The sequence below is a fragment of the Azospirillum terrae genome, from assembly GCF_053470425.1.
On record NZ_JBPXMR010000002.1, the window covers coordinates 57,672 to 169,868 of the forward strand.

The 112,197-nt window shown below is 68.8% G+C and carries 106 protein-coding genes and 1 pseudogene (2 of these 107 running past the window's edge); 36 read left to right on the plus strand and 71 right to left on the minus strand.

Annotation, left to right across the window (positions count from 1 at the left end; translation table 11 throughout):
• Positions 1-84: the 3' end of a pyridoxal phosphate-dependent aminotransferase gene (locus ACSVDD_RS06760; RefSeq protein WP_448188560.1), read on the plus strand. 1,119 nt of this gene lie to the left of the window's left edge; only the last 84 of its 1,203 coding nucleotides appear in the window; its start codon lies off the left edge, out of view; it ends in the stop codon at positions 82-84.
• Positions 85-390: 306 nt separating this feature from the next.
• Here the strand turns inward: ACSVDD_RS06760 and ACSVDD_RS06765 are convergent, their stop codons facing one another.
• Positions 391-999, minus strand: coding sequence for an O-methyltransferase (locus ACSVDD_RS06765; protein WP_448188561.1), 609 nt, complete (start codon positions 997-999; stop codon positions 391-393).
• 79 nt (positions 1,000-1,078) lie between these two features.
• On the opposite strand from ACSVDD_RS06765, the gene ACSVDD_RS06770 reads away from it, so the two are divergent.
• A complete protein-coding gene (locus ACSVDD_RS06770) occupies positions 1,079-1,741 on the plus strand; it encodes a GntR family transcriptional regulator (protein ID WP_448188562.1) in 663 nt (220 codons plus the stop codon).
• Between the two features lie 30 nt (positions 1,742-1,771).
• Here the strand turns inward: ACSVDD_RS06770 and ACSVDD_RS06775 are convergent, their stop codons facing one another.
• The 3 genes from ACSVDD_RS06775 to ACSVDD_RS06785 all read right to left on the minus strand — a co-directional run bounded on the left by ACSVDD_RS06775 (position 1,772) and on the right by ACSVDD_RS06785 (position 6,202).
• Entirely contained in the window at positions 1,772-2,872 is a 1,101-nt protein-coding gene (locus ACSVDD_RS06775; RefSeq protein ID WP_448188563.1) for an extracellular catalytic domain type 1 short-chain-length polyhydroxyalkanoate depolymerase, read from the minus strand.
• A gap of 171 nt (positions 2,873-3,043) precedes the next feature.
• Entirely contained in the window at positions 3,044-5,086 is a 2,043-nt protein-coding gene (locus ACSVDD_RS06780; RefSeq protein ID WP_448188564.1) for an elongation factor G, read from the minus strand.
• Positions 5,087-5,275: 189 nt separating this feature from the next.
• The gene (locus tag ACSVDD_RS06785) at positions 5,276-6,202 is read right to left on the minus strand and encodes a 2-dehydropantoate 2-reductase (RefSeq protein WP_448188565.1); all 927 of its coding nucleotides are present in this window, start codon (positions 6,200-6,202) and stop codon (positions 5,276-5,278) included.
• A gap of 350 nt (positions 6,203-6,552) precedes the next feature.
• On the opposite strand from ACSVDD_RS06785, the gene ACSVDD_RS06790 reads away from it, so the two are divergent.
• The 3 genes from ACSVDD_RS06790 to ACSVDD_RS06800 all read left to right on the plus strand — a co-directional run bounded on the left by ACSVDD_RS06790 (position 6,553) and on the right by ACSVDD_RS06800 (position 9,496).
• Positions 6,553-7,017, plus strand: coding sequence for a cache domain-containing protein (locus ACSVDD_RS06790; protein WP_448188566.1), 465 nt, complete (start codon positions 6,553-6,555; stop codon positions 7,015-7,017).
• 200 nt (positions 7,018-7,217) lie between these two features.
• The gene (locus tag ACSVDD_RS06795) at positions 7,218-8,930 is read left to right on the plus strand and encodes a methyl-accepting chemotaxis protein (protein ID WP_448188567.1); all 1,713 of its coding nucleotides are present in this window, start codon (positions 7,218-7,220) and stop codon (positions 8,928-8,930) included.
• Positions 8,931-9,025: 95 nt separating this feature from the next.
• Complete coding sequence (locus tag ACSVDD_RS06800; protein WP_448188568.1) at positions 9,026-9,496, plus strand: Dps family protein; 471 nt, start codon at positions 9,026-9,028, stop codon at positions 9,494-9,496.
• Positions 9,497-9,641: 145 nt separating this feature from the next.
• Here ACSVDD_RS06800 and trxB read toward each other — a convergent pair whose 3' ends face one another.
• From trxB to ACSVDD_RS06825, 5 genes are all read right to left on the minus strand, one after another.
• The gene (trxB, locus tag ACSVDD_RS06805; protein ID WP_448188569.1) at positions 9,642-10,646 is read right to left on the minus strand and encodes a thioredoxin-disulfide reductase; all 1,005 of its coding nucleotides are present in this window, start codon (positions 10,644-10,646) and stop codon (positions 9,642-9,644) included.
• A 25-nt stretch (positions 10,647-10,671) separates the two neighbouring features.
• Entirely contained in the window at positions 10,672-12,618 is a 1,947-nt protein-coding gene (locus ACSVDD_RS06810) for a hypothetical protein (RefSeq protein WP_448188570.1), read from the minus strand.
• A gap of 88 nt (positions 12,619-12,706) precedes the next feature.
• Positions 12,707-13,327: a 2OG-Fe(II) oxygenase gene (locus ACSVDD_RS06815; protein ID WP_448188571.1), complete on the minus strand. Its 621-nt coding sequence runs from the start codon at positions 13,325-13,327 to the stop codon at positions 12,707-12,709.
• A 25-nt stretch (positions 13,328-13,352) separates the two neighbouring features.
• On the minus strand, positions 13,353-14,009 hold the full coding sequence (locus ACSVDD_RS06820; protein WP_448188572.1) for a 2OG-Fe(II) oxygenase: 657 nt from the start codon (positions 14,007-14,009) through the stop codon (positions 13,353-13,355).
• 24 nt (positions 14,010-14,033) lie between these two features.
• Entirely contained in the window at positions 14,034-15,002 is a 969-nt protein-coding gene (locus ACSVDD_RS06825; protein WP_448188573.1) for a mitochondrial fission ELM1 family protein, read from the minus strand.
• 178 nt (positions 15,003-15,180) lie between these two features.
• On the opposite strand from ACSVDD_RS06825, the gene ACSVDD_RS06830 reads away from it, so the two are divergent.
• Positions 15,181-15,735 carry an Lrp/AsnC family transcriptional regulator gene (locus ACSVDD_RS06830; RefSeq protein WP_448188574.1) on the plus strand — a complete coding sequence of 185 codons (555 nt, stop codon included), beginning with the start codon at positions 15,181-15,183 and terminating at the stop codon, positions 15,733-15,735.
• Positions 15,736-15,883: 148 nt separating this feature from the next.
• The gene (locus ACSVDD_RS06835; RefSeq protein WP_448188575.1) at positions 15,884-16,771 is read left to right on the plus strand and encodes a dienelactone hydrolase family protein; all 888 of its coding nucleotides are present in this window, start codon (positions 15,884-15,886) and stop codon (positions 16,769-16,771) included.
• An 89-nt stretch (positions 16,772-16,860) separates the two neighbouring features.
• On the opposite strand, the gene ACSVDD_RS06840 is transcribed toward ACSVDD_RS06835, so the two are convergent.
• The 3 genes from ACSVDD_RS06840 to carB all read right to left on the minus strand — a co-directional run bounded on the left by ACSVDD_RS06840 (position 16,861) and on the right by carB (position 21,262).
• The gene (locus tag ACSVDD_RS06840; protein ID WP_448188576.1) at positions 16,861-17,457 is read right to left on the minus strand and encodes a hypothetical protein; all 597 of its coding nucleotides are present in this window, start codon (positions 17,455-17,457) and stop codon (positions 16,861-16,863) included.
• Complete coding sequence (gene greA / locus ACSVDD_RS06845) at positions 17,454-17,927, minus strand: transcription elongation factor GreA (RefSeq protein WP_448188577.1); 474 nt, start codon at positions 17,925-17,927, stop codon at positions 17,454-17,456. The genes ACSVDD_RS06840 and greA overlap by 4 nt, the downstream gene beginning before the upstream one ends.
• Before the next feature lie 83 nt (positions 17,928-18,010).
• On the minus strand, positions 18,011-21,262 hold the full coding sequence (gene carB, locus ACSVDD_RS06850) for a carbamoyl-phosphate synthase large subunit (protein WP_448188578.1): 3,252 nt from the start codon (positions 21,260-21,262) through the stop codon (positions 18,011-18,013).
• A gap of 274 nt (positions 21,263-21,536) precedes the next feature.
• On the opposite strand from carB, the gene ACSVDD_RS06855 reads away from it, so the two are divergent.
• From ACSVDD_RS06855 to ACSVDD_RS06870, 4 genes are all read left to right on the plus strand, one after another.
• Positions 21,537-22,355 (plus strand): PAS domain-containing protein, encoded by an 819-nt coding sequence (locus ACSVDD_RS06855; RefSeq protein WP_448188579.1) that lies wholly within the window; start codon positions 21,537-21,539, stop codon positions 22,353-22,355.
• 6 nt (positions 22,356-22,361) lie between these two features.
• On the plus strand, positions 22,362-22,709 hold the full coding sequence (locus ACSVDD_RS06860) for a hypothetical protein (RefSeq protein WP_448188580.1): 348 nt from the start codon (positions 22,362-22,364) through the stop codon (positions 22,707-22,709).
• 286 nt (positions 22,710-22,995) lie between these two features.
• Positions 22,996-23,469, plus strand: coding sequence for a hypothetical protein (locus tag ACSVDD_RS06865; protein WP_448188581.1), 474 nt, complete (start codon positions 22,996-22,998; stop codon positions 23,467-23,469).
• Positions 23,469-23,834 (plus strand): hypothetical protein, encoded by a 366-nt coding sequence (locus ACSVDD_RS06870; protein WP_448188582.1) that lies wholly within the window; start codon positions 23,469-23,471, stop codon positions 23,832-23,834. The genes ACSVDD_RS06865 and ACSVDD_RS06870 overlap by 1 nt, the downstream gene beginning before the upstream one ends.
• 120 nt (positions 23,835-23,954) lie before the next feature.
• On the opposite strand, the gene ACSVDD_RS06875 is transcribed toward ACSVDD_RS06870, so the two are convergent.
• From ACSVDD_RS06875 to msrA, 9 genes and pseudogenes are all read right to left on the minus strand, one after another.
• Complete coding sequence (locus tag ACSVDD_RS06875) at positions 23,955-25,817, minus strand: di-heme-cytochrome C peroxidase (protein ID WP_448188583.1); 1,863 nt, start codon at positions 25,815-25,817, stop codon at positions 23,955-23,957.
• A gap of 356 nt (positions 25,818-26,173) precedes the next feature.
• Positions 26,174-27,490, minus strand: a pseudogene (locus tag ACSVDD_RS06880) (dicarboxylate/amino acid:cation symporter); the annotation flags it as partial.
• A gap of 67 nt (positions 27,491-27,557) precedes the next feature.
• Complete coding sequence (locus ACSVDD_RS06885; RefSeq protein WP_448188584.1) at positions 27,558-28,046, minus strand: DinB family protein; 489 nt, start codon at positions 28,044-28,046, stop codon at positions 27,558-27,560.
• Between the two features lie 35 nt (positions 28,047-28,081).
• A complete protein-coding gene (locus tag ACSVDD_RS06890; RefSeq protein ID WP_448188585.1) occupies positions 28,082-28,381 on the minus strand; it encodes a type II toxin-antitoxin system ParD family antitoxin in 300 nt (99 codons plus the stop codon).
• Positions 28,382-28,455: 74 nt separating this feature from the next.
• A complete protein-coding gene (locus ACSVDD_RS06895) occupies positions 28,456-30,468 on the minus strand; it encodes a DNA translocase FtsK (protein ID WP_448188586.1) in 2,013 nt (670 codons plus the stop codon).
• Positions 30,465-30,962, minus strand: a complete 498-nt coding sequence (locus ACSVDD_RS06900; protein WP_448188587.1) for a PAS domain-containing protein — start codon at positions 30,960-30,962, stop codon at positions 30,465-30,467. Before ACSVDD_RS06900 ends, ACSVDD_RS06895 begins: the two co-directional genes overlap by 4 nt.
• Before the next feature lie 146 nt (positions 30,963-31,108).
• Positions 31,109-31,468, minus strand: a complete 360-nt coding sequence (locus tag ACSVDD_RS06905; protein WP_448188588.1) for a HigA family addiction module antitoxin — start codon at positions 31,466-31,468, stop codon at positions 31,109-31,111.
• 11 nt (positions 31,469-31,479) lie between these two features.
• Positions 31,480-31,761, minus strand: coding sequence for a type II toxin-antitoxin system RelE/ParE family toxin (locus ACSVDD_RS06910; RefSeq protein ID WP_448188589.1), 282 nt, complete (start codon positions 31,759-31,761; stop codon positions 31,480-31,482).
• Between the two features lie 31 nt (positions 31,762-31,792).
• Positions 31,793-32,461: a peptide-methionine (S)-S-oxide reductase MsrA gene (msrA, locus tag ACSVDD_RS06915; RefSeq protein ID WP_448188590.1), complete on the minus strand. Its 669-nt coding sequence runs from the start codon at positions 32,459-32,461 to the stop codon at positions 31,793-31,795.
• A gap of 187 nt (positions 32,462-32,648) precedes the next feature.
• Here msrA and ACSVDD_RS06920 point away from each other — a divergent pair, with 187 nt between their 5' ends.
• A complete protein-coding gene (locus tag ACSVDD_RS06920; protein ID WP_448188591.1) occupies positions 32,649-33,095 on the plus strand; it encodes a hypothetical protein in 447 nt (148 codons plus the stop codon).
• On the opposite strand, the gene ACSVDD_RS06925 is transcribed toward ACSVDD_RS06920, so the two are convergent.
• The 7 genes from ACSVDD_RS06925 to ACSVDD_RS06955 form a co-directional block, all read right to left on the minus strand.
• Entirely contained in the window at positions 33,090-36,089 is a 3,000-nt protein-coding gene (locus ACSVDD_RS06925; protein WP_448188592.1) for a diguanylate cyclase, read from the minus strand. The genes ACSVDD_RS06920 and ACSVDD_RS06925 overlap by 6 nt on opposite strands.
• Before the next feature lie 357 nt (positions 36,090-36,446).
• The gene (locus ACSVDD_RS06930; protein WP_448188593.1) at positions 36,447-37,328 is read right to left on the minus strand and encodes a TrmH family RNA methyltransferase; all 882 of its coding nucleotides are present in this window, start codon (positions 37,326-37,328) and stop codon (positions 36,447-36,449) included.
• 37 nt (positions 37,329-37,365) lie between these two features.
• A complete protein-coding gene (locus ACSVDD_RS06935; protein WP_448188594.1) occupies positions 37,366-38,349 on the minus strand; it encodes an SDR family oxidoreductase in 984 nt (327 codons plus the stop codon).
• Positions 38,350-38,409: 60 nt separating this feature from the next.
• Positions 38,410-38,988 carry a YqaA family protein gene (locus ACSVDD_RS06940; protein WP_448188595.1) on the minus strand — a complete coding sequence of 193 codons (579 nt, stop codon included), beginning with the start codon at positions 38,986-38,988 and terminating at the stop codon, positions 38,410-38,412.
• Positions 38,989-39,110: 122 nt separating this feature from the next.
• Positions 39,111-39,290, minus strand: coding sequence for a hypothetical protein (locus tag ACSVDD_RS06945; RefSeq protein ID WP_448188596.1), 180 nt, complete (start codon positions 39,288-39,290; stop codon positions 39,111-39,113).
• 65 nt (positions 39,291-39,355) lie between these two features.
• Entirely contained in the window at positions 39,356-40,207 is an 852-nt protein-coding gene (locus ACSVDD_RS06950; RefSeq protein ID WP_448188597.1) for an HTD2 family dehydratase, read from the minus strand.
• 84 nt (positions 40,208-40,291) lie between these two features.
• Positions 40,292-40,732 (minus strand): 4a-hydroxytetrahydrobiopterin dehydratase, encoded by a 441-nt coding sequence (locus tag ACSVDD_RS06955; protein ID WP_448188598.1) that lies wholly within the window; start codon positions 40,730-40,732, stop codon positions 40,292-40,294.
• A gap of 159 nt (positions 40,733-40,891) precedes the next feature.
• Between ACSVDD_RS06955 and ACSVDD_RS06960 the strand changes: the two genes are divergently transcribed.
• The 4 genes from ACSVDD_RS06960 (at position 40,892) to ACSVDD_RS06975 (ending at position 45,172) form a co-directional block, all read left to right on the plus strand.
• Positions 40,892-41,491, plus strand: a complete 600-nt coding sequence (locus tag ACSVDD_RS06960; protein ID WP_448188599.1) for a uracil-DNA glycosylase — start codon at positions 40,892-40,894, stop codon at positions 41,489-41,491.
• 87 nt (positions 41,492-41,578) lie between these two features.
• Positions 41,579-42,946, plus strand: coding sequence for a CRTAC1 family protein (locus ACSVDD_RS06965; RefSeq protein WP_448188600.1), 1,368 nt, complete (start codon positions 41,579-41,581; stop codon positions 42,944-42,946).
• 416 nt (positions 42,947-43,362) lie between these two features.
• Entirely contained in the window at positions 43,363-43,887 is a 525-nt protein-coding gene (locus tag ACSVDD_RS06970; protein ID WP_448188601.1) for a PAS domain-containing protein, read from the plus strand.
• A complete protein-coding gene (locus ACSVDD_RS06975) occupies positions 43,862-45,172 on the plus strand; it encodes a methyl-accepting chemotaxis protein (protein WP_448188602.1) in 1,311 nt (436 codons plus the stop codon). Before ACSVDD_RS06970 ends, ACSVDD_RS06975 begins: the two co-directional genes overlap by 26 nt.
• 89 nt (positions 45,173-45,261) lie before the next feature.
• Here ACSVDD_RS06975 and ACSVDD_RS06980 read toward each other — a convergent pair whose 3' ends face one another.
• Positions 45,262-45,441: a hypothetical protein gene (locus ACSVDD_RS06980; RefSeq protein WP_448188603.1), complete on the minus strand. Its 180-nt coding sequence runs from the start codon at positions 45,439-45,441 to the stop codon at positions 45,262-45,264.
• Between the two features lie 202 nt (positions 45,442-45,643).
• Between ACSVDD_RS06980 and dgcA the strand changes: the two genes are divergently transcribed.
• Together dgcA and ACSVDD_RS06990 are read left to right on the plus strand one after the other, a co-directional pair.
• Positions 45,644-46,642, plus strand: coding sequence for an N-acetyl-D-Glu racemase DgcA (dgcA, locus tag ACSVDD_RS06985; RefSeq protein WP_448188604.1), 999 nt, complete (start codon positions 45,644-45,646; stop codon positions 46,640-46,642).
• Entirely contained in the window at positions 46,639-46,998 is a 360-nt protein-coding gene (locus tag ACSVDD_RS06990; protein WP_448188605.1) for a cupin domain-containing protein, read from the plus strand. The genes dgcA and ACSVDD_RS06990 overlap by 4 nt, the downstream gene beginning before the upstream one ends.
• Here the strand turns inward: ACSVDD_RS06990 and ACSVDD_RS06995 are convergent.
• From ACSVDD_RS06995 to ACSVDD_RS07005, 3 genes are read right to left on the minus strand one after another with little or no spacing between them, the layout of a single operon-like run.
• On the minus strand, positions 46,964-48,631 hold the full coding sequence (locus tag ACSVDD_RS06995) for a sensor histidine kinase (RefSeq protein WP_448188606.1): 1,668 nt from the start codon (positions 48,629-48,631) through the stop codon (positions 46,964-46,966). The two genes, ACSVDD_RS06990 and ACSVDD_RS06995, sit on opposite strands and share 35 nt — an antisense overlap.
• Before the next feature lie 10 nt (positions 48,632-48,641).
• On the minus strand, positions 48,642-49,451 hold the full coding sequence (locus tag ACSVDD_RS07000; RefSeq protein ID WP_448188607.1) for a substrate-binding periplasmic protein: 810 nt from the start codon (positions 49,449-49,451) through the stop codon (positions 48,642-48,644).
• Entirely contained in the window at positions 49,411-50,181 is a 771-nt protein-coding gene (locus ACSVDD_RS07005) for a substrate-binding periplasmic protein (RefSeq protein WP_448188608.1), read from the minus strand. Before ACSVDD_RS07005 ends, ACSVDD_RS07000 begins: the two co-directional genes overlap by 41 nt.
• Before the next feature lie 397 nt (positions 50,182-50,578).
• On the opposite strand from ACSVDD_RS07005, the gene ACSVDD_RS07010 reads away from it, so the two are divergent.
• The gene (locus tag ACSVDD_RS07010) at positions 50,579-53,095 is read left to right on the plus strand and encodes an EAL domain-containing protein (protein WP_448188609.1); all 2,517 of its coding nucleotides are present in this window, start codon (positions 50,579-50,581) and stop codon (positions 53,093-53,095) included.
• A gap of 8 nt (positions 53,096-53,103) precedes the next feature.
• Here ACSVDD_RS07010 and ACSVDD_RS07015 read toward each other — a convergent pair whose 3' ends face one another.
• On the minus strand, positions 53,104-53,505 hold the full coding sequence (locus tag ACSVDD_RS07015) for a hypothetical protein (protein ID WP_448188610.1): 402 nt from the start codon (positions 53,503-53,505) through the stop codon (positions 53,104-53,106).
• 139 nt (positions 53,506-53,644) lie between these two features.
• On the opposite strand from ACSVDD_RS07015, the gene ACSVDD_RS07020 reads away from it, so the two are divergent.
• A complete protein-coding gene (locus tag ACSVDD_RS07020; protein WP_448188611.1) occupies positions 53,645-53,992 on the plus strand; it encodes a RidA family protein in 348 nt (115 codons plus the stop codon).
• A 303-nt stretch (positions 53,993-54,295) separates the two neighbouring features.
• Here the strand turns inward: ACSVDD_RS07020 and ACSVDD_RS07025 are convergent, their stop codons facing one another.
• The 5 genes from ACSVDD_RS07025 to ACSVDD_RS07045 form a co-directional block, all read right to left on the minus strand.
• Positions 54,296-55,138 (minus strand): metallophosphoesterase family protein, encoded by an 843-nt coding sequence (locus ACSVDD_RS07025; RefSeq protein WP_448188612.1) that lies wholly within the window; start codon positions 55,136-55,138, stop codon positions 54,296-54,298.
• Positions 55,139-55,200: 62 nt separating this feature from the next.
• Positions 55,201-55,662, minus strand: coding sequence for a DUF488 domain-containing protein (locus ACSVDD_RS07030; protein ID WP_448188613.1), 462 nt, complete (start codon positions 55,660-55,662; stop codon positions 55,201-55,203).
• Positions 55,663-55,904: 242 nt separating this feature from the next.
• Positions 55,905-56,450, minus strand: a complete 546-nt coding sequence (locus tag ACSVDD_RS07035; RefSeq protein ID WP_448188614.1) for a hypothetical protein — start codon at positions 56,448-56,450, stop codon at positions 55,905-55,907.
• Entirely contained in the window at positions 56,447-57,103 is a 657-nt protein-coding gene (locus tag ACSVDD_RS07040) for a hypothetical protein (RefSeq protein ID WP_448188615.1), read from the minus strand. Before ACSVDD_RS07040 ends, ACSVDD_RS07035 begins: the two co-directional genes overlap by 4 nt.
• Positions 57,100-57,825, minus strand: coding sequence for a hypothetical protein (locus ACSVDD_RS07045; protein WP_448188616.1), 726 nt, complete (start codon positions 57,823-57,825; stop codon positions 57,100-57,102). The genes ACSVDD_RS07040 and ACSVDD_RS07045 overlap by 4 nt, the downstream gene beginning before the upstream one ends.
• Before the next feature lie 94 nt (positions 57,826-57,919).
• On the opposite strand from ACSVDD_RS07045, the gene ACSVDD_RS07050 reads away from it, so the two are divergent.
• The 5 genes from ACSVDD_RS07050 (at position 57,920) to ACSVDD_RS07070 (ending at position 63,037) form a co-directional block, all read left to right on the plus strand.
• Positions 57,920-59,041 carry an IS1595 family transposase gene (locus tag ACSVDD_RS07050; RefSeq protein ID WP_448188617.1) on the plus strand — a complete coding sequence of 374 codons (1,122 nt, stop codon included), beginning with the start codon at positions 57,920-57,922 and terminating at the stop codon, positions 59,039-59,041.
• A 192-nt stretch (positions 59,042-59,233) separates the two neighbouring features.
• Entirely contained in the window at positions 59,234-61,015 is a 1,782-nt protein-coding gene (locus ACSVDD_RS07055) for an ATP-binding response regulator (RefSeq protein ID WP_448188618.1), read from the plus strand.
• A 42-nt stretch (positions 61,016-61,057) separates the two neighbouring features.
• Entirely contained in the window at positions 61,058-61,618 is a 561-nt protein-coding gene (locus ACSVDD_RS07060) for a SiaB family protein kinase (protein WP_448188619.1), read from the plus strand.
• Positions 61,619-61,640: 22 nt separating this feature from the next.
• The gene (locus ACSVDD_RS07065) at positions 61,641-62,021 is read left to right on the plus strand and encodes a DUF1987 domain-containing protein (protein WP_448188620.1); all 381 of its coding nucleotides are present in this window, start codon (positions 61,641-61,643) and stop codon (positions 62,019-62,021) included.
• A complete protein-coding gene (locus tag ACSVDD_RS07070) occupies positions 62,018-63,037 on the plus strand; it encodes a sensor histidine kinase (RefSeq protein ID WP_448188621.1) in 1,020 nt (339 codons plus the stop codon). The genes ACSVDD_RS07065 and ACSVDD_RS07070 overlap by 4 nt, the downstream gene beginning before the upstream one ends.
• Before the next feature lie 2 nt (positions 63,038-63,039).
• Here ACSVDD_RS07070 and ACSVDD_RS07075 read toward each other — a convergent pair whose 3' ends face one another.
• From ACSVDD_RS07075 to ACSVDD_RS07085, 3 genes are all read right to left on the minus strand, one after another.
• A complete protein-coding gene (locus ACSVDD_RS07075; protein WP_448188622.1) occupies positions 63,040-63,759 on the minus strand; it encodes a response regulator transcription factor in 720 nt (239 codons plus the stop codon).
• Between the two features lie 91 nt (positions 63,760-63,850).
• Positions 63,851-65,950 (minus strand): SpoIIE family protein phosphatase, encoded by a 2,100-nt coding sequence (locus ACSVDD_RS07080; RefSeq protein ID WP_448188623.1) that lies wholly within the window; start codon positions 65,948-65,950, stop codon positions 63,851-63,853.
• A gap of 297 nt (positions 65,951-66,247) precedes the next feature.
• A complete protein-coding gene (locus ACSVDD_RS07085) occupies positions 66,248-67,069 on the minus strand; it encodes a sensor histidine kinase (RefSeq protein WP_448188624.1) in 822 nt (273 codons plus the stop codon).
• Between the two features lie 402 nt (positions 67,070-67,471).
• Between ACSVDD_RS07085 and fbaA the strand changes: the two genes are divergently transcribed.
• From fbaA to ACSVDD_RS07100, 3 genes are all read left to right on the plus strand, one after another.
• The gene (gene fbaA / locus ACSVDD_RS07090) at positions 67,472-68,542 is read left to right on the plus strand and encodes a class II fructose-bisphosphate aldolase (protein WP_448188625.1); all 1,071 of its coding nucleotides are present in this window, start codon (positions 67,472-67,474) and stop codon (positions 68,540-68,542) included.
• 16 nt (positions 68,543-68,558) lie between these two features.
• On the plus strand, positions 68,559-70,016 hold the full coding sequence (locus ACSVDD_RS07095; protein WP_448188626.1) for an MFS transporter: 1,458 nt from the start codon (positions 68,559-68,561) through the stop codon (positions 70,014-70,016).
• A gap of 160 nt (positions 70,017-70,176) precedes the next feature.
• A complete protein-coding gene (locus tag ACSVDD_RS07100) occupies positions 70,177-70,743 on the plus strand; it encodes a hypothetical protein (protein ID WP_448188627.1) in 567 nt (188 codons plus the stop codon).
• Positions 70,744-70,750: 7 nt separating this feature from the next.
• Here the strand turns inward: ACSVDD_RS07100 and ligD are convergent, their stop codons facing one another.
• Positions 70,751-71,602: a non-homologous end-joining DNA ligase gene (gene ligD / locus ACSVDD_RS07105; protein WP_448188628.1), complete on the minus strand. Its 852-nt coding sequence runs from the start codon at positions 71,600-71,602 to the stop codon at positions 70,751-70,753.
• A gap of 122 nt (positions 71,603-71,724) precedes the next feature.
• Here ligD and ACSVDD_RS07110 point away from each other — a divergent pair, with 122 nt between their 5' ends.
• Both ACSVDD_RS07110 and ACSVDD_RS07115 read left to right on the plus strand, forming a co-directional pair.
• Positions 71,725-71,958 (plus strand): antitoxin, encoded by a 234-nt coding sequence (locus tag ACSVDD_RS07110; protein WP_448188629.1) that lies wholly within the window; start codon positions 71,725-71,727, stop codon positions 71,956-71,958.
• The gene (locus tag ACSVDD_RS07115; RefSeq protein ID WP_448188630.1) at positions 71,958-72,356 is read left to right on the plus strand and encodes a type II toxin-antitoxin system VapC family toxin; all 399 of its coding nucleotides are present in this window, start codon (positions 71,958-71,960) and stop codon (positions 72,354-72,356) included. The genes ACSVDD_RS07110 and ACSVDD_RS07115 overlap by 1 nt, the downstream gene beginning before the upstream one ends.
• A gap of 32 nt (positions 72,357-72,388) precedes the next feature.
• Here ACSVDD_RS07115 and rpoH read toward each other — a convergent pair whose 3' ends face one another.
• The 8 genes from rpoH to ACSVDD_RS07155 all read right to left on the minus strand — a co-directional run bounded on the left by rpoH (position 72,389) and on the right by ACSVDD_RS07155 (position 80,261).
• Complete coding sequence (rpoH, locus tag ACSVDD_RS07120; protein WP_448188631.1) at positions 72,389-73,270, minus strand: RNA polymerase sigma factor RpoH; 882 nt, start codon at positions 73,268-73,270, stop codon at positions 72,389-72,391.
• Positions 73,271-73,478: 208 nt separating this feature from the next.
• Positions 73,479-74,675: a mannonate dehydratase gene (gene uxuA, locus ACSVDD_RS07125; protein ID WP_448188632.1), complete on the minus strand. Its 1,197-nt coding sequence runs from the start codon at positions 74,673-74,675 to the stop codon at positions 73,479-73,481.
• An 18-nt stretch (positions 74,676-74,693) separates the two neighbouring features.
• Entirely contained in the window at positions 74,694-75,392 is a 699-nt protein-coding gene (locus ACSVDD_RS07130) for a FadR/GntR family transcriptional regulator (RefSeq protein ID WP_448188633.1), read from the minus strand.
• A gap of 13 nt (positions 75,393-75,405) precedes the next feature.
• A complete protein-coding gene (locus ACSVDD_RS07135; protein ID WP_448188634.1) occupies positions 75,406-76,242 on the minus strand; it encodes an ABC transporter permease in 837 nt (278 codons plus the stop codon).
• Between the two features lie 4 nt (positions 76,243-76,246).
• Positions 76,247-77,152: an ABC transporter permease gene (locus tag ACSVDD_RS07140; protein ID WP_448188635.1), complete on the minus strand. Its 906-nt coding sequence runs from the start codon at positions 77,150-77,152 to the stop codon at positions 76,247-76,249.
• On the minus strand, positions 77,149-78,225 hold the full coding sequence (locus ACSVDD_RS07145) for an ABC transporter ATP-binding protein (protein WP_448188636.1): 1,077 nt from the start codon (positions 78,223-78,225) through the stop codon (positions 77,149-77,151). The genes ACSVDD_RS07140 and ACSVDD_RS07145 overlap by 4 nt, the downstream gene beginning before the upstream one ends.
• Positions 78,226-78,238: 13 nt before the next feature.
• A complete protein-coding gene (locus ACSVDD_RS07150) occupies positions 78,239-79,423 on the minus strand; it encodes an ABC transporter substrate-binding protein (RefSeq protein ID WP_448188637.1) in 1,185 nt (394 codons plus the stop codon).
• Positions 79,424-79,511: 88 nt separating this feature from the next.
• Entirely contained in the window at positions 79,512-80,261 is a 750-nt protein-coding gene (locus tag ACSVDD_RS07155) for a sulfite exporter TauE/SafE family protein (RefSeq protein ID WP_448188638.1), read from the minus strand.
• Positions 80,262-80,366: 105 nt separating this feature from the next.
• On the opposite strand from ACSVDD_RS07155, the gene ACSVDD_RS07160 reads away from it, so the two are divergent.
• Positions 80,367-81,425 carry a tartrate dehydrogenase gene (locus tag ACSVDD_RS07160; RefSeq protein ID WP_448188639.1) on the plus strand — a complete coding sequence of 353 codons (1,059 nt, stop codon included), beginning with the start codon at positions 80,367-80,369 and terminating at the stop codon, positions 81,423-81,425.
• Between the two features lie 93 nt (positions 81,426-81,518).
• On the opposite strand, the gene ACSVDD_RS07165 is transcribed toward ACSVDD_RS07160, so the two are convergent.
• Positions 81,519-81,752 (minus strand): hypothetical protein, encoded by a 234-nt coding sequence (locus tag ACSVDD_RS07165; RefSeq protein WP_448188640.1) that lies wholly within the window; start codon positions 81,750-81,752, stop codon positions 81,519-81,521.
• Between the two features lie 438 nt (positions 81,753-82,190).
• Here ACSVDD_RS07165 and ACSVDD_RS07170 point away from each other — a divergent pair, with 438 nt between their 5' ends.
• Together ACSVDD_RS07170 and ACSVDD_RS07175 are read left to right on the plus strand one after the other, a co-directional pair.
• Entirely contained in the window at positions 82,191-82,868 is a 678-nt protein-coding gene (locus ACSVDD_RS07170; RefSeq protein WP_448188641.1) for a hypothetical protein, read from the plus strand.
• A gap of 142 nt (positions 82,869-83,010) precedes the next feature.
• Positions 83,011-83,925, plus strand: coding sequence for a DMT family transporter (locus tag ACSVDD_RS07175; protein ID WP_448188642.1), 915 nt, complete (start codon positions 83,011-83,013; stop codon positions 83,923-83,925).
• Positions 83,926-83,938: 13 nt separating this feature from the next.
• On the opposite strand, the gene ACSVDD_RS07180 is transcribed toward ACSVDD_RS07175, so the two are convergent.
• The 17 genes from ACSVDD_RS07180 to ACSVDD_RS07260 all read right to left on the minus strand — a co-directional run bounded on the left by ACSVDD_RS07180 (position 83,939) and on the right by ACSVDD_RS07260 (position 103,139).
• A complete protein-coding gene (locus tag ACSVDD_RS07180; RefSeq protein WP_448188643.1) occupies positions 83,939-85,420 on the minus strand; it encodes a mannitol dehydrogenase family protein in 1,482 nt (493 codons plus the stop codon).
• A 315-nt stretch (positions 85,421-85,735) separates the two neighbouring features.
• Positions 85,736-86,032 (minus strand): type II toxin-antitoxin system RelE/ParE family toxin, encoded by a 297-nt coding sequence (locus ACSVDD_RS07185; RefSeq protein ID WP_448188644.1) that lies wholly within the window; start codon positions 86,030-86,032, stop codon positions 85,736-85,738.
• A 2-nt stretch (positions 86,033-86,034) separates the two neighbouring features.
• The gene (locus ACSVDD_RS07190) at positions 86,035-86,283 is read right to left on the minus strand and encodes a hypothetical protein (RefSeq protein WP_448188645.1); all 249 of its coding nucleotides are present in this window, start codon (positions 86,281-86,283) and stop codon (positions 86,035-86,037) included.
• Positions 86,284-86,417: 134 nt separating this feature from the next.
• A complete protein-coding gene (locus ACSVDD_RS07195; RefSeq protein ID WP_448189148.1) occupies positions 86,418-88,604 on the minus strand; it encodes a malate synthase G in 2,187 nt (728 codons plus the stop codon).
• Between the two features lie 144 nt (positions 88,605-88,748).
• Positions 88,749-89,186: a GlcG/HbpS family heme-binding protein gene (locus tag ACSVDD_RS07200; RefSeq protein ID WP_448188646.1), complete on the minus strand. Its 438-nt coding sequence runs from the start codon at positions 89,184-89,186 to the stop codon at positions 88,749-88,751.
• Between the two features lie 76 nt (positions 89,187-89,262).
• Complete coding sequence (locus ACSVDD_RS07205) at positions 89,263-89,628, minus strand: VanZ family protein (RefSeq protein ID WP_448188647.1); 366 nt, start codon at positions 89,626-89,628, stop codon at positions 89,263-89,265.
• 308 nt (positions 89,629-89,936) lie between these two features.
• Entirely contained in the window at positions 89,937-90,929 is a 993-nt protein-coding gene (locus ACSVDD_RS07210; RefSeq protein WP_448188648.1) for an NAD-dependent epimerase/dehydratase family protein, read from the minus strand.
• A 5-nt stretch (positions 90,930-90,934) separates the two neighbouring features.
• The gene (locus ACSVDD_RS07215; RefSeq protein WP_448188649.1) at positions 90,935-92,362 is read right to left on the minus strand and encodes a nucleotide sugar dehydrogenase; all 1,428 of its coding nucleotides are present in this window, start codon (positions 92,360-92,362) and stop codon (positions 90,935-90,937) included.
• Positions 92,363-92,379: 17 nt separating this feature from the next.
• Positions 92,380-93,315 carry a DUF1565 domain-containing protein gene (locus ACSVDD_RS07220; RefSeq protein WP_448188650.1) on the minus strand — a complete coding sequence of 312 codons (936 nt, stop codon included), beginning with the start codon at positions 93,313-93,315 and terminating at the stop codon, positions 92,380-92,382.
• Positions 93,308-94,609, minus strand: a complete 1,302-nt coding sequence (locus ACSVDD_RS07225) for a glycosyltransferase family 4 protein (RefSeq protein WP_448188651.1) — start codon at positions 94,607-94,609, stop codon at positions 93,308-93,310. The genes ACSVDD_RS07220 and ACSVDD_RS07225 overlap by 8 nt, the downstream gene beginning before the upstream one ends.
• Positions 94,606-95,952, minus strand: a complete 1,347-nt coding sequence (locus tag ACSVDD_RS07230; RefSeq protein ID WP_448188652.1) for a lipopolysaccharide biosynthesis protein — start codon at positions 95,950-95,952, stop codon at positions 94,606-94,608. Before ACSVDD_RS07230 ends, ACSVDD_RS07225 begins: the two co-directional genes overlap by 4 nt.
• Positions 95,953-96,160: 208 nt before the next feature.
• A complete protein-coding gene (locus ACSVDD_RS07235) occupies positions 96,161-97,324 on the minus strand; it encodes a DegT/DnrJ/EryC1/StrS family aminotransferase (RefSeq protein ID WP_448188653.1) in 1,164 nt (387 codons plus the stop codon).
• Between the two features lie 18 nt (positions 97,325-97,342).
• Positions 97,343-98,953 (minus strand): Gfo/Idh/MocA family oxidoreductase, encoded by a 1,611-nt coding sequence (locus tag ACSVDD_RS07240; protein ID WP_448188654.1) that lies wholly within the window; start codon positions 98,951-98,953, stop codon positions 97,343-97,345.
• Positions 98,950-100,371: a nucleotide sugar dehydrogenase gene (locus ACSVDD_RS07245; protein ID WP_448188655.1), complete on the minus strand. Its 1,422-nt coding sequence runs from the start codon at positions 100,369-100,371 to the stop codon at positions 98,950-98,952. The genes ACSVDD_RS07240 and ACSVDD_RS07245 overlap by 4 nt, the downstream gene beginning before the upstream one ends.
• 98 nt (positions 100,372-100,469) lie before the next feature.
• Entirely contained in the window at positions 100,470-101,204 is a 735-nt protein-coding gene (locus tag ACSVDD_RS07250; RefSeq protein WP_448188656.1) for a sugar transferase, read from the minus strand.
• Positions 101,201-102,334, minus strand: a complete 1,134-nt coding sequence (locus ACSVDD_RS07255; RefSeq protein ID WP_448188657.1) for a DegT/DnrJ/EryC1/StrS family aminotransferase — start codon at positions 102,332-102,334, stop codon at positions 101,201-101,203. The genes ACSVDD_RS07250 and ACSVDD_RS07255 overlap by 4 nt, the downstream gene beginning before the upstream one ends.
• A gap of 85 nt (positions 102,335-102,419) precedes the next feature.
• Positions 102,420-103,139, minus strand: coding sequence for a nucleotidyltransferase family protein (locus tag ACSVDD_RS07260; RefSeq protein WP_448188658.1), 720 nt, complete (start codon positions 103,137-103,139; stop codon positions 102,420-102,422).
• Positions 103,140-103,621: 482 nt separating this feature from the next.
• Here ACSVDD_RS07260 and ACSVDD_RS07265 point away from each other — a divergent pair, with 482 nt between their 5' ends.
• Both ACSVDD_RS07265 and asnB read left to right on the plus strand, forming a co-directional pair.
• Entirely contained in the window at positions 103,622-105,901 is a 2,280-nt protein-coding gene (locus ACSVDD_RS07265; RefSeq protein WP_448188659.1) for a GumC family protein, read from the plus strand.
• A gap of 66 nt (positions 105,902-105,967) precedes the next feature.
• Positions 105,968-107,800 carry an asparagine synthase (glutamine-hydrolyzing) gene (gene asnB, locus ACSVDD_RS07270; RefSeq protein WP_448188660.1) on the plus strand — a complete coding sequence of 611 codons (1,833 nt, stop codon included), beginning with the start codon at positions 105,968-105,970 and terminating at the stop codon, positions 107,798-107,800.
• 10 nt (positions 107,801-107,810) lie between these two features.
• Here the strand turns inward: asnB and ACSVDD_RS07275 are convergent, their stop codons facing one another.
• The gene (locus ACSVDD_RS07275; protein ID WP_448188661.1) at positions 107,811-108,218 is read right to left on the minus strand and encodes a hemerythrin domain-containing protein; all 408 of its coding nucleotides are present in this window, start codon (positions 108,216-108,218) and stop codon (positions 107,811-107,813) included.
• Between the two features lie 254 nt (positions 108,219-108,472).
• On the opposite strand from ACSVDD_RS07275, the gene ACSVDD_RS07280 reads away from it, so the two are divergent.
• Positions 108,473-108,709 (plus strand): hypothetical protein, encoded by a 237-nt coding sequence (locus ACSVDD_RS07280; RefSeq protein ID WP_448188662.1) that lies wholly within the window; start codon positions 108,473-108,475, stop codon positions 108,707-108,709.
• Positions 108,710-108,853: 144 nt separating this feature from the next.
• On the opposite strand, the gene ACSVDD_RS07285 is transcribed toward ACSVDD_RS07280, so the two are convergent.
• Both ACSVDD_RS07285 and ACSVDD_RS07290 read right to left on the minus strand, forming a co-directional pair.
• On the minus strand, positions 108,854-109,000 hold the full coding sequence (locus tag ACSVDD_RS07285; RefSeq protein WP_448188663.1) for a hypothetical protein: 147 nt from the start codon (positions 108,998-109,000) through the stop codon (positions 108,854-108,856).
• Between the two features lie 410 nt (positions 109,001-109,410).
• On the minus strand, positions 109,411-112,197 hold the 3' portion of the coding sequence (locus ACSVDD_RS07290) for a transglycosylase domain-containing protein (RefSeq protein ID WP_448188664.1). Its footprint extends 255 nt past the window's final position; only the last 2,787 of its 3,042 coding nucleotides appear in the window; its start codon lies off the right edge, out of view; the stop codon is at positions 109,411-109,413.

Sequence of the window (112,197 nt, forward strand, 5' to 3'; positions counted from 1 at the left end):
TTCCGCATCTCCTACGCCACCAGCACCCAGGAGCTGGAAGAAGCCTGCGTGCGCATCCAGCGCTTCTGCGGCAACCTGCGTTGATGTGATACGGCCGGCGCATGAATGCTTCCATGATCGGCCGGCCGTATCACCCTTTCGCTCAATGCTATGCATTGAGCTGTCGGGTTTAAACCGAAGGCGCTTGATGGAAGACATCAAGCGCCTTCGGTATGAGTGGGCCGAGGGGGCGGCGCCCGCCGCCCTCTCGGCCGAATGGAACAGTTTGGAACACCATGCAACAGTGTGCGGTGGGTGTTCCGTTCACCCGGTCCCGAGCGGGCGTGGTTTGGGCGTTTTCAGGATTGTGATCCTATAGATAAACCGCCTGTTTGGGAAGAGACTTTGCGTCTACCCCCGACACGCCACGTGTAGCCCCTTGCCCGCCGCGAAAACCGTCGTCGCGAAATCCGGCAGAGCGTCCACCGCGGCGATATAGCCGGCGATCTCCTCCGGGTGGGACAGCGCGTTGTCGGCCAGCAGGACACAATCGCGCTCCAGCTTGGGCAACAGCAGGCGCAGTTGCTCCGGCGCGCTCCAGCGGTCGGCGTCGAAGAACACGCAATCGAAGGGGCCGGTAAGGCCCGCCACCGTCTCCGTCGCGTCGCCGACCAGCAGGCGCACGTGGTCGGCCAGCCCGGCGCGCTCCAGGTTGGCGCGGGCCTGGGCACTCTTGCCGGCGTCGCGCTCGATGGTGGCCAGCGGCTCGGCCGTGCCGGTGGCGCGTAGGGCGGCGGCCAGCCAGATGGTGCTGATGCCGTTCGATGTGCCGATCTCCAGCACCCGGCGGCGCCGGCCGCTGCGGACCAGCACATGCAGCATCTCGGCGGTGTCGCGCTCCAGGTTCAGCATCTTGCGCGAGCGATCGGCCTCGCGCGTGTCGTTGTCGCGTCCGAAACTCTCCAGGTCGCGCAGCACGCGCTCGACAACGGCATCCACCAGCATCGTCCGGTTCTCCATTCCAAGGCCATCCCGTGGCTTCGGCTCGACTGTGCGCCTGTGACATGTTACATTCAAGCGTAACATGGGAGAGTTCATCATGAAGACGGCGGGCAAACCGCGCCGCCCCAGCCTGGGGGAGGAGGCATACGCGGCCGTGCGGCGCTTGCTGCTGGACGGTGACCGCTACGCGCCGGGCGACAAGATCGGCGTGGTGGAACTGGCGCAGGAACTGGGAGTCAGCCGCTCGCCGCTGTGGGACGCCATCGCGCGCCTGGAATCGGAAGGGCTGGTGGAGGTGGCGCCGCGGCATGGCGTCTTCCTGGTGCGCTTCGATGCCCGGCGGCTGGCGGAGGTCTACGAGACGCGCGAGGCGCTGGAGGGCATGGCCGCGCGGCTGGCGGCCGAGCGCGCCGGGCTGCCCGACGTGGCGGCGTTGGAGCGGTCGCTGGCGGAGCAACAATCCTGCCTGGAGCGCGGCGACGCGGTGGCCTACGCCGACGCGGCGCTGGCCTTCCATCAGGCGGTGCTGGGCATCGCCGGCAACGCGACCATCGCGCGGCTGCTGGAGGCGCTGTACGCGCAGACGCGGGCGATGTGCCGAGGGCTTCCGGTGACGCCGGCCGACCTGTCGGTGCGCCGGGACGATCACGCGCATCTGGTCGCGGCGGTCCGCGCCCGCGACCCGGATCGGGCTGAGGACGTCGCGCGGGTGCACGTCCGCGCTCTGGCGGCGGACGGGCTGAGGGGCAGGGGAGGCTGAGCCTCCCCTGCAACACCGCGCGCCTGGAATTTACTTCAACAGGAGGAAGTCCGCAGCGATGCCGGCGCCGCAGTAGCCGATGTCGGCGATGTACTTCTCCTCACCCGGCTTGGACGTGATGCCGCAGCCGGCGCCCGCGTCGATGGGCATGGCGTGGGCGAGTTCCTTGATGAAGTGCACGGTGACGGTCGGCGCGTTGGCGCCGGGGCGGGCGTAGTTGGAGACGACCACCGCGGGGCCGGGGAGGGGCAGGGCGCTCGTGCCGTCGGTCGGCGTGTCGAAGGGCAGCCCGTTGTAGCTGGTCCACTGGCGCGTCATGTGGCTGCCGTTGGCCGGATCGACGGTGTCGTCGCGCATCCCCTGGACGATCATCACGCGCGGGCGCTTGGCCGGGGCGGGGGCGCGGGCGATGAATTTGGTCCACTCCTGCCGGTCATAGCCGTCCGCGCGCGCCTTCGTGGGGTACGTCTTGTCGCCGACGGTGATGCCGCACTTCGACGACGCGCTGAACATGCTGTTGGCGCACAGGGCCGGCACGCCGGCGAACAGCGCGCCGCCCGAAAAGACGGTCGGGTATTCGGCCAGCAGCACGGCGCCGATGGACGCGCCGGCGGACAGGCCGGTGAGCGAGATGCGCTGCGGGTCGATTGCGGGCACCTCGATGCCGGGCAACTTGCCCATGCGCAAGACCTCGACCATGGAGGCGATGGCCGCCGCCTCTTCGGGAACGCCGCCCTTGAGGGGGCTCTTCAGCCGGTCGGCGAAGCTGAAGCAGCCCACCGGGTTGCCCTGGCGCCAGACTCCGGACGCCATCCAGGACAACGCCTGCACCTGTTCCTGCTGGGGCAACAGCGCCACGAAGCCGTTGCGGTCAGCCTGTTCCTTCCAGCCCGAGTCGGTGAAGAACCCCCGCGCGTCCTGAAGGCAGCCGTGCAGCACCACCAGCAGCGGCGCCGCGGTCCGTGTGCGCGCCGATTCCGGCACGTAGACATAGCCCTTGAGCTTGGTGCCGTAGGCGTCGAACCCACCGATTTCGGCCGTTCGCGATTCCGCGTGGGCGACCGTGGTGAACAGCAGGAAAAGCGATGCCGCGGCCGCGATCCGCGTTCCGATGGTCGTGCGGGTCTTCATCCGTCGTCCTTCCGTTGAGGCCGGCGGGCAGGCGGTGAACCGCCTGCCGCCGGTATGCTGCGCTGCAACGGTCGAACTGTACGGACGCACACGTCCTGAGGGAATTGGCTTCGCACGCGCAGGGCGAGACATTTTGTCTCGCTCCCGCGATGCGGGTGAAGGCGGGGGTGTTTACTGCGCCGCCACCGCCGCCTTTCTCTGCTCGACGGCCTTGTCGGCCATCTTGCCGGTCAGCTCCTGCAAGCGCTCGAAGGTCCAGGTGAACGTCCCCACGCCCAGCGACAGCGAGCGCAGTTCGACGATCAGGTCGTGGATCTCGGCTTGCGGCATGTAGGCCTTCACCTCATCCCAGCCCTGCCAGCCCGGCCGGGCGTCGAAGCCGAGGATCTGGCCGCGCCGGCCGCTGACCAGACGCTGCACCTTGGGCGTGAACTCGCTGGGCACGGCGATGCAGACGTTCAGGATCGGCTCCAGCAGCACCGGCTCGCAGGTCGGCAGCGCCTCCTGCATGGCCTGCCGGGCCACCGTCTTGAAGGCCATTTCCGAGCTGTCCACCGCGTGGTACTGGCCGCCGGTCAGGCTGACCGCGAAGTCCACCACCGGGAAGCCCAGCGGGCCGTGCACCATGTATTCGCGGATGCCGTTTTCCACCGCGGGGATGAAGTTGCGCGGCACGACGCCGCCGATCACCGCGTCCTTGAAGTGGAAGCCGGCGCCGCGCGGCTGCGGTTTGATCGTCACGACGATGTCGGCGAACTGGCCATGGCCGCCGGTCTGGCGCTTGAAGCGGGCGTGGTGCTCGTCCACCCCCTTGCGGATCGTCTCCTTGAAGGGGACCTGCGGCTGCTTGCCCTTGACCGCCACATTGTACTTGGAGCGCAGGCGGTCCATGGAGATCTGCAAATGGATGTCGCCGTGGCCCCAGATCACCATCTCGCCGGTGTCGGCCGACTGCTCGAACCGGAGCGAGGGGTCCTCCTCGATCAGCTTCTGGATGGCGCCGGTCAGCTTCACCTCGTCGTTGCGGTTCTCGGTGTTCACCGCCAGCCCGAAGACCGGCGACGGCACCTCCGGCCAGTTGTCCGGCCGGCCCTGGTTGCCCTTGTCGGTGAGGATGTCGCCCGCGCCCGCCTTCTCCAGCCGGCCGAGCGCCACCACCTCGCCGGCCGCGGCCTGGGTCAGCTTCTGCTGGTCGTGGCCCATCATGCGGTAGACGCCCGACACGCGCTCGCCGCCCAGAATCATGCCGTCGGTCACCGTGCCGCGCCAGATGCGGGCGAAGCTCAGCTTGCCGGCGTGCGCGGCGTTGAGGTTCTTGAACACCTGCGCGACCACCGCGCCCCCCTCGGGGATCAGCCGGTGCTCGGCGGTGCTGGTCACCTCCGGCCCCTCGTGGCGCAGCGCCTTGAGCAGGCGGCGGATGCCGCCGTCGTTCTCGGCCGAGCCGAGGAAGACCGGGACGATCAGATCCTCCGCCAGCTCCTTGGCGAAGTCCTCGTAGACCTTGCCGGGGTCCGGCTTGACGTCTTCCAGGAGCTGTTCGAGCAGGCCGTCGTCGAAGTCGGCCAGCGCCTCCAGCATCTCCTGCCGGGCCTCGCCCTCGCGGTCCTTGATCGACTCAGGCATCTGCACGAGGTCGGACGGCTTGTGCGGGTTGAAGTGGTAGGCGCGCTCGCTGACCAGATCGATGTAGCCGGCGATGCGGTCGCCCTCGCGGAACGGCACCTCGCGCAGCACCAGCGGGCGCGCGGAGACGGCCTGATAGGCCTGTACCACGTCGCGGATGCGCAGGTCGCCCAGCGAGTCCACCTTGTTGATGAACAGGATGTGCGGGATCTGGTTGTCGTCCAGGAACTTGAACAGCGGGGCCAGCAGGACGGCGCGCTCGGCCGAGGGCTCGGCGACCACCACGGCCACGTCGCAGGCCATCAGCGCGCACTGCGTCTCGTAGCTCAGCTCCACCGAGCCGGGGCAGTCGAGGAAGTGCCAGCGCTCGCCCAGATATTCGGCGGTGGCGAGGTTCACTTCGACGCTCATCTGGCGGGCCTTGGCTTCCGGCGCGCTGTCGCCGACCGCGTTGCCGTCCCGCACGCTGCCCTTGCGGGTGACGGCGCCGGTGGCGAACAGCAGGCTCTCCAGAAGCGTCGTCTTGCCGCTGAGGTACGGACCGACAAGCGCGGCGCAGCGCGCCGTCGATACTTGAGAATGGGGCATGCACACCTCCCGGGTGGGTCTCTTGTTGGAGGACCACGGCGCCGGTGCCCGGGGAGGGCCGCGCCGCGGCCTGGTTTTCAAAACGCGTGCGGAAAGGAATGAAATGTCAACGGCATGGTCCACCCGTGGCGGGGACCTGTCGATGAAAAAAAGGGGCGGCATCGCGTCACGCCACCCCTGTGCCACGGACTATTTCCCCGGCGGACCGTCCGCGTAGGGGGCGAGCGCCGCGGCGATCGCCCGGTGCACGGGGGTCGGCACCGCCATCTCCCGGCCCATCCGCGCGACGGCGCCCGACAGCCACGGCAGCTCCAGCCGGCCGCCGCGCTCCAGATCGTTGAGCATGGAGGACTTCATTTCCGGCACCAGACCGTCGACCAGTCCGCCGATGCGCTCGACCACGTCGGGGCCGAGGTGCACGCCCTTGGCGTGGGCGAGCTGCGCCACCTCCGCCACCGCGTCGAGGAACAGCGCGCGCGTCTCCGGCACCGCACGGATGATGCCGACCGGCTGGCGGGTCAGCGCGGTGACGCCGCTGAACGGCGCCAGGAAGGTGAACTTCTCCCAGATCATCGACAGGATGTCGGTGCTGAAGATGGCGTCGAAGCCGGCCTTGGCGGCCAGCCCGTGGAACAGCGTCAGCCGCTCGGACCGGCTGCCGTCCAGCTCGCCGAAGCTCATGCGCGCCAAGGTGCCGGTGTGGCGGATGATCCCTGGCGCGAAGACCTGCGCGGCGATGTGGGCCACACCGCCCACCACGTGCTCCGCCCCCAGCGCCGTGCTCAGCGTGTCCAGGCTGGTGACGCCGTTCTGCAAGGTGATCACCGCGGTCCGCGGGCCGACCAGCGGCCGGATGGAGCGGGCGGCGTCCTCGGTGTCCCACAGCTTGACGGCGAACAGCACCACGTCCACCGGGCCGATGGAGGCCGGGTCGTCGGTGGCCGTGACGTCCGTCAGGTGCAATTCGCCCGACCCGCTCTCGATGCGCAGGCCGTCCTTGAGGATGGCCGCCAGATGCCGTCCGCGCGCCAGGAACGCCACGTCGGCCCCGGCGGCCAAAAGCCTGGCGCCGAAGTAGCCGCCGACCGCGCCGGCACCCATCACCGCGATGCGCATGCTGTCCTCCCCCCTGTTTTTCCCTGTTGATAGTGGACCCGCGGGCATTGTGCGGCAATAGGCCGCAATGGGTGGTTCGCGCCCCGGAGCGGTTCGCAGAGCCGGATGTAAGCCGCTCATACAAAGGAGTGTTTCCGCTTCCGGCCGGTGATTGCCTGTATAGATACGATTGTTGCAACGCAGCAACCATACGTGTCAGAGGCAAAATGCAGCGGACAAATTCCTGAAATCTTTTGGTATTAGGTCTCAGCCCGCACGCGCTGCTCCATCAAGGGCAATGTGCGTTGCGAATAACTTGCGGGCCGCGCCGGTAACCAACCGGACGTGTCAAGAATTGGGGGAACACACGCATGCTCAAACTGATCCGCATCGCCGCTGCCGGTCTTCTGATGCTCGGCCTGTCGGGCGCCGCCAGCGCCCAGGACAAGAAGCCGACGATGGACGACGCCAAGGCGATCACGCTGAAGGCGGCCGAGGTTCTGACGGCCAAGGGCCTGGACGAGGCGTCCAAGGTCTTCAACACCGATGGCGAGTTCAAGCACGGCGAGATCTACGTCAACGTCATCGATATGGACGGCGTCTGGAAGGTCTACCCGCCGAAGCCCGCCGGTGTCGGCCAGAACGTCAGCCAGGTGAAGGACGCCGACGGCGTCTTCATCATCCAGGAGATCCTGAAGGTCGCCAAGGACAAGGGCGAGGGCTGGGTCGAGTACCGCTGGAAGAACCCGGCGTCGGAGAAGATCGAGCCGAAGGTCACCTACGTGAAGAAGATCGACGGCCAGGGCCTCGTCGCCTACGTCGGCATCTACAAGTAAGCGCCAGTCCGTTCCTTCATGCCGTCGGGTGATCTCGGCGGCATAGGGCCGCGACGGCGGCCTTTCGCACAAACCTTGGTTTGTGCTGGCGGCAGGCGGGTCCAAAGACCCGCTGAGAGCCCCGCGCCCACGTGGGCGCGAAGCCAAGGCCCCGGATGGGGCCGCCCGGCGTCTGAGGGGGCAAAAAAGTAGGGGGCGATATGAGCAGGGGCATTCTCGCGCGGGTGAGCGGCACCTCGGTGGCGGCGCGCGTCTTCGTGGCGCCGCTGATGGGCATTCTGCTGACGGTGGGCGCGCTTGTGCTGGCCGACCGGCAGTCGGAACAGGCGACGCTGGCCATCGACCAGATCCACCAGTCGGCGGGCGAGCGGCGCGACCAGATCGACCGCCTGATCGCCACCGCCTACCAGATCCACTCCGACGTGTCGCGCCATCTGGCGCTGGCCGGCTCGGGGCTGGAGGATGCCAAGCTCCAGTCGATGCGCGACGCGATCACCGCCAACCTGGGCAAGGAGCGCAAGGGCATCGCCGCGCTGCGCGCCTTGCCGCTGACCGATGGCGAGCGCGCCCTGTTGGTGGACATCGAGAAGCGGCTGGACGCCTACGCCAAGGCGGTGGACCAGATGAACGAGATGGCGTCCATCGACCGCCTGATCGCCATCCCGCTGATGGCCAACGTCGACGACCAGTTCAAGGCACTGACCGACAAGGTGCTGGCGGCGCAGGCCGCCATCGAGCAGTCGACCTCCAAGGCCACCCAGGACACCCGCGACGCGGCGTCCAGTGCCCGCACCAACTTCGCGCTGGTGATGGCGGCGCTGCTGGCCGCCATGATGGCGGCCGGCCTCGTGCTGGCGCGCACCATCACCGGTCCGTTGCGCCGGCTGTCCGACACCACGACGGAGCTGGCCGCCGGGCGCCTCGACGCCGCGGTGGACGGCGTTTGGATGAAGAACGAGATCGGCGCCATGGCCCGCGCGCTCCAGGTCTTCCAGGATAACGCCCGCGAGGTCGAAAGCCTGAAGATCGAGCAGGAGCGCCAGAAGCAGGAGGCCGAGCGCGAGAAGCACCGTGCCATCCGCGACCTGGCCGACCTGTTCGAGACCCGCGTCGGCGAGGTGGTGCAGCAGGTCGGCGCCGGGGCGCATCAGGTGCGCTCCAACGCGCGCGGCATGCTGGACCGCGCCGAGGCCGCCAACCGGCAGGCCACCACCGTCGCCTCGGCCAGCCAGCAGGCGGGCATGAGCGTGCAGACCGCCGCCGCGGCCACCGAGGAGATGTCGGCCTCCATCGCCGAGATCGGCGGGCAGGTGCGGCGTTCCTTCGACATGGTGCGCGAGGCTGTGCGCGCGGTGGAGGAGACCAACGGCCACGTCGTCGGCCTGTCGGCCGCGGCCGGCAAGATCGGCGAGATCGTCGACCTCATCAACTCCATCGCCAGCCAGACCAACCTGCTGGCCTTGAACGCCACCATCGAGGCGGCGCGGGCGGGCGAGGCCGGCAAGGGCTTCGCCGTGGTGGCGTCGGAAGTGAAGAACCTCGCCACCCAGACCGCGAAGGCCACCGAGGACATCCAGGCGCAGGTCGGCGGCATGCAGGCGGTGACCGACGCGGCGGTGGGGTCCATCAAGGGCGTCGGCACGACGGTGGTCGCCATCGACCAGATCATCGGCCTCATCGCCCGGTCCATGGAGCAGCAGGGCATCGCCACCCAGGAGATTTCCCGCAACGTCCACGAAGCCGCGGCCGGCACGGCGGACGTCTCGCACACCATCGCCGACGTGTCGCGCAGCGCCGGCGAGACCGGCACCGCCGCCGGTGAGGTGCTGCGCGCGGCGGAACTGCTGGACGGTCAGGCGGCGACGCTGAACAGCGAGGTGAAGCAGTTCATCGGCCGGCTGCGGCAGGGCTGACCGGCGTCCCCAGGGTGCGGCGTTTCGGCGCGGCGGGGTTGATTCACGGGTATCCCGACCAAGGTTGGCAAGCGGACCAACACGGGAGGGACACCATGCAGATCGACATCGGCATCGCCGAAGCCGACCGCAAAGCCATCGCCGAGGGGCTGAGCCGCGTGCTCGCCGACACCTTCGCGCTGTACCTGAAGACGCACAGCTTCCACTGGAACGTGACCGGACCGATGTTCAACACGCTCCACGTCATGTTCATGGAGCAGTACACCGAGCTGTGGACCGCGCTGGACGAGATCGCCGAGCGCGTCCGCGCCCTGGGCTTCCCGGCGCCCGGCAGCTTCTCGCAGTTCTCCAAGACGACGAGCATCGCCGAGGAGACCGGCGTGCCGCGCGCCAACGACATGATCCGCCAGCTCGTCGAGGGCCACGAGACGGTCGCCCGCACGGCGCGTCAGGTCTTCCCCACCGCCGAGCAGGCCAACGACCAGCCGACCGCCGACCTGCTGACCCAGCGCTTGCAGATCCATGAGAAGACCGCCTGGATGCTGCGGAGCCTGTTGGAGCAGTGAGGACACAAACCCTCTCCCCTCCGGGGAGAGGGTGGCCGCTCGTAGAGCGGCCGGGTGAGGGTAAGCGCAAGGATCCTTGGATTTACCCTCACCCTCCCGCTCTCCGAGCGGGTCCCTCCCTCTCCCGGGGCGGGAGAGGGAATTTTCACCACGTCCCCGCCGGGCTCGGCACGTGGTGCGCGCCGGCGGCGGGTTCGTTGGCGGCCAGCCAGCGCTCGACCTCCAGCGCCGCCATGCAGCCCATGCCGGCCGCCGTCACCGCCTGACGGAACACCTTGTCCTTCACGTCGCCCGCGGCGTACACGCCGGGGATGTTCGTCGCCGTGGAGTCCGGCGCGGTCAGGACGTAGCCGGACTCGTCCATCGCCACCTTGCCCTTGAACACCTCGGTCGCCGGGGAGTGGCCGATGGCGACGAACACGCCTTCTGCCGGCAGCGTCGACACCGCCCCCGTCTTGACGTTCTTCAGGCGCACGCCGGTGACGGCGCGCGGGCTGTTCAGGCTGCCGTCGCCGGTGCCCTCGATCTCCTCGACCACGCTGTCCCAGACCACCGCGATCTTCGGGTTGGCGAACAGGCGGTCCTGCAGGATCTTCTCGGAGCGGAAGCTGTCGCGGCGGTGGACGATGGTCACCTTGGAGGCGTGGTTGGTGAGGTACAGCGCCTCCTCGACCGCCGAGTTGCCGCCGCCGATCACCGCGACCTCCTTGCCGCGGAAGAAGAAGCCGTCGCAGGTGGCGCAGGCCGACACGCCATAGCCGCGGAACGCCTCCTCGCTGGGCAGGCCCAGCCAGCGCGCCTGGGCGCCGGTGGCGATGATCACCGCATCCGCCGTATAGGTGTCGCCGGAATCGCCGACCGCCACGAACGGGCGCTTGGTGAAGTCCACGTCGACGATGACGTCGAACATCATCTTGGTGCCGACGTGCTCGGCTTGGCGGGCCATCTGCTCCATCAGCCAGGGGCCCTGGATCGGCTCGGCGAAGCCCGGATAGTTCTCGACATCGGTGGTGATGGTCAGCTGGCCGCCGGGCTGCATGCCCTGCACGAGCATGGGCGCCAGATTGGCGCGCGCGGCGTAGATCGCCGCGGTGTAGCCGGCCGGGCCGGCGCCGATGATGAGAACCTTGGTGTGGTGCGTCGCGGGCATGGGGGCTGGCCGTCCGTGGTGAGAGCTAGAAGCCGAACATATGGTCGAGGCTGAACGCCCGGTCGCCGTCGAGGCAGCCGTGATAGCCGAACAGCCGGCAGGTGGTGTCGCGGATCAGGATGTAGGCATTCTCGCCGGCCGCCGCACGCTCCGCCTCGGTAAAGGTCTCGTGATGGCTGAACAGGCGCGAGCCGCCGCAGGGGATGGCGATCTTCCGGCGCGCCACGTCGCTGCCGTCGCGCCGGGTCAGCGTCAGGGTCGTGTCCGACGACGCGTGCCACGGCGTCGACGCCGGGTAGATCAGGTGGCAGAAGGTGTCCAGCGGTTCCGGCCCGAGGCGCAGGAACAGCCGCGTCGACAGCCCCGGCGGCCGGCCGTGGTAGCTCTGCGGTTCGTCGCGGTAGGTCAGCGCCGTGTTGAAGATGTGGCTGCCGAAGCTGGTTTCGGCGGCGTGGCCGCTGGCGCGGTTCTCGTAGCGGACCAGGGCGTGCAGCCAGCCATCGGCGCAACTCCCCGCCTCGAAGTCGTACATCAGCTCGACATGCCCCCAGCCGCCGGGCAGGGAGGCGCTGTTCGCGGTGCTGCTCGCGGCGCCGGCCAGCAGATCGGTCACGTCGAGCGCCACGCTGTCGGTGCGCGTCAGGTTGCCGAAGCGGTGCTCGGCCAGCGCGCGTCCGGCGGCGTCGTAGACCACCGCCTTGACCGGAAGCTCGCGTTGCGCGGTGCTCATCGGCGTCGGCAGCAGGATGGTGCGCCAGCGCTCCGGCGGCAGAACCGGGGCCGGCAGGATGTGGCCCTTGCCCATCAGCGGCGCCAGCGTCGCCAGCTTGGGGGCGGGCTTGAGATCCGTGCGCTCGACGTTGGCGTGGGCGACGCGGCGGCGCCCATCGGCGGCGATCACCTCGTAGCGCGGGCGGACGAAGTGCTTGCCGGCGTGCACCTCGAACTGGGCGGGCCAGCGCGCCTCGGGAAACAGCTCGGCCACGTCCAGCGCCATCGTGGCGAACGGGGCGACGGCGCGGTCCAGCGTGCGCACCTCGTTGTGGCCCATCAGGCTCAGGCCCACGGCGCCGGGCGGGATCGCGGTCGGGTGGCTGTTCTGGATCCACAGCAGCACGCGCTCGCCGTCCTTCGGCGCCGGCAAGCCGGCGTACAGGTCGGACGGCCACGCGTTGGCGTCGTGGGTGCAGGACAGCTCGGCGTCCGCGCCGCCGTAGGTGTCCAGCGCGTACTTCACCACGTCGTGCCCGGCGGCGCCGATCACGTGCAGGAACAGCGAGCCGCAGAAGTCGCTTAAGCCGAAGCGGGCGCGCACCTGCCGGCTGTCGATGGTGACGGTGCCGTTGGCCGGCGGCATGGCGTCGGTCCACTCGGCCAGCGCGGCGCCGTCGGAATCCATCAGCCGCGCCCACAGCCGCGGCGCGCGGGCGCCGTAGCCGGTCCAGTAGTTGGCGGAGGTCAGGCGGGTGTGGCGTCCTGGCTCCCCTGACGTTTGCTCGTCGCGCAGCCAGCCGAAGTTGGTCGCCCAGTTGAACTTGGAGAGGTAGTGGGCGTGGTCGGTCAGCATGTCCTCAGGGATGCGCATGGTGTCCAGCGACACCATCGGCGCGCCGGCCGGGACGAGGTGGGCGATGGCGTTCTCCAGCTTTTGCGAGTCGAAGGCCACGACGAACACCAGCGCGGCGCCGCTCGCCGGCAGTTCGGTGATCGGCCGCGCGGTGTGCCCGAGCACGCTGCTGCCGACCGCCTCGATGTCCTGCACATAGATGCCCTGGACGCGGACGCGGGAGAAATCGTGGAACTCGGCGAGCTGCTCCAGCATGCCGTACGGGTCATAGACCGCCACCGGGCCAGCCTCGGCGAGCTTCGCCGCCAGCGCCACCGCCTTCGGCGCGGCCAGCGGGTGCCCCACCGCCTTGAAGAAGCTGTTGCCGCCGGTGACGTTCGAGAATGTGGCGATGCGGAGAGTCATGACACGCGCGTAGCAAGAGCCGGGCGGACGGTTATAGCCGCTCGGTCGGAGGAGCGACAGGGGTTTCCGAGCGGGCCGCTCGGGGACCTCACGCGCCGATCAGCCGCTTCGCCCACACGCCGACACGGTGGCGCCACTGCTCGTGCCAGACGTAGGCGCCGCCCTTGACCCAGTTCATCTGAAGCGCGCGGCGCTGCCCCTCGAAGGGGTGGTGGCCGTGCCATGACGTCTCCGAGCGGCGGAAGCACAGCAGCGTGCCGGCGTCCGGCGGCACCTCGGCCGCGTAATCCTCCAGGTTCGGCGAGCGCAGCACGCGCAGCCGGCCGCCGGACTGCTCCCAGGGCGGGTTCATGTAGATCAGCACGGTGATGATCTTGCTGGCCGAATCCGTGTGGATCTTGCCGTCGCTGGTGCGGCACTGGCCGCGCACGGTGAACATGGTGGGGTAGGGGGAGAGGTCGATGCCGAACTTCTCGGAGAACGCCGCCTGCATCTCCGGCCCCCGCAGCTCCTCGATGAAGGCGGCGAAGGCCGGGCCGTGGGGGTAGACGCCGAGCGGGACCGACCCCGGCTTGTCCACCGGAGGATAATCGCGGTTGATGGCGTCCAGATGCCCGGCCTTGACGAATCCCGGCACGCACAGGAACTCATACGGCTCCCGGTTCAGCGGCGTGGCGCGGAAACGGTCGAGGTCGAGCATCGACGCCATGAACTCAAGCTCCGAATCGGCCCCCTCAGGCGATGGGAGCGTCGGGGAAACACAGCTCGTGGCGCGCGCGCCACTCAGGACCGACATAGTTCACGATGATCGATTTGCGAACCCCGTTGATCGGGCGTTTTGCGAAACCGTGCCATGTGTCGGTGCCGGGGATGAAGATCAGCCCCTTGTTGAAGGCGTAGGGCGCGCGGCCCAACACGTTGCCGGCCTCGTCCATGATGTCCGTGCCCCACGTCTCCGACTCCGGGTCGCGCGACAGGTAGACCAGCATGGTGAACTTCTTGACGCCGATGTCCGTGTGCGACTCCAGCCAGAAACCGTCGCTGTCCTGGCAGAACTCGATGCGCAGGTTGGTGCCGGTGAGGTCGATGCCGCAGGTCTCCTCCAGGGCGCTGGTCACCGCGCGGCTCTGGAAGGCCTGCGCCACCTCCTCGCACACCGGGTACTGGGCGCGGGCCTCGACGCCGAAATAGCTGCGCGAGGCGTTGTTGGTTTCGCGCTTGCCGTAGGTCTCCGCCCGGTTCGGCGCCACCCAGGGCAAGGCGGCGATGGCCTCGCCCGACGCGACCGGAAGCGCGTCTTCCAGAAGCCAGTGGCGGTACGGCGCAGGATCGAGGCGGCTGGCCTTGAGGCTGGCGAGGAAGCTCTGCTGGACGGCGGCCGATGCGGTCATGGATGTCTTCCCAATCCGTTGTGTTTACGAATGGCCGCGGCGGGCCAGCATGCGGTGGCGCACGGTTTCGGCGATCTCGCGCGTTTCGTCGAGCGCCGGATAGGTCCAGCTCTCCAGTTCCCCGGTGAACGGGCGGGCGATGCCGTCGCGGTACAGCCCGTCCAGGAACGCGCGGAACTTGGGCGAGCCGCCCTCGAGTTCGATTACATACACCGGTTTCCCGGTCGAGCACGCCTCCGACACCATGGACACACTGTCGCAGGTGCAGACGATCACGTCGGCCAGCGCCAGATAGGCGAAATACGGGTTCTCGCCGGTGCCGTCCCACACCTCTGCGTTGGTGCCGGACAGGCGGGCGCGCAGGATCGCCTCGTTGTCGGCCCCGGTGCGGCGCGACGGCGTCACCATCAGACCGACGCCGCGGTCGCGGGCGAATCCGGCCAGCTTTTCCGCCACGTCGCCCATGATGGTGGGGGTGAGCTGGTAGACCGCGTTGGTGCCGCCGGCCAGAACCGCCACCCGCGGGTGCGGCAGCGACTCCAGCCGCGGGCCGTGCGCCGCGGCGGCGGCGGCCAGCACGGCGGGGGTGACGCGGTGCAGCGCGCCGCGCGTCACCAGCACGTTGGCGCCGCGCAGCCGGTCGTGCCGCGGCACGACGACCATGTCGAAGTGGCGCGGGTTGATCTGCGGGTCCTGGATCTGCACCGTGAAGGTGCGGCCGCGCGACGCCTTCTTGACGGCGAGCGACGGCGCGATGCTCTGCCGGCCGGTGCCGATGACCAGGTCGGGCCAGGGCGGGCGGACGTCGTCGCCGTGCGGCCCGGCGGCGAAGCGGTTGCCGATGCGCAGGAACGGGCTGAGCTGGCGCCACGGGCTGCGCAACTGGACACGCTTGATGACGGGTTCGAAGCCCAGCGCCTCGGCGAGGCCGCGGCACTGGTTCTCCATGCCCGGTTTTCCGTCGGTGATGACCCAGCAGGTGAGAGCGTTCATGTCCGATGCGTGATCCAAAAGGGCAGGCGGGGGGTGCGGCCGGTCGTCGCGTGTGCCGCCGGAGCGCGGTACGGCGCGATATTTTGATTAAGATTGTTAAGGCTTACGGCTTGGCGTTGGTGGCCACTCCGTGTAATATCCTTTCTCAGACCATCCCCCGGAGCTAGCTGAGTACACCATGCGGCGGGTCAAACTCGACCGAATTGACCGGCGCATTCTGCGCGATTTGCAGAATGACGGCCGGATGACGAATGTGGAGCTTGCGCGGCGCGCCGGCATCTCCGCCCCGCCCTGCCTTCGGCGCGTGCGCGCGCTGGAAGAGGCGGGGTTCATCCGTGGCTATCACGCGGACATCAACCCCGACGCGTTGGGGTTCGGCGTCACCGTGTTCGCCCAAGTCGGCCTTTCCAGCCAAGCGGAAGCTGACCTAAAGAAATTCGAGGAGTTGGTCAACAGCTGGCCGCTGGTGCGTGAGTGCAACATGCTCGCCGGCGAGTACGACTTCCTGCTCAAGATCGTGGCGGAGGACTGGGACGACTACCAGCGCTTCCTGACCACGAAGCTGACCAGCGCGCCCAACGTGGCGCACGTCAAGTCGGCGCTGTCGATCCGCGGGTCGAAGTACCTGCCGGGCGTGCCGATCGACGTCGACTCCCCTGACATCCCCGAAGGGACCGAGGACGACGAGGACGAGGACGAGACCGAGTCCCCCGTCCGCACCGCGCGGCGCTGAGGCCGGCGTCTCCGATGCCTGTGAAACGGCGCCGGCCCCATGGGCGGCGCCGTTTTGCGTTCCGTGATGCTGCGTTGCACCGAAGGCGTTTTTCGTCCGGGCATCCGGTGTTATGATTTCCTCTGCCCGTTTGCGGAGATCGCCTTTCATGCCGCTCGCCTTCGCCTTGCGCACCATTGTCGGGGTTGCCCTTGGGGCGGCGCTGTTCGTTGCCGGTGCCGCCGGCGCGGCCACGGTCACCAGCACCAGCGCCACGGAACTGGTCGCCTTTCCTTCCAAGGACTCCGACATCACCGATGGCGAGTCGACGCGGCTGAGCGGCCGGATCATGCGCCCGCACGGCAGCGGGCCGTTCCCGGCCGTGGTGATGCTGCACGGGTGCGGCGGCCTGTACACCAAGGCCGGGGCGCTGGCGGCGCGCCATCTCTGGTGGGCGAGCGCGCTGCGCGACCAGGGGTATCTGGTGCTGATGGTGGACAGCTTCGGGCCACGCGGCATCAAGGAGCAATGCACGGAGAAGGAGCGCAAGGCCCGCGCCTCGGTCGAGCGCAAGCGCGACGCCTGGGCGGCGCTGGAGTTCCTGCGCGGCCGCCCTGACGTGCAGGGTGAGCGCATCGCCGCGCTGGGCTGGTCGCAGGGCGGCAGCACGGTGCTGGCGGCCTATGATCTGGACGGCGAAGGGGCGGGGTTCCGCGGGGCGGTGGCCTTCTACCCCGGCTGCCGGGTGGTGTCGGGCAACCCGGATTGGCAGCCGAGCGGGCCGCTGCTGATCCTGATCGGCGAGAACGACGACTGGACCCCGCCCGAGCCCTGCGAACAGCTGGCCGGCCGCGACTCGGTCAAGGACCGGCTGGAACTGGTCGTCTACCCCGACGCCGTCCACGGCTTCGACCTGCCGCCGACGCCGGTGCGCACGCGCAAGAACCTCGCCACCCCGCCCAGCGGCGAGGCGCACATCGGCACCAACGAAGCCGCCCGCGCCGACGCGGTGGCGCGGGTGACGGCGTTTCTGGCGAAGCTGCTGAAGGAAGGGTGAACTGCACCGGCTGGTGTCGCTTCCGCAGGCTTTCCGTCACAGCATGAAGCCCCTCTCCCCTCGCGGGAGAGGGGCTTCAAGACGAAACCCTAAAACCGCACCACCATCCGCACCGGTTCGTCCTTCAGCACGGTGATCACCCAGCCGTGGCAGCCGCCGGGCTGGTCCGGGGTGGTCTTGGCGTTGCTCTCCACCACCGTGCCCGCCGTCTTCACGCACAGCCGGCCGGACGCCTCGCCCAGGCCCATCTTGATGAGTTGCGCGCGATCGCGGTCCTTCAGCGCCGGGGTGACGATCTCCAGCGCCCCGTCCGCCTGACGGCGGATGGCGACGAGGTCGGCGAAGCTGGTCTTGGCGCCCACGGCCGGAGTCGCCTGCGTCCAGTGCACGCTGGCCTTGGCGCGGCCCTTGCCGAGCACGGCGTAATCCGCCGTCCCGCCATCCTTGCGGACGTCCTCCGCCACCGTGTCAAGCGCCTCGCGGGTGGCGGCCTCGGTCTCGGCCGAGACGGCGACCAGCTCTCCCCGATAGTCCAGCGTGGCGCGCTCGGCGCCGACGCTGAGTGTGGCGTCGAAGCGGTCCGGCAGCAGGCAGCCGGACAGCAGCGCGCACACCAGCGCCAGGGATGGGCCGGCAAGGACGGGCGCCCGCCGTGTGGGGCGGTGGTGAGCCGTTCGAGGGCTCACTTGAAGGCGAGGGTGATGATCTCGTACAGCTTGGAGCCGCCGGGGGTCGGCACCTCGACGCTGTCGCCGACCGACTTGCCGATCAGCGCGCGGGCCAACGGCGAGGTGATCGACAGGAAGCCGGCCTTGATGTCGCTCTCTTCCGAGCCGACGATCTGGTAGGTCATCTCCTGGTCGGTGTCCTCGTCGGCCAGCGTCACGGTGGCGCCGAACTTCACGGTGTCGCCGCTCAGCTTGGTCGGGTCGATGACTTCGGCCCGGCTGATCTTGTCTTCCAGTTCGCCGACACGGCCCTCGATGAAGCTCTGACGCTCCCGCGCGGCGTGGTATTCGGCGTTCTCCGACAGGTCCCCGTGCTCGCGCGCCTCGGCAATCGCCTTAATGACGGCAGGCCGTTCCACGACCTTCAGGTGTTTCAATTCTTCCTGCAGGCGGTCGTAACCCGCCGCGGTCATCGGCACTTTTTCCATGTCTTGTGGTCCATCAACCCTGCGAACACGTCTTCTGGGGAAAGATTTCGGCGCGGCGGAGACCGCCGCGCCGTCAACCATCCCTAGTACGATCCGCTAAGGTACGACTGCAACGGGGCAACTTCAAGGCTGCCGTTCCGCAGCGCCGCGATGGCCTCGACCGCCGCCCGCGCCCCCGCCACCGTGGTGTAGTAGGGGATGTTGTAGGTCAGCGCCGTGCGCCGCAGGCTGAAGCTGTCGGACAGCGCCTGCGCTCCTTCCGTGGTGTTGAGAACCAGCGCGATCTGGCCGTTGATCATGTGATCGACGATGTGCGGCTGGCCCTCGACCACCTTGTTGACCAGCTCGGCGGTGACACCGGCTTCCTTCAGGAAGGCGGCGGTGCCGGTGGTGGCGATCAGGCGGAAGCCCATGCCCTGGAGCTTCCTGGCGATGGGGGCCAGCGACGCCTTGTCGCGGTCCCTCACCGAGATGAACGCCGTGCCCTCGGTCGGCAGCGTGGTGCCGGCCCCCAGCTGCGCCTTGGCGAAGGCCAGCGCGAAGTTGTGATCGAGGCCCATGACCTCGCCGGTGGACTTCATCTCCGGGCCGAGCACCACGTCCACGCCGGGGAAGCGGGCGAACGGGAAGACGGCTTCCTTCACTGCGGTGTGCGGCGGGTTCGGGCCGTTCAGCTTGAAATCCTTCAGCTTCTCGCCGGCCATGACGCGGGCGGCGATCTTGGCGATGGCGGTGCCGGTGGCCTTGGCGACGAAGGGCACCGTGCGCGAGGCGCGCGGGTTGACCTCCAGGATGTAGACCGTGCCGTTCTGCACCGCGAACTGCACGTTCATCAGGCCGACGACCTTCAGCGCGCGGGCCAGCGCGTCGGACTGCCGGTTGATCTCCTCGATCACGTCCTTGGGCAGCGAGTAGGGCGGCAGCGCGCAGGCGCTGTCGCCGGAATGGATGCCGGCTTCCTCGATGTGCTCCATGACGCCGGCCACATAGACCTGCTCGCCGTCGCACACCACGTCGACGTCCACCTCGATGGCGTCGATCAGATAGCTGTCGATCAGCACCGGGTTCTTGCCCGACACCTTCACCGCCGTGCCCATGTAGCGCTGGAGCCCGGCCATGTCGTGGACGATCTCCATGGCGCGTCCGCCCAGCACGTAGGACGGGCGGATGACGACGGGGAAGCCGATGCGCTCGGCCACCGTCTCGGCTTCCTTCAGCGAGCGGGCGAGGCCGTTGGCCGGCTGCTTGAGGTTCAGCTCGTGCAGCAGCTTCTGGAAGCGCTCGCGGTCTTCGGCGAGGTCGATGGCGTCCGGCGAGGTGCCGAGAATCGGGATGCCGGCCTTCTCCAGCGCGTCGGCCAGCTTCAGCGGCGTCTGCCCGCCGAGCTGCACGACGCAGCCCAGAACCGTGCCGTTGCGCTGCTCGACGCGGACCAGCTCGATCACGTCCTCGGCGGTCAGCGGCTCGAAGTACAGGCGGTCCGACGTGTCGTAGTCGGTGGACACCGTTTCGGGATTGCAGTTGACCATGATGGTCTCATAACCGGCCTCGCGCAGCGCGTAGACGGCGTGGACGCAGCAATAGTCGAACTCGATGCCCTGGCCGATGCGGTTCGGGCCGCCGCCGAGGATGACGACCTTGGTCTTGTCGGTCGGCTCGGATTCGCACTCCGCCGCACCGCTGCCGTCGGCCTCGTAGGTCGAGTACATGTAGGGCGTGCGCGACGGGAACTCGGCGGCGCAGGTGTCGATGCGCTTGAACACCGGGGTAACGTCGGCGGCGCGGCGCGCTTCCGACACCACGGCCTCGTCCTTGGCCGTCAGCTCGCCCAGGCGGGCGTCGGAGAAGCCCATCTGCTTCAGCTTCAGCCAGCCGCTCTTGTCGGTGGGCAGGCCGGCGGCCTTGATCTCGGCCTCCTTGTCGACGATGGCCTTGATCTGCTCCAGGAACCACGGGTCGTACTTGGAGGCGTTCTGCACGTCCTGGACCGAGAAGCCGTGGCGGAACGCCTGGGCGATCACCAGCAGGCGGTCGTGCGTCGGCTTGGCCAGGGCGCCGCGGATCGTCGCCGCGTCCGGCTCGACGCCGGCGGTGCCGATGTGCACGTCGTTGAAGCCGGTCAGGCCGGTCTCCATGGAGCGCAGCGCCTTCTGCACGGACTCGGCGAAGGTGCGGCCGATGGACATCGCCTCGCCGACCGACTTCATCGAGGTGGTCAGCAGCGGCTCGGCACCGGGGAACTTCTCGAAGGTGAAGCGCGGCATTTTGGTGACGACGTAATCGATCGTCGGCTCGAAGCTCGCGGGCGTGCAGCCGGTGATGTCGTTGGTCAACTCGTCCAGCGTGTAGCCGATGGCCAGCTTGGCGGCGATCTTGGCGATCGGGAAGCCGGTGGCCTTCGACGCCAGCGCCGAGGAGCGCGACACGCGCGGGTTCATCTCGATGACGATCAGGCGGCCGGTCTGCGGGTTCACCGCGAACTGCACGTTCGAACCGCCGGTCTCCACGCCGATCTCGCGCAGCACCGCGATCGAGGCGTCGCGCATGATCTGGTATTCTTTGTCGGTCAGCGTCAACGCCGGGGCGACGGTGATCGAATCGCCGGTGTGCACGCCCATCGGGTCGATGTTCTCGATGGAGCAGATGATGATGCAGTTGTCCGCCTTGTCGCGGACCACCTCCATCTCATACTCCTTCCAGCCCAGTACCGATTCCTCGATCAGCACTTCGCCGGTCGGGCTGGCGCGCAAGCCGCCGCGCACGATGTCCTCGAACTCCTCGCGGTTGTAGGCGATGCCGCCGCCGGTGCCGGCCAGCGTGAAGCTGGGGCGGATGATGGTCGGCAGGCCGACGAACTCCAGCGCGTCCAGCGCCTCGCGGTAGGACTTCACCATGCGCGAGCGCGGGCTCTCCAGGCCCAGTTTGTCCATGGCGTCGCGGAACAGGATGCGGTCCTCGGCCTTGGCGATGACGTCGCGCTTGGCGCCGATCATCTCGATGCCCAGGCGTTCCAGCGTGCCGTCGTCCGACAGCGCCATGGCGGTGTTCAGCGCGGTCTGCCCGCCCATGGTCGGCAAGAGCGCGTCGGGGCGCTCCTTCTCCAGGATCCTGGCGACGACCGCCGGGGTGATCGGCTCGATGTAGGTGGCGTCGGCCAGACCGGGGTCGGTCATGATGGTGGCGGGGTTGGAGTTGACCAGGATGACCCGGTACCCCTCTTCCTTCAGCGCCTTGCACGCCTGGACGCCGGAATAGTCGAATTCGCACGCCTGACCGATGACGATCGGCCCAGCGCCGATGATGCAGATGGACTTGATATCAGTGCGCTTGGGCATGGCGGCTCGCTTCTCGGCGTTCAGTCAGCAAAAGCCCCCTCCCGCCGGGTGTGCGCGGGGAGAGGGGGCGGGTGTCGGTCGTTGCGAGGGCCTTTTATAGGGACTAAGACGGCCGGAAGGAAGAGCCGGCTTGGGCACCCCCGCCATGAAGCTGGAACAATGCAAGCGCGGGGCGAAACGCCGCTTGAACCGCCGCCCGAACGGCGTCATCAATCTTATCCCAGGCCCAACATCCAGGGGTCCTTCAGTCCCCGTTCCCGGAGCCGTCCGCCCCATGTCCGTGCACGCCTTCGCCAAAGACAGTCGCGCCTGCGCCGCCTGCGTCTCGTGGGGCGGCGAGCGCGCCTTGGCGCCCGACAACACGCTGGTGCACGTCACCCGCTACAGCGTCGAAGGCGATTGCCGCACGGCGATCAGCCAGGACTACCGCAAGGTCACCAAGGCCTATCACACCTGCGCGGCGTGGCAGCCGCTGCCGCTGCTGCGCGCCCATGGCGGACGGCGCGGCGAGCGCACGCCCGGCCCCTCGGCCGCCATGTCGGCGATGATCGCCGGGGGCGCCGTCGTGCCGGAGTCGGTCGTCAGCCCGCCCCCGCCGCCGCCGCCCCCGCCGCCGCCCGAACCGGAACCCGAGGGCTGCCGCGCGACGCCGCTGGACATCGACAAGGTGCCGGCGCAGGCGCGCATCCTCTACGGCTATTGGAACCGGCTGAAGTTGCAGGGCAAGGCGCTGCCCGCCACCTTCGACCTGGACACCGCGCAGGTCCGCGAGTGCGTGTCGCGTCTGGCGTTGCTGGCGCCGGTCAAGGACGGTTCGGACTTCGTCTATCACGCCTGCGGGCGGGCGATTCAGCGCCGCTTAGGGATGCGCCCGGTGACCAAACTGGTGTCGGCCTGCCACCCCGCCCCGGCGGCGGAGCGCTGGATGGCCGACCTGCGCGCCTGTCTGGCCGAAGGGGAATCGCGCAGCCTGCTGGTGAAGGACGACCCGATCCTGCCCGGCGCGCGCTTCGTCGAACTGCTGCTGCCCTTGGCCGACGAGACCGGCCGGCCGGCCTTCGTGCTGGCCTACCGCCACCTGCCCGGCGGTTGAGCCCGGATGGGGGATGCTGGCGGCAGTGATCCGGCCCGGCTGGGGCCGGCGGATGTGTGGCCGGCGATCCTGTGGATTGCCGTGGGGATCTACGCGTTCGCGGCGATGCCCGAGGCGTTCACGTGGTGGAAGGGCGTGGCGTACTTCCTGGTGGGATCGCCGGTGATGCTGCTGGTCACCGGCACGGCGACCGCCCGCCTGCGCCGCACGGTGGTCGAGATGGTGACCGAGGTCTTTCCGCGGCGCGACCGGATGACCGACGCCGTGCTGCTGATGCTGCGCGGACTGCTGGCCGCCATCGAAGCGATGCTGGTCCTGTTCGCGGCGATCGGAACGATGCAGTTGCTGGGGTGAGCGGGCGGTTGACAGTCCGCAACGGCGCCGCCACCGTTCCAGAAAGCGTGCCATGAATTCCACAGAGATTTCGGCAGGCCGAGTGAAGAGGCGCCTTGCTGCTCCTTCTTGTTTTTGCAATTTTGAAGTACCCATATCGGAATTATAAAGCATTGAATCATCAAATATATGCCAGAAGCCCTATTTCGCTGATGTACATCATCGACTGCTGATGGATTCATTGTCATTATGTGACGGCCTCCACCACCGGAGGCCTGTGTGGGGCAAATGCCCTGGGAGGTTCGCCATGAGCGACATCATCCTCTTTGTGCACCCAACTTTTGGGGTTTTGGCTCTCCTCGCCGGTATCTGGGTCTTCGTTGAGGCCTTGAATGCCAGCCCCGCCAACCAGAAACGTATTTTCGCAGCAAGCCTTGCTGTAGCCGCGTTTATCGTTTTGGCTTGGCTGTTCGGCGGCTACTGGTATGTGACCTACTATGCGCCGGAGAAAGCGATCATCCTCAAAGGACCGTGGCCTTTTGCTCACAATCTCTTCATGGAGACGAAAGAGCACCTGTTCTTTATTCCGCTGATCCTGGCTCTATACCTGCCCATCGTCGCGGCCCAGAAGCTGGCGGCAAATCGTGCGGCACGGGCCATGGTGCTGGCGGTCGCGGGCCTGATCGTCCTCAATGGCTTGGTCATCGAGGGGGCGGGCGCGGTCATCAACTACGGTGTCAAGGTGGCCTTCGTGCACACCGGGGTGAAAGGAGCCGAATGATGAGCACCTCCTTGGATGAGAGCGTGGTTCGGGTCCGGATTTCGGACGTGACCACCAAGTGGCGCGAAGCAACGCTTGACACCGCGTCAACGGCCTTCGGGCTATCCGCTGCCACCGTGATCATCTTCAACACGCTGCTGGCGTGGGTGAAGGACTCGTACGAGCCGCTGAACAGCTTTATGGCGGCGCTCACCGGCCATCACTGGATCACCCATGGCCTGGTGGACGTGCTGCTGTTCTTCGGCTTGGGAGCGTTCTTCATGGCCCGGCACGTCAAGGTGCGCGCCGACGCCTTGATGGTCGCGGTGGTCGCCGCCGCGGTGCTCGGTGGAGCAGGGCTCGCAGGCTGGTTCCTGTTTGTCTAAGCGGGAGTGCGGTCGGGGCGCGCAACGGTCTGGCGCGCGTCCCGGCCAGCCATGCAGTTGCTGGGGTGAAGGGACACGGCGGCGGATCGCTCCGCCGCCGCGCTTTGCCTCCGAGTGCGCTTACAGTCCTTTCAGGAACTCGACCAGCGCCCACTTGTCCTCGTTGGACAAGGTGGTGCCGAATTCGTGACCGCAGCGGCTGTTGCCGGACTTGGCGTCCGTGCAGCCGGTGGTCTGAGTCACCGACTTCAGGCCGGTCTGCGTCTTCGCCAGCCCGACGTTGACCACGTCGTAATCGGCACCGACCTCGAATGTCGCCGGGCGCTGGGCGGCCGGCATCAGCAGGTCCCAAAGCGTCGGCACCGACCCGTTGTGCAGGTACGGGGCGGCCGCCCAGATGCCGCGGAGAACCCGCGATTCATAGCACGGCGGGTTGTAGCCGGTGTCGCAGATCGACGAGGCCGCGCTGGGCGCCGCCGCCAGGGCGGAGGACCCGGCCGTCTTCGGCGCCTTCATGAGGCCGGCGAGCGACTGGGTGTCGATGCCCTTGTTCTTCAGGTACTCCCTGGCGTTCAGGGTTTCCGTCAGGGAATCGGCGTCCTTCGCCAGGGCATCGATGCCCTTCGCCAGGGTGAGGAGATCATCGGTCGGCTTGCCGGTGATGAACTGCTGGTCACCCGGCTTTCCGGTGGGAAGCAGCGCTTGCAGCAGATCCTCCAGGACGGTGCCCAGGACCGCGACCTGAAGGACGTTGATGGACGCCGATCCGTTCTTCAGCGGCGTGTTGACGCCGGGGTCCTTGGTCAGGAGCGCCGGAATCGAGGCGCCAGTCAGCGCGCCCGGATTCGCGGTGCGGGCCATGACCTCCCATTCCTTGCCGTCGGTGCCGACGTTCTGCACCGGCGTCGTCCAGCTCGCGCGCTCGGTGGAGGTGGGCAGATCGTGGCAGCCCTTGCACTGGGCATAATAGATCTTCTGGCCCTGGTTCGCCTTGACCGGATCGATCGGTGCCGGGAAGGCCGGCGGCGTGAGAACGGTGATCAGGCCTTCCAGATCCTTCAGGTTGTCGATCTGAACGGAGTTGTTGTTCCAGTAATCGACCTTCAGGATCGGGTGCAACACGCTCTTTTTCGGATTGAAGTGGGCGAAGACGCCGAACACCTCACCGATGTTCCGGCCGAGCGGGGCCAGGGCGCTGCTCTGGTTGGTGAAGCCCGGCCACTGAGTCTTGTCCTGCTTGCCGGCGTTCCACAGGAAGGGATAGCGGACCGGGGCGACGGCGGGCTGGATGTTGCTGGGGATGAGGTAGTTGTTCTTCGGGTCGCCGAGGTCGAGGCCGGTCAGCCGGTTGAAGATCATCGACACGGCGTCGAGGCGGCTCAGGCCCCACGGCGTGCCGCTCAGCGCCTTGCTCATCAGGGTGTGGAAGGGAATGGCCCATTCCAGCACCTGCTGGCGCAGCTTGCTCTTGTCCTGGGGCTCGGGGACCGCCTGGGCGAACTCGACCCAGCCGTCGCCTAACGCATAGGTGATCGCCGCGTCGAGATCGGTCATGAAGGCGAAGAAGTCGGTGATGGCCGGGCCGCCGTCGATCCGCTGCGGGGTGCCGCTGATCCTGATCTCACGCGTGTGGCAGGAGGCGCAGGTCATCCCGACGGCCGTGTCGTTCCGATCGCCGCCCGGCGCGCTGAAGCCGACCGGAAGGCCGGCGACCGGGGAGTTCATGTTCGGCAGGTAACCGTAGCGCGCCAGGCTGTCGGCCAGGAACGGCGTCTTGTGGTCGGACTGCTTGAGGGCCTGGAGCCAGCGTAGCGGAATCATCCGCGATCCCTGGTCTTCCGTGTAGAACTGCGCCTGCTGGGCGGCGGTCCAGCCCTGAGCGACCGGCTTGGACGCGGCGGCCGTGGCGTCCTGAGCGTGGCTCGCGGATGTGGCGAACAGCAGGCTGGCGGCGGCGACCCCCACGATGGTGCGAAATGCCATGATGCACTCTCTCCGTTGGCAGTAAAACCGATCCGAAGAGAGCCCTTGCAGGCGGCAAGCGTGCGAACTCATTTGTTAATTGAAATATTTATCTTCGAATCGGAACTCCTGGGAGGATATCTCGATAATAATGATGACGCCACAAGGTTGTTTGTGATGCGAATGTGTGCGCGATTGGGCTGTGCGCCGGTGCCCCGGGCATTCCCAGACGCCGGGATGGCGGGCTTCGCAACTCAACCCAGCCGGCCGGTGCGCTCCTTGCCGGTGTTCGCGGCGGGGGACACGCGCACCGGAGGCGGCGTGTAGGGCTTGGAGTGGCCGGCGGCGATCTCCGAGGCTTCGTAGTCGTCCAGATCGTGGTCCAGAGCGCTTTCCGGCTCGTCGGCCTCTTCCTCCGTCCCGCCGTCGAGGACGCGCAGCAGGCGGGCCTGATCCAGCGCGCCCTCCCACTTGGCGACGACGATTCCGGCCACGGCGTTGCCGATCAGGTTGGTGATGGCGCGCGCCTCGGACATGAAGCGGTCCACCCCCAAGAGCAGCGCCAGCCCGGCCACCGGCAGCGTCCCCATGGACGACAGCGTCGCCGCCAGCGTGATGAAGCCGCCGCCGGTCACCGCCGCCGCCCCCTTCGAGGTCAGCAGCAGCACGCCCAGCATGGTGATCTGGTCGCCGAGGCTGAGCGGCGTGTTGGTCGCCTGGGCGATGAACACCGCGGCCATGGTCAGGTAGATGGACGTGCCGTCCAGATTGAAGGAATAGCCGGTCGGGATGATGAGGCCGACCACCGGCTTGGCGCAGCCGGCGTGCTCCAGCTTCGCCATGATGCGCGGCAGCGCCGATTCCGACGACGAGGTGCCGAGCACGATCAGGATCTCTTCCTTGATGTACTTCAGGAACTTCCACAGGCTGAAGCCGGTGAACCGCGCGATCAGCCCCAGCACCAGGAAGACGAACAGCGCGCAGGTCAGGTACACCGCCGCCATCAGCTTGCCCAGCGAGACCAGCGAGCCGAGGCCGTACTTGCCGATGGTGAAGGCCATGGCGCCGAGCGCCCCCAGCGGTGCCAGGCGCATGATGACGCCAATGACGTCGAACAGCACGTGCGAGGCCTGGTCCAGCATCGAGACGAGGATTCGCCCGCGCTCGCCGAAGCGCGACAGCGCCACGCCGAACAGCACGGCGAACAGCAGCACCTGGAGGATCTCGCCCTTGGCGAAGGCGTCCACCACGGTTTCCGGGATGATGTGCAGGATGAAGTCGACGGTGGAGAGCTTCTGAGCGCCTTTGGCGTAAGTTTCCACCGACTTGGCGTCGAGCGTCGCCGGGTCGGCGTTCACCCCCGCGCCCGGCTGCATGACATTGACGACGATGAGGCCGATGATCAGCGCCACCGTGGTCACCACCTCGAAATAGACCAGCGCCTTGACGCCGACGCGCCCGACCTCCTTCAGGTCGCCCATCTTGGCGATGCCGACCGCGACGGTGGTGAAGATGATCGGCGCGATCATCATCTTGATCAGCTTGACGAAGGCATCGCCCAGCCACTTCAACGACTCGCCCGTCTGCGGGGCGAGCGCGCCGATGGCGACGCCGATCAGGATCGCGCAGACGACCTGGAAATACAGGCGCTTGTACAGCGGCCGGTGTTCGGCCGTCATTACCGCGGTCGCCATGGACGAATCCCCCACAGACTTTCCCGCTACAACATGCGGGCGTGGGGTTTCGTTTCTGCCGCCGCGGCTATTCGCGCAGGAAATAGATGAAGTCGAGCGCCGGCACGGTACGGCCGAACTGCGTCAGCAGCGTGTGCGCCTGCCCGCGGTGGTGTGTCTGGTGGTTGAAGACATGCGACAGCGTCAGCCCCAGCGGCAACTCGACCGGGGTGCCGTCCATGCTGCGGTAGGCGAACGGCGTGTCCAGCCGCGTCTCGTCGAGGGTTTCGGCGAAGCCGATGATGCGCTCGTCCTCGGCCTCGCGGGCGGCGCGCAGGTCGGCGAAACCGTCGTGCAGGATGGTGTCGAGGCTGGGCGGATGGACGCCCTCACCGGTCAGGCGATTGAACCATACCCGGTCGCCGACCAGCAGATGGTTCAGCGTGCCGCGCAGCGAACCGAAGAAGGCGCCGCGCTCCTCCCGGTACTGCGCGTCGGTCAATTCCGCCGCCACCCCATAGAGCCGCCGGTTGGCCCAGCGGTTGTAACGCGCGAAGGTGAGGAAGGGCGGATTCATGGCTGAATCTCAGAGTAATTGATCCTCGCCATGCGTCAGGTGCCGGTTCGGCGCATGCGCGCCCGTTCCTCAACCTCCTCGCCGATTTTTTCGATGAAATCGGCGATTTCGTGCTCTTCCAGAATCGTCACGTCGCCTCGTTCATCCGCGTCGATCCCCTCCTGGATGGCGGCCCAGAAGCGCTCGCGCTTTTCCGCATATTCCACTTCCTGCTGTTCCAGCAGGCGGAGGGCGGCTCGGACCACTTCGCTGGCGTTCTGGTAGCGCCCGGCGGAGATACCCGCTTCGATGAAGCGGTCGAAGTGTTCGGTCAGATTGATGTTGCGCGTCGGCATGGCTGGCCTCCGAAGATTCCCCATCCGAAGATAAGGCGGTTGACAATAATTGCCAACCGCCCATCCCGAGGGCTCTACACCCCTGCGCGCTTCGCCGACAGACCGGCCACCGACAGCAGCACCTCGCGCTTGCCCTGGTGGTTGGCGGGGGAGACGACGCGTTCCTGCTCCATGCGCTCGACCAGACGGGCGGCGCGGTTGTAGCCGATCTGGAGCTGGCGCTGGATGAAGCTGACCGACACCTTGCCGTCGCGCACCACCAGATTGACCGCCTGCATGTACAGATCGTCGCCTGTGGCGCCGCCGGCCGAATCGTCGTCCTCGTCGGCGACCAGCTCTTCCTCTTCCTCGGTGATGGCGGTGACGTAGTTGGGCTGGCCCTGCGCCTTGACGAAGTGGACGATCTCCTCGACCTCCGAGTCCGAGACGAAGGGGCCGTGCACGCGGGTGATCCGGCCACCGCCCTGCATGTACAGCATGTCGCCCTGGCCCAGCAGCTGCTCCGCCCCGGCCTCGCCGAGGATGGTGCGGCTGTCGATCTTCGAGGTGACCTGGAAGCTGATGCGGGTCGGGAAGTTGGCCTTGATGGTGCCGGTGATGACGTCCACCGAGGGGCGCTGCGTCGCCATGATCAGGTGGATGCCCGCCGCGCGGGCCATCTGGGCGAGGCGCTGGATCGCCGCCTCGATGTCCTTGCCGGCCACCAGCATCAGGTCGGCCATCTCATCGACGATCACGACGATGTACGGCAGCAGCACCGGCTCTTCCGGCGTCAGGTCGAACAGGCTCTCGGCCTCGCCGGCGGGGACGCGGCGGGGCATCTTCTCGCCCTTGGCGATCAGCTCGGCGATGCGGGCGTTGTAGCCCTCGATGTTGCGCACGCCCAGGCGCGACATGGATTCGTAGCGGCTTTCCATCTCGCGCACGGCCCAGCGCAGCGCCACCACGGCCTTCTTCGGATCGGTGACGACGGGGGTGAGCAGGTGCGGGATGCCGTCATAGACCGACAGCTCCAGCATCTTCGGGTCGATCATGATGAAGCGGCAGCGCTCCGGCGTCAGCCGGTAGAGCAGCGACAGGATCATCGTGTTGATCGCCACCGACTTGCCCGAGCCCGTCGTGCCGGCCACCAGCAGGTGCGGCATGCGGGCGAGGTCGGCGACGATGGGCTCGCCGCTGATGTCCTTGCCCAGCGCGATGGCGAGGTTCGCCTGCGTGTTGCGGAACGACTCGGCGTCGAACGTCTCGCGCAGATAGACCATCTCGCGCACCGGGTTCGGCAGCTCGACGCCGATGACGCTGCGGCCGGGCACGATGGCGATGCGGGCGGTGACCACGCTCATGGAGCGCGCGATGTCGTCGGTCAGGTTGATGACGGTGGCGGACTTGGTGCCCGGCGCCGGCTCGTACTCATAGAGCGTCACGACGGGGCCGGGGCGCACGTCCATGATCTCGCCGCGGACGCGGAAGTTCTTCAGCACCGTTTCCAGCATGCGCGCGTTGCGGGCGAGCAGCGACTCGTCGTGCTGCTGCGGCGGGCGCGGCGGCGGCGACTGCAACAGCGTGGCCGGTGGCAGCTGGTACGGCTCGCCGGGGGCGCGCGGTTTCACCTCCTCCACCGCCGGGGCGGGGACGGAGACGTGCAGCGGCGCGGGGACCAGTGCGGGAACCTCGGCTGCGGCAGCCTCGGGCGCGGCGGCTTCCGTAGCCGGAACCGGGACCGCGGCGGGTGCCGGCGTCACCGCCGGCTCGACCGGAGTCGCCAGCGCCGGCTCGGGCGCGGCGGCGGCGTGCTGCTGTTCCTCGGCGGCGGCGCGGGCCTCATAGGCCCACTCGACGCCGGCCAGGAAGGCGAAGCCGGCGACCACCGCCAGCGCCTCGTCGCCGAGGTTGGTGGAGTAGACGCGCCCGGCGCCCGGCGTGCCGGGCAGCACCTCGACATCCCACAGCGTGTGGCCGTCGGTGCGCGCGTTGGGCACCACGTTGAAAGGGCGGCCGTTCAGCGCGCACCACAGATTGAACTCGTCCGCGGTGACGACGCCGGACTGGGTGACGGGCGCGGTCAGGTGGGGCGTGCGCGGCTTCATGCCGTGGCTCCCGCTTTCTTGATGTCGGTGTTGAGCCAGGTCGGCAGGGGCGACGAGTTGGGCATCTCGTACGCGGCGACCAGCAGCTTGTCGACGGTGACGCCGTCGCTGGACAGCGGCAGCACGAGGCGTTCCCACGTGCGGGCGACGCCGTCGAAGCTGCCGGTGTAGACTCGCGCGACCGGCAGTTTCTCGCGCAGGACGCTCTCGTATTCCGAGTGCAGGGTCTTGCGCTGGTCGTCGGGCAGGGCGTTCAGCGTGTGGCCGAGGCGCGAATGCCCCCAGGCCTTCTCCAGCGCCTTGCCGTAATAGGAATAGACATAGTCATCCTCTCCGACGATTTCGAAGATGACAATGTTGTCCTTCCACGGCCGCAGCTCTGCCGGCGTGATGGTGCTGGAAACCGGCGGATTCCCGCCGGCGCATTTGCTGAGCCAGAAGTCCAGTAGTCCGCTGAGGACCGGTGTGGACAGCTCAGTTCTATCCTTCATCATGGAGATTTGCGGTTTCACGTCAGGTGCCGGAATGACTTCAAGGGGCCGCCGGAACCATACCCGGAACCGCCCGCCCCCTGCAACCAAGCCTTGGCGTCGGCATGTGGTTGTCATAGCCGCACCCCGCCGCGCAGGGGGCGTCGCCGTCACGCCGCGCGCGGCTGCACCTCGTCCGCGACCCGGTTGCCGAGCTGGCGTTGCGCCAGTTCCAGGTCGTAATGGCTTTGCAGGTTCATCCACGACTGGGCGTCGGTGGCGAAGTAGCGGGCCAGACGCAACGCGGTCTCGGCGCTGATGCTGCGGCGGCCGGCCAGGATCTCCGTAACCCGGTTGGGCGGCACGCCGATGTCCTTGGCCAACCGGTAGGCGGTGAGCCCCAGCGGCTCAAGCCACTCGGTTCGCAGGATCTCGCCGGGATGGATGGGGCCGGTTGGCGTGCCGTCCGGATCGGCCACGCCGGTTAGATCCACCCGGCCCGCTTCCAGATCTTCGATACGGATGCCCATCGTCACGATCCTCAATGATAGTCCGTGAACTCCACGTCGTGGGCGTCGCCGTCCCGCCACACGAAGCAAATGCGCCATTGGTCGTTGACGCGGATGCTGTGCTGGCCGACACGATCACCCTTCAGCGCTTCCAGCCGGTTGCCCGGTGGCGAGCGCAGGAAATCGAGTGTCGCGGCGGCGTGAATCAGGTCGAGCTTTCGTTTGACACGCCGTTGCGCATCCGCCGGGACGCCCTTGGCCGCCCGCCCGAGGAAGAGAGCCGCCGTCCGCGCGTCCGCGAAACTCTTGATCATCCTTTATGTATGCGATGCGTATATAAGTCCGTCAAGCGGATTGTGTACGCTCCGCGGATATGGCCGGACAGCTCACCCCCGTCCCACCCAGGCCGCAGTAGCCGTGGGGGTTCTTGGACAGGTACTGCTGGTGATAGTCCTCGGCGAAGTAGAAGGGCGGCGCATCGCGGATCTCCGTGGTGATCGTGCCGAGGCTCGCCCCCTTCAGCGCCCGCTCGTAGGCGGTGCGCGAGGCCTCGGCCGCGGCCCGCTGCGACTCGGTGTGGGTGTAGATGGCCGAGCGGTACTGCGTGCCGACGTCGTTGCCCTGGCGCATGCCCTGCGTCGGGTCGTGGCTCTCCCAAAAGATTTTCAGCAGCTCCTCGTAGCGGACCTTGGCTGGGTCGTAGACGACGCGCACCATTTCGGCATGCCCGGTGCGTCCGCTGCACACCTCGTCGTAGGTGGGGTTCGGCGTCTCGCCGCCCTGGTAGCCGACGGCGGTGACCCACACGCCGGGCACCTGCCAGAACTTGCGTTCCGCGCCCCAGAAGCAGCCGAGGCCGAAGTCGGCGACCTCCAGCCCGGCGGGGTAGGGCGGCTTCAGCGGGTTGCCGTTGACGTGGTGGCGGTCGGGCACGCGCATCTCCTGGGAGCGGCCGGGCAGCGCCTCGGCGGCGGTGGGGAGCGTGAGGGGCTTGCGGAGAAACTGTGTCAGCATGGCGGTCCGGCCTCCCGTCCGGTGTCGATCTTTGTCTTGTATGGGCTTTAGGGGCATAGGTTGGGCCGTTGGGCCGCAACGGCAACCCTGACCTTGGGGACACCCCGCACACTGCGGGGTCTTGGCGGAGCCTCGACGGCTCCCGATTGTTAAGGGGTGCGAAGACACACCATCGGGAGGCCGCAGCATGCCCATCGACGAATCCGCCTACCGCCGCCTGGAGGAGGAAGCCGCCCGGCGCGGCGGCCGCATGAGCGTGGAGGATCTGGGCCGCATCCTGCCCATCGACTCCATGCCCGCCACCGAGGTCGCCGAGGTGGTTGACCGGCTGGAGCGCGCCGGCATCGACGTGGACCTCGACCCGATGCTGACCCGCCCGCACCCGGACGCGACCACCGGCAACAGCGAGGGCGTCGTCGATCTGGCGAGTCCGGCGGCCCCGGCGATCTCCGCGCCGAACGTCCGCCCGACGACGCAGGCCGACATCGTCGCCATGGGCGACCCGCACCCGCACGCCCGCCGCGGCCACCGCCGCGCGCCGACCTGGAACGTCGATGGCATCGAGATGCTGCCCATGCTGGCCATGGGCATCGTGGCGCTGGTGCTGATCGTGGCGATAGGCAGGCCCCTATAGGGCCACCTCGTCCATTTCGTCCTCCGCCGCGGCCACCTCCGCCACCGCGGTGCGCACGGCGTTGCGCCCGGCGCGCTTGGCGTCGTAGAGCGCGGCGTCGGCGCGCTTCATGGCGTCCTCGATGGACGGGTCGGTGGGGCACCACTCGGTCACGCCGAGGCTGATGGTGCAGGTGAAAGGCACACCGTCGCGCCCGGTGAACGGGGTGGCGGCGACCGCGGTGCGCAGCCGCTCGGCGGTGGTCGCCGCACCCTCCAGCGCGGTGTCGGGCAGCAGCACCACGAACTCCTCGCCGCCGAACCGGCCGAGATGGTCGGAGGCGCGCAGCACGGACTGGAACACGCCGGCCAGCACGCGCAGCACCTCGTCACCCACGGCGTGGCCGTGCGTGTCGTTGACCTCCTTGAAATGGTCGATGTCGACCATCAGCACGCTCAACGGCCAGCGGTGCCGGCGCGCCAGCGCGGTGTCGCGCTCGGCCACGGCGGTGAAGTGCCGGCGGTTGGAGACGCCGGTCAGCGCGTCCTGCATGGCCAGCCGCTCCAACTCGGCGTTCGAGCGCTCCAGCGCCGCCGTGGTGTCGGCCAGCGCCCGCTCGGCGCGGCGGCGGTCGGTGACGTCGTGGACGATGGAGTAGAGCAACTCCTGCTCTCCGACCTGGATGGGGCCGGAATACACCTCGACGTCGCGCACCTCGCCGGACGCCAGACGGTGGCGGAAGTGGAAGTGCGAGCGTGCGAGGGCCGTGGCGAGCGCCATCTCGGCGGCGACCTCGTCCGGCGTCAGGCAGTTGATGTCGGTGATGTGCAGTGTGGTCAGCGTCTCCTTGGGCCAGCCGTAGAACGCCGCCGCCGCGTCGTTGGCGTCGACGATCCGGCCATCGGCCGAATCGATCAGCAGCTCCACGGCCTTGGCGCCGGTGAACAGGCGGCGGTAGCGATGCTCGCTTTCGCGCAGCGCCGCCTCGACCCGGCGGCGTTCGGCGCGCTCGCGCTCGCGGGCGATGCCCAGCGCCAGCTTGGCCGCCAGTTCGCGCAGCAGGGCGACCTCCTCCGCACCGAAGGCGTCGGGCTGTGTGGCGTACACGCACAGCGCGCCGATCACGTGCTCGCCGGTTTCCGGCTCGCCGGCCCCCCGATCATCAATGGTGTCGCCGATGGTCAGCGGCAGGCCGATGCACGACGCGAAACCGCGTCGCATCGCCGCGTCGCGCCAGTGCCCGAACCGCGGGTCGGTGCCGATGTCGTGCACCACCATGACGCGGCCGGTGCGGATCGCCGTGCCCATGGGGCCGAGGCCGCGCTCGGTGTCGGCCCAGGACAGCGACAGGCCGTCGACATAGCCCGAATCCTCGCCGGCCCGTGCCATGGCGCGGATGGACTTGTCCGCGTCGTCCACGGCGTAGCCGACCCAGGCCAGCCGGCAGCCGATTTCCTCGACGATGGCCGAGCAGATCTCGGCCAGCAGCGCCGGCTCCAGCAGATCGCGGGCGAGAACGTCGCTGCACCGGCTGGACGCGGCGAGCGCCTGGGTGCGGCGGCGCAGCGCCTCTTCCTGCCGGCGGCGTTCGGTGATGTCCACGGCGGTGCCGCCCAGAAGGAGGCGCCCGGCCGAATCGCGGAACGGGAACTTGGACACCAGCCAGACGGTGGTGCCGCGCTCGTTCGTGTGGTCCTGCTCGAACAGGCCGGGGATGCCGGTCTCCAGCACCGCGCGATCGTTGCGCATCAAGGCGCCGGCGGTGTGGGCCGGCCACAGCTCCTCCGTCGTGCGGCCGAACCACTCCTTTTCTTCGAAGCCGAAGGCGCGGCGGAAGGCGGCGTTGGTGTAGAGCAGACGCCCCCGCTCGTCCTTCAGGAAGGCGATGGCGGGGGAGTTGTCCATGAACATGTGAAAGCGCGCCTCGCTCTCGTCGAGCGAGGCCTGCCCGGCCAGCCGGGTGCGGGCGACGTTCAACTCCTGCTCGCGCCACAGCGCCACCAGCACCGCCGCCACCAGCACCAGTCCGACGGCGGTCAGCGCCATCACCTGGTTGCGCTCGGCGGCGATGGCGTCCTCGATCCCCTGGAGTTCCAGGCGGGCAACGAGTTGCCAGGAGGTGTCAGGCACGGCGCGCGCCAAGGCGAGTACCGGGCGGCCGGCCTCGTCGCGGGTCGCCACGGCGGTCTCGCCGGCCCGGCGCGTCTCGGCGTAGGCCGTTGGCGAGGCGGGGCCCAGACGCTCCAGCGTGCCGAGATGCGCACCGGCGCCGATAATGGGCGTATCCCCCGGCTGGTCGGGCACCAGCCGCAGATCGACGCGCGGGCCGGAGGTCTCGACGCTTTGCAGATACCCGGCCAGCGGGCGCGTGGCGTCGTAGTCCAGCACGATGACGCCGACCGGCTCGCCCGAACCGCGGCGGCGCAGGGGCACGGCGGTGTGCAGATTCAGCCCGGCCTGCGGTGCGGCGCCGTTGCGGATCATCAGGTCGGACATGGCGACACGGCGGCTGGACAGCGTGCGGCGCACCAGCGCCTCGTCCGACGCGGCGGCCGGCGGATTCGGGCGGGCGTCGGAGCGCAGCCATTCCCGACCGGCGCCGTCGTACAGCGTCACGGCGTGGTAGCCGTACCCCTCGCGCAGGGCGTCGAGGCGCGCCGACAGCGTGGCGATCCGGTCTTCCGAGGCGATGCCGCCGAACAGCTCGTCGATCCATTCCGCCAGCACGGCGTCGCCGTGGATGGCGGCGGCGTCGGCGGCACGGTTGCCCTGCCATTCGACGAACTGCTCCATGCGCAGATCGGCGACGGTGGCGAGCTGGCGGGCTGCGGCGCTGCGTTCCGCCGCGGCGAATCCGCCGATGGTCCACCACGCCGCACCGACGACGGCCGCCGTCAGCACCAGGAACGCGACGACGAGCACCCGCGGGCTCAGCCGCGTGGGCGCGGCGGCGCTGGCGCCCGCGGGCGGGGTCGCGGCATCGGCGATGGCGGCGGTGTCCGTATCCGGAACCATGCGTGCGGGCCTGGGGGTGGCGGGAAGCGGAGGCCGGTGTCGGCGCTCCGCGCTCATACTGTAATGTTTGCTACACCAAACGTCCTATCGTTTTATCTGATTTATGTCATGTATGCGGACGAAGAATGTGGCCCGGCCGCCGCTTACCCCGGTGCGCAGGCAACATCGTTACTTAGAGCGTTTTCCGGTCCATCGTGAAGCCCCTCCCCCCTTGCGGGGGAGGGGTTAGGGAGAGGGGGACTTACGCCCGGCAGGGCGGAAGATAAATTCCTGGCCGGCTTCGCCGGCGCCACCCTCTCCCCAACCATCGGCGCTTGCACGCGCCGATCCCGTCGAGGGAGAGGGGCTTTAGGCCGGCTAGGAAACAGCTCTAGCCGGCGTGCGCCCGGCCAGCGTGTGGATCAGGATGGCCGCGGTGGCGGCGACGTTGAGCGACTGCACGTGGCCGGAGCCGGGGATCATGACGACATCGTCGCAGGCGGCGAGCGTCGCCGCCGGCAGCCCCTCCTCCTCGTTGCCGAGGACGATGGCGGCCGGAAGACGGCCGGGCTTGCCCGCCGCCATCGGGCCGAGCGGCTTGGCGCGCTCGCTCAGCGCCGTGCCGACCACCCGGTAAACGCCCTTGAGCCGCTTCAGCGCGATGGCGAAGCGTTCGGCGCGGTAGACCTCCACCCACTCGAAGCCGCCCTCGGCGACGCGGTAGCTGGCCTCGGACGGCAGCGCCTGACCGGAATGGTCGGAGACGACCAGCCTGGGCACCCCGAAGAACGCCGCGGTGCGGACGATGGCGCCGAGATTGTGCGGGTTGCCGACGCCGTCGAGGATCAGCAGCGGCCGTCCGTCCGCCGCCCAGCCCTTCGCGGCTTCCGGGTCGAACGCCGGGACCGGGCGCGGCTCGATCAGCGCCACCACGCCGCCGTGCATGGGCGTGCCGGCGACGCGCGCCAGTTCCTCGCCCTCGACCATGCGGTAGGGCCGGCGCGCGTGGGCGAGCTGCGTGCAGAACGCGCCGACCTCGCCCTTCAGCCGTTCGTCGAAGAACAGCCGCTCGACGCGTCCCGGCTCGCGCGCGAACAGCGCCGACACGGCGGCGAGCCCGGCGACGCGGAACAGCTTGCGCGGTTCCTCGCGCTGGATGGGGGCGGCGTGAACCGGCCGGCCGGGCGCGCGGGCGCGGGTGCGGGCAGGGGCGGGCTTGCGGGGGGCGGGGGGCTTCGGCATGGCCGCAGTGTGGCGCATACCGCGCCGAATCGCCACCACCCGCCGCAGCCGCAGCCTATATCCGCCGGTGCGGCCGGCGCTTCAGCCCGGCGTAGGCCGCCGCGGCGGCGACCGCCACGCCGGCCATCACCGCGGGGGCGCTCCACAGGGGCCGAGGCGTCTGGAAGCCGCCATGCACGTCGCGGCCCTCCTCCATGGGCTCGAACAGGTTGCCGTCGCTGACCGGAGCGGGCGGCGTCCGGCTGAAGTGGCGGCGGGCGCCGTAGCCGGCGATCCGCTCGACGAGGCGCGGCGCCACCGCGTGGCCGAGCAGCGCCAGCTTGGCGAGCGCCCCCACGGTGACGCGCGGGCGCGGCTTCAGCGCCAGCGCGACGATGGTTTCGGCCACGTCCTCCGGGTCGTCGTAGAACGGGCTTTCGGGCTCCAGAGCGTGGCCGGTGTAGTTGGCGCCGTGCCGCAGGCCCGGCGTGCCGGTGAACGAGGGGTAGACGCCGCAGACATGGATGTCCGGCGCGTCGCCGGCCTCGGCGCGCAGGCTTTCCAGCAGGCCCTCCAGGCCGAATTTGCTGGCGGCGTAGGCGGCGGCGAAGGGGGCGGGCGCGTAGGCGCCGACCGACACGGTGTTGATCAGCACGCCGAAGCCCTGGCGGCGGAACACCGGCATGACGGCGTGGGCACCGTAGAGCGGGCCGAGCAGGTTGGTTTCGATTACCCGGCGGTGCGCCTCGATGGGGGTTTCCTCGAAGCGGCCCACGGCGCCGATGCCGGCGTTGTTGACCCAGACGTCGATGGTGCCGAACGCTTCGATGGCGCGCTCGGCGAGGTCCTTCATCGCGCCGGCGTCGGTGACGTCGGTGGGCACCGCCACCGCCTCGGCACCCAGCGCCCGGCATTCGTCCGCCACCTCCTCCAGCAAGCCCTTGCGGCGCGCCGCCAGCACCAGCCGCGCGCCCTGGCGCGCGAACGCCTGCGCGGCGGCCCGCCCGATGCCGCTCGACGCACCCGTCAACACGACCGAGGCGCCCTGCAATCCGTCCATAACGCTGTTCCTCCCATGACTCCGTCACAGGCAACAGCGCGAGGGGCGTGGGCGTCTCGGCTACAGCAGCTTCACCACCAGGAATCCGCCGACCAGGGCGATGGCGAAGACGCTGGTGACCAGCGTCAGGCGCTTTTCGATGAAGTCGCGGATCGGCGTGCCGAACCAGTACAGCAGCGCGGTCACCAGGAAGAACCGCATCGAGCGCGAGAGGATCGACGCGCCGATGAACACCCACAGATCCAGCCGCGCCACCCCCGCGGTGATGGTCAGCAGCTTGAAGGGGATCGGCGTCATGCCCTTGATGATGATGATCTGGGCGCCGTACTCGACGAAGGTCTGGCGCAAGACCTCGAACCGCTCGCCAAGATGGTAGAAGTCGATGACCCAGCGGCCGATGGTCTCGTACAGGAAATAGCCGATCATGTAGCCGACGATGCCACCCACCACCGAGGCGACGGTGCACAGCGTGGCGATGCGCCATGCGTTCCGGCGGTCGGCCAACACCATCGGAATCAGCAGGATGTCCGGCGGCAGCGGGAAGAACGAGCTTTCGGCAAAGGACACCGCCGCCAGCCAGCCCCGGCTGTTCTTCGAGGCGGCCTTTTCCATCGCCCAGTCGTAGAGTCGCTTCAGCATTGCCCGTCGCGGTTCGTAGCTGCAGTGCCGCGGTTCTAGCCCGGAGCGCCGCCGCTGGCTACGGCCAATTTGAGGGCAAGGGCGGATGCGCCGCCGGGCTACCCCGGTTCAGTCCAATGGGTTCAGTCCGGGGCGTTGCCGATGCGGTCGCAGTCGCCGTCCTTGTGGCCGGGCTCGGCGCGGTCGCGGGTGTCGGGGAAGGACCCGCCGCCGCCGCTGTACTCGTCGCAGCGCGGCGGCATGGTGATGTCGGCCTTCTTCCTGGCGTCGTCGGGCTTCCTCTCGGGGGTGTCGCCGTTCATGTCCTGTCTCCTGCCGGGGAACAGCAAGGCCAACAGGAGCCGGCACTCCCGGTTCCGCACTCTACCTATGGCGCGGCGAACGCCGCCTCCGCCCGCACGGCCAGATCGTCGCCCGGCCCCGCCGCCCACAGCGCAAGGCCGTCGCCCTCCGGCCGGGCGTTGAGCGTAAAGGAACCGGTGTCGAACACCGGCGCCAGCACGCGATAGGCGAAGCGCGCCAGAATCCGCCCCGGCCGCACCCGCCCGGCAAGGTCGAGCAGCAGCGTTGCGATCAGCGGCCCCTGCACCACGAGGCCGGGATAGCCCTCCTCCTCCATGGCGTAGCGGCGGTCGTAGTGGATGCGGTGGCCGTTGAAGGTCAGCGCCGAATAGCGGAACAGCAGGGTTGGGCTCGGGTGCACGGTCTCGCTCCACGCCGCGTCCGTTGGGGCGGGCTCGGGGGCTGGCGGGACGACGCCGGCGGGCTGGTGGTCGCGGTAGACGATGTCGTGCTCCTCCACCAGCGCCACGCCGTGCGGGCCGCTCACGGTGTGGCGCACCAGCACGAAGACCAGTTCGCCGGTGCGGCCGGTGCGCACCTTGATGTCGGCCACTTCGGACAGGCGCTCGGCGGCGTCGCCGACGCGCAGGGGGCCGTGGAAGGTCAGGCGCCCGCCGGCCCACATGCGCCGCGGCAGCGCCACCGGCGGCAGGAACCCGCCGCGCCGCGGGTGCCCATCGGGGCCGAGGCGGCTCATCGGGGCGGCGCCGCGGAAGTACAGCCAGTGCGCGCCGGGCGGCAGCGGATCGCCGGGCTGCGGCGGCGCGTCCTCGCGGTCCAGCGTCGCGGCCAGCCCCGCCAGAGGCCAGGGGGAGAGGGTATCAAGGCGCCGCGTGGTGCGGCCGATCCAGGAGCGCAGCGCGTCCGCGTCGGTCAAGGGAAGGGGCCTGTCGCAGGGGATGTCCGGGATTAACCTTACTTGCAACAGGGCCGTACGCCAAGTGCCCGACGTTGTACGTGCCTAACGCACCTTCGGCGACACGTCGCCCATGGACGCCGAGGCCGGCACGTACGGCGACGCGTACAGGCCGTCCACCTTGGCCGCCATGATGAAGTCGTTCTCGTGCAGGCCGTTGATCTTGTGCGTCCAGAACTCGACCGTGCAGTAACCCCAGCCGTGGTGGATGTCGGCGTGGTGGCCCTCCTGCTCGCACAGGTCGCCGACGCGCATGGCGAAGTCCTGCGCCTCCCGGAAGTCCCTGAATTTGAAGGTGCGCAGCAGCCGGTCGGGGTTCTCGGCGGTGCCCCAGCCGGGCACCTGGACGAGGTAGCGCTGGATCATCGTGCGGTCCAGGGGCGGGACGCCGCCACGGCACGGCTCGCAGGTGCCGGACGCGAGGTCGCACATCATGCCGGACTCGTCACGGGGCGGCTGGGGGCGGGGCTGCTGAGCGGTCGCCATCGTCTGTCTCCCTTGTGGTGCACAAGGTCACCTGGGGTCCACGCGCCGCTTCGGCAAGCCTGCGTTGAGGCCGGGCGCGGGCTGGGCTATAGCCCTTTGGTGAACCCTTGCCGCGTTCCTCCTGTTCTTGGGCGGAACGACCAGCCACGGATGCCCGACATGAACACCGAGTGGCCCTTCGTCGATTACCAGTTCCCCACTCTGCCGCCGGAGGGCCGCCGGCTCGCCATCGTCGGCGAGGCGCCGGGGGCCGAGGAGGTGCGCCAGGGCATCCCCTTCGCCGGGCGCAGCGGCCAGCTTCTCAACGAGAACCTCAAGGCCGCCGGCATCGAGCGGGCGCGCTGTCTGGTCGCCAACATCTTCCGCCGCCAGCCGCCGGGCAACAAGGTCGGGCTGTTCTTCGCCTCGCGCACGCGGGCCAGGAAGGAGGGAACCGCCATCGACGAGCGCTGGGGAACGTTCGGCACCTCCGACTGGCCGCTGGCGCAGTTCTCCGCCGACATCGAGCATCTGCAACGCACGTTGCAGGAGTACGGGCCGGCGGTGATCGTGGCGCTGGGGCGCACGCCCACCTGGGCGCTGACCGGACAGAACGGCATCATGCAGTTGCGCGGCACGGTGCTGCCCTGCCGGCTGGTCGAGGGCGCCGAGGTGGTGCCGACCTTCCACCCCAGCTACATCCTGCGCGGCCAGCTGGTCGAGCAGCCCACCTTCCTCGCCGATCTCAAGCTGGCGATGGCCCGCCTTTCGCGAGGGTAACTGGCCTTCCGTCCGGCTTTACGCCCGCTCCATCCGGGGGTATTCCTCGGTTGAGCGTGGGGGAAGAACACGGGGGAGAGTGGGCCGATGTTTCTCGACTGCTCGGACCAGATCGCCGGCAACGAGCCGCGCCTGTCGAACGGCGTCGCGGTCGTCGATGTGGACGGCGACGGAGCGTTCGAAGTGGTGGTGGCCGGCTACGGCACCGCCAACCTCGTCCTGAAGTGGGACGGCGGGCAGCTCCGCGACATCGCCGACCCGGTGCTCGCCGATCCCTCGCGCAAGGCCGTGGGCGTGGCCGCCGCCGACATGGACGGCGACGGGCGCGAGGAGATCTACGTCCTCAACGCCGATTGCGGCGGGCAGGCCGACGAGACCTGCGACCGCCTGTTCGCCGGCTTCGGGAACCGCTGGTTCGACCTGCTGAGCCAGTCGGAGAACGCGTCGGCCGCCAACCGGCTGCCCGGCCGCTCGGTCGCCGCCATCGACCGCGAGGGGCGCGGGCGCTACGGCTTCGTCATCGCCACCGAAGGTGCGCCGCTGCGCCTTTATGAACTCAGCCGCCGCGGCCGGCTGGTGGACGTGGCGGAGGAGGCGGGCATCGACCTCATCGGCATCGGGCGCGGGTTGGCCTGCGCGCCGCTGCTGGGCGACCACATGGACATCGTCGCGGTTAACGAGGCCGGCCCCAACTACCTGTTCCGCAACCTGGGCGACGGCACCTTCGAAGACATCGCCGGAGAGCGCGGCATTGCCGACTCGCGCAACGCGGCGCGCGGCGTGGCGGTGCTGGACGCCGACGGCGACGGGCTGCTCGACCTGCTGATCGGCAACTGGGAAGGGCCGCACCGGCTCTACCAGCAGCGCGCCGGGGGCGGCTTCGTCGACGCGGCGAACGCCGACCTGTCGCTGCCCAGCCGCGTGCGCACGGTGATCGCCGCCGATTTCGACAACGACGGCTATGAGGAGCTGTTCTTCAACAACTTCGGCGAACCGAACCGCCTGTTCGCCTGGCGCGACGACGCGTGGACCGAGATCGACCTGGGCGACGCGGTGGAGGCCAAGGGCTTCGGCACTGGCGCCGCGGTGGCCGACCTGGACGGCGACGGCCGGCTGGAGCTGATCGTCAGCCACGGCGAGGCGGACGCGCAGCCGCTGTCGCTCTACCGCACGCTGCCCAACGGGAACCGCTGGCTGCGCGTGCAGCCGCTCACCGCCTATGGCGCCCCGGCGCGCGGGGCGGTGGTCACCTGCACCGCCCGCGGGCGGCGGCAGACGCGGGTGATCTGCGCCGGTTCCGGCTATCTCTGTCAGATGGAGCCGGTGGCGCACTTCGGCCTCGGCAGCGCCGACGCGGTGGAGCAGGTCGAGGTGCGCTGGCCGGACGGCGTGGCGGCCATCATCGACAACCCGCCCATCGGCCGGGTGCTGACGGTGCCGCATCCCCCGGAGTGATACGACGCGCTTGCTCTTGCCGGCGTTTTTGTTATAGGATTACGTTCCTCGTCGAGGAGCCGCGTCCGCGTAGTGCGGAACGAATGGAACACCCTCTGCACACTGTTCCATAGTGTTCCACAGCGTTCCATCCAGCGCCGCACCCCCGGCCCAAGCCGTTGATTTTCAACAAAACTGTGGGTTGCCGCGAAACGACAACGAAACACCCGCGGCCCCCAATGAAACGCGACGTTTCATGCCGGACGGGAGCCCCCTGTAATATTTCAGGTCCGTAATAAATTTTAACCTTTTCCCGTCCCGCGTGCGGACATATTGTGCCGCCGGCCGCGCTTTCCTTGATCGGAAGCCGGCTGGAGAGATGAAGGTTTTGAAACAAAGAGTCCCGGGCATCGATCTCGGGGCCATCCGAGGCATCCATGGCACGACGCGACGGCCACCTCACCGGGGTGGAGCGGTTCTTCGATGCTGACGAGGTGATCGTCAGCAAGACGGACCTGAAGGGGCGCATCACCTACGCCAACCGCGTGTTTCAGCGCGTGGCCGGCTATGGCGAGGAGGAACTTCTCGGCCAGCCGCACTCCATCGTCCGCCACCCGGACATGCCGCGCTGCGTGTTCAAGCTCCTGTGGGACACGCTGGCGACCAGGCAGGAGATCTTCGCCTACGTGATCAACCGGGCGCGCAACGGCGACCATTACTGGGTCTTCGCGCACGTCACGCCGAGCTACGACGAGGCCGGGCGGGTCGTCGGCTATCACTCCAGCCGCCGCGTGCCGGAGCGTTCGGCCATCGACAAGGTGGCGCCGCTCTACCGCACGCTGCTGGAGATCGAGGGCAAGCACAGCGACCGCAAACAGGGCATGGAGGCGGCGTTCGCCACCGTCGTCGGGCTGCTGACGGAGAAGGGGATTGGGTATGACGAATTCGTCTTCTCTCTCTAGGGCCTTGGCGCTGGCGCTGCTGGCCGGCGCGCTGGTGGCGGCCGGGCTGGCGGCGGACGCGCTGAACCTGGGCGGATCGGCGCTGCGGCTGGCGCTGGGTGGCCTGACGCTGGCGGCGCTGGCCGGGGCGGCGGTCTTCCTGAGCCGCGCCGCGCGGGCGGTCGATCGGGCCGGCGCGGTGTGCCGCGCCATCGCTCGCGGCGACTTCGAAGCGCGCGTCGTCCACGTGCGCGAGCGGGGCAATCTGGGCGAGCTGTTCCACGCCTTGAACGACGTCATTGACCGCACCGACGCCTTCGTGCGCGAGGCGGCGGCGTCGATGGACCACGTCTCGGCCAACAAGTATTTCCGCCGCATCGTGCTGAAGGGCATGCAGGGCAGCTTCCTGCACGCCAGCCGCACCATCAACGCCGCCAGCGACGCCATGGCGGCGAAGGTCAAGGGCTTCGCCGGGGTGGCCGAGCGCTTCGAGGGCCACATCCGCCAGGTCTGCGCCGAAGTGGCGAGCACCGCGCACCAGCTGGAGATGTCCGCCCGCACCATGGAGACCGCCGCGCAGACCGCGACCGGCAAGGCGTCTTCGGTCGCCGCGGCGGCGGCGCAGACCGGTTCCAGCGTCGGCGGCGTGGCGGCGGCCACCGAGGAGCTGTCGGCGTCCATCGGCGAGATCGCGCGTCAGGTCGGGCAGGTCGCCAGCGTTGCCTCCGGCGCGGCCGGCGAGGCGGAGCGCACCAACGGGCTGGTCGGCAACCTGTCGGGCGCGGCGCGCACGGTGGGCGACGTGGTGACGCTGATCAACGACATCGCGTCGCAGACCAACCTGCTGGCGCTCAACGCCACCATCGAGGCGGCGCGGGCCGGCGAGGCCGGCAAGGGTTTCGCGGTGGTAGCGCAGGAGGTCAAGCGGCTGGCCGACCAGACCGGCAAGGCGACCGGCGAGATCGCCCAGCAGATCGCCGGCATCCAGTCCTCGACCGAGCAGGCGGTGGACGCCATCGTGGGCATCGGGCGGACCATCCAGGACATCAACGCCATCGCCGGCGGCATCGCCGCCGCCATCGACCAGCAGGGCGGGGCGATTCACGAGATCGTCCACAACATGGAGCACGCGGCGGCCGGTACCCGCGCGGTGTCCGACGACATCCGGGACGTCACCGACGCCGCGTCGCGCACCAGCGGCACCGCGCACGAGGTGTCCGCCGCGTCGGAGCAGATGGCCGCCCAGGCCGACCGCCTGACCCAGGAGGTGCAGGTGTTCCTCGACGAGATCCACAAGGTGGCGTGAGGGCGGGGCCTTTCACAAGAAAACGGGCCACAAAGAAAACGGGCCGCCCCCTGGAAGGGACGGCCCGTCGTGCATGGTGCGACCGGTCGTCAGCCGCGGGTGGTGCCCGGAGTGGAAACGGTGGGCTTGGCGACCGTGTCGGTCGCCGGCGTCTGCGGAAGGCTGACGCTCTTGTGCGTCGGCGAGCAGTCTGCGCTGGCGATCCCTGCCGTCAGCAGAACCGCAAGGCCGAACGCCGCAGCGATGACCGGGGTTGCTCCATGAGACATTGGATCACCTCCTTTCCGTTTGTTGAACCGAGGATCTAAAGGTGGCACATCCCGGCCGCCGATCACACTGCGCGGATGGTATAACCGGAGCGGACCTCCCAGCGCCCTACGCATGGCGGCGGCGGCCCCGGTCCGGGGCCGCTTGATCTGACGCTGGGGGCGGGTATCTTTTCTGATCCGCCGCCGCAGCGAAAGCCCGCCCATGCCCCAGCCCCGCCGACTGCTCGTCCGCCGCGAGAGCTTCCCGATCCGCGGCGCGTTCCGCATTTCGCGCGGTTCCAAGACCGCCGCCGAGGTGGTGGTGGCCGAGGTGTGCGGCGAGGATGGCCTCGTCGGCCGCGGCGAGTGCGTGCCCTACACCCGCTACGGCGAGAGCGTCGACGGCGTGGTGGCCGAACTGGAGGCCATGGCCGATCCGGTGGCCGCCGGCCTCAGCCGGCTGACGCTGCGCACTGCCATGCACGCCGGGGCCGCGCGCAACGCGCTGGACTGTGCCCTGTGGGACCTGGAGGCCAAGCGCACCCGCGTGCCCGTCTGGATGCTGGCCGAACTGCCGGCCGAGCCCGGCCCGCTCACCACCTGCTTCACGCTGAGCCTGGAGGAGCCGGAGATCATGGCGGCATCCGCCCGCAAAGCCGCCGCGCGCTACAGCCTCTTGAAGATGAAGCTGACCGGCGACGGCGACCTGGAGCGCGTGCACGCCGTCCGCGAGGCCGCCCCCAAGGCGCGCCTGATCGTCGACGCCAACGAGGGCTGGACGCTCGACCACCTCGCGCGCTACGCGCCGGCCTTCGCGGCGCTGGGCGTGGAACTGATCGAGCAGCCGCTGCCGGCCGCCGACGACGAGGCGCTGCGCGGCTTCCACTGCCCGCTGCCGCTCGGCGCCGACGAGTCCTGCCACGGCCTCGCCTCGCTGGACCGGCTGAAGGGGCTGTATCAGGTCGTCAACATCAAGCTCGACAAGACCGGCGGCCTGACCGAGGCGCTGCTGCTGAAGGCGGCGGCCGAGGCGGCGGGGTTCAAGGTGATGGTCGGCTGCATGGTGGCGACCTCGCTCGCCATGGCGCCGGCGCTGCTGGTCGGGCAGGGGGCGGCGTTCGTCGATCTCGACGGCCCGCTGCTGCTGGCCGAGGACCGCACGCCGGGCCTGCGCTACGACGGCGCGCTGGTCCACCCGGCGGCACCGGAGCTGTGGGGATGAGCGGCAACCTGCTGCGCGGCCTTCCGGCCAGCCTGCCAGAGGAGCTGTTCACCACGCTGGCCGAGGGTGGGGCCGAGGGTGGAGATGTGCGCATCGAGCGCATCGTCTCCACCGGCCACGCCTCGCCCGCGGGGTTCTGGTACGATCAGGAGGGGGCGGAGTTCGTCCTGCTGATCGAGGGTTCGGCCGGGCTGGAACTGGAGGGCGCGGAGGTCCGCACGCTGGCCCCCGGCGACTGGCTGGTCATCGCGCCGCACGTCCGGCACCGCGTCGCCTGGACCGACCCCGACCGGCCGACGGTCTGGCTGGCCGTGCATTACGTCACTCCGGCGGCACGCACCGCGGAAAACGGATGACGAAGGTGGTGCCCTCGTCGGGCGCGCTTTCCACCGCGATGCGGCCCCTCAGGCGCTGGGTCACCAGATTGAACACGATGTGCAGGCCCAGTCCGGTGCTGCCGCGCCCGCGGGCGGTGGTGTAGAAGGGCTCGAAGATGCGCGCCTGCACGTCCTCCGGGATGCCCTGGCCGTCGTCGGAGAAGCGCAGCTCCACCTGATCGTCCTGGGCGCGCACCGCCAGCGTCAGCCGGCCGTGCTGCCCCGGCTCGTAGGCGTGCAGCATGGAGTTCATCGCCAGATTGGTCAGCAACTGGCCGAAGGCGCCGGGGAAGCCTTCCACCTCGATGTCGGCCGGGCATTCCACCCGGACCTCCAGCCCGGCCTTGCGCAGGCTGACCGACAGACTCTGCATGACCTCGTCGATGTAGGCCTTGAGCGCGAAGCTGCGGTGGTCCTCGCTGGCCTGATCGACGGCGACCTGCTTGAAGCTGCTGACCAGCCGGGCGGCGCGGTCCAGGTTGCCCTGCACGCAGCCCGTCACCTCGGTGGCGGTGCGCAGGTACTCCTCGAAGTCGGCGCGGCGCATCTGCCCGGCCTCGAAGCTGGCCGTCAGGTCGCGCGTGCGGTCGGCCAGCAGCGACGCCGCCGTCACCGCCACGCCCAGCGGCGAGTTGATCTCGTGCGCCACCCCAGCCACCAGCGAGCCCAGCGCCACCATCTTCTCGGTCTGCACCAGATGGCTTTGCGCGGTGCGCAGATCGTCGACCATCCGGTCCAGGCTTTCGACGGCGCGGAAGATGGTGTTCATCTCCATGGTGCGGCCGGCCGGAAGCCGCACGCCGCGCTCGCCGTCGCTGATCCTGGTCAGCGCCCGCGCTGCCCGCAGCACCGGCCGGACGATGTGCCGGCGCGCCATCCAGACGGCCAGCGCCAGCAGCGTGAACACCGCCAGGAAGCCGCCGAACACCACCGCCGACACCCACTGCGCGCTGTCGCGGATCTCCGCGAAGCGGCCGGCGGTGAGCAGCGAGACGTCCACCGACAGCCGGTCGGCGGTGACGTCCAGCGCGGCGATGGTCTCCTGCCACATGGCGTCGGCCCGCAGGTCGAGTTCCGCCGCCTCGCGGCGCAGCGCCCCGTCGGTCTCCCCTCCAGCGTCTCCGCGCAGCTTGCCGGCCTCGGCGCGGCGGCGCTCGGCCTCGTCCTGCAAGGCGCTTGCCTGACGCAGCACGCCGTACGCCTCGGTCATCTGCCGGCTCAGCGCCGGTTCGACCAGGAACGAGGGGTGGTAGGCCAGCGCCTGCGCCGACAGCAGCGCCTCGCGGCGCTGGCGCGGCTGGTTGGCGTTGACGGTGATGGCGCCGTAGCGCTTGAAGCGTTCCAGGTTCACCGCGGCGCGCTGGCGTTCGAGGATCATCGGCGCCACGCGGTCGTGGCTGTCCTGCGCCGCCATCCGCATGTTCCGCTGCTCGTAGGCGATCACCACGAACAGGGCGCCCACCACCGTCAGGATGAGGACGCTGGCGGCGAGGATCAGCGGCCCCAGGCGCACCGTGCGCGGGCGTGCCCCGTCCGGCGCGTCGCCGGCTGCCGGGATTGCGGTCGCCGGGGGTGTGGTGTGCAGGGTTCCGGTGGTCACGGGCGGGGCCAAGTCGGGGCCTTCAGTACACGTCGAAGGGGAAGTAGCGGCGGTTGACCTCTTGGTAGGAGCCATCGGCGCGGATGGCGCCGATGGCGTCGTCCACGGCGCGTTTCAGGTCCGGGCGGCCGTGCGGCATGACGATGTGCACGGTGCCGCCCAGCCCGTCGTTCATCAGCGGCGTGCCGATGGTGGAGAACGCCTTGCCCTCGTCAGACATCAGGAGCCCCAGCGCCGCCAGCGTCGACATCAGCGCGAAGTCGGCCTTGCCGTCGCGTATGGCCTGCCACTGCTCGGTCCGGTGCGTCACCTCCACCGGCGTAGCGCCTTGCTGGACCATGTAGGCGTGCTGGCGCGAGCCGCGGATCACCGCGACGCGGCGCCCGGCCGCCGCCTGCGGCATCGCCCGGTCGGCCTCGTTCGCCGGGCCGACGAAGCTGGAGCTGGAGCGCCAGTACGGCGCCGAGAAGGCGGCCCGCGCCTCCCGTTCGGGCGTGCGCAGGAAATTGGCGAGGCCGTACTCGTAGCGGCCGGTCGCCACCGCCTCCAGCAGGTTCTGGAACGGAACCTCCTCGAAGGTGCACGTGGCGGCCATGACGCGGCAGAGCGCCTGCATGATCTCGACGTTGAATCCCGTGAGCGTGCCGTCCGGCGCCCGGTAGCTGAAGGGCGGCGTCGTTTCCATCACCGCGACGCGGACGACCGGGCCGGCGGCGTGCGCCGTCCCGCCGCCCGCCAACACGCCGCCCGCCGCCAGCAGGACGGCGAGCAGCGCGGCGCGCAGGCCCCGCTCAATAGATGCGGAACGCGAAGTGACGCGAATTGATAGCATCGTACCGGCCGTTCAAAAGGATGGTTCGCAGGACTTGGTTGAGGCGGTCGCGCAGCGCCTCGCGGCCGAGCGGGACCGCGATGGCGACGTCGCCGCCCAGCCCCTCGCCGGTGAGCGGATCGCCGATGGTTTCCATGCCGCGTCCGGCATCGCTGACGAGGTAGGTCAGGGCCGCGATGGTGGGCAGCAGGGCGACATCGGCATCGCCGCGTGCCACGGCGGCGAGCGCATCGTCGAACCCGCCCAGCTCGACCACCGTCGCCAGCCCGCTGAAGTTCTCACGCACATAGTCGCTCTGGCGGCTGCTGCGGACGGCGGCGATTCGCCGGCCGGACAGGGCGACCGCGGTCGTCTCCGTCACGGTGCCGGTGCGGGCCACGAAGCTGGAGCTTGAACGCCAGTAGCGGTCGGTGAAGAGCACCTTGCGCTCGCGGTCCGGCGTGCGCAGCAGGCCGGACAGGGCGATGTCCACGTCCTTGCCTTCGATCACCTTGTCCAGCACGTCGCCGGGCGGCATCATGACGATCTCGCACACCTCGCCGATCCCCTCGCAGAGCGTGCGGGCGATGTCGATGTTGAAGCCGGTGAGATGCCCGTTGCCGTCCGCCGCGGCGAAGCCGGTCCATGGCGCCACCGCCACGCGCAACGGCCCGGCGTCGGCTTGCCCGATCCACAGCGCGGCCAGTCCCGCGACGGTGCCCAGGCCGATGCGCCCGAGACGGTGCCGCATGATGTCGTGTTCCCCATGTTGCGCCCACAGATAAGAGGGGGCAATCGGCTCCCGTCAATGCGGCATGCTCGCCGCCTTCTGCGTTTGCGAGAATACAGGGATAACCGAGGGTTGACGCAAGAGTTGGTTTTCACTCTCGGTTGATTGGCGGGGCGGGCGCAGACGTGAGCGGACAGCGGCCCGGACGAGTCGGTCCGGCGCAGCGGTGCGGCGCAAGGTTCCGCCAGCAGCGGTGCCGTGTGGAACAGGTGTTCGCGCCTGCGTCAACTTGACCGGGCGGAGGGGCGGCGGCTAGCATTCTTTTAACCCGCGCTGGGCTATACTTCGCGTGCGATGCTCTGGTCGCGCTGGCGGACGGTCGGATATGGTGGACGCGGCTTCGGTTCGGGATGACGACATGGCGGCGGGACTGCCCGCGCGCACCGTCGGCGATATTGCGTCGCGGGAGCTGCTGTCCTGCCCGCCCGGCACGCCGGTCGGCGACGCCGCGCGCCGCATGGCCGAGGCACACCACAGCTCGATCGTCGTCATCGAGGACGGCCGGGCGGTCGGCATCTGGACCGAGCGCGACGCGCTGTCCATCGACTTCTCCGGCCCGGCCGGCTTCGAGCGGCCGATATCGAGCGCGATGGCGAGCCCGGTGCGCACCATCGCCGCCTCGGCCAGCGTCGGCGAGGCCGGGCTGGCCTTCAAGAACGAACGGGTGCGCCACCTGCTGGTGGTGGACGCGGAGGGTCTGCCGCTCGGCATGCTGAGCCAGACCGACATCATCCTCAACCACGGGGTCGAACAGTACCTGACACTGCGCGACGTGCGCTCGGTCATGTCGCGCGAACCGACGCTGCTGCCGCCCACCGTGCCGCTGGCGGAAGCGGCGCGCCGCATGCGAACCGCCGGCGCGGAGGCCGCCATCGTGCTGGAGGACGCCGGCCACGCGCCCGGCATGCTGACCGAGCGCACCCTGGTGCGCCTCGCCGCCGAGCGCCGGCACGGCGGCACGGCCGGCGACGTGGCGAGCCGACCGCTGGTCAGCGTGCAGGCCACCGCACCGCTGCTGACCGCGCGCAACCTGTTCACCGCGCACAACATCCGCCATCTGGCGGTGCGCGACGGGGACGGCGGCTTCGTCGGCCTGCTGTCCTTCTCCGACATCCTGACGACGTTGCAGTACGAGTACATCGCCCAGCTCAACGCCACGCTGCGCGAGCGCGACGAGGCGCTGATGCGCTCGCACCAGGACCTGTTCCTGGCGCGTCAGGTGATCGAGGCGTCGCAGGAAGGCGTCATCATCGTCGACGAGAACAGCGTCATCGAGTTCGTGAACCCGGCCTTCACGCGCCTCACCGGCTATTCGCCGGAGGAGGCGTACGGCCAGAACCCGCGCATGCTGAAGTCGGGCCTGCACGACGACGCGTTCTACGCCCGCATGTGGGAGGAGCTGAGCGGGCGCGGCCACTGGCAGGGCGAGATCTGGAACCGCCGCAAGAGCGGCGAGCTGTACGCCGAGTGGCTGAGCATCAACGCCATCCGCGCCCCTTCCGGCCACATCACCAAATACGCCGCGCTGTTCTCCGACATCACCAAGCGCAAGCGCTATGAGGAGGAGGTGAAGAACCTCGCCTATTTCGACAGCCTGACCGGGCTGCCGAACCGGCGGCTGCTGATGGACCGGCTGGGGCAGGCCATCGCCAACGCGCACCGGCACGGCACACCGGCGGCGGTGATGTTCCTCGACCTCGACCTGTTCAAGCGGATCAATGACACGCTGGGCCACGACGCCGGCGACCGCGTGCTGGTGGAGATGGCGCGCCGCCTGTCCGGCTGCGCCAGCGAGGGCGACACGGTGGCGCGCATAGCCGGTGACGAGTTCGTGCTGGTGCTTTCCGAGCTGGCCGACCCGGCCGACGCCGCCAAGGTGGCCGAGCGGGCGATCGCCGCCATCCAGCGGCCGCTGGACATCGGCGGGCGGCGGGTGAACGTCACCACCAGCATCGGCATCGCCGTCTACCCCGACGACGGGCTGACCGCCGAGGCGCTGCTGAAATGCGCCGACGTGGCGATGTATCAGGCCAAGCAGGGCGGCCGGAACGGCTTCCAGATCTACTCGCCGTCGCTGAGCGCGCGCAGCCACGAGCTGCTGGAGGCCGAGGGCCGCCTGCGCGCCGCGCTGGACCAGGGCGAGTTCCTGCTGGCTTATCAGGTCAAGGTGGACATGACCTCAAGCCGGATGATCGGCGCCGAGGCGCTGATCCGCTGGAACCACCCGGAATTGGGCGTGGTGCTGCCTGCCGCCTTCCTGCCCACCGCCGAGCGCATGGGGCTGATGCCGGCCATCGGCGAGTGGGTGCTGACCGAGGCGTGCCGGCAGAACCGCAACTGGCAGGACCGCGGGTTGCCGCCGATCCGCATGTCGGTCAACGTCTCGGCCTACCAGTTCGCCACCTGCGAACTGGTGGACGTGGTCGGCCGCGTGCTGGCCGACACCGGCCTGTCGCCCGCGCACCTGGAGATCGAGCTGACCGAGGAGGCGCTGCTCGACCACCCCGCGGAGGTCGCGGCGGCCATCGAGCGGCTGCACGGGGTCGGCGTGGCGGTGTCCATCGACGACTTCGGCACCTGCCATTCCTGCATCAGCGCGCTGCGCCGGCTGCCGATCCACGCGCTGAAGATCGACCGCAGCTTCATCGCCGGCCTGCGCTCCACCGGCCAGGACGGCGAACTGGTGCGCGCCATCATCGGCCTGTGCCATGCGCTGGGCATGCGCGCGGTGGCCGAGGGGGTGGAGACGGTGGAACAGGTGAAGGTGCTTCAGCAGGCCAACTGCGACGAGATCCAGGGCCATCTGGTGAGCCGCGCGGTGTCGCCGTCGGATCTGGAAAGCCTGTTCAACCAGGACCTGCTGCCGGCGGAGTGATCAAAAGATTATCCCTCCACGTCGTCCTCCCGCTCCGCCGCCGCGATCTCCTTTTCCACCAGATCCAGGATTCGCCGCAGCGCCGGGCCGTCGAGCGGGGTGTCCATGGTCAGCTCGTGCGCCCACTTGCGCAGGTGGCCGATGGACCGGCGCTTGCCGATGTGGTCGGCATCGGCGGGCGCCTCGCGCTCCACCCACGGGCCTTTGTAGAAGCCGCCCTTGAAGTGCCACTGCCGCTTGCCGTCGGCGCGCCACAGCGAGCCGTCGGACAGCTCCATGCAGCGGCCCTCGCTCTTGAAGCCTTCCACGCGGGCGAGGCTCTGCGGGCCTTTCTCGCTGGTGTGGATGGTGACGCGGTCGCCGCGCTTGAAGGGGGTTTCCACGGGTCTGCGTTGCTTTTCGTCGCTCATGGGGTCTCTTAAGGGCTTTCTCGCGGTTTGGCGGAGCGCAGTGTGGCGCGAACCGGCGAAAGAAGAAACCCTTGCGCTGCGCAGCGCCCGCCGACTACCAACCGGCATCCTTCACATCACCCCTCCAAGGAGAATCGGCATGTCGATCCAGCGCTTCCACGGCGGCCCGCGCATGAGCCAGATGGTCGTCCACAACGACACGGTCTACCTCGCCGGTCAGGTCGCCGACGCCCCGACCCCCGATGTCGAGGCGCAGACCCGTCAGGTGCTGGGCCAGATCGACGCCCTTCTGGCCGAGGCCGGCACCTCCAAGGCCAAGATCCTCTCGGCCACCATCTATTTGACCGACGTCGCCAACTTCGGCGCCATGAACTCGGCCTGGGAAGCCTGGGTCGAGCCCGGCAACACCCCGGCCCGCGCCACCGTCGAGGCCAAGCTGGTCGCCCCGCAGTACCTCGTCGAAATCCAGGTCATCGCCGCCAAGTGACGGCGGCAAGCGGCGTCGTATGACCTAAGTCAAACCGCTGCGGCGGCCCGCCGCATGCGGCTGTACACAGGTTGCCATGACGTTCGCTTGACTCTTCAAAACGGCACCGCGATGCGAAAGGGGCTGCCCAAAAGCTGGGCGGCCCCTGGGAAATCAAGGGCTGCGGGGGTCTGTGCCCCTGCTCAATTTGTGGGCAAATCGGTCGCGGGCCTGTCGCCATCGGGCTACAGCCCTGTTGCCCTCTGATTCGCACACAGGGTTATCCACATTTTCTGGGGATATCCGAACGTATAGGGCGTATTCCTACCACCACGCCGCGGGGCGGCTGCCGCCCAGCCGCTGGACGAGGCCTTGCAGCCGCATCCGTCGCACGCCCCACCACAGCGTTGCCCGCACCGGCGGCGGCAGGAAGCCGAAACGCGGCCCGAGCCCCGCTCGTCGGGTCTTCGCCGCGGTGGCCTTGCCGTCGTAGGCCGCGCGCCCGACGCTGATGACGTGGCGGTCGGTGTCCAGCATCAGCCATGTCGCCCGGCGCTCCTCGGTGCGCGGCTCGCCGATGGTGCCGGGGTTGACCAGATAGCGGCAGCCGTCGCGCAGCGGGATCTCGTCGAACGCCTGCGCCAGCTCCCGCTCCGTACCGTCCTCGCCCAGTTCGTAGACGCCCAGCCGGTGCGTGTGCCCGAAGGCGCAGACCCGCGCGCCGGAGGGGTGAGCCGCCAGCGCGTCGAAGCTCAGCCGGCGCCGTTCCGGCGTGTTGAGCCGCAGCAACTCGCAGCCCTCGTCCACATGCAGCGCGCCGTGCACGACCACGAGCTGGCCGCCGATGGCGGCCTTGAGCGGCAGGGCGCGCAGGAATTCCAGCGACTCCGCGTCGATCCGCGCGCGGGTCCAGGCAATGGCGCGGATGGCGGTGTTGCTGAAGCCGGTGGTGGGGATCTGCCCGGTGACCGCCCGGTCGTGGTTGCCGGCGATGCACAGCGCTTGCGCCCCGCGCAGCAGCGCCACGCACTCGGCCATTTCGGTGTTGTAGCCGACGATGTCGCCCAGGCAGACGATGCGGTCGGCACCGCGCCCCCGGATCGACGCGAGCGCTGCGCGCAACGCCTCGGCGTTGGCGTGGATGTCCGAGAGGATGGCGATCTTCATGGGCCGCAGTATCCCGCGGGTCGCGGGCACGCGGCACGGGGGGATGTGGGTTACGGCCCGCCTCAGTCGGGCAGCACCGGATGGAGGTGCTCCACCGCAAAGCCGAACCGCTCGGCCAGCAGTTGCCCGACGCGCAGCCGGTGGCAGACGTGCGGGTCGGCCTCGACGCACAGCAGGCAGCTGCGCTCGGTGCGGGCGATCTCCGCCGCGCGGTGCAGGTCGGCCTCGGCCTCCGGGGTCTCCATGCGCCGCTCGACGATGTCCCAGAACCGCGCGAGGTCGTGCTGGCGCCCCGCCATGCGCCCTTCGGCGGGCGTGCCCAGCGCCTTGAGGTGGACGTAGCCGATCCCCGCCTCGCTCAACGCCGTGCGCAGCGGGCTTTTGGAAAACCCGGCGCGGCGGGACAGCGGCAACTCGCGGACGTCCAGCAGGGTCTGCACGCCGGCCGCGCGCAACGCGCCGACCACGGAGTCCAGCGACGCCCGTTCGTACCCGATGGTCCAGATGGTCGGTGGCGGAGGCATGCCCAAGAGCTTGGCACACCGCGCCGAACTGTCAACGTTCCCGACACCATGTGTCGGCGCAGCCGACACTTCCACCTGCGGTTTGCTGCGGTGCCGCAATGGAACCCAGCAAACACGGGCTCACGGCCGGGTGGCCAACTCTGGCACGGCCATTGCTAATGAAAGGGTCGAGAGCATCGGCTTTCGTTTCCTCCCAAACTCGCGGCCGGACCAAATGTCCGGCCGTTTTTTCTGGGCCCCCTTCAGTCCCGCAGGCGTTTCCCGCCGTGCGGCGCCGCATCGCCGGTCGCGAACAGCGGGCAGGGCACCGCCGCGCGGACCTCGAACCCGGCGCTGCGCGGATAACGCAAGGTCACACGCTCGGTCGCGTCGCTCTGGCTCGCCGCGGCAACGATCCAGGTCCGCTCTCCGGTCCACGGCGCGGTCGCGGGCGGTGTGCCCGGACTGCGCGTCACCGTCACCGCCCAGAGCGAACCGGGGCGCGGCTCCATCCGGTCGAAGACGTGATGGCGTTCCGCCGGTATGCGCCGCGCGGCGTCGAGCACCTGCTGCGCCGCGCGCACGTCCCCTTGCGCCTGTTCCATGCGGCTTTCCAGGCCGGTGTGCCGCTGTTCGGCGTCGTGCTGGGCGCGCAACGCCTCCTGGAGGGCTTGGCCCGCCTCGATCAGTGCTGCCTCGTCGGTGGCCAGCGCCTTGCGCGCCGCGGTGAGCTGACGGCGCGCCGTGCGGCTGACGATGATGCTGACCGCCAGCAGCGCCACCGCGGCGTATGTGAGGACGACCGTCACGCGGCGGCCAGGGCGGCCATTTCGCCCTCCACCTCGGCGGGCGGCGCCTCGGCGGTTTCAAGCTTGATGGGTTCCGCCTTGGCGGGCTCGGGCTTGGCCGGCTCGGGCTGGACGAGTGTCGGGCGGGCGGCGCTCACCCGCTCGATGGCGCCGGGCAGCACGCCGGATCGGTTGGGGAAGGCGCGTTGCAGCAGGGCATGCGCCACTTCCGGCGTCTCGGCCCAGACGTGGGCGACGTTCTTGCGCTGCCAGATCTCGCGGGCGAAGATCACGTTGCGCGGGTCGATGCGGGCGAAGTCGGGTATCGTGCGCAGCACGCATCGGTACGGCGCGGGCGCGCCGTCCGGCGTGCCGAGTTCATGCACCAGCTCCACCCGGTCGGCCTCGACGGTGCGGGTGACCGACGCCAGACGCTGGCACTCGGCGGCCAGGGTCGCCAATTGCGCCTTGCCGCGCTCCAAAGTCTCCTCGATCTGCGAGGCGCGTGTGCGCGCCAGCTCGGTTTCGGCGCGCATGGATTCGGTGCGCTTGTGCGCCATGGCGCGGCGCGCCGACAGCACGCCCAGGCGCGAAACCTCCATCACCACCATGCCGCCGAGCGCGCCCAACCCCAGCAGCACCAGCAGAATCGCGAAGACCGAGTCGGCGCTCATGCCGACACCGTTGCCGGCGCCCCCGCCGTCCTGTCCGCGTGCAGCGCCCATTGCACCGAGGCGAGCAGGCTGTCGTGCTCCCGCTTGCGCCAATCGACGGTGGACCACGCCGGCATGGCCTCCAGCACCGCCAGCAGCGTGTCGAGGTCGAGCCCGTCCAGCGGCCGCAGCCGCGCCGCCGGCATGCCTACGAGGCGCGCGCGTTCGGCGTTGGCGGCGGCCAGCAGGGAGTCCAGCGAGCCGGCCGCGCCGCGCACCGCGCGCAGCGCGATCACCGACCGGCGGCGCAGCGTCTCCGCCCAGCGCATCGCCTCGTCCGAGGCCAGCACGCGGTCGAGCGGTTCGCGGCGCATGCGTTCGGTGACGCGTTCCTGCACGTCGGCGACCAGTTCCGCCATGTGCGGCGTCAGCACCGCCCACCACGCGGCGGCGTCGGTGATGTTCACCGTGCCGGGCAGCGGTCGGCCGCTCGCCGGGCCGAGGCGGTCGCGCACCAGCACCGGTTCCAGCCAGGAGGTCCACAGGCGCCGGGCGTGCTCGCGCCGGCCGCCGCTCAGCAACTCCAGCACCACGGTGGTGAGCCGTGAGGCGAGCTGCCCGTCGCGCGGCGGCGCCTCGGTCATCCGGTCGAAGATCCGCAGGACGGTCGGCCGGTCCAGGTGGAGGAGGAGTTCCCGCACCGTCTCGACCCGCATGGCCATCAGGCTGTCGATGTTGTCCATGGCGTCCGGTCCCCAACCCTTTTTTCCGCCTTTATGCCCCAAACGCCGCAAAGGTGTTATGCTGCCCCCTTTCGATCGGGCGGAGGGGCGGCAAATGGCCTTCGATGCGGTAGAGTACATGAGGGGCATCCACACGTATGAGGAGATGGCGGTGGCGTTCGCCGACGAGGCGACCTGCCGCCGACTGCTCGAAGCGCTGGTCTGGCCGCACGGACGGCGCTGCCCGAAGCCGGACTGCGGCTCGTTCCGCTCGTTCGCGCTGGCGGACCGCGCGATGGGCAAGACCAAGCGCCCCGGCCTCTACCAGTGCTGCCAGTGCGGCCACCAGTTCACCGCGACCAGCGGCACGCCGCTGCACGCGACCAAGCTGCCGATCAAGAAGTGGATGGCCGGTCTCTGGCTGACGCTGCAGTCGGACAAGGGCGTGTCCAGCGTCCGTCTGGGCGAAGCGCTCGGCGTCAGCCAGAAGGCGACCTGGCGGGTCGTCCACGCGCTGCGGTTGCTCATGGCCGACCACGAGGCGAAGTTCGACGGCATCGTCGAGGCCGACGACGTCCGGGTCGGTGGCAAGCCCCGCAAGGACCCGAGCAGCCCGGATGCCCGGCGCGGCATGCAAGGGCACACGACGAAGAAGCCGGTGTTGAGCGTCGTCCAGCGTTCGGAAGGCGAGTCGCCCGGCGCCGCTCGCCTCACGCCGCTCGACGGGCTGGGAGCGGCCGAAGTCGCGGCGGCGCTGGCGGCCGCCGTTGAGCCGAGCGCGCATCTGATGAGCGACACGCACGGTTCGCTGGGCAAGGCCGGTGAAGGCTATGCCGCGCACGACACCGTCTCGCACTCCGACAAGGAGTTCGTCCGCGGCATCGTTCACGCGAACTCTGCCGAGGCGCTAAACGACCGCGTTCGTCGGACCGTTGCCGGCGTCTTCCACTTCATCAGCCCCGAGCACTCGCAGGGCTACTTCGACGAGATCTCCTTCCGCTGGAGCCAGCGCGTCTACAAGGGAACGGCGAACCGCACCAACCGCAAGGGGCGGGTCCGGGCGGCGAAGCAGTGGGAGCGCATCCCGCCGGCCCAGCAGATGGTGACGCTGCTCGGACGGGCCGTCGGTCGCCGCCTGCGCCGGACCAAGGTCGGCAGCATCGAGGTCATCTCACGCGCTTCGGTCGCATATACCCCGCGAACTGTTCAACCATCACGAACGGCGTTTGGGGCATAAAGGCGCTTTTTTCCTGCATCTCAGGGTATGTGCGGGACTTTTGGCACTCCACCGATCAAATGCGTCCGTATGCGTCAGTATGTTCCCTTTGCGACACGATAAGTCGAAACCTAAGGATTTCCGAAAACATCCTTTGACCGGGCTGAAGTGCAGTGCTTCCTTTGATCCGCGCAAGGCATGGAGCGGCAAGGGATGGCGATCGAGGACCCCCTGTTCTTCGAGGACGAGGACGGCGATGCCTTGGCGGCCGAGCGGCCGGTGGTGGCGCCGTGGCCGGTGCTGGTGGTCGACGACGACCCGCAGGTGCACCGCATGACCTCGGTCCTGCTGCGCGATTTCGAGTTCGAGGGGCGGCCCTTCGAGATGGTCAAGGCGCTGTCCGCCGCCGACGCCCGCGCCGTTCTGGCCGAGCGGCCGGACATCCCCGTGGCGCTGCTGGACGTGGTGATGGAAACCGACGACGCCGGCCTCAAGCTGGTGCGCCACATCCGCGAGGACCTCGGCAACGCCCGCATGCGCATCATCCTGCGCACCGGCCAGCCCGGACAGGCGCCGGAGCGCGACGTGGTGGTCGCCTACGACATCAACGACTACAAGGCCAAAAGCGAGCTGACCGCGCAGAAGCTGTTCACGGCCTTGGTCGGCGCGCTGCGCTCGTGGCGCGACATCGTCACCATCGAGCGGCACCGCCAGGGGCTGGAGCGCATCGTCAACGCCACGCCGACGCTGTTCGAGACGCGCTCCATGCGCGCCCTGGTCGAACGGCTGGTGGACCAGCTCGGCCACGTGGTGGACGACAGGAGCGGCACTGTTGCGGGCAGCGCCGTGGTCGCCTGTCGGCCGAGCGAGCGCGGCGACGGCGTGCAAGCGCTGACCGTGGTCGCCGGCTCCGGCGGCTTCGCCGGCCTGACCGGCCAGCCGGCCGAGGACAGCCTGCCGCCCGCCCTGGCCGCCGCGGTGGCCGAGGCCTTCGCCACCCAGCGCAGCGCCTTCACGGCGGAGCGTTGCGTGCTGATGTTCCGCACGCTGGAGCACGGCGCCACAATCTTCGCCATGGAGCGGCCGGAACCCTACGGCCCGGACGACCACCGGCTGCTGGAGCTGTTCTGCGCCCGCGTCGCCATCGGTTTCGACAATGTCTGCCTGTACGAGGATCTGGTGTCGCTGAACCGCTCGCTGGAGCAGCGCGTCGGCGAGCGCACGGCCGAGCTGGCCGCCAACCAGAAGGCGCTGGTCGCCGCCAAGGAGCGCGTTGAGCGCGCGCTGGAGCGCGAGCTGGAGGCCAAGAACCAGCAGCGCCAGTTCCTCACCATGGTCTCGCACGAGTTCCGTACGCCGCTGGCGGTCATCGACAGCGCCGCGCAGATGCTGGCGCTGCGGGCGGAGGCGGTGGAGCCGGCGATGCTGGACCGCTTAGGCGTGATTCGCACCGGCGTGCAGCGCCTGACCGGCCTGATCGACACCCATCTCACCGACGAGCGGCTGCAATCGGGCAACCTCATGCTGGACCGCCAGCGGGTGGACCTTGCCGGTCTGGTCCGCGCGACGGCGGACACCTTCCGCGCCGCCCACCCGGAATGCCGCTTCGCGGTGGACGTGGCGGCGCTGCCGGAGGTGTCGGGCGACGACCATCTGCTGGGCCTCGTGCTGGGCAACCTGATCGGCAACGCTGTCAAGTATTCGGACGGCACGGCGCCCGACGGCACCGCGTGCGTGCGCATCCACGGCTCCGGCGACGGCCCGCTGGCGGTGCTGGAGGTGACCGACCACGGCTGCGGCATCCCGCCCAACGAGGTGCCGCGAATCTTCGACCGCTTCTTCCGCGGCAGCAACACCGGCGGCCATCCGGGCACCGGCGTCGGCCTGCACACCGTGCAGCAGATCGTCCATCTGCACGGCGGCGCCATCACCGTGGACAGCGTGGCGGGACAGGGCTCCACATTCCGCATGGTGCTGCCGGTGGACGGTCGCTGACGATGGTGAGATAGTCGGACGCACAATGGAGAGGCGGCTCGGATGACACCCACGCTTGGTCAGCAGTACGCCGCGTTCAAAGGCGAGCTCGACCGCAAAGGCATCATCTTCTCGTTCAGCGGCTACCTGTCGGAGGGGATCCTGTTCTCCCTCGGCGAGGCGCTGCGGGAAAAGATGACGCTGGAGGACGCCGACGGCCCGACCGTGCGCCGGGTCTTCTCGGTGTTCGTCGAGCAGATGCAGAACATCATCCGCTACTCCGCCGAGAAGATCGTCGCCAACGACGGCCGCTCCATCGAACTGAGCGCGGGCATGGTCACCATCGGCATGGAGGACAAGATGTTCTTCATCGTCTGCGGCAACACCGTGCGCGACACCGACGTGCCGCGCCTGCGCGAGCGGCTGGACTTCCTGAAGGGCCTGGACAAGGACGGCATCAAGGCGCACTACCGCGAGCAGCTGCGCGAGACGCCCGACGAGGGCAGCCGCGGCGCCACCATCGGCCTGATTGAGATCGCGCGACGCGCCAGCGCGCCCATCGAGTACGACTTCGCCGCCCTCGACGGCGGCAAGACCTTCTTCTGCCTCAAGGTTCGCATTTGAGATGGCGACGGAACGGCTGAGCATGGCGGCGACTCCCCGCACGCCCGAGATCGACTTCGACTTCGCATCGGGCCGCCTGGCGCTGCGGGGCGAGTCCTACCCCGACGACGTGGCGGCGCTGTTCGGCCCGGTGGTCGCGGCGCTGCGCGAGCATCTGGCGGAACCCGGCAACGCGCCGCTGCACCTGGACATCGAGTTGGTGTACTTCAACAGCTCCACCGCCAAGGTGCTGATGAACATCTTCCAGATGCTGGAGGCGGCGGCCCGCGAGGGCCGCCCGGTCACCGTGCACTGGTACTGCGAGGCCGAGGACGAGACCATGCGCGAGTTCGGGGAGGACTTCTCGGAAGACCTCGAACACGTCGCCTTCGAACTGCGCGAGGCGGCGGGCGGCGCGTCATGAGCTTCAATCTGTTCGATGCCGAGGAGCAGGTGATCGAGCGGGCCCAGTCCCTGGGCGCCCGGCTGGCCGAGGTGACGCCCGATTTCGGAGCGGAACTGGCCGAGTTGGTGGAAGGCTTCAAGCGCAGCTACCGCGAGCAGCGCCGGCTGGTGCGGGTCAGCGACCGCCTGCAAGGCCAGCTCGCCGCCGCCAACCAGGAGGCGGAACGCCGCCGCCAGGAGGCCGAAAGCGCGCTGGAGCGCCTGCGCGAGGCGCAGGACGTGCTGGTGCAGCAGGAAAAGCTGGCCTCGCTGGGCGCCCTGGTGGCCGGCGTGGCGCACGAGATCAACACGCCCGTGGGCATCGCCGTGTCCTGCGCCTCGCACCTGTCCGACGCCACGGCGCGGCTGGGCGAGATGGTGGAGCGCGGGCAGCTGGGGCGCGGCGAGTTCAACCGCTACCTCGCCACCGCCACGGACACGGCGACGCTGATCCTGGCGAACTGCGAGCGCGCGGCGCAGCTCATCAATAGCTTCAAGCAGGTGGCGGTGGACCGGGCGAGCGCCGAGCGCCGCGGCTTCGACCTGGGGGCTTATGTGCAGGAGACGCTGCTCAGCCTCCAGCCCAACCTGAAGCGCGGGCAGCATACGGTGACGGTGGACTGCCCGGCGGATCTGATGGTGGAGGGCTATCCGGGCGCCTTGTCGCAGATCCTCACCAATCTGGTGATGAACTCGCTGACGCACGGCTTCGCCGAAGGGCAGGGCGGGCACCTGCGCATCGGCGTGACGCAGCCCGACGCGGAGACGGTGTGCCTGACCTACGCCGACGACGGCCGCGGCATCCCGGCGGAGCATCTGGCCCTGGTCTTCGAGCCGTTCTTCACCACGCGGCGCGGCGAGGGCGGCAGCGGGTTGGGGCTGCACATCGTCCACAACCTGGTGGTCGGCCCGCTGAAGGGCGGCATCACGGTGGACAGCGCGCCGGGGCGGGGGGCGGTGTTCACGCTGACCTTCCCGCGGGTGGCGCCGGAGTAGCTCTAAACCGTCCTTACCGGCGCCGAGAACACGTACCCTACGCCGTGTTCGGACTTCAGCGGCGGCGTCTCGCCGATGGCTTTCTCGACCTTGTTGCGCAGGCGGCGGACCACGGTGTCGATGGTGCGGTCCTGCGGGTCCCAACGCCGGTTGTAGAGCGCCAGCGAGATCTGGTCGCGCGACACCGGCTGGCGCGCCTGCGTGGCCAGCAGCGTCGCCAGCTTCATCTCGGTGCTGGTCAGCGGCACGCGCACGCCGGCCGGGCTGGTGAGCGCCCAGTCGGTGGAATCGAGCTGCCAGTGCTCCTCCTCGCCCGGTGCGGCGGCGGCGGGGGCGGCGGGGAGCGGCGGCGCCGACTCCAGGCGGCGCAGCAGCGACTTCACCTGCGCTTCCAACTCGCGCATCTCCACCGGCTTCACCATGTAGGCGTCGGCGCCGATCTCCAACCCGACCACCCGGTCGACCGTCGAGCCGCGGGCCGTCACCATGATGATGCCCACCCCGGCCGTCTCGCGCAGCCGTGCGGCGATGGTGAAGCCGTCCTCGCCCGGCAGGTTGACGTCGAGAATGGCGACCGACACCGGCTTTGCTGCCAGAATGTCGTTCAGTTCGCGCCCGCTCTTGGCGCCGATGGCGTCGAAGCCGCAGCCGCGCAGGTACTCCACCATGTCGCGGCGCAGCGAAGCCTCATCCTCGATGACCGCTATGACCGCTGACGCCATGCTCTGATTGCTCCTCACGGCTTTGCATCGTGTCTAAAGCATATTAAATGCATCTTCGGGTATGTGTCACGTTATTGTGCGCCCCGATAACTTAAGCCGGGGCGGCATCGGTGGCGTGCGCTCCGGCCGCTCCGGCTCGCGGGGACAGGCGCGGCACGAAGCCGATGAAGGTCAGGTCGTCGCGCCGGGGCTCGTCGCCGCGATAGGCGGCCAGCGTGTCCAGCAAATGCCGCACCTGCACTTGCGTGGGCAGGCCGGCGCCGGCTCGCAGCAATTCCTGCACGCGGCGGCGGCCGAACAGGCGGCGCGTCGGGCCGCCCACCTGATCCGTGGTGCCGTCGGTGAGCAGATAAAAGCGCATTTCCGGCGTGAGATCCAGGTCGTGGCGCTGGAACGCGAAGTCCGGCTGCGAGTCGCGGTAGCCCAGGCTGTGCCGGTCGCCCTTGAGCGTGTGCAACTCCTGCCCGTCGTCGTAGAGCAGCGGCAGGTTGGCCCCGGCGAACGACAGCCGCCGGGCATCCGGGTCGATGATGACGATGGCGGCGTCCAGCCCGTCGTTCGAGGTCGCCTCCGCCCGGTCCTGGCGCAGCGCGCCGCGCACCAGCGCGTTGAGCATCGCCAGGATGTGCGCCGGGTCGTCGCAGGCGTCGTCTTGCAGGATGCGGTGCAGCGCCGAGGCGGCGATGGCGGTCATGAAGGCGCCCGGCACGCCGTGCCCGGTGCAGTCCATCACCGCGACGATGCAGCGCCCGTCGTGCGCGCCGATCCAGTAATAGTCGCCGCCCACATCGTCGAGCGGCTGCCACGCCACCGCGATGTCGGCCAGCAGGTCGCCGTGCGCGTCGCCGGACGGCAGCAGCGACTGCTGGATGCGCTGGGCGTAGCGCATGCCCTCGCGGATCGAAGCGTTGGCGGCGGCAAGCTGGGCGAAGGCGCGCTCGGCCTCGTCCTTGGCGTGGCGCAACGCGGTCTCGCGCCGGCCGACCTCGCCGACGAAATAGCCGAAGGCGCGGCCCATGTCGGCGATCTCGTCGTGGCCTTCGGCGGGGATCGGCACCGGGTTGCCCTCGGCGTTCGCCACCATGCAGTGCTGGAGGCCGGTGAGGCGGCCGATCACCCGGCGGCGCAGGAACACGAAGACGAGCACCGCCCCGGCGACCGCCGCCGCGGCGATGGCGAACAGGCTGTTGAAGGTGGTGGCGATGAAGGCGGTGAAGTCGCTCCGCTCGGTGGCGATGTCGGTCTCGAGTGCCGCGTACTGGCGCGAGACGCTGGCGACGAAGCGCCCGATGTCCTCGTTGGTGGCCCTCAGCACGGCCCCGATCTGGTTGTTCAGTTCGAGTTGGCGCAGGCGCAGCGCAAAGACGCTGGCGGGGCCTTCCGCCTGCTCGCCCACGCCGTTGATCAGCGCCACGTAGCCGTCGGTGACCGCGCCCGGCAACTCGCGCGCGTCCTGCTGGGCGCGGGCCAGCACGCGGCGCACTTCCTCCAGCATGGGGGCCAACTGGCCGGGGTGACGGCTGGTGCCGACGCGCAGCATGATGGTGACCGCCTGGCCGATGTCGTCGGTTATGCGGCGGATCACCTCGCCGATGCGCACCTGGGCCTCGACGGCGGCGATGTCGCCCTGGCTCGCGTTGATCTCGGCCAGCGCGGTGGCCACCTCGGCCAGCCGGCTCTGCACGCGGCGCGAGGCCTGCGCCTGCCGGTCGAGGTCGTCCATGGCGCGGATCACCGCGGCATCGGTGTCGTGGCGGTCTCCGACCAGTGCCGCCAGCCGTTGCAGGCTGTCCTGCATCTGCGAGCGCATCGCCGACAGCCCGGCCACCGTGACCGGCTCGGCGCCGGACGCGATCAAGTTGTCCGCTGCCTCGTCCAGAAGGCGGAACTGCTCCTGGGTGTGCCCAACCTGACGCTCCAGCTCGCCGCGGTCGGCGGCGCCGACCATGCGCGGGGCGGATGAGGCGACGGCGTGGCTCTGCTCCGTCAGCTTCGCCATGGCGACCAGCTGGCCGAAGCGGGTCAGCGCGATGCGGTCGAAGCCCTGGCGGAACTCCCGCGTGCCGTACAGCGCCACCGACGCCGCCAGGATGGTGAGGATCGTCAGCCCGACCAGACCGGCGGTCAGCCGGCCGGCGACACCCAATCGAACGAGCGGCGCCCGTGTGCGGCCTATGTCCGTTCGGCCCATATCCATCCCTTTTGCCGGCCCCCTCGCTGCCGGCATCCTACAGCGGTTTGCCGGCTGGTTCGAGCGGCGCGCTTGCCCTTGCCGACGTCTTTGTTGTAGGATCAAAGTCCTCAATGCCGAGGCGCGTCCGCGTGGTGCTGAACGAATGAAACACCCCGAAAAAGCGTTTCATAGTGTTTCATAGTGTTTCATTCGGCCTCGTAGGTTGGGTTGAGCCGCAGGCGAAGCCCAACAGACTCCGCATCGCGAACACGTTGGGCTTCGCTGCGCTCAACCCAACCTACGAGGCTACGACGCTCACCCCGGCCCGTAGGGGATCGACACCGTGACCGAGGTGCCGTCGCGTCCGCCGAAGCGCAGCCGCGCGCCGACCTGTTCGGCCAGCCGGCGGACCAGGGAAAGCCCGGTGCCGGCGGACGAACGGCGCCCGCCCGCGACGCCGACTCCGTTGTCGCGCACGCGCAGCAGCAGCTTGCCGGCGCGCTTGCGCAACGCGAGCTCGACTACGCCCTCGGTGCGCCCGGCAAAGGCGTATTTCAGGGCGTTGGTCAGCAGTTCGTTGGCGACCAGCGCCAGACTGACGGCTTGGTTGGCCTCGACCGGCACGGCCTGCGCCGCGATGCGCACCTCGATGCCGCGCTCGTCGGCGCCCATGGAGAAGGCGGTGGCGGTGCCCAGCCGGTGCAGCAGCGCGCCGAGGTCGAGCACCGCGTCGTCGCTCTTGCCCTGGAGCGCCTGATGCACCAGCGCCACGGCCGCCAGCCGCTCCTGCGTCAGTTGCAGCACCTCCCGCGCCTGCGGGTCGCGGATGTCGGCCAGTTCGATCGCCACCAGGGACGCGATGGTGGCGAAGGCGTTCTTGGCGCGGTGGTTGGTTTCGCGCAGCAGCAGTTCGGTCCGGCCCAGCTCGGCCTCCAGCTCGGCGATGCGGGCGCGGAGCGCTGCGGCATCCTCGCCCCCGTCGCCCATCGGAGTGCAGGCCAGCGCTGCCAGCGCCCGCCCGCGGAACAAGGCCACCGCCCAGTCACCGTCAACGGCAGGGAAGGGCGCGGTCGCGACGGCGGATGGGAACTGAGCGACCGCGCGCTCGACGCCGCGTCTGAACAGATCTCGCCACATGGTGGTGTTCCTCTCGGCTTTTCCACCATGATGTTCCCCAAACGATAGGGGTAGGTGTGAGATAGCTGTGGCCGCGCGAGGACATAAATAAGACATCGCGCCAAACGACAGCGTAGCCCAAGACTAGCCACCTCATCATTCGCCGATCAATCATGGGAGGCGGCCGATAGTGCTTTCGGTTTGCTTCGGCGGTTGGGCGGATCGCCGTTTTGACGGGTGGGTCGCCTTTTCCTGGTCTATTGCTGGCGCCAGCACCGAAAACCGGACGGTCGCGGCGAACAGCCCCGTTGCGCAAATGCTCGCGCTGGGGCAACGTCGCGCCCAATTGGCTGTTGGGCTATGCCGACGACTATCGCCGCGCGCCCCTCGGCCGGACCCCTTAAGAAGCGAAAGGCGGAACGCATGAACAGCAAGATGAAGCCCGGCGTCGTCACCGGTGCGGAGTATCGCGCCCTGGTCGCGGCTTGCCATGAGGGCGGCTACGCCCTGCCGGCGGTCAACGTGATCGGCACCAGCACGATCAACGCGGTTCTGGAAGCGGCAGCCCGCAACAAGTCCGACGTCATCATCCAGCTGTCCAGCGGCGGCGCGCAGTTCTACGCCGGCCAGGGCATGAAGGATTCGGCGCAGGCCCGCATCCTCGGCGCCGTCTCGGCCGCCCGCCACGTCCACCTGCTGGCCGAGCAGTACGGCGTGTGCGTCGTCATGCACACCGACCACGCCGCCAAGAAGCTGATCCCCTGGGTCGAGGGCATGATCGCCCACGGCGAGGAGCATTTCCGCCAGACCGGCAAGCCGCTGTTCAGCTCGCACATGCTCGACCTGTCGGAAGAGTCGCTGGAGGACAACCTGTCGGAGTGCGCGCGCATCCTCAAGCGCATGGCGCCGCTGGGCATGAGCCTGGAGATCGAGTTGGGCGTCACCGGCGGCGAGGAGGACGGCGTCGGCTCGGAAGACCTCAGCGCCGACAATGCCCACCTCTACACCCAGCCCGAGGACGTGCTGCGCGCCTATGAGGTGTTGTCGCCCATCGGCCACTTCTCGGTGGCGGCGTCGTTCGGCAACGTGCACGGCGTCTACGCGCCGGGCAACGTCAAGCTGCGCCCGGAGATCCTCGGCGCCTCGCAGGAACTGGTGTCGGCGAAGCACGGCGGCACCAAGCCGCTGGCGCTGGTGTTCCACGGCGGCTCGGGCTCCGAGAAGGAGAAGATCGAGGAGGCGGTCGGCCATGGCGTGTTCAAGATGAACATCGACACCGACACCCAGTTCGCCTTCGCGTCGAGCGTCGGCAAGTTCGTCTTCGCCAACGACAAGGCGTTCCGCCACCAGATCGACCCGGAGACCGGCAAGCCGTACAAGAAGATCTACGACCCGCGCGTCTGGCTGCGCGAGGGCGAGAAGGGCATCGCCGACCGCCTCGACGAGGCGTTCGCCGACCTCGGCGCGACCGGCAAGTCGCTCGCCGCGGTGTAAGCGGAGCGAGGGCCTTGTGATCGAGCGCCCACCCCGCACGGATGTCCACCGCACGGACATTCCCCACCGGCTGGACCGGCTCCCGTGGAGCCGGTTCCACTGGCTGGTTGTGGTGGCGCTCGGCATCACCTGGATCCTGGACGGGCTGGAGGTCACGATATCCGGCTCCATCGCCGGAGCGCTGAAGGACAGCCCGACCTTGCGCTTCACCGACGCCGACATCGGCGACATGGGAAGCGCCTACATCCTCGGCGCGGTGATCGGCGCCCTGCTGTTCGGCTGGCTGACCGACCGCTGGGGGCGCAAGAAGCTCTTCTACATCACCCTGGCGGTCTACGCGCTGGCGACACTGTCCAGCGCCTTCGCCTGGGACTACTGGAGCTTCGCGGCGTTCCGTTTCCTGACCGGGGCCGGCATCGGCGGCGAGTACGCCGCCATCAACTCCGCCATTCAGGAACTGATCCCGGCGCGCTACCGCGGGCGCACCGACCTCGCCATCAACGGCAGTTTCTGGGTGGGGGCGGCGCTGGGCGCCCTGGGCGCGGTGGTGCTGCTGGCGCCGGGGTTCCTCGGGCCGGATGTGGGCTGGCGGCTCGCCTTCGGCATCGGCGGCACGCTGGCGCTGTTCATCATCTTCCTGCGCGCCTTCCTGCCGGAAAGCCCGCGCTGGCTGATGATCAAGGGCCGCATCGCCGAGGCCGAGCACACCGTCGGCCATATCGAGAACAGTGTGCGCCGATCCACCGGCTGCCCGTTGCCGGAGGTGCCGGCGCTGTCGCTCACGCTGGACCTGACGCGCGACACCTCGATGATGGCGGTGGCGCGGGTGCTGTTCACGCAGTACCGCCGGCGCTCGATCCTCGGGCTGTCGCTGATGATCGCGCAGGCGTTCTTCTACAACGCGATCTTCTTCACCAACGTGCTGATTCTGACCCGGTTCTACGGCGTGCCGAACAGCGACGTGGGCTGGTACGTGCTGCCCTTCGCGCTGGGCAACTTCACCGGGCCGCTGCTGCTCGGGCCGCTGTTCGACACCTGGGGGCGCAAGCCGATGATCGCCGCCACCTACGCGCTGTCGGGCGTGCTGCTGCTGGGCACCGGCTGGATGTTCCTGCACGGCATGCTGACCGCGACGACGCAGACCGTGGCGTGGAGCGTCATCTTCTTCGTGGCCTCGGCGGCGGCCAGCTCGGCCTACCTGACGGTCAGCGAGAGCTTCCCGCTGGAGGCGCGGGCCACCGCCATTTCGCTGTTCTACGCGCTGGGGACGCTGCTGGGCGGCGTGGCGGCGCCGTGGTTCTTCGGCCGGCTGATCGAGACCGGCGACCGCGGCCAGATCATGGTGGGCTACACCATCGCATCCGTCCTGATGATCATCGCGGCGGGCATCGAACTGCTGATCGGCGTGCGGGCTGAGCGCAAGTCGCTGGAGAGTGTCGCCACCCCCTTGAGCAGCCTCGCCCCCGCCGAATGAGCAGACCGTAAGCGCCTTGATGCGCCGCGTTCGGCGCCCATATGGCTGTCTGTACCCCGCGGACGAGATCCGCGCCCCGCCCCCCACTTCCGCGTCATGATCGGACGCGCCGTTGCGCGGCGTGGGAAGCCGTGTCTGTCGCCGCACCGTGGAGACCGAGATGCAACCACCGATGCGACTGGCGATGACTTGGCGGTTCGAGACGCCTCGCCGGCTGTTCCTGGAAGGCCACGGGCGTCGGATCGAGCTGCGCTACGACGGGTCGGGCGTCGCCGGCTGGGACGTTCTGCTGAACGGCCGCCGCATGGCGCGTTGCCCGGACCTGATCGGGGCGCAGGAGCGGGCGATGATGATGGTGGCCGGCTGCGCCCTCTTCCCGAATGCGGCCGAGCCCGCAGGACAAGACATGATGGACCGAGATCTTCCGCTTTCCTTCTCCGATCTCCTGAAACCGATCCTGACCGTGCCCGCGGGCGACGAGGCGGCGCTCGACGACGCCATCAACGCGGTGGCTGAGGAGCTGGCCGTGCACGGCGCGCTGCTGGTCGACCGCGACGAGCGGCCGGCGCACGGCGTCACCGACGAGGAGGCGGTGCTCGGCACGCTCGCCGTCTTCGGCCGCACGCTGCTGCATCAGGGCGAGTTCGACGACGCCCTGGGCGTCGCCGACCTGATGGAGCGGGTGGATGAGCATGGCAAGCGCCGGCATCGACGGCGGGCGGCGTGAGCCGCTTTTATTTCGGCAGCCGCTGCCGCACCTCGAAGAACCCCGTCCATGGGTCGCCCTTCGGCAGGTCGGCCACGCTGTACCGGTTGGGATCGTCGCGCAGCCCCTCCCAATCCAGCGGGGTCGCCACCGGGGCGCCGGGGTGGGCACGGGTCGAGTAGGCGGCCACCGCCGTGGCCCCACGGCTGTTGCGCAAATGGTCGAGGAAGATCCGCCCGCCGCGCGCTTCCTTCAGCGGGTTGGTCGTGTAGCGCTCCGGCTGCCGCTCGGCCAACCGCGCCGCCACGTCGTACGCGAAGGTCTTGACCGTCCCCCAGTCCGCTGCCGGCTCGATGGGCAGCACCACGTGCAGGCCCTTGCCGCCGGTGGTCTTCACGAAGCTGCGCAGGCCCCGCGTCTCCAAGTCCGCGCGGATTTCCCGCGCGCCGGCAACCACCTGCGCCCACGGCACGCCCTCGTCCGGGTCGAGGTCGAAGACGATGCGGTCCGGCCGTTCCAGATCGTCTACGGTGGCGCCCCACGGGTGCAGTTCCAGCACGCCCATCTGCACCAGCGCCACCAGACCGGCCAGATCATCCACCGCCAGCCATTCCTCGCCGCCGGAGCGGACGCGGCGCACCGCCTTGTGCAAGCCGGCCCAGGGGTGTTTCTGGACGAAACAGGCGTCACCGCTGCCGGACGGGCAGCGCACCAGCGTCAGCGGCCGGTTCGCCACATGCGGCAGGATGCGGCCGGCGATGCCGGCGTAGAACTCCGCCAAGCCGCGCTTGGTCAGCCCTTGCTCCGGCCAGAGCACCTTGTCGGGGTGCGTCAGGGTCACTCCGGCGATCTCGATAGCCTGCGTGGTGGTTTTCGGCACGGGACGCCTCCTGCTGTCGCAGCGGAAACGCCACAACCTTGCATTCGCTCCGACTCCGCCGTGCAACATGGACAAGCGACGTTGATTGGCATATGCTAAGGCATATGCCGCTGGAGGCCGCGATGATCCCCGACCGACACGTCAAGCTCTTCAGGAATGGCCGCAATCAAGCGGTGAGAATCCCGCGTGAGTTCGAGCTTCCCGGTGAGGACGCCGTGATGCGCAAGGAGGGCGACCGCCTGATCATCGAGCCGGCCAAGCCGACATCCCTGTTGGGAATCTTGGCAACCCTCGCGCCACTCGACGAGGATTTCCCGGAAATCCGTGATCCTGCCCCGGATCAGGTCGATTTCTGATGCTCTATCTGCTCGACACCAACATCGTGTCCGATCTTGTCCGCAATCCCCAAGGGCGCGTGACGCAGCGCATCCGAGAGGTCGGCGAGACGCAGGTCTGCACCAGCATCATCGTCGCCGCGGAACTCCGCTTCGGCGCCGAAAAGAAGGGATCGGCACGGCTGACGGCGCAACTCGACGCGGTTCTGGGAGCGCTCGAGGTCCTGCCGTTCGAGGCGCCCGCCGAGGCCGCGTACGGTCTGCTTCGTGCCCGCCTGGAAAGGATCGGTCAGGTCATCGGCGGCAACGACATGCTGATCGCCGCCCACGCGCTCGCGCTGGGCGGCACAATCGTCACCGACAATGTGGACGAGTTTCGCCGCGTCCAGGATCTCCGCTGCGAAAACTGGCTGCGGTAGGGGGCCGCCAGCGAACCGGCGGCCCATTCCATCTACATCGCCCTCTGGGACGTGGAGAGCGCCAGAGCCTTGCTCTGCGCCATCACGGCCTTCTGCACCTTCTCGAACGCCCGAACTTCCAACTGGCGGACGCGCTCGCGCGACACCTGGAAGCGCTGGCTCAACTCCTCCAGCGTCATCGGCTCCTCGCTGAGGCGCCGGGCGACGAGGATCTGCCGCTCGCGGTCGTTCAGCGCGTTGAGGCCGAGCTTGAGGAACCGCACGCGCTGCTGACGCTCCTGGGAGTCCGCCAGGACGGTCTCCTGGCTGGAGCGCTCGTCCACCAGCATGTCCTGCCACTCGCCGTCGCCCTCGTCGCTGATGGTGGCGTTGAGCGAGCGGTCGCTGCCCAAACGGCGGTTCATCTCCACCACCTCGGTCTCGGGCACGTCGAGTTCGGTGGCGATGAAGGCCACGGCCTCCGGTGACAGGTCGCCGCTTTCCAGCTCCTGCATGCGCGCCCGCAGGCGCCGCAGGCTGAAGAACAGCTTCTTCTGCGCGGCGGTCGTGCCGATCTTCACCAGCGACCAGTTGTGCAGCACGTATTCCTGAATGGCCGCCCGCACCCACCACGCGGCGTACGTGGCGAAGCGGAAGCCCTTGTCCGGGTCGAACTTGCGGGCAGCCACCATCAGCCCCACATTGCCTTCGGCAACGAGGTCGGACAGCGGAAGCCCGTAACCTTGGAACCCCTTCGCCATCTTGAAGACCAGCCGCAAGTGGCTGCCGACCAGCGCGTCGAGAGCCGCCGGGTCCTGGTGGTCCCGCCAGCGATAGGACAAGTCCCTTTCGCGGTCGGGGGTCAGATACTCGTACTTGCGGGCGTCCTTGAGGTACAGGTTCAGAGGTTCGTCGGATACCAACGATTCTGCCAATGCACATCTCCCGATCCGACATCCATGAAACGCCCCGAAAAAGACCGCCAGAACCCGCCTTGGTCAGCCGCAGACCAGAAGGGGCAGGGCACGGTCGGTGGGTGGCTCGGGGCCAGCCGGGTTGGGTGAGGGATGTCGGGAAGAGACTTTATTTGGGGACGAACGACGGGAAATCAAGGGGCGGTAGTACCATTCTTGTTCTCTCCCCCTACACCGGCAGCCCCCGCATGCTCGCCACCGCCGTCATCACGCCGCGGATCTCCGCCAAGCCCTTCAGGCGGCCGATGGCCGGGTAGCCGGGGTGGGTCTTCTTGCCGACGTCGTCCAGCAGCTCGTGGCCGTGGTCGGGGCGGAAGGGCAGACGCCAGCGGGGGCTCCCGGACTCCTTGCGGCGCTTCTGCTCCTCCAGGACCGTCGTCACCACCGACACCATGTCCACGTCGCCGCCCAGATGGTCGGCTTCCATGAACGAGCCGTCCGGCTCCTTGGCGACGTTGCGGAGATGGACAAAGTGGATGCGGTCGGCGAAGCGCTTGGCCATGGCCGGTACGTCGTTCGTCTGCCCGGCACCCAGTGAGCCGGTGCAGAAGGTCAAGCCGTTGGCCTCGGACTTCACCGCGTCCAACAGGTGCGCCAGATCGTCCGCGGTGCTGACGACGCGCGGCAGGCCGAGCAGCGGGCGGGGCGGGTCGTCGGGATGGATGCCCATGCGGATGCCGATCTCCTCGGCGGTGGGGATCACCTCGCGCAGGAAGCGCGCCAGAGTCTCGCGCAAGCCCTGGGCGTCCATGCCCCGGTAGCGGTCGAGCATCTTGCGCAGCCCCGGCACGTCGTAGCGGTCGAAGGCGCCCGGCAGGCCGGCCATGATGTTGGACAGCAGCTGCTTCTTGTCGCTCTCCGACGCCTTGTCGAACCACGCCTTGGCGCGGGCCAGCACGTCCGGCTTGTGGTCGGCTTCCGAGCCGGGGCGCTCCAGGATGTAGACGTCGAAGGCGGCGTGCTCGTACGCGTTGAAGCGCAGTGCCGTGCCGCCGCCGGGCAGCGCCGCGGCGAGGTCGGTGCGCGTCCAGTCCAGCACCGGCATGAAGTTGTAGCAGATCGTCGTGACGCCGCACGCCGCCAGATTGCGCATGGACTGGCGGTAGTTGTCGAACAGCGGCGTCAGGTCGCCCTCGCCGATCTTGATGGATTCATGGATGGGCAGGCTCTCCACCACGCTCCAGCGCAAGCCGAGCGATTTGTCCTGCTCGATCATCGCCTTGCGTTTCCCGATCTCCTCGACCGACCAGACCACGCCGTAGGGGATCTGGTGCAGCGCCGTGACGATGCCGGTGGCGCCCGCCTGCCGAATATGGTCGAGCCGGATCACATCGTCCGGGCCGAACCAGCGCCAAGTCTGCTCCATGGCTTCAACTCCTGCACTCTATCCGTTGGCTTCACCGCACAGCAGCACCTGCTCGACCTGGGCGAGGTGCTCGTGCATGGCGGCGCGGGCGGCGGCGGCGTCGCGGCGGCGCAGCGCCTCGACGATTCGGGCGTGGTCGGCGAGCGTGGTGCTCTGGTTGTCCGGCAGCCCCGTGTGGCGGCTCAGCCCGTCGAACACCGGCGCCACCATGTTCGCCCACAACCCCTCAACCACCGAAACCAGCACCGTGTTGCCGGTGGCCGCGGCGATGCGCACGTGGAACAGCCGGTCGATGGGCTTGGTATCCTGGCCGTCGAGGATAGCGCGCTCCATCAGCGTCTGCGTCCCGGCGATACTCTCCAGGTCGGCGGGGGTGGCGGCCTCGGCGGCGGCGAAGGCGATTTCCCCCTCGATCATCAGGCGCGCGCGGATCAGGTCGAACGGGCTGGGGCCGGCGTCGCCCAGCGCCGGAGCGTCGTCCCCGCGCGGCGCGCGCACGTAGGCGCCGGACCCCGTGCGCACCTCGACCAGCCCGGCGATCTCCAGCGCTACCATCGCCTCGCGCAGCACCGGACGGCTGACGCCGAGGCTGCGCGCCAGATCGCGTTCCGGTGGCAGGCGGTGGCCGGGGGCGAACTCGCCGCGCCGGATCAGCGCGCCGATCTGCTCGGCGACCTGCTGGTAGAGACGTTGCGTCTCGATGGCCTGGAAGGGCATGCGGCGGCTCCCCTCACGAGGTTTTCTTGACGCGGGTGACGAGCTGCGTCGGATCGACGAAGCGCAACGCCAGGAACAGCCACACCAGCGTCGTCGCCATGTAGATCATCGCCATGGCGTCCACCGACTGCCCGGCCCGCACACCCGCCGCGAACACCGAATAATACAGCGCCACCACCAGCGTCTGGCTGCTCGGCCCGGCGGTCAGGAAGGTCAGCTCGAACATGGCGATGGTGCGCACCAGCACCAGCAACCCGGCCGCCAGCATGCCCGGCGCCAGCAGCGGAACCAGCACGTGCAGGAAGATTCGCGGCGTGTTGGCGCCGAAGACGCGCGCCGCCGCCTCCAGGCGCGGGTCGATCTGCTCGATGAACGGCGTCATCACCAGAATGACGAAGGGCACCGTCGGCACGAGGTTCGCCAGGATGACGCCGGTCATCGTGCCGGCAAGGTGCAGTTGGTACAGCACCGTCGCCATGGGGATGCCGTAGGTGATCGGCGGCACCAGCAGCGGCAGCACGAACAGCAGCGTCACCAGCCGCTTGCCGGCGAACTCCCGCCGCGCCAACGCATAGGCCGCCGGCACGCCCAGCAGCAGCGACAGCACCACCACCGCCAGCACCACCTCCATGGTGACCAGCAGCACGTCGTCGAGCTGGAATTCCTCCCACGCCGCGAAGTACCAGCGCGTGGTGTATCCGGCCGGGAACCACGTGCCGAGCCAGCGCGTGGCGAAGGAGTTCACCCCCACCGCCGCGATGAGGCCGAAGAGGTTCACCAGGAAAAAGCCGATGATCAGCCATGTCAGGCTGTGCCAGAGCTTGGCTGCAAGGCTCTCGTTGCTCTGCATGGCGTCAGCCCTTCCCGCCGCCGGTGGGGCCGCGGTAGAACAGCCGCCGTGCCCCCAGCACCGCCAGAACGACGATCAGCTGCACCGCCGCCATGATCATCGCGATGGCCGAGGCCATGGCGTAGTCGTACTGCTCGAACGCCGCCTGATACGCGGCGATGGAGATGACGCGCGTCGGCCCGGCGGGGGCGCCCAGCAGCACCGCCGAGGGAAAGACGGAAAACGCCTGGACGAAGGCCAGACAGAACGCCACCGCCAGTCCGGGGATCAGCAGCGGCAGGAAGATGTGGCGGAACTGCCGCGCCGGTCCGGCGCCCAGCGTCGCGGCGGCCTGCGGCAGCGCCGGGTCGATGCCGGTGACGTAGGACAGCGTCAGCAGGAAGACGAACGGGAAACCGGTGATCACCAGCGACAGGAAGACGCCCCAGTAATTGTGCGTCAGGCGCACCGGTGAACCGGTCAGCCCCAATTCGATCAGCGTGCGGTTCAGCCAGCCCTGCGGCCCCAGGTAGGTCAGCAGCCCCTCCGCCACCAGCACGGTGCCCAGGGTGATCGGGATGACGAGGATGGTGGTCAGGATGCGCTGCCAGCGGAAGTGCCGGACCCGGAAGGCGATGGGCAAGGCGATCGCCATGTTCAGCACCGTCACCGGCAGCCCCAGCCACATGGTGGTGGCGATGGTGTCGTACAGGTACGGGTCGCTGAAGAAGGCGGCGTAGTTGGCGAACACACTGCCCTTGGTCGGCTGGAACGACAGCACGAGGCCGTAGGCGAAGGGGTAGATGAACAGCAGCACGACGAACACCGCCGCCGGCACCACCAGCAGCGTCGTGCGGTCCCATCCCGCAGCAAGCATGCGGCGGCGCAGTGTGGGGCGCTCGGCCCGGTAGGTGGCGGTCTGGCTGGTCATGCGTTTTCCTCGGCGCCGAACAGCAGCACGCGCTCCGGCGCGGCGCGCAGGTGCACGGGCTCGTCCAGCCGCAGGCGCTGGTGCGAGCGGAAGTGCAGCAGCAGCCCGCCTCGGGTGAGCGCGGTGGCGGCGTACTCCCGGCCGACGAACTCGACGCTCTCGACCACGCCGGGGATGGCGCCGGGGCCGTCCTCGCCGGGCAGCAATTCCTCCGGCCGGATGGCGACCGCGGCGCGGCCGGAACCCAGCGACCCGCGCGGCGTGCCGATGACCTGGAGGTCGTCACGCACCACCGTCGCGCGCTCGCCGTCGCCGCCGGCCACGTCTCCCTCAAAGACGTTGCGGTAGCCCATGAAGCGCGCCACGTCCAACACCGCCGGGCGGGCGTACAGGTCTTCCGGCGTGCCGATCTGCCGCACGCGGCCGTCGCGCAGCACGACGATGCGGTCGGCCAGCGACAGCGCCTCGTCCTGATCGTGGGTGACGTAGACGGTGGAGCGGCCCAGCTCATTGTGGATGCGGCGGATCCCGTGCCGCATGTCCAGGCGCAGCCGGGCGTCGAGGTTGGACAGCGGCTCGTCCATCAGCACCAGCGGCGGCTGCACGACGATGGCCCGCGCGATGGCGACGCGCTGCTGCTGCCCGCCCGACAGCTGGCCGGGCAGCTTGGCGCCGTGCGCCTCCAACTGCACCAGCCGGATCGCGGCGTCGATGCGCGCTTCGGCCTCTGCCTTCGGCACGCCGCGCATGGCAAGCCCGAAGCCGATGTTCCGCCGCACGGTCATGTGCGGGAACAGCGCGTAGTTCTGGAACACCATGCCGAAGCCGCGCCGCTCGGGCGGCAGTTCGTCGATGCGCCGGTCGTCCAGCCAGATGCTGCCCGCGGTCAGCGGCAGCAGTCCGGCGAGGCAATTGAGCGCCGTCGACTTGCCGCACCCCGAGGGGCCGAGCAAGGCGATGAACTCGCCGCGTCGGATGGTCAGGTCGAGGTCTTGCAGCGCCATGACGCCATCGAAGCCGCGGCTGACCCGCTCCAGCCGGATCTCGCCGAAATCGCCGTCCGCCCGTGCCATGTCAGGCACCCCTTTACTTGGTCTTGGCAGCACCCACGCGTTCGTCCCACAGCCGGAAGGCGTCCACCATGCTCTTGGCGTCGAGCGGCAGCTCGATGGGGTTCTCGGCGATCAGCTTCTCGTACTCCGGCCGGCCGAACTCCTTGATGGCGGCCTGACTGTCCGGTGGCGCCATGTCGAGCGTCACGTTCTGCACCGCCGGGCCGGGGTAGAAGTACCCCTCGTCATAGGCGTAGGCCTGCTGTTCCGGCTTCAGCAAAAACGCCATGATGTCGAGGACGACCGCCAGCCGCTCCGGCGCCAGGCCCTTGGGCACCACCATGTAGTGGGCGTCCGCCACCCAGTGGAAACCCTTCAGCGTCGTCACCTGCGCCGACTTCGGCACGGTGCCCAGGACGCGCGGGTTGATGTCCCAGCCCGTCGTCGTGGCGATCACGTCGCGCGAGCCCTCGCCCAGTTCCTTCATGGTCGCCGTGGTGCCGGACGGGTAGTACTCGACGCAACTGTTCAGGTCCTTGAGGAAGGCCCAGGTCTTCTCCCAACCGTTCACCGGGTCCTGCGGGTTCTTGTCGCCCAACAGGTAGGGCAGGCCCATCAGGAAGGTGCGGCCGGGGCCGGAGTTGGCTGGGCGCGCGTACATGAACTTGCCGGGGTTGGCCTTGCAGTAGGCCAGCAGCTCCTCAGCGGATTTCGGCGGATTCTTGACGCGCTCCGGGGCGTACTCCAAGAGCGGGCCGGAGGGGTAGTAGGTGACGACGATGCCCTGGTTGGCCGCCAGCGTCTGCATCTTCGCCGCCGCCGGCAGGTAGCTCTTGTCCAGATTGGGGAACTTCTCGGCGTAGGCCGGCAGCAGCGGCGTCCACAGCCCCTGCTCGATGCCCGCCGCCAAGCCGTCCGTGCCGGTCAGCACGAGGTCGATATCCACGCGCCCGGCGTTCTGCTGCGCCTTGATCTTGCCGGCCAGTTCGGGCGCCGGGGCCTTGGTGAAGGTGAAGCGCGCGACGCGGTTCGGGTTGGCCTTGCGGTAGTTCTCGATGGCCTTCTGGGTCAGCGCCAGATTGCCGGCCACGTCGATGACGTTGATCGTCACCGGGGAACTGGGAATGGCGGGCACCTGCGCCCGTGCAGGCAGTGCTGTCAGCACGCCCGCCATCGCCAGACTTGCGAACACCACACGCCGCCCACTGCCGTCGTGCATGGCCGTCCCTCCCTGCTTTTGGTTTTCAGGAAGGTTAGTGCACGTATGATGTTGCTGTCAAACTGTCTGATGGCCTGACCAATTCGGCCTAGGCCAATCCTTTTGCGATCATGCTCAGGCCGACGAGGAACAGCGTGCCCAGCACGAAGTTGCGGAACACCCTGGGCGAGGCGCGGTTGCGGATGCGCTGGCCGATGGACAGCCCCAGCACCATGGCCGGCACGCCCATCGCCGAAACCAGCAGATCGTCCAGCCCCAGCACGCCCAGGTGCGACAGCCCGGCGCCCAGCACGACGCTGCCCAGCAGGAACAGCGCGCTCGCCGCGAACACGAACTCGCGCGCCGTCAGGCCGATCGCCAGGAAGGCCTGAAGCGACGGGAAGCCGAAGAACGACGTCATGCCGCCCAACATCCCGGCCGCCGCCCCGCTGGCCAGCAGCAGCGGCAGCCGCCCGCGCCCCTCCACCCGCGGGATGCGGCCGAGGAACTGCATCAGCGCCGCCAGTTCGGTGAGCACGCCCACCAGCAGATAGAGCACCCGCGGGTCCATGGCCGGCACCAGCCGGACGGTAGCCGCCATGACCGGCATCAGCACGGCCAGCAGCGGCCAGATGGTGCGCAGCACATGGGTGCAGGCGCGGGTCTCGATCATCTGCACGAGGTTGGCGCCGAAGGTCGGCACCAGCGCCCAGGCGATGGCGACCGGCACCGGCATCGCCTGCGCCAGCAGTGGCACGGCGATCATCGGAAAGCCGAAGCCGGCGGCGCCCTTGACCACGCCGGCCAGCGTGAAGACGACCATCGCATAGCCGACGAGCAGCGGGTCGAAGCCGCTCACGTCCGCACTCCGGCCGGCGGGGAGGCATGTCCATTGCGCATTCGCGGTCCCATCTCCTTGCCGGTACGCTCGGTGTCGACGCGATAAGAATAGAAGGAGGAAACCATGGAGCGCCATCGCATCGCCGTCATCCCCGGCGACGGTATCGGCCACGAGGTGGTGCCCGAGGGCATCCGTGTGCTGGAGGCCATCGGCCGCAAGTTCGATATCGCCTTCCAATGGGACCATCTGGACTGGTCGTGCGAGCGCTTCCGCAAGACCGGCCGCATGATGCCGGAAGACGGCATCGCCTCCATCCGCAACCACGACGCCATCTTCCTCGGTGCCGTCGGCTTCCCCGGCGTACCGGACCACGTGTCGCTGTGGGGGCTGCTGATCCCATTGCGCCGCGAGTTCCGCCAATACGTCAATCTGCGCCCCGTGCGCCTGTTCAAGGGCGTGCCGTGCCCGCTGGCCGGCCGCGCGCCGGGCGACATCGACATGATGATCGTGCGCGAAAACAACGAAGGCGAATACTCCGAGATCGGCGGCCGCCTCTACGCCGGCACCGACAAGGAAGTCGTCGTGCAGGAAACCATGTTCACCCGCAAGGGCGTGGACCGCATCCTGCGCTACGCCTTCGAACTGGCGCAGAACAGGCCGAAGAAGCACCTGACCTCGGCCACCAAGTCGAACGGCATCATCCACACCATGCCCTTCTGGGACGAGCGCTTCGCCGCCATGAAGCCGGCGTTCGCGGACGTGAAGACCGACCAGTTCCACATCGACATCCTGGCCGCGCACTTCGTGCGCAACCCGCACTGGTTCGACGTGGTGGTGGGCTCCAACCTGTTTGGCGACATCCTGTCCGACCTTGGCCCGGCCTGCACCGGCACCATCGCCATCGCGCCCTCCGCCAACCTGAACCCGGAGCGCCAGTTCCCCTCGATGTTCGAGCCGGTGCACGGCTCGGCGCCGGACATCGCCGGCAAGGGCATCGCCAACCCCATCGGCCAGATCTGGTCGGGTGCGATGATGCTCGACCACCTCGGCCGCCCGGACGCCGGGGCCGCCATCGTCCAGGCCATCGAGCGCGTGCTGGCCGACGCCGATGTCCGCACCCCTGATATGGGCGGCAAGGCCAACACCAGGGAGCTTGGCGAAGCCATCGCCGCGGCGATCTAGTGGCGTGCGCCAGACGGACCGTTACGTATGTAGCTCGACCTTGGACGCCCGAACTCCGTCCGCCGGCTGGCGGCACCACGCCGCAAAGCGGCGTCAGTGCGTCACGTTGACCGGCGGCGCGTCTTCATCCGTGCGGCCCCGGCGGCGGTCGCCATAGTAATCCCGATCCCGATACGCACGGCCCCCGAACTGGCCAGAGTTGCCGAAAAGGCCATCGTCGTAATAGCCGCGATCCCTGTAATACCCGCGGTCGCCGTAGGCCGTCTCATTGCAGGCCGACAGCGCCATCAGCGCTACTCCGGCCGCCACCAATCTCGAAATTTTCATATTGTCCTCCACCTGATGGAGTTTGCCTGGACGTCAACAGCCCTAACGTGGGTTCGGCTCGGCGGAATCAGGCGCTGGGATATGCAAGCCCGAGAACGGACTCGACCAATTATGGCTCGGCCATAAGAAGGAGTCGATGCCGCACGTGAACTGCGAACTCGGAAGCCCGTTTCTCCACGCCCGTCACAACGCATCGACCATGAATGCCAATCCAGAAAGGGACACGATGGGGTTGACGATCAGAAGACGATGGCTTCGGCGAGGTACAAACGACATGGTTCGGCCCACTCGGCGGCTCCCCTACCGGGTAGCCCCCGAGTTGCCGTGGACCTCCCGCCCCGCCGTCCTGTTTCATGGGCGGGTGAACAACGGCGCCGAGGTGCGGCGATGCGGGGTCCGGCCGGCATTCATGCGGGTCCATGGAACGACGTCCGCCACGTGGCGGCGACCAGCGGACAGCGCCAGCTGCGCGAGTGGCTGGCGCGCCTGCGCCGCCGCATGGCCTTCCTCGGCATGGCCGCGACGTGGCTGATCTTCGTAATGATCGCGGTGGCGGTGGTGTTCGCCCCCATCGTGCCGACCGCATGGCTGTGGCTCCCCATCGGCCTGTCGCTGGCCCTGAAGGGCTTCTGGCGCGTTGCGTACGTTTGCTGGTCGCGCGCGCGGACGCAAGCGCCGGAGCGCGCGCTGGCCGCCGCCCAGCGCGAGATCGGCGGCCGGCTCCAACCGCTGGCCGACACCATCAACGCCGACCTGGGCGCGCGGACGCAGCGGCAGGGCCGCGTCTCCGTGCGCTCGTACGAAGCGGTCGAGTTCATGGGCGAACTGCTGCGCGCCACGCAGGGCTTCCCCTTCGCGCTGCGCCCGCGGACGTGGCAGCCATCCACGCCGGCTGTCGCCGGCTTCGCCCGCGGTGCGGCGGCGGACGCCATCGTCGTCGCCATTGTGGTGGCGGCGGTGGGGGTGACGGTGCCGGTGCTGACCGGCTCGGTCACCATCGTGCTGTTCGCCGCGGTGGCCGCCGATCTGCTGTCCGTGATCTGGCTGGCCGAGCGGCGCCTGACCGCCATCGCCGAACTGGTCGAGTGGCGCATCGACGATTCCGCCAGCCTGTAAGGGCCAGCCTGTAACCATTTCCCGACCTGCCATGACGCCCCCGTGATGCAGCCTCCCGGTTCCGGGGGTTGTTGGGTGCGCGGACGAACCGCTACGGTGCCGCTCCGGTCGCACGGCCGGCGTACGCCGCGGAAAGTCGAGCATGGATTCCCTTGAGAGAGTGGTGGCGTCGGGCGTCTCGGCGGCCGAGGCGCGGGTGTCGTCGCGTGCCGGCATCGCCTGGATGGTCCTCACGACGCTGCTGTTCGTCAGCCAGGACGCGGTGACCCGCGTGCTGGTGCAGAGCTACCCGGTGTTCGAGGTGGCCTGGGCGCGCTTCACCGTGCATCTGTTGCTGGCGGGGGTGCTGGTCAGCTGGCGCTCACCGCGGCTGCTGGTGTCGGCGCGGCCGGGGTTGCAGCTCGTGCGCTCGGCTCTGCTGCTGTCCATCACGCTGCTGATGATGATGGCGCTGGGCATCCTGCCGTTCGTGGACGTGACGGCCATCGTCAGCGTGACGCCGGTGCTGATCACCGTGCTGTCGATTCCCATGCTGAAGGAGACGGTGGGCTGGCGGCGCGGGCTGGCGGTGCTGGCCGGATTCGCCGGCGCCATGATGATCATCGGGCCGGCCAGCGGCGTGTTCCAATGGGCGGTGGCGCTGCCGCTGGGGGCCGCGGTGTCCAACGCGCTCTACCAGATCGTCACGCGGATGCTGAAGACCAGCGACCCCACCATGACGACATTCTTCTACACCAGCGTCGTCGGCACGGTGCTGAGCACGCTGGCGCTGCCCTTCGTCTGGGTGACGCCGGACCTCGCGTCGGTGGGGCTGATGCTGTTGCTGGGGGCTCTGGGAGCGGGCAGCCACTTCTGCATGATCCGCGCCTACACCGCCGCCCCGGCGGCGACGGTGGCGCCGTTCGGCTACACGACGCTGGTGTGGGCGACGCTGATCGGCGTGCTGGTGTTCGGCGAGGTACCCAGCGCTGCCACCCTGGCCGGCGCCGTGGTGATCGTTGGCAGCGGCATCTACATCCTCTACCGCGAGCAGCGGCGGGTGCGGCCCGGCCGGTAAAGGCGCTCCACGCTCAAGGCATGGCCTGGACGGTGCGCCGGGCGCCTTGGCTGAGCAGGCGGGCGAGGGCGTCGGTCACGGCGCCGTGGAACGCCGCGTTCTGCGGCAGGTCGTCGCCGAAGATGTCTCGCACGCTCAGGAAAGCGGCGGCGAGGGTGCCCGCGTCGGACCCGGCCCGCGCGGCGATCTCGGCGAGGCGCGCGGCAAGCGGGTCGCGCACGTCGATGGGCTGGCCGCGCTCGTCGCGGCCGGTGACGTAGCGCATCCACGCGGCGACGCCAAGCGCCAGCCGGTCGATGGGCGCCCCCGCCGCCAGCCGGTCGCGGATGGTGCCGAGCAAGCGTTGCGGCAGCTTCTGCGAGCCGTCCATGGCGATCTGCCACGTGCGGTGCTTCAGCGCCGGGTTGGCGAAGCGCTCCAGCAGCGCCGCCTTGTAACGCTCCAGATCGGCGCCGGGCGGCACCGTCAGGGTGGGCGTCACCTCCACGTCCATCAGGCCGCGGATCAGGCGGGCGTAGGCCGGATCGGCAATGGCCTCCGACACGGTCTGGTAGCCCGCCAGATAGCCGAGATAGGCCAGGATCGAGTGGCTGCCGTTGAGCAGGCGCAGCTTCATGAACTCGTACGGGTGAACGTCGGCGACCAGTTCCGCGCCTTCCAGCTCCCAGGCCGGGCGGCCGGTGGGGAATCGGTCCTCGATCACCCATTGGGTGAACGGCTCGGTCATCACCGGCCACGCATCCTCGCAGCCCAGGCGGCGGGCGACGGCGGCGCGGTCGTCGTCGGTGGTGGCGGGGACGATGCGGTCCACCATGCTGTTGGGGCAGGCCACGGCGTCCGCCACCCAGCGCCCCAGGTCCGGGTCGCGCAGAGTGGCGAACCGGCGCAGGATGCCGGCCAGCGTGTCGCCGTTGCTCGGCAGATTGTCACACGATAGCACGGTGAACGGCGCCACCCCGGCGCGGCGGCGTCGCTCCAGCGCCTCCACCAGAAAGCCCGGCGCAGTCTGCGGCTCGTGCGGGTTGGCGAGGTCGTGGCGGATACCCGTCTGCTCCTCGTTGAGCGCCCCCGTCGCCGGGTCGTGGCAGTAGCCCTTCTCGGTGACGGTCAGGGTGACGACGCGGACGGCGGGCCGGGTCAGCCGCTCCAGCACCGCTTGCCTGTCCTCGGGCGCCACCAGCACTTCGGTGACCGAGCCGATCACGCGCAAGCGCTCGGCATCGGCGCCGCGCACCGCCACACTGTACAGGCCGCCTTGAGGCGCCAGCGCGTCGCGGGTGTCGGGGCTGCGCAGGCTGACGCCGCAGATGCCCCACGGGCCGAACGCCCGGTTCAGCGCGTCGTCGGTGTAGACAGCCTGATGGGCGCGGTGAAAAGCGCCGATGCCCAGATGGACGATCCCGGTGGTCAACGCCCCGCGGTCGTAGCCGGGCCGGGCGACATCGGCGGGCAGGGAGCCGAGGTGCGCGGGGTGCAGGCGGTCTACGTGGAGCATCTCCCTCCCCATATTCTGTTCCGGCGCGTGCTTACGAATATGGAGCCGGCCACCCCCGCGGCCACCAACAAAGAGGGCCGCCGGAGGGGGAGTCCGGCGGCCCAGTGGTTCGGAGGAAACGTTCGTCAGCGCAACCAATCGCCATGCGGGACTGCACAGTGCCGCATGGGTGCTTTCATACTAGAATATCAATTCCCAAGCGCAAGCCCAAACTGCTTGGGCAACGCACAAAAAAAGGGGCGGGTCATCCCCGCCCCGTACCTCACCCTCCACGCATGAGGGTTGGAGACCAATATGAGGACATGATCCACAGGGCTACCGCTCTTCCAGCAATGCAGACCAATTCTCCTTGGCGTGCGCAACGGCAAAGATTTCAACATTGCTTCCGCTCTGACGAAAGAACAGCAAGTATCCCTCGGAACGTATGAGCTTCCGCCTTTCGCCGGGGCGGCCTCCTCGCCATCGTGATCCTGAGGCCGGAGTCAACGCGTCTCCCTCGCTTCGAATGAGATCGTCGATCTCGTCGGCACGATCACCACCTTTGAAGTCTTCGTTATGCAAATAGATGCGCTGGAAGTCGCGTACCGTATCGGCGGCCCAAGTGACCGACATGATCAGAAGCCCGGCCCCTTGGTCTCTCTCTGTTGAGCCGCTTCCCTAATCCGGCGACGCTCTTCTCGCCATGCACGCATGCTTTGCGCCACCTGCTGAGTGGTCAATCCTTTGTCTCGATCCAGCGATTCGATTCGCCGATCAAGTTCGGCCCGAGCCCAGTCGGGACACTCAGCAAAATTATCGGTTTCAGGTTCGTCCCTGTCAGCCACGGCAACCCCGTTCAGGACATTGACGCCAGCGATGTACATGGTGCGGACCCTCGTCGGAAACCAGCGGGATGGTAGCACATCCATCCTTTGCACGCGACCGTACACAACCGAAGGCGGGAGGGGCGCCTCACTCTCGTGCGACGCCCCCCCCTCGTCACTCGGCGTGCCTGACGTCAGGCTTGCGCCTTGGCCTCGATACGGCGGCGGTGCAGGACCGGCTCGGTGTAGCCGTTCGGCTGCTCGCGGCCCTTGAACACCAGGTCACAGGCGGCCTGGAACGCCACGCTCTTGTCGTAGTCCGGCGCCATCGGCCGGTAGAGCGGGTCGCCGGCGTTCTGCTTGTCCACCACGACGGCCATGCGCTTCATGGTCTCGGTGACCTGCGCCTCGGTGCAGATGCCGTGGTGCAGCCAGTTCGCCATGTGCTGGCTGGAGATGCGCAGCGTCGCGCGGTCTTCCATCAGGCCGACGTTGTTGATGTCCGGCACCTTCGAGCACCCCACACCCTGGTCGATCCAGCGGACCACATAGCCCAGGATGCCCTGCGCGTTGTTGTCCAGTTCCTGCTGGATCTCCGCCTCCGACCAGTTCGGGCGGTCGGCCAGCGGGATGGTGAGGATGTCGTCCAGGTTGGCGCGCTTGCGGCTCGCCAGCTCGGCCTGCCGCTCGGCCACGTTCACCTGATGATAGTGCAGGGCGTGCAGCGTGGCGGCGGTGGGCGAGGGCACCCAGGCGGTGTTGGCGCCGGCCATCGGGTGGCCGATCTTGGTCTTCAGCATGTCGGCCATCAGGTCCGGCATGGCCCACATGCCCTTGCCGATCTGCGCCCGGCCCTTCAGGCCGCACAGCAGGCCGGTGTCGACGTTCCAGTCCTCGTACGCCTTGATCCACGCGGCGTTCTTGATGTCGCCCTTGCGGATGACCGGGCCGGCCTCCATGGCGGTGTGGATCTCGTCGCCGGTGCGGTCGAGGAAGCCGGTGTTGATGAACACCACGCGGTCCTTGGCGGCGCGGATGCACTCCTTGAGGTTCACCGTAGTGCGGCGCTCCTCGTCCATGATGCCCATCTTGACGGTGTTGGGCGCCATGCCCAGCGCGGCCTCGACGCGGCCGAACAGCTCGTTGGCGAAGGCGACTTCCTCCGGCCCGTGCATCTTCGGCTTGACGATGTAGACCGAACCGGCGCGGCTGTTGCGCAGCGTACCCGTGCCCTTCAGGTCGTGCAGCGCGATCATCGAGGTGCACATGGCGTCCAGGATGCCTTCCGGCGCCTCGCTGCCGTCGTTCAGCAGCACGGCGTTGATGGTCATCAGATGGCCGACGTTGCGCACCAGCATCAGGCTGCGGCCGTGCAGGGTCAGCGTGCCGCCCCCCTGATTATTAATGGCCGGCTTCGTATACGTGCGGTCCGGGTTCAGACGGCGCTCGACCGTGCCGTTGCCCTTGGGGAACGTGGCGGTCAGGTCGCCGCGCATCAGGCCCAGCCAGTTGCGGTAGACGATGACCTTGTCCGCGGCGTCCACCGCGGCCACCGAATCCTCGCAGTCCATGATGGCGGTCAGCGCCGACTCGACCACCAGATCGGCCACGCCTGCCGGGTCGGTCTTGCCGATGGCGTGGCTGCGGTCGATGCGGATTTCGACGTGCAGGTTGTTGTGGGCGAGCAGGATGGAGGTCGGCGCCGCGGCGCCGCCGGTGTAGCCGGCCAGCTTCCCGGGCTGCGCCAGACCGGTGCTGCCGCCGTTCGCCAGCGCCACCTTGAGCGTGCCGCCCTCGATGGTGTAGCCGGTGGAGTCGCGGTGCGAGCCCTCGGCCAGCGGGGCGGCTTTGTCGAGAACGTCACGGGCGAAGGCGATGACCTTGGCACCACGCTTCGGGTTGTAGCTCGCGCCACGCTCCGCGCCATCGGCGTCGGGGATGGCGTCGGTGCCGTACAGCGCGTCGTACAGGCTGCCCCAGCGCGCGTTGGCGGCGTTCAGCGCGTAGCGGGCGTTCATCACCGGCACCACCAGCTGCGGGCCGGCGGTGGTGGAGATCTCCGCATCGACGTTGCTGGTCGCAACAGTGAAGTCCGGGCCTTCCGGCAGCAGGTAGCCGATGTCCTGCAGGAAGCTCTTGTAGCCGGCGAAATCGGCGGGCTTGCCGCGCTGGCCTCGGTAGTAATCGTCGATCTTCGCCTGCAACGCATCGCGCTTCGCCAGCAGCGCGCGGTTGCGCGGCGCCAGATCGTGCAGGATGGCGTCCAGCGCCGACCAGAACTGCTGCGGCGCGACGCCGGTGCCCGGCAGCGCCTCGTTTTCGATGAAGCGATGAAGCTCAGCCGCGACCTGCAAACCGCCGACCTGAATGCGTTCCGTCACCATATCCGCTCTTTCCTCCTAAGTCGAAACCACTGCGGTGCTTAGGTTTTTTGCCTGGCTGACGCGTTTTCACCGCATGCCCCCTGGGGGCAATCCGGCGACAAGGTACACGCTCGCGAGGCCGGAATCTTCCCCGAATTGCGGTTATTCGGTGCCGCCGGTGTCGGCGGCCAGTCCAACGGATTCGATGCCGGCGACGGCGCACAGCTCATCGTTCTCCGACAGATCGCCGGTGACGCCGACCGAGCCGACGATGTGGCCGTCGGTGTCGCGGATCAGAACCCCGCCGGGCACCGGCACCATCAACCCGCCGGCAAGATCGGAGGCGGCGTTGAAAAAAGCCGGCATCTTGGCGGCGCGCCGTGCCAGCTCGCGCCCGCCGAAGCCCATGCCGAGCACGCCCCAGGCCTTGCCCATGGCGATCTCCGGGCGGAGGATGCTGGAATTGTCCTCGCGCTTCAGCACCTTCAGGTGCCCCCCGGAATCCAGCACGGCGACGGTCAGCGGCTGGAAACGCCTGTCGCGGCCGGTCTCCAGCGTCTTGGTGGCGATGGCGTCGGCTTGGGCGAGGGTCAGGGTCATGGCGTGATCACTTTCCGGTGCTGGGAAGAATCGGGTGTGCCCAGCAATATGTCTCCGGAAGCGCCTTCGGGTACCGCTACCGCGCGAACAGCCGCTCGCGCCACAGCCCGATGACGTGGCGCGCCGCCCAGGTGCCCAGCGTGATCCCCACGATGTCGCTCAGGAAATCGACGACGCTCGATTCCCGGCCCGGCAGGAAATACTGGACGATCTCGATGAGCCCGCCGAGCGCCGCTAGCCCTCCGAGACCCAGCAGCAGCGTCCGGCGATCGGACGACGCGGCCAGCGCAAGCGCGCCGAGCACCGCGAACGTGCCGATGTGGGCGAGCTTGTCGAGGATATGGCCGGGCAGGGCCAGGCTTGGCTGCATGGCGGCCCAGAAGGCGAAGGCGGCGGCGGCGATCAGCGATGCGGCGGCGATGCGGCGAAGCGACGGCGGCAAGGGCGTGTATCCGGTCATAGTCTCGGGAAGGGTGGTGAAGCCTATGCCCACCTGTATCGGAGCCGCCAGCGACAAGCGATGGCCCTTACGGGGTGCCTCGTCCTGATGAAGTCGGACGGCAGATGGACGAAAAACGCAAGGGCCGCTCCGAAGAGCGGCCCTCACTGTGCCGAGGCCGGTCCGCCGCACCTCCCGATGACGAGGGTCTTGGGTTCCCAGCATTGTCCAACGGCTGAAGAAATACTGACAGAGCTATGGCGAACCGCAAACTCATCTTCCGTGCTAAGGCGAATTGGGAGGCGTCCTCCCTAAACCGCACAGATTTCGGCGCGTTCGAACACGTGCTCTCGGTACCAGTCGTAGGTCCGCTGCACGCCGGTCCGCAGATCGACGCGCGAGCGGAAGCCGGTCGCCTCGATGGCCTTGGTCATGTCCGGGGCGCGCCGTGCCGGGGAGCCGGGCGTTTCCGGCAGGGCGGTGATCGGGTTGGCGCGGCCGACCACGTCGAGGATGACCTGCGCCACGTCGCCGATGCGCACCTCGGGTGTCTGGGTGCCGACGTTGAAGGTCTGGCTGGTGCAGTTGGGCAGCATGCACATGCGGATCAGGTACTCGACCGCATCGTCCACATAGCAGAACGACCGGCTGTGCTCGACGCTCGCCACCTCCAGCGGGGTGTCGCCGCCCAGCTTGTGCGCCTTCTCCAGCAGTTGCGGGACGACGTGCGACATCCCCATGCGCGGGCCGTAGACGTTGTGAAAGCGCACGATGGTGAAGGGCACGCCCGAGAAACGGCACATCGCCTCGCCGTACAGCTTGGACAGCATGTAGGACGTGCGCGGCTCGGTCAGGTCGCCGGCCGTCAGCGGCGTGTCTTCCGGCGTCGGCACCGGCATGCCGAACGCCTGGAGCGTGCCGGCGTAGATCTCGCTGGTGGACGCGAACAGCACCCGCCCCAGCGCCTTCTGCCGCCGTGCGATGCCCAGCACCGTCTCCAGCATGGCGACGTTGGCCGTTAGCACCTCATAGGGTCGCGAGCGGACCTGCGCCACGCCGATGATGGCCGCCAGATGGAAGATGCGGTCGTAGTCGGTGTCCATCGTTTGCGCGATGGCGGGGTCGCGCAGATCGGCTTCCAGCATCCGCACGCCGGGCTGGGCGAGCAGAGCCTGCAACGCGTCGTCGCGCACGCCGCGGGCGTGGTTGTCGAGAATGTCCACCGCATAGCCGCGCTCGGCGAGCGCGCGGGCGAGGTGATAGCCGATGAAGCCGGCGCCGCCGGTCACGAGTGCCTTGAGCATGATCCTCACCCCCGTCCGATGCTGGTGAAGCCGCAGCCCAGATCGCGAAGCTGGCGGCGCTGGTCGTCCGTCAGGACGTTGTTGGCGTCGATCACCTCCACCCGCGCGCCCCCCAGCCACGCCGCGAGGTCGAGCCCGCGGTAGGTCGGGGAGCCTTGGGTGAAGACGACGGCGTCGAAGCCCGCCGCGTCCGGCAATTCTCCGGGCAGCGGGCGGGCGAGTTCCGTCCAGAAGCTCACGAGCGGGTCGTGGGCGGTCACCACGGCCCCCTCGCGCTCGGCGGTCTCGACGAAGGTCTGCGCCGGCGAATAGCGGGTGTCGCCGACGTCCTCGCGGTAGGAGACGCCCAGCAACAGGATGCGCCGCCCGGCCAGTTCGCCGCCGAACCGCTCGCGCAGCTTGGCCAGCGCCACCAGCGGCATGGCGGCGTTGGTGCGCACCGCTTCGCTGGAGAACGGGAAGGACAGGTCCGGCCGGTCGAACAGCGTGCGCGCCGCCACCGCGCCGAACAGCGGGTCCTTGGTCAGGCAATAGCCGCCGACGCCGAAGCCGGGCTGGCGCATGTTGGCGTGCGTCGGGCGTTTGCGGATGGCGCCGACGATCTCGAACATGTCGATGCCCACCGCTTCGGCGAAGCGGCCCCACTCCTCCATGAAGGCGATGGTCACGGCGCGGTAGCTGTTCTCCATCACCTTGGCCGTCTCCGACGCGGTGGTGGAGCCCAGGCGGGTCAGCGGGTAGTCCGCGACGTTGATGACCGTGGAGAGAAACCGTTCGCACGCGTCGGCCGCCTCGGGCGTCAGGCCGGCGTAGACGCGCCAGTAGTTGACGATGGAATCGTAATACTGCGCGCCAGGCATCACGCGCTCGTACGAATGCGCCACCCGGATGGAATCCGCCGGCAGGCCGCGCGCCTCCATGGCGGCGGCGAGGCGGGGGGCGATGATGCGCTCGCAGGTGCCGGGCGGGACGGTCGTCTCGACGATGACCAGCGCCCCCGGCCGCAACCGCGCGCCCAACACGTCCATGGCGCTCTGCAAGGGGGCGAAGCGCACCTCCGGCTGTGGGGCCGACCAGTCGATGTCCAGGTTGATGTCCACCAGCACGATGTCGGCGATGGAGAACACCTCCGGGTCGACGGTGGCGGTCAGGTTGCCCGCGTCGTGCGCGCGGGCGAGCGCCGTGTCCAGCGCCGGGTCGCCGCTGGGGAACGGCATCTCGCCGCGCCCGATGCACGACACGCGGTGCCGGCCGGCTTCGGTTGGCAGATCGACGCCGATCACGGAATAGCGCGGCCGGTCCCCGTCGCGGGCGTTGGCGATGGCGATGGCCATGGCCGAGCCGACGAACCCCAGCCCCTGCACGCAGACGACCGGCCGGCTGCGGTCGACGCGGAGGCCGAGCGCCTCGGCCGGCGTGATGCAATAATTCATGCCAATTCCCCTCATGATCATCGAATGCCGGCCGGGTGAATGCCTTCCCATCTCCGGGGCGGCATGGCGCCGGGACCGAGGTCGGCCAATCCGTTCTGCAAGCACCAGTCGCGGCTGTTGCCGGACACGCGGTTTCCGGCGTAGCGGTTGTGGCGCCCGGTATCGCCCTGCTCGGCGATGCCGCAGGCCCGGTTGCCGTGGACGATGTTGTCGTAGACCTCCGTGTGGTCGTTCGGCCCGCTGGTGGTGACGTAGTCGCCGCCGCCGACCAGAATGCCGAACTTGGCGCCCGACACCCGGTTGCCGGCGACGACCACCCGGCGGGCGTCGTGCCAGAGATGGATGGCGGTGCCGACGATGCCGTGCACCTCGTTGTCGGTGACGGCGCCGGTGGTGGTGACGTAGATGCCGTGCACGAGGTTGCTGGTGACGCCGGCCGGGCCGATGTCGTAGACGAAGTTGCGGGTCACCGTGATGTTGGTGGCGCCGTAATAGCCGTCGCCGCCGATCCCCGCTCCGCCGCTGTCGTCGGTGGCCGCCGCCGGGTCGAGTGCGATGCCGTGCACCTTGGCGTTGGCGATGATCGAGTTGCTGCCGGCCGTATACAGCCCCCACCGCCACGGCACGCCGCCGCGGTAGGCGCTGCCGTCCACCTCGAAGCCGTCGATGCGCACGTCGGCGCCGCGGTTGTCCCAGCCGAACTTGTTGGGCGAGTCCGCCGGCGGCACGATCTTCGCCCCCCACATCACCGCGGAGAGATACCGCACGCCATCGGCGCGCGTGATGAAGCCGCCCTCGTAGACGCCCGGCGCCACGTGCACGATGGTCCCCGGCCCAGCCGCCTGCGCCGCCTGCGGGATCGTGCGCAACGGCGCCTCCGCCGTGCCGGGGTTCTCGTCGGAACCCTGGGGCGACACGAATAGATCGGCTGGCAGGTCGGCCGCCTCAGCCACGCAAGCCGACCACAGGCCGGCTGCCAGCAACAACACCGGGGCGAACGGCCACATCGGCGCGGACCGGCGCCATGGCGGCGATGAAGCGGGAGGCGAGGATGCGGTAATCATGGTGCTCCAAAACGAAACGCCGGCCGTTCTCGCCGAGGCGCGCGCGTTCGGCCGGGGGCATGCGGGACAGGCGGAGGAGGGCGTCGGCAAAGGCTTGGGGGTCTTCGGGCGGAACGGTGATTCCGCACTGCCCCTCGGCCACCAGATCGTTGCCGGCGTCGCAGGACTGCACGACGGGGCGGCCGGCCAGCATGTAGTCGAACATCTTGTTGGGCGACACGCCGTAGCGGTAGATCGGGCTGCTCTTCCACGGCATGGTCAGCGCGTCCATCTCCGCCAGGAAAGCCTGCACCGACGCCTTGGGGATGACCCCCATGTGGACGGCGTTGGGCAGCGCCGCCTGTTCCATCCGCGCCTTGAACGCGCGCTCCGCCGCCCCGCCGCCGACGAACAGGAAGGAGATCGGCTCGTCCTTCAGCAGGATCGCCGCCTCCAGGATGGTCTCGACCGGGTTGGACGGGTTGATGCCGCCGGCATAGCCGACCAGGAAATGCCCACGGGCGCGCTCGGCGGCGATGCGTTCGGTGATCGCGGGCGGCAGCTTGCCCGGCCCGGCGGCCAGGAAAGCGGCGACGGGGATGCCGTTGGGAACGTGCGCGAACTTCGCCGGGTCCAGGCCGCGCCCGACCAGATAGTCGCGGGTGTGCGGCAGGATGGAGATCAGCGTGTCCACGTGCCGGCACGCGTAGTCCTCGGCGTGCTGCATGACGCGGATGAACGGATGCCCCGGCGCATAGCCGCCCAGCAGCATCGGGGTCAGCGGCCACAGGTCATGCACCTCGAACACCAGCCGCGCCCCCGCCTTCCGCGCGATCCGCGCGCCGGGGTAGATGTCGAGCGGGTAGGTGGACGAGCAGATGACCACGTCCGGCCGCTCCTCGCGGGCGAGGCGGTGGGCGTTGGCGTACAGCTTCCCCACGAAGGTCGCCATATTGGCGACCCGCCCCAGGCCGTTGCTGGAATAGCGCCCGGTGCGCACCCAGCGGAAGCGCACGCCCTCCTCCTCGGTGACCGCGAAGTCGGATGGCACGTCGGGCTGATGGGCGCGCAGGTGCGAATAGCTCGACGCGACGATGGTCACCCGATGCCCGGCCGCCACCCACTCGCGGGCGAGGTAGAAGGGCCGGTACTCCATGCCGAGCCGGTCGGAGCCTGCATAGTGATTGATGAGCAAAATGTTCATGCGGATGACTTCGGTGAGATGATGGGATGGGGCGAAATCAGTTCGGCCCGCGCCCGGATGCGCCACACGGCCAGCGCGTTGAGCGCCATCAGCGCGGTGTCGCAGGCGGCGTTGGCCGCGGTGAGTGCTGCGATGCAGCCCATGGGCGACAGATCCAGGTGCCAGGAAACCGCCAGCGCGGCGCCGGCCACCAGCAGCCGCCCGACCTCCCAGGCCGACATCCACAGGTTCAGGCCGTAGACATGCAGGCTGGTCGTGCCCTGCGCGGCGAGGCTGATGACGCTGGACAGCACGATGATCCCGGCGAAGCTTCCGGCCTGCGCCCAGGCCGGACCAAAGATCAGCGAGAACAGCGCCTCGCCGTACCAGACCAGCACCAAGGCCGGCGTCATGGCGGCGAGCAGCCCGGCGTTCAGCACGACGAACAGCAGCCACAGGCGCTTGGGGTCGTCGTGCTGGAGGCGGGCCGCGGTGCCCCATAGCACCTGGTTGACAGCCTGTCCGACGAAGGCCGTGGGCTGCCACAGCACGCGCGCCGCCAGCGACCATTGCCCGGTGACCGCCAAGCCGTACAGCGACGGCAGCGCCATGGCCGGCAGCAGCGAACCGATGCCGTTGACCACGCCCGAGGGCGCGGTGACCAGGGCGAACTTGCGGTATTCCACGGCCGCGCGCCGCATGCGGCCGGAATCCATGGCGCGCACGCTGGTCGCCAGGGTTCGGCGAAAATGGAAAGCTCCCAGCAGGAAGCCGGACAGGTAGCCGCCGATGAAACCCAGCATCAGGCTGGTGGCGCCGGGCTCGACGGCGCCCAGCGCGATCTGCAAGGCCACCGTGGCGACCAGCGTGGTGAAGCGCACCGCGGCCACCGGACGGAACGCCTGCTGGCGGACCAGCCAACTGGTGCCCACCTCGTGCAGGCCGATCACCAGCATCGCCAGAGCGAGCAGCGCCACATCCATCGGGCGGATCTCGATCCAGCCCTCCAGGCCCATCCACAGCAGCGTGCCCGCCAGTCCGACGATTGCGGCGAAGCCCGACACCACCACCAGACAGAGCGCCAGCAGGTCGCGGGCCACCGCCTCTTCCCGCGGCAGCGGCAGCGCCCAGCCGTAGCGCAGCGAGGCGAGCGGCGTCAGTGTCGTGACCACCGCGCCCAAAATGGCGAAGTGGCCGAAGGCGTCCGGGCTGTACAGCCGGGTCAGCAGCGGCGAGGCGGCGAAGGCGAGCACCTGCGCCAGCCCCACCGCGCCGGAGATGCGCAGCACGTCGCCGGACACGCGCCGGAGGAACGACCCGTGTTGCCGGGCGCCGTCCGCCAGCCCCTTTGCCGCCGCGGTCATGCGGGTGAGTCCTCGTTATGCCCCTCCCCCCTCGCGGGGGAGGGGTTGGGGAGAGGGGGATAGCCGCCGGGAGGCGGCAGAACAGTTCCTGGCCGCTTCGCGGCGCCACCCTCTTCCCAACCCCTCTCCCGTAAAGGGAGAGGGGCTTCAGTCCATAGCGGAGACCGCTCTGGGGTGGGGGCAAACGTCGCCATTGCCAGCACCGTCCTCATTCCGCCGCCGCCTGAGTGGCCACGACGCCCGGCCGGAAGCTTTCGGCGATGTACCGCTGGTCCTCCTCGGTCAGGTAGGGGTGCATGGGCAGGCTCAGCACCGTTTCCATCAGGCGGTCGGTCACCGGCAGCGCGCCGCCGGCCACCGGGTAGTGCTGGTAGGCGCGCTGGCGGTGCAGCGGCCGGGCGTAGTAGATCGCCGACGGCACGCCGTTCTCCTTCAGCTGCTTCATCACCGCGTCGCGCGACCCGGTGCGCAGCGTGTACTGCGCCCAGGCCGACGTGCAGCCCGCCAGCAGCGCCGGGCGCGCCAGATCGGCCGGCAGCAGCGCGTCGTAGCGCTCGGCCACACGGGCGCGGGCTTCCAGCTCGTCCGGGAAGATCGCCAGCTTCTCGATGAGGATCGCCGCTTGCAGGGTGTCGAGGCGGCCGTTCATGCCGATGCGGACGTTGTCGTACTTGTCCGTGCCCTGGCCGTGCACGCGCAGCGACTTCAGAACCGCCGCGGTCTCGTCGTCGTCGGTGAATACCGCGCCGCCGTCGCCGTAGCAGCCCAGCGGCTTGGCCGGGAAGAAGCTGGTGGTGGTGATGTCGCCGATGCCGCCCACGGGACGGCCACGGTAGACCGCGCCGAACGCCTGCGCCGCGTCGCAGACCAGCCACAGGCCGTTCTCGCGCACGATGGGCTCGATGGCGTCGTAGTCGCAGGGCTGGCCGAAGATGTCGACGCTGATGACGCCGGCCAGCGGCAATCCCTGCTCGCGCGCCGTGAGGATCGCCTTCTTCAGGCTCTCGGCGTCGAGGTTGAAGGTATCCTCCAGCACGTCGGCGAAGATCGGAACGCCGCCCAGCATGCTCACGGCCTCCGCCGTGGCGCAGAAGGTGAAGCTCGGGCAGATCACCGCCTCGCCGGGCTTCAAGCCCTTCGCCATCAGCGCCAGCACCAGCGCGTCGGTGCCGTTGGCGCAGGACAGCGCGTGTTTGGCGCCGCAGAAGGCGCTGAGCTTGCGCTCCAGTTCACCCACCTCCGGTCCCATGATGTAGCCGCCATGGTCGAGGACGCGGGCGACGGCGGCGTCGAGCCGGTCGCGGATGCGCTGCTGCTGCCGGCCGAGGTCGATGAACTCGATTGCGCGGCGCATGGGGATAGGATCGGTCATGCCGGTTGTCTTCCCTTCTCAGGCGATTTTCGCTTCTTCGACGATCTCGACGAGCTGGCCCTGGCCGTCGAGGCGATAGCGCGTACCGGTGCGCGGGCAGACGAGGTCGTCGCCCAGCTTCTCGCCGGCATGGCTGACCCAGCCGATCTGGCGCGCCGGGTTGCCGACCATCAGCGCGTGCGGCGGCACGTCCCGCGTGACCACGGCGCCGGCCCCGATGAAGCAATAGGCCCCCAGGCTGTGCCCACAGACCACCGTGGCGTTGGCGCCGATGGAGGCGCCGCGGCCGACGTGGGTCGGGCGGAACTCGTCCTTGCGCTCGATCTCGGCACGCGGGTTGTTGACGTTGGTGAAGACGCAGGACGGGCCGCAGAACACGCCGTCTTCCAGGATGACGCCGGTGTAGAGGCTGACGTTGTTCTGGATCTTGCAGCGGTCGCCCACCGTCACGTCCGGCCCGATCATGACGTTCTGGCCGATGTTGCAGTCGCGGCCGATCTCGGTGTTCTTCAGGATGTGGCTGAAGTACCAGACCTTGGTCCCGGCGCCGATCACCGCCCCGGCGTCGATGCACGCCGTGGGATGGGCGAAGTAGGGCGGCTTTTCCGGTTCGACGGCCTCGCGGCGCTTCAGCTCGGCCGGCTGGCCCGATTTCATCGAGCGTTGTGCCGCCTCCAGCACGGTCAGCACGCCGATGCCCTCGTTCACGTCGGTGCGCGGCCGGATTCCGTCGCGGATACAATCCAGGAAATGCAGGCACTCCAGGCGCAGCGGCTCGGCCGGCAGCACCTCGATGGGCGTGGCGTCGGCCTTGTTCGGCTCCGGGATGCCGTCGCGCCAGGCGACGCGGTGCGGGTAGAGCACCAGCTTGTGGTTCCACGCCTCGGCGTCGTCGAACACCGCCATGCCGGCCTCGCCGACGACGACCAGCTTCTGCTCCTTATAAGGATGCAGCCACGAGACGTGGATGTGGCCGTTGATGCCGTTGCCGAACTTCAGGTGCGTCGTGGTGACGTCGGCGACGCCGTTGTAGAGGTAACTGTGGCCGACCGCCTGCACGCTCTCCGGCGCGTCGCCGGCCAGCGCCAGGATCATCGAGATGTCGTGCGGCGCGAAGCTCCAGAACACGTTCTCGGTGCGCCGGAATTTGCCGAGGTTGAGCCGGTTCGAATAGATGTAGCGCAGCCGCCCCAGCCGCCCCTCCGCCACCAGCTGCTTCAGCCGCAGGAACGCGGGATGGTATTGCAAGAGGTGCCCGACCATGACAATGCGCCCGCGCGCCTCGGCCGCGTTGCGCACCCTGACGGCGTCCTCCTCGGCGAGCGCCAGCGGCTTCTCGACGAAAACGTGCTTGCCGGCGTCGATGGCGCGGATCGCCAGCGCGGCGTGCGTCTCGGCCGGCGTCGCCAGCACCACCGCGTCGATGTCGGGGGAGGCCAGAACCTCCTCGAACGACAGGTTGGGCACGCCGAACTGAGCCGACAGTTCGGCGGCGCGCACCGGGGCCGCCTCGCTGATCGCCGCCAGCGCCTCGATGATGTGGAAGTTGCGGACGAGGTTGATGCCCCAATACCCGCATCCCACCACGGCGACGCGCGGAACGGCGGTTTCCGTCTTCGGGTTCGTCATGCCTTGGCCACCATGTTGGGAAGTTCGGAAAGCCCCATGGCGCCGACCACGTTGCGGGTGTCGATCACCAGCTTGGAGAAGCGCAGGAGCGAGGCGTAATCGACGGCGTCGTGATCGGTGACGATCACCGCCGCGTCGTAGCGGGCCAGCACATAGTCCTCGAAGGGCACGCAGGCCTTGCCGGCGAGCGCGGCGTGCTGGCGCGTCGGCGGGATCACCGCGAAGAAGGGGTCGTAGTAATCGACCTTGGCGCCGGCGCGGTCGAACAGCTCCATGATGGTCAGCGCCGGGCTCTCGCGCATGTCCGCGACGTTCTTCTTGTAGGCGATGCCGCACACCAGGATGCGCGCCCCCGACAGCCCCTTGCGGAAGCGGCGGTCCAGCTCGTCGCGGGTGCGGTTCACCACATAGTTGGGCATGCCGTTGTTGACCTCGCCCGCCAGCTCGATGAAGCGGGTGGCGATGCCCAGCTCGCGGGCCTTCCAGGTCAGATAGAAGGGATCGATGGGGATGCAGTGCCCGCCGAGCCCCGGTCCGGGGTAGAACGGCATGTAGCCGAACGGCTTCGACTTCGCCGCCTCGATGACTTCCCAGATGTCGATGCCCATGCGGTCGTAGACGATCTTCAATTCGTTCACGAGCGCGATGTTGACCGAGCGGAAGATGTTCTCGGTCAGCTTCACCGCCTCCGCCGTTTCCGGCGAGGACACCGGCACGGTCTGGACGAACTGGTCGTACAGCGCCTTGCACAGCGCCAGCGCCGCCGCCCCGTCGCCGGACACCACCTTGGGGATGCGCGCCGTCTCGAACTGGGCGTTGCCGGGGTCTTCGCGCTCGGGCGAATAGGCCAGGAAGAAGTCCTCCCCGGACTTCAGCCCGCCGGCTTCCAGGATCGGCTTCATCACGTCGGTGGTGGTGCCGGGGTAGGTGGTGGATTCCAGAACCACCATCTGGCCCGGCCGCAGATGTTCGGCGATGGTGTGCGCCGTCGCCTCGACGAAGGACAGGTCGGGCTCGTGGTGGACGCCCAGCGGCGTCGGCACGCAGATCAGGATGGCGTCGGCCTCGGCGAAGCGGGCGCTGTCGGTGGTCGCGCTGAAGCGCTCGGCCTTGACCATGGTGCCGATGCGCTCATCGCCGATGTGCGGCAACGGGCTGCGCCCGCCGTTCAGGCGGTCCACCGTCTGGGTGTCGATGTCGTAGCCGATGACCCGGAAGCCGGCCTCGCAGGCGGCCAGCGACAGCGGCAGCCCGACATACCCCAGCCCGACCACCGCCACCGTCGCCGCGCGGTCCTGAAAGCGGGCGAGCAGGCGCTCCACATCCGGCCGCGCACCGGCCGCCTTACCGGAAGCCCGCCGCCCGAACAGCAAATCGTCGAGAGCGTCGGCCGTCGCGTTGTCTAATTGATGCATCATTTCCCCCTGCACTGGGTTTCCCCTTGCCCTGGCGATTGTTATCTTATGCGGGCGCCGCTTCTTATGGAAAAGAAGGGGCGGGAGCGGCGTGCGTCGGGCTAGTCCGTAATGGACGCGCCGTTCTCCAGATTCCTGAAGCGCCGCAACGTGTCCTCGGCGGGCAGGCCCAGGCCGAACACGGCGAGCACGCCGCGCACCAGCCACACCAGATCCTGCATCAGGCTGCGGCGCGGGAAGTAGCCCAGGTCGATGCGCGCCTTCGCCGGGAAAAGAACGGCCCGATAAAAGTCGTGCGGATCGGTCTTTTCGGGGAACAGGGCGCTTTCGTTGCGGAAGTAGACCTGGTTCGGTCCGAAGATCCCCGGCCGGTGGTCGAGCACGCCGCGGTAGACGCCCTCGAAGCAGTCCGCGAAATCGAGCGTCTCCGGCCGCGGGCCGATGATCGACATGTCGGCCTTCAGCACGTTCCAGAGCTGCGGCACCTCGTCGATCTTGGTGCGCTCCAGAAAGCGTCCGACGCGGGTCATGCGGTCGTCGTTCCTCAGCGTCACCGCCCGGCCATTGGAACTGCCGGTGGAGCCGTGATGGAACTTGCGGAACTTGTACAGGCGGAAGATCCGCCCGTTCTGCCCCAGCCGGTTCTGCGCGTAGAAGATCGGCCCCTTCGAGTCCAGCCGGATGGCGAGGACGACCGGGATCAGGATCGGCAGGAAGCAGACGATCCCGGCCAGCGCCACCACCACGTCGAAGACGCGCCGCAGCGCCGCATCGGCCCGCCCCACGGCGGCGACGCGGGCCGGTGCCCGGTCGCGGGTATCGGACTCGCTGGTCATGCCGCAATCCCGTGGCGCTGGCTGGCCAGCGCGCGGGCCAGTGCCTGCGTCACCGTCTCGACGTCGCGTTCCTCCATCCTGGGATGCAGCGGCAGCGTCAGCTCCCGCCGGGCGAACTCCTCGGTGAGCGGCAGATGCACGCCGGGGAAGCGGTCGCGGTAGAGCGTGAAGTGGTGGACCGGCGCGTAATGGACGCTGGTCTGCACCCCATCGGCGCGCATGGCATCCGCAAGCCGCTGCCGGTCCACCCCCGCCGGCAGCAGGACCGGTAGGATGTGGTGCGCCGACGCGCGCGGCTCGGCAAACGGCATCACGATGTCCGCACAGTCCCGCTCCAGCAGCCGGCGGTAAGCTTCGGTCAACGCCCGGCGCTTGGCGTTCCAGCCCGGCAGCTTGGCGAGCTGGACCAGCCCGACCGCCGCGCGGAACTCGTCCATGCGGTAGTTGAAGCCGAGCGCCGTCACGTCATAGCCGTTGGCGTGCCCGGTCAGCCGCTGCTGCGTGCCGGTGGTCATGCCGTGGCCGCGCAGGTTGCGCACGCGGTCGAGCACCGCATCGTCGCGGGCGATCACCATGCCGCCCTCGGCGGTGGTCATGTTCTTGTTGCCGTAGAAGCTGAAAACGCCGGCGTCACCGATGATGCCGGCCCCCTCCACCCCCGCCGCGTGCGCGGCGTCCTCGATCAGCAGCAGCCCATGGGCCTCGGCGAAGGCGCGCCAGCGGTCGCGGTCCGGCAGATAGCCGGCGTAGTCCACCAGGATCACCGCCCTGGTGCGCCCGGTGAGTTTGGCCGCGGCGTCGGACAGCGCCATCAGCGGCAGTTCCACCCCTTCGATGTCCACGAAGACCGGTGTCGCCCCCACGTGAAGCACGCAGTTGGCGGTCGCCACGAAGGTGGCGGCCGGCACCAGCACCTCGTCCCCCGGCCCGACGCCCAGCGCGGCCAGCACGAGGTGCAGGCCTGCCGTGCAGGAACTCACGGCGACGGCGTCGCGCACGCCCTGGGTGTCGGCGAAGGCCTGCTCGAAGGCGCGGACCCGGTCGCCCATGGTGATCCAGCCGTCGTCGATGACGGCGGCGAGGGCGGCCTTTTCCTCCTCGCCAAGGGTCGGCTCGGCTACCAGCAGCATGCATTATCTCCATGAAGGCTTGGGCCGGACCGGTGCCGGCCCACATCGGCCGGCACCGCCGAGGGCAACTTTCAGGTGGCCGGCGTCAGGCGACGGCGCGGGTCTCGAAGGTCGGCCACTGTTCGTCCCAGGCCATCTCCTGCACCTTCTGAAAATCGTCGGGACGGCCGATGTCCAGCCACAGGCCGCCGTGCTGGAAGATGCTGACCGGCTCGCGCGCGGCCATCATGCAGGCCATCAGGTTGTCGAAGCCGAACGGCACGCCATCGGGGATGTAGGACAGGATCTCCGGCTCCATGCAGTACACGCCCATGCTGACCAGATGGGTGAGCGTGGGCTTTTCCTGGAAGCGGGTGACGCGGTTGTTGGACTCCTCGATGATGCCGAAATCGGTTTCGATGGCGCGCCGCGACGTGGCGATGGTCAGCTTCGACTGCTGGCGGTGGTGGAAGTCCGCGAAGGCGCCGAGGTTGAGGTCGGTCAGCACGTCGCCGTTGATGACCAGAAAGGTCTCGTCCAGCTCTTCGCGCAGCAGCCGCAGGGCGCCGACGGTGCCGAGCGGCTCGTTTTCTTCGGTGTAATGGATGTTCACGCCCCACTGGCGGCCGTCGCCGCAAACGGTGCGGATCAGGTGCCCGAGGTAGCCGGTGGTGATGTAGACGTCCTGAACGCCGTTGCGGCGCAGCCATTTCAGCAGGAGCTCCAGAACGGGCTTCGACCCGACAGGCATCAGGGGCTTCGGCAAGACCATGGTGTAGGGCCGCAGACGCATGCCCTTGCCCCCGCACTGAATAACGCCTTTCATTCCTTTCCTCCTCTAGCGCCTCGGCCAGCGGCCGTTGGCATCCTTTGGCGGGGCACAGGCGTGCCGGCACCCCCACGAGGCTTCGGTGATCATGTTATGTTATGCTTCCCGAGAGTGTAAACACGTTCCCTGGGTGTAAGCATAAGGCGCGCGGCATCGGAATTGGTGATCTCCGCCACTCGGAAGCGCTGAAAGATCGGGGTATATTGCCCGTTAGCGCCCGCCTGCTACGCCCCGCTTTCGGCAAAGGGAGCGTCCGGGGATAGCCTCTTGTTACATTTACCGGTGGTTTTCGCCGTCTTATGCTTGGCGCGCTGGTGGGAACGACCGGCTTCCGGGATCGGCGCCGGAGGCGGCATTCGGGCGGCGTGCTGACGCGGTCCGTGTGCATAAGAAAGAAAAAAGCCGATGCGCGGCGTGCGCGGCCGCATTCCCCGCCAGCCGGTGCTGCGCCTTTCATGAATGGTGAAAGGGATTAGGGTATGGACCAATATGAGATGGTGCCCGCCGGTGTTCGCGAGACCGTGCCGCACATCAAGGAAGGAAACGTCCCCAGCGGCGAGATCGACACCGTCGCGGCGCTGAAGCGCCGCCGGGTGCTGATCGCGGTGCTGGTCGTCGCGGCGACGGTCGTGGCGCTGCTCATCACCCGGCTGATGACGCCGCTTTATGAAGCGGAAGCCGGCATCATGTTCAACCCGCGTGAGCTGACGCTGATCGGGGCGACCACCCAGCAGGGCACGATGCTCCCGTCCGAGGAGACGGCGCGCAAGAACTACATCGCCATCGTCCGCTCGCGCGCCCTGGCCGAAGCGGTGGTCGACCGTCTGCAACTCGACAAGCTGCCCGAGTTCAATCCGGTCCTGCGCCCGCCGTCGCGCGCCCAGGTGCTGGCCGATCAGGTCCGCGCCACGCTGGCCAACTGGGCCGCGCCGGTGCTGGCGCTGCTGCCGGCCTCGATGACCGCGAGCGGCGACACCGGCTGGCGGACCGAGGACATGTCGCAGGAACGCCTGCGCGACGAGATCATCAACCGCTTCCTGCGCCGCCTGGAAACCACGTCCAGCGACGCATCGCGCGTCATCGGCATCCGCTTCCTGTCGGAGGACCGCGACCGCTCGGCGCTGATCGCCAACACGGTCGCCGAGCAGTTCATCATCCGCAAACGCGACCAGGAACTGGCCGGCGCCGAGGTGCTGTCCGGCAACCTGACGCAGGAAATCAACGCGCTGAACCAGGAGATCCAGGCGGCCGAGCGCAAGGTCGACGAGCGGCGTCTGGCGCTGGGCATCCAGTCGGATTCCGGCATGAAGGCGCTGAACGACCGCATGGGCGAACTGAGCAAGCAGCTGATGGCCGCCACCGCCGAGCGCGTGCGCGCCGAGGCGCAGTTCGCCGAGGCGCAGTCGGTCCGCAACTCCGGCGACGCGGCGTCGGCGGCGCAGGTCCTCGGCTCGCCGCTGATCCAGCGCTTGCAGGAAGCGTCGGCCATGGCGTCCAGCCGCCTGGCGCAGCTTCAGCTCCGCTACAACGAACAGCATCCGCAGATGATCGCGGCGCGCTCGGAGCTGCGCGACATCCGCTCGAAGATCGCCGAGGAGATGGCGAAGATCCAGAACGGCCGCCACAACGCTCTGGCCGTCGCCAAGGCCGGCGAGGACGGTCTGCGCCAGCAGGTCGAGATCCTCAAGGCGCAGATGGCCAAGGCCAACGCGTCGGAGGTGGACATCGGCGTGCTGGAGCGCGAGGTCGAGGCCAAGCGCACGCTGATGCCGCAGCTCACCTCGCGGCTCAACAACGCCAACGCGCAGATCGACTATCTGCGGCACCACGGCGCCGACACGCAGGTGATCTCGCAGGCGGTGGTGCCGCGCTTCGCCAGCCACCCGCCGATCCTCGCCATCATGGCAACCGCCGTCGTCATGGCGGCCGGCGGCGGCGGCGTGCTGGCGGTGCTGCTGGAGCGCGCCGACAACACCATCCAGAGCACGTCGCAGCTCCGCCGCCTGACGCCGCTGCGCGTGCTGGGCACCCTGCCGGTCATCCGCAACCGGCGCCGGCGCCAGCCGCCGGCCCAACTGGTCGTGGAGGGCGGCGACTCCGTGTACCTGGAGCATCTGCGCACCATCGCGCTGCGCGCCGGGGCGGCCGGGCCGACGCCGGTGAAGGTGGTGCTGGTCACCTCCTCGGTGTCGGGCGAGGGCAAGAGCAGTGCGGCGTCCTCGCTGGCCCGCATGCTGGCGCTGGCCGGCCGGCGGACCATCATCATCGACGCCGACCTGCGCGCGCCGACCATGCACCGCGTCTTCGGCCTGCGCCGGGGTCAGGGGCTGGCCGAGTTCATCCAGGAGGGGCTGGCGCTGGAGGACATCGTGCAGCACGACGAGGCGTCGGGCGCCGACGTGATCACCGCCGGCCACTGCCGTGGGGCGTCCGCCGACGTGCTGGGGTCGGTCCGCATGCAGGAGCTGATCGGTCACTTGGCGATCGTCTACGACACGGTGATCATCGACTCGCCGCCGGTGCTCGCGGTGTGCGACGCGCACATCCTGGCGCGGCTGGCCGACCGGACGCTGCTGATGGTGCGCTGGAAGTCGACGCAGGTGTCGACGCTGGTCACCGCCCTTCAGCGTCTGTCGGACGACAACGTCCCGGTGGACGGCATCGTCCTGTCGCAAGTGGATAGCAAGAAGTACAGCCTTTACGGCTACTCTGACTCCGAGATCTTCTCTTCGGGCTTCCGCAAGTACTACACGCACTGAGTATCTTTTAAGCCCCTCTCCCCGCGCGGGGGGGAGGGGCCATCGAAATCAACGGAGTCGTGCAGCATGTGTGGGATCGCAGGCATCGTCGCGCGCACCGCCAAGCTCGACATCGAGCGCCGCATCAAGGAGATGACGGACGCCGTCCAGCACCGCGGCCCGGACGGCGAGGGCTTTCACCGCGACGGCCGCGTGGCCTTCGGCCATCGCCGGCTGGCCATCCTCGATTTGTCGCCGGCCGGTCACCAGCCGATGCCCTCGGCCGATGGCCGCCTCATCGTCACCTACAACGGCGAGATTTACAATTTCGTCGAGGTGCGCACCGAGCTGGAGGCCCTCGGCCACCGGTTCCGTTCGCACTCGGACACCGAAGTCCTGCTGGCCGCCTACGCCGAGTGGGGGCCGGAGTGCCTGACCCGCCTGAACGGGATGTGGTCCTTCGCCCTGCTCGACGTCGAGCGCAACCGCATCTTCGCCGCCCGCGACCGCTTTGGCGAGAAGCCGTTCCACTACATCGAGACGGACGACTGCTTCGCCTTCGGATCGGAGATCCGGCAACTGCTGCCGCTCCTCGGTTCGGTGAAGGCGAACACGGCGGTGGTCTCCGACTATCTTCTGGCCGGCATTCCGTTGCAGCAGGGCGACAGCTTCTTCAGCGGCGTGCGCAACCTCGCCGCCGGGCACTACCTGATCTACGACCTCAACACCGACCGCAGCACCACCCATCGCTACTACAGCTTGGCCGAACGCCTCGCCGGGGTCGAGGACCGCACCGGCCCGGAGGCGGTGGACCGCTTCCGCGAGATTTTCGAGGACTCGATCCGCCTGCGCATGCGCTCCGACGTGCCGGTCGGCACCTGCCTCAGCGGCGGGCTCGACAGCTCCAGCGTGTCGCTGGTGGCGGCGCTCCAGCACGCCGCCCACAGCCCATCCCCTTTCAGCGCCATCACCGCGATCAGCGAGGACCCCGCCAAGAGCGAGGAGGAATACGCCGGGCAGGTGGTTCGCGCGGGCAGGCTGAACTGGATCAGGACGCGCCCGGTCTACGAGGATTTCCGCGACGCCCTGCCGCGCATCGTGCGCCAGCAGGAGGAGCCGTTCACCTCGCCCTCGATCTGCATGCAGTCCTTCGTCATGCAGGCGGCGCGCGAGAATGGCGTCACCGTGCTGCTGGACGGGCAGGGCGCCGACGAGACGCTGCTGGGCTACGAGCGCTACTACTACGCCTACGCCATCGCCGTGTGGCGCCAGCACGGCACGCTGGAGGCGGTGCGCTGGCAGCGTCAGGTCATGCAGAACAACGCCGACATGACCAGCCTGCGCTTCGCCGCCCTGGCCATGCGCGACCTGTCGCCGTCGTTGCGCTACCTGCACCTGCTCGGCCGGGCGCGGCACCTCAGCCCGCGCCCGCCGTTGCCGGAATGGGTGCGCCGCTACGCGCGGGCCTGCCTGGATCTGCGCAGCTTGCAGATGCTGGAGGTGGAGACCACCGGGCTGCCGCCGCTGCTGCGTTTCGAGGACAAGAACGCCATGGCGCATTCCATCGAGACGCGGCTGCCGTTCCTCGACCACCGGCTGGTCGAGCACTGCATCTCGTTGGGCTGGAATCTGAAGATGCGCGACGGCTGGTCCAAGTGGGTGGTGCGGCAGTCCATGCGCGACGTGCTTCCCGCCACCATCGCGTGGCGCCGCACCAAGCTCGGCTTCACCGCGCCCGAGCAGCTCTGGCTCTCCCGCCACGCCGAGGTGATGGTTCAGACGGTGGATCGCTCATCGCTGGTCCGCCATTTCTGCAACGCCGACCGCGTGCGCGAGGGCTACCGCCGCCTCGACCTGGGCGGCCAATGGCGCCTGTTCTGCATGGCGCTGTGGGAGGAGCAGTTCGGGGTCACGGCGTGATGCGGCCGGTTCAGCGCTGGGCAGCCAGCGGCTCCGGCTCGGCCTCCAGGCCGTTCACGAAGTCGTCGAGGCGCCCGTCCTCGCGCGTGCGGTGGTCGAGCACGAGGTGCAGCAGAAACGGCACCTCCTGCCGGAACAGCCCGTCGTCATGGCGCTCGGCGGTGACCGCCAGCTTGTCCAGGAAACGGCGGATCAGCCCGTGCGTCTCCTCGTGCCGGCGGGCATCCGGGTAGCGGGTCACCAGCATCAGGTCGCGCTCGTGCGCGAAGTGCTCCTCGAACGCCTGCTCCAGCCGGTGCAGTTCGGCCAGTGTGGCGCCGTTCACCGGGCCGGCCATGCTCTCCTCGTACAAGAGCCCGAGGTGGTCGAGGATGTGGTGGTATTCGTCGCTCAACGTCCGAAGACTGATCGCGCCCATGGTCAGACGCCCTTCCGTCGCTCGAATTTGAGTCTGATGCTAGCAGGTATTGAAGGAAATGCACGCCCGGCAAGTTGAGGCGGGTTGTCGCAGTGCAAGTCTTCTTTGCAATCATCAGAAAATTCGCCGCGAAGTCATTCTGAATTTTCGACAAAGCGTTGTGATGTGCGGAGGACATTGTCTGCGGTGCAAGCTTCCGTTAACCACGCCGCAGCACGGTTGTCCATCTTCCGATTGGGACAGGAGCAGCCACCATGACTCTCGATGCACCGTGCCGTGTGGACGATCTGACGGCACAGGAGGCCGCCACCGTCGTGCGCGCCTACGAGACCGGCCTCGTGCACGAGGATCATGACGATGCGTTTTCGCTGGCGATGGGGGTGTTCCGCGCCTTCCGGCCGGACCTGCCGCTGTCGATCATCGCGTCCGAGCTGGAGATGCTGCTGACCTGCACGACCGAGGCCGGCGCGCCCTACGTATTCTGCGAGTAGCGTTTTCTGTGTCGGGGCGGGCCAAGTCCGCCCCGAGCATCGCCGGACATCCGGGCAGGGGTTCCGAGACGAGCCCAATCATTCGAAGGTTCGGATATCGGCAATGTTGCGGCTTTGGCTTAAATTTGCCGAGACACCAAACGGTCAGGGTGTTTGTCCCGCATCCGGCAAGCAGTGCGCCTTGTACACGATCTTGCCGCGCCGCAGGTCGGTCAGTTCCAGGGTGCCGGAAATGTTGCTTGAGTTCAGAAATTTCTCAAGCATCTGGGTCGCTTCGACCAAATACTTCAAGGTTACTTCTTCGCTGCCATCAGGTCCAGGTTGGACAAGGCAGTTTATTTCATAGTGCACGGCAAAGTTCCCGTCCAAACAAGCGCTGAGCAAGCGTTGATAAAGCGGTTATACTCCGCCACGGCGACAAGTCAATCATCTCATGTTGCGGCGCGCGCGCCTTTGAAATTCATATCAGGACAACATTATTTCAAAATCCATCCTTGGTGACTGGCCATATTGATATTTTATTATTTTGCCACCCCGGCAATATGCTGTTGGCTCATCGCGCCGCTGTGAGGGCTTAAGCCAAAAGTTCTATCCATCAAAAGGTGTGCGCGCCATCGCGGCGCCGCGCCGTCCGGCGGGGCTGGAGCCCTTGCTGCGCTTGGGGCGACTCGGGTGCCTGGGGCACCCGGTGCCGGTGTCGATTACAGTTTCGCTTCGGGCTTGGGCTTCGCCTGATCGGCGCTGTCGGCGGTGTGCGTGTTGCCCGGAACGATCAGCGGCTGGAGCGCCGGGGCGAGGCTCTTGAGCAGTTGCGCCGGCAACGCCGAGGTGAACCGGTAGTGGTCCGCCTCCGGCCCGTGCACGAAAGCCGTCATGGTGCCGAAGAAGCGGTCGCCGATGTAGAAGACGAAGGTCGCCGTGCGGTTCACCGCGCGGGATTCGATCAGGTGGCCGCCGGGGCCGTAGCGGTCCAGCCGGTGATCGCCGGTGCCGGTCTTGCCGCCGATGGGGATGATCTGGCCCGCGCTGTCCTTGAACGAGCCCCAGACGCGCTTGGCGGTGCCGTTCTGCGCCACCTCCATCAGCGCCTTGCGCAGCGTCGCGGCGATTTCTGGCTTCAGCACCCGCTTGCCGGCCATGGGGCCGAGCCCGACCACCGCCTCGTACGGCGTGCCGGCGGCAAAGTGCAGCTTGTTGACGCGCACGGTCGGTTGGCGGACGCCGTCGTTGAGGATGATGCCCATCAACTCGGCCAGCGCCGCCGGTCGGTCGGCCGAGCTGCCGATGGCGGTGGCGAAGGACGGGATCAGGTCGAACGGATAGCCCAGCCGCTTCCAGGACTCGCCGATGCGCAGGAACGCCTCTTCCTCCAGGCCGATGCGGATGCGGGTGTTCTGCGCCTGCTGGCCCTTCTTGAACAGCCATTTGTAGCTCTCCTGCCGCTTGTCGGCGGAGGCGTCCAGGACCTCGTGGCGCTTCACGTTGGGGTTCTTCTGCAAATACGCCACCAGCCACAGCTCCAGCGGATGGACGCGCGCCAGATAGGCAAGGTCGTTCAGCGGGAACTTGTCCGGCCCGTACTTGGAATACAGCTTGGCTATGTCGTCGTCGTCCAGCTTGGCGTCGGGCAATCGCGCGCGCATGAAGCGGGCGAAGGCGTCCACCCCGGCTTCCGGCCGCACGTAGCGGAACACCACCGCCAGCCGGTGCGGCGCCGGCCGCGTGCGGCTGGCCAGCAGGGTCAGCGCCTCGTCCGGCGAACGCTTGCGGTAATCGTTGTAGAAGCGGTTGAGGAACTCGCTTCCCTCCTTGTCGGCGAAGCGCGCCAGATAGGCCTGCCGCGCCGGATGGTCGGCGTTCTGCAGGATATCCGAGGAGTCGTCGCCGCCCTCGGCCGTATAGAACTGCGCCACGTCGCGCATGAGCCGGATGAACGGCAAGTTGACCGAGTTGCGCAGCGCCTCGGTCAGCGTCAGGATGCTGCCGTTGTCCTTGTTGTTGAAGTTCACGAAGGTGTGCAGCCCGCCGCCGGTGAAGAACGCCTCGCCCGGATTGGCCGAATAGCGGCGCTCCATGGCGGCGTCGAGCATGGCCGGCAGCCCGCGATCCTTGGCGCCGATCAGCCATTCCGCGGCCCAGCGCGTCAGATTGTCCGGCGCCTCCTCCAGCACGTCGACCAGGAACTCGCGCGGCAGGTGGCCATAGCGGGTGTGCAGTTCGGCGACGATTTCCAGATAGGTGGTCAGCGTGCGCAGCTTCGCGGTGGACCCGAGGTCGAGCTTCGCCCCCTCGTTGATGTCCATGGGCTGGTCGAAGTTGTCGGCCTGGATGCGCAGATAGTTGGCGTCCTGTCCGCGCTCGTACAGCGTGATCGAATAGATGATCTTCGACAGGTCGTAGCCCTTGTTGACTTCCAACAGGCGGTCGCCGGTCAGCCCGAACTGCTGCGCGAACACCGGGTCGTTCAGCTTCGCCAGCGTCTCGACCACGCGCTGCTGGGTGGGGCTGTCCAGCGTCGTCTCCACCGTCACGTCGGTGCGATCGAGCTGATAGAGGCTCGGCACGCCCAGCATGGACAGCAGCCGCGTCCGAATGGCGTTGGGCGCCTTCTGCTCGATGAAGGAGGCGGACTGCGCCGCCGGCGGCTCGTCGCGGAACTTCAGCGTGGTGGCCAGCGCCGCGTCGCGCAAGGCCGGGTCGATGACGCCGCCCTGCGCCATGATGCGCAGATAGCTGTCGGCCAGCCGCTCCAGCGCGTTGCGGTCGGCGATCAGGTAATGCGACGGTCGGCGCTGCGCCAGCATCAGGCTCAGCACCTGCTTGTAGGCCAGCGCCTTCAGTTTCAGCGTGCGGGCGTCGGGCGCCGGCTCCGACAGCACCTTGACGGCCAGCGCCAGATCGGTGCCGTACCAGGCCCACAGCCCGTCGCCCAGCCCGTTCACCTCGCCGAACCCCGGCCGCCCGGTCAGCGGCGTCGAGTTCAGATAGTCCACCAGGATGCGCCGCCGCGCCCCCGTGGTGTCCTCGCCGTCGAGATAGGCGCGCACCGACGCCGAGGCCATCTGCCGCAGCTTCTCCGAAGCGCCGCTGGTCTGCCCATCGGGCGAGTGCCGGTACTTCTCGATCTGCGTCGCCAGCGTCGAGCCGCCGGGCGAGCGCGTGCCGGGCTTGATCCACTGGATCGGCAGCGCCAGCACCGCGGCGCCGAAGCGTTCCCACTCCACGGCCGGGTTGCGCCGCGCCTCGCTGGTGTCCAGCAGTTCGCGGTTTTCGATGAACAGCAGCGTGTCGGCGACCAGCGGCGGCACGTCCTCGAACCGGTTGAACACGCGCTCAGGGTAGCGGGCGGAGAACAGCGTGGCGCCGCTGCGGTCGAGCAGCGTCAGCCCGCCGCGCGTCTTCTCATGATAGATCGGGAATCCGCCCTTCGCCATGAACTGGTCGAGCGCCGGCGAGGCGTGCGCCTGCATCTCCACCGCGTACATATC

Coding starts and splice junctions, on each gene's coding strand:
- ACSVDD_RS06800 (WP_448188568.1), top strand. CDS start 9,026: ATGCAGATCGACATCGGCATCGCCGAAGCCGACCGCAAAGCCATCGCC.
- msrA (WP_448188590.1), bottom strand. CDS start 32,461: ATGCTGACACAGTTTCTCCGCAAGCCCCTCACGCTCCCCACCGCCGCC.
- ACSVDD_RS07210 (WP_448188648.1), bottom strand. CDS start 90,929: ATGCTCAAGGCACTCGTGACCGGCGGCGCCGGCTTCATCGGCTATCAC.
- ACSVDD_RS06795 (WP_448188567.1), top strand. CDS start 7,218: ATGAGCAGGGGCATTCTCGCGCGGGTGAGCGGCACCTCGGTGGCGGCG.
- ACSVDD_RS06815 (WP_448188571.1), bottom strand. CDS start 13,327: ATGGCGTCGATGCTCGACCTCGACCGTTTCCGCGCCACGCCGCTGAAC.
- ACSVDD_RS07175 (WP_448188642.1), top strand. CDS start 83,011: ATGGATTCCCTTGAGAGAGTGGTGGCGTCGGGCGTCTCGGCGGCCGAG.
- ACSVDD_RS06910 (WP_448188589.1), bottom strand. CDS start 31,761: ATGATCAAGAGTTTCGCGGACGCGCGGACGGCGGCTCTCTTCCTCGGG.
- ACSVDD_RS07000 (WP_448188607.1), bottom strand. CDS start 49,451: ATGCTATCAATTCGCGTCACTTCGCGTTCCGCATCTATTGAGCGGGGC.
- ACSVDD_RS06775 (WP_448188563.1), bottom strand. CDS start 2,872: ATGAAGACCCGCACGACCATCGGAACGCGGATCGCGGCCGCGGCATCG.
- ACSVDD_RS07185 (WP_448188644.1), bottom strand. CDS start 86,032: ATGTCGGTCACTTGGGCCGCCGATACGGTACGCGACTTCCAGCGCATC.
- ACSVDD_RS06820 (WP_448188572.1), bottom strand. CDS start 14,009: ATGACCGCATCGGCCGCCGTCCAGCAGAGCTTCCTCGCCAGCCTCAAG.
- ACSVDD_RS07245 (WP_448188655.1), bottom strand. CDS start 100,371: ATGATGCATCAATTAGACAACGCGACGGCCGACGCTCTCGACGATTTG.
- ACSVDD_RS06875 (WP_448188583.1), bottom strand. CDS start 25,817: ATGGCATTTCGCACCATCGTGGGGGTCGCCGCCGCCAGCCTGCTGTTC.
- ACSVDD_RS06930 (WP_448188593.1), bottom strand. CDS start 37,328: ATGCGCCACACTGCGGCCATGCCGAAGCCCCCCGCCCCCCGCAAGCCC.
- ACSVDD_RS07255 (WP_448188657.1), bottom strand. CDS start 102,334: ATGCTGCTGGTAGCCGAGCCGACCCTTGGCGAGGAGGAAAAGGCCGCC.
- ACSVDD_RS07065 (WP_448188620.1), top strand. CDS start 61,641: ATGGCGGCGACTCCCCGCACGCCCGAGATCGACTTCGACTTCGCATCG.
- ACSVDD_RS07225 (WP_448188651.1), bottom strand. CDS start 94,609: ATGAACATTTTGCTCATCAATCACTATGCAGGCTCCGACCGGCTCGGC.
- ACSVDD_RS06870 (WP_448188582.1), top strand. CDS start 23,469: ATGAGCACCTCCTTGGATGAGAGCGTGGTTCGGGTCCGGATTTCGGAC.
- ACSVDD_RS07080 (WP_448188623.1), bottom strand. CDS start 65,950: ATGGGCCGAACGGACATAGGCCGCACACGGGCGCCGCTCGTTCGATTG.
- ACSVDD_RS06780 (WP_448188564.1), bottom strand. CDS start 5,086: ATGCCCCATTCTCAAGTATCGACGGCGCGCTGCGCCGCGCTTGTCGGT.
- ACSVDD_RS07240 (WP_448188654.1), bottom strand. CDS start 98,953: ATGACGAACCCGAAGACGGAAACCGCCGTTCCGCGCGTCGCCGTGGTG.
- ACSVDD_RS07260 (WP_448188658.1), bottom strand. CDS start 103,139: ATGAAAGGCGTTATTCAGTGCGGGGGCAAGGGCATGCGTCTGCGGCCC.
- ACSVDD_RS07020 (WP_448188611.1), top strand. CDS start 53,645: ATGTCGATCCAGCGCTTCCACGGCGGCCCGCGCATGAGCCAGATGGTC.
- ACSVDD_RS06900 (WP_448188587.1), bottom strand. CDS start 30,962: ATGATGAAGGATAGAACTGAGCTGTCCACACCGGTCCTCAGCGGACTA.
- ACSVDD_RS06835 (WP_448188575.1), top strand. CDS start 15,884: ATGCCGCTCGCCTTCGCCTTGCGCACCATTGTCGGGGTTGCCCTTGGG.
- ACSVDD_RS07130 (WP_448188633.1), bottom strand. CDS start 75,392: ATGCCCTTCCAGGCCATCGAGACGCAACGTCTCTACCAGCAGGTCGCC.
- ACSVDD_RS06935 (WP_448188594.1), bottom strand. CDS start 38,349: ATGGACGGATTGCAGGGCGCCTCGGTCGTGTTGACGGGTGCGTCGAGC.
- ACSVDD_RS07250 (WP_448188656.1), bottom strand. CDS start 101,204: ATGACCAGCGAGTCCGATACCCGCGACCGGGCACCGGCCCGCGTCGCC.
- ACSVDD_RS07030 (WP_448188613.1), bottom strand. CDS start 55,662: ATGCCTCCGCCACCGACCATCTGGACCATCGGGTACGAACGGGCGTCG.
- ACSVDD_RS06955 (WP_448188598.1), bottom strand. CDS start 40,732: ATGGCGACCGCTCAGCAGCCCCGCCCCCAGCCGCCCCGTGACGAGTCC.
- ACSVDD_RS06765 (WP_448188561.1), bottom strand. CDS start 999: ATGGAGAACCGGACGATGCTGGTGGATGCCGTTGTCGAGCGCGTGCTG.
- ACSVDD_RS06970 (WP_448188601.1), top strand. CDS start 43,363: ATGGCACGACGCGACGGCCACCTCACCGGGGTGGAGCGGTTCTTCGAT.
- ACSVDD_RS07140 (WP_448188635.1), bottom strand. CDS start 77,152: ATGACCAGCCAGACCGCCACCTACCGGGCCGAGCGCCCCACACTGCGC.
- asnB (WP_448188660.1), top strand. CDS start 105,968: ATGTGTGGGATCGCAGGCATCGTCGCGCGCACCGCCAAGCTCGACATC.
- greA (WP_448188577.1), bottom strand. CDS start 17,927: ATGGAAAAAGTGCCGATGACCGCGGCGGGTTACGACCGCCTGCAGGAA.
- ACSVDD_RS06890 (WP_448188585.1), bottom strand. CDS start 28,381: ATGCCGACGCGCAACATCAATCTGACCGAACACTTCGACCGCTTCATC.
- ACSVDD_RS07055 (WP_448188618.1), top strand. CDS start 59,234: ATGGCGATCGAGGACCCCCTGTTCTTCGAGGACGAGGACGGCGATGCC.
- ACSVDD_RS07200 (WP_448188646.1), bottom strand. CDS start 89,186: ATGACCCTGACCCTCGCCCAAGCCGACGCCATCGCCACCAAGACGCTG.
- uxuA (WP_448188632.1), bottom strand. CDS start 74,675: ATGGAGCAGACTTGGCGCTGGTTCGGCCCGGACGATGTGATCCGGCTC.
- ACSVDD_RS06855 (WP_448188579.1), top strand. CDS start 21,537: ATGTCCGTGCACGCCTTCGCCAAAGACAGTCGCGCCTGCGCCGCCTGC.
- ACSVDD_RS07015 (WP_448188610.1), bottom strand. CDS start 53,505: ATGAGCGACGAAAAGCAACGCAGACCCGTGGAAACCCCCTTCAAGCGC.
- ACSVDD_RS07060 (WP_448188619.1), top strand. CDS start 61,058: ATGACACCCACGCTTGGTCAGCAGTACGCCGCGTTCAAAGGCGAGCTC.
- ACSVDD_RS06895 (WP_448188586.1), bottom strand. CDS start 30,468: ATGAAGCCGCGCACGCCCCACCTGACCGCGCCCGTCACCCAGTCCGGC.
- ACSVDD_RS06945 (WP_448188596.1), bottom strand. CDS start 39,290: ATGAACGGCGACACCCCCGAGAGGAAGCCCGACGACGCCAGGAAGAAG.
- ACSVDD_RS06905 (WP_448188588.1), bottom strand. CDS start 31,468: ATGGGCATCCGTATCGAAGATCTGGAAGCGGGCCGGGTGGATCTAACC.
- ACSVDD_RS06810 (WP_448188570.1), bottom strand. CDS start 12,618: ATGACTCTCCGCATCGCCACATTCTCGAACGTCACCGGCGGCAACAGC.
- ACSVDD_RS06885 (WP_448188584.1), bottom strand. CDS start 28,046: ATGAATCCGCCCTTCCTCACCTTCGCGCGTTACAACCGCTGGGCCAAC.
- ACSVDD_RS06940 (WP_448188595.1), bottom strand. CDS start 38,988: ATGCTGAAGCGACTCTACGACTGGGCGATGGAAAAGGCCGCCTCGAAG.
- ACSVDD_RS06925 (WP_448188592.1), bottom strand. CDS start 36,089: ATGGTTCCGGATACGGACACCGCCGCCATCGCCGATGCCGCGACCCCG.
- trxB (WP_448188569.1), bottom strand. CDS start 10,646: ATGCCCGCGACGCACCACACCAAGGTTCTCATCATCGGCGCCGGCCCG.
- ACSVDD_RS06790 (WP_448188566.1), top strand. CDS start 6,553: ATGCTCAAACTGATCCGCATCGCCGCTGCCGGTCTTCTGATGCTCGGC.
- ACSVDD_RS07085 (WP_448188624.1), bottom strand. CDS start 67,069: ATGTGGCGAGATCTGTTCAGACGCGGCGTCGAGCGCGCGGTCGCTCAG.
- ACSVDD_RS07190 (WP_448188645.1), bottom strand. CDS start 86,283: ATGTACATCGCTGGCGTCAATGTCCTGAACGGGGTTGCCGTGGCTGAC.
- ACSVDD_RS07040 (WP_448188615.1), bottom strand. CDS start 57,103: ATGAGCGCCGACTCGGTCTTCGCGATTCTGCTGGTGCTGCTGGGGTTG.
- ACSVDD_RS06830 (WP_448188574.1), top strand. CDS start 15,181: ATGCGGCGGGTCAAACTCGACCGAATTGACCGGCGCATTCTGCGCGAT.
- ACSVDD_RS07275 (WP_448188661.1), bottom strand. CDS start 108,218: ATGGGCGCGATCAGTCTTCGGACGTTGAGCGACGAATACCACCACATC.
- ACSVDD_RS07005 (WP_448188608.1), bottom strand. CDS start 50,181: ATGCGGCACCGTCTCGGGCGCATCGGCCTGGGCACCGTCGCGGGACTG.
- ACSVDD_RS07010 (WP_448188609.1), top strand. CDS start 50,579: ATGGCGGCGGGACTGCCCGCGCGCACCGTCGGCGATATTGCGTCGCGG.
- carB (WP_448188578.1), bottom strand. CDS start 21,262: ATGCCCAAGCGCACTGATATCAAGTCCATCTGCATCATCGGCGCTGGG.
- ACSVDD_RS07075 (WP_448188622.1), bottom strand. CDS start 63,759: ATGGCGTCAGCGGTCATAGCGGTCATCGAGGATGAGGCTTCGCTGCGC.
- ACSVDD_RS07165 (WP_448188640.1), bottom strand. CDS start 81,752: ATGAAAATTTCGAGATTGGTGGCGGCCGGAGTAGCGCTGATGGCGCTG.
- ACSVDD_RS07100 (WP_448188627.1), top strand. CDS start 70,177: ATGCAACCACCGATGCGACTGGCGATGACTTGGCGGTTCGAGACGCCT.
- fbaA (WP_448188625.1), top strand. CDS start 67,472: ATGAACAGCAAGATGAAGCCCGGCGTCGTCACCGGTGCGGAGTATCGC.
- dgcA (WP_448188604.1), top strand. CDS start 45,644: ATGCCCCAGCCCCGCCGACTGCTCGTCCGCCGCGAGAGCTTCCCGATC.
- ACSVDD_RS06785 (WP_448188565.1), bottom strand. CDS start 6,202: ATGCGCATCGCGGTGATGGGTGCCGGCGCGGTCGGCGGCTACTTCGGC.
- ACSVDD_RS07230 (WP_448188652.1), bottom strand. CDS start 95,952: ATGACCGCGGCGGCAAAGGGGCTGGCGGACGGCGCCCGGCAACACGGG.
- ACSVDD_RS07045 (WP_448188616.1), bottom strand. CDS start 57,825: ATGGACAACATCGACAGCCTGATGGCCATGCGGGTCGAGACGGTGCGG.
- ACSVDD_RS06965 (WP_448188600.1), top strand. CDS start 41,579: ATGTTTCTCGACTGCTCGGACCAGATCGCCGGCAACGAGCCGCGCCTG.
- ACSVDD_RS07180 (WP_448188643.1), bottom strand. CDS start 85,420: ATGCTCCACGTAGACCGCCTGCACCCCGCGCACCTCGGCTCCCTGCCC.
- ACSVDD_RS06860 (WP_448188580.1), top strand. CDS start 22,362: ATGGGGGATGCTGGCGGCAGTGATCCGGCCCGGCTGGGGCCGGCGGAT.
- ACSVDD_RS06770 (WP_448188562.1), top strand. CDS start 1,079: ATGAAGACGGCGGGCAAACCGCGCCGCCCCAGCCTGGGGGAGGAGGCA.
- ACSVDD_RS07025 (WP_448188612.1), bottom strand. CDS start 55,138: ATGAAGATCGCCATCCTCTCGGACATCCACGCCAACGCCGAGGCGTTG.
- ACSVDD_RS07145 (WP_448188636.1), bottom strand. CDS start 78,225: ATGGCACGGGCGGACGGCGATTTCGGCGAGATCCGGCTGGAGCGGGTC.
- ACSVDD_RS07215 (WP_448188649.1), bottom strand. CDS start 92,362: ATGAATTATTGCATCACGCCGGCCGAGGCGCTCGGCCTCCGCGTCGAC.
- ACSVDD_RS07070 (WP_448188621.1), top strand. CDS start 62,018: ATGAGCTTCAATCTGTTCGATGCCGAGGAGCAGGTGATCGAGCGGGCC.
- ACSVDD_RS06960 (WP_448188599.1), top strand. CDS start 40,892: ATGAACACCGAGTGGCCCTTCGTCGATTACCAGTTCCCCACTCTGCCG.
- ACSVDD_RS07235 (WP_448188653.1), bottom strand. CDS start 97,324: ATGACCGATCCTATCCCCATGCGCCGCGCAATCGAGTTCATCGACCTC.
- ACSVDD_RS07265 (WP_448188659.1), top strand. CDS start 103,622: ATGGACCAATATGAGATGGTGCCCGCCGGTGTTCGCGAGACCGTGCCG.
- ACSVDD_RS06980 (WP_448188603.1), bottom strand. CDS start 45,441: ATGTCTCATGGAGCAACCCCGGTCATCGCTGCGGCGTTCGGCCTTGCG.
- ACSVDD_RS07150 (WP_448188637.1), bottom strand. CDS start 79,423: ATGCACGACGGCAGTGGGCGGCGTGTGGTGTTCGCAAGTCTGGCGATG.
- ACSVDD_RS06920 (WP_448188591.1), top strand. CDS start 32,649: ATGCCCATCGACGAATCCGCCTACCGCCGCCTGGAGGAGGAAGCCGCC.
- ACSVDD_RS06825 (WP_448188573.1), bottom strand. CDS start 15,002: ATGAACGCTCTCACCTGCTGGGTCATCACCGACGGAAAACCGGGCATG.
- ACSVDD_RS07135 (WP_448188634.1), bottom strand. CDS start 76,242: ATGCAGAGCAACGAGAGCCTTGCAGCCAAGCTCTGGCACAGCCTGACA.
- ACSVDD_RS07280 (WP_448188662.1), top strand. CDS start 108,473: ATGACTCTCGATGCACCGTGCCGTGTGGACGATCTGACGGCACAGGAG.
- ACSVDD_RS07160 (WP_448188639.1), top strand. CDS start 80,367: ATGGAGCGCCATCGCATCGCCGTCATCCCCGGCGACGGTATCGGCCAC.
- ACSVDD_RS06975 (WP_448188602.1), top strand. CDS start 43,862: ATGACGAATTCGTCTTCTCTCTCTAGGGCCTTGGCGCTGGCGCTGCTG.
- ACSVDD_RS06865 (WP_448188581.1), top strand. CDS start 22,996: ATGAGCGACATCATCCTCTTTGTGCACCCAACTTTTGGGGTTTTGGCT.
- ACSVDD_RS07110 (WP_448188629.1), top strand. CDS start 71,725: ATGATCCCCGACCGACACGTCAAGCTCTTCAGGAATGGCCGCAATCAA.
- ACSVDD_RS06990 (WP_448188605.1), top strand. CDS start 46,639: ATGAGCGGCAACCTGCTGCGCGGCCTTCCGGCCAGCCTGCCAGAGGAG.
- ACSVDD_RS07115 (WP_448188630.1), top strand. CDS start 71,958: ATGCTCTATCTGCTCGACACCAACATCGTGTCCGATCTTGTCCGCAAT.
- ACSVDD_RS07050 (WP_448188617.1), top strand. CDS start 57,920: ATGGCCTTCGATGCGGTAGAGTACATGAGGGGCATCCACACGTATGAG.